Consider the following 106,524-nt stretch of genomic DNA (forward strand, 5'->3'; position numbering starts at 1 on the left):
AAGCCTCCCAAATCTTCATATACTCCAGATGGACTTAACTGTTCTGTTTCTATTCTAAAATAATCCCACTCATATTCATTTTGACAAGAGTGAAAAATTAGTTTTTTAGGTTTTAAAATCTTACATGATCTTCCACTGTATACTTCAATACACCCTTCTTCATCAGCTCCTTTAGTCTGTGTTAAATCTACCCCACCTCCGTTTGGACAAAGCATATGCCCTAAACTCTCATCACTTACAACACTGAGAACATTTATAATATCTTCTAATTCTGTCCATTCACATGTTATCGGACGTCCACATGGAAAAATTTTATTTATCCTGCACTCCCATGCTTTGATATTTTCTTTCTTAAAAGCACTACGCATAGTAAACACCTCACCCATCTTATTATCTTACAATTATACAACCTTCAATAAAATTTGTAAAATATATGATTAAATGTTGATTAATGTCGCCCCTACTTGCCCCTGTAATTCATTTATAGAGTTAATAGCAACTCTAGCAAACTCTGTAGAACCTACTTGAATAACTATATCTCTTGTATCTCCATTGTCTGTGCTTGGGAACTTTCTCTCCATAGCATTCTCTACTGCTTCTCCCATAGCCTGTGCTATCTTAGTAGTGAAGCTTGTATTTTCCAGTGGTACTACCATCTCTTTTTGAGAGCCACCACTTAGAGAATCTCCAGCGATATATGAACCCATAAGAGTAGGCTTATCTACAATACCTCCCCTAGCAAGTCTAGGAACATTTATTGTGCTAAGAGTGTTAATATTAACTCCTGGAATAGCATTGATTAATTTAATAGCTCTGTTAATAGCTCTAATAAATCCATTGATAGTATTCTCTGCAAAGTTAATAACTGTGTTAATAGTAGATTTGAATGCTCCACCCATTGCGTTACCAATAGATGTTGCTATATTAGTAAACTGGCTCTTAATAGTATTCCATACTCCACCGAAGAACTTACCCACAGGAGAGAATACATTCTTGATAGCTGTCCATGCGTCACTAAATATCTGTCCGAACCATGATACAACATTGCTGAATGTATCTTTGATTCCTTTCCAGCAATCCTTACCGAATTGGATCATTGCGTCCTTCCATTTATTAAAGTCATCTTTTATTGCATTGAATATTTCAAGTGCCTTATCTTTAATATCTGTGAAGAACTGCTTTATCTTTTCGACAGCTTCTCCAGTCTTTTCTTTTATCTTGTCCCATGCTTCTATAGCTATTTCCTTAATCTTATCCCAGTTCTTAGCCAGTAATACACCTGCTGTAATTAAAGCTCCTATTGCTAGTATTACAAGAGTAATTGGTGAAGTTAAGAATGCAACTACACCAGCGAATCCAGAAGTTATTGCAGTTGCTATTAAACATATACCGTTCCATATTCCTATCGCTAAATTAACTGCACCCCATGCTAATGCAAATGATGATACAAGGAGAGTGATTACATTGATTACTTCTTGATGTTCTTTCATCCAATCTCCTATTGCTGTTAAAGCTACTGCTAATCCTTCAAGTACAGATACAATTATGCCACCTGTCCATTCTGCGATTGGTTGTAAGAAATAATCCCATAACCATGTGAATGAAGTTTGAAAGCCTTTAAGAATAGGATCTAAAACTTTCAATGCACCCGATAATAAATCAAAGAAAGCTGGTAATGCGTCCTCTATTACCCATTTAGAAAGTGGAGCGAGTATATTTTCTATGAACCATAGAATACTTTCTCCGATGGTATCTATAATTGGTTTTATAGAAGCTTTAAGATTTTCGAAGCTTGCTATTAGATTATCGAATTTAATGCCAGCGAAATATCCTCTTATCTTTTCAGCTAGTTTGCTTATAGGAGTTTCTACTTGTGTCATGTCTATGTTAGGTTTTATATCCATATCTACAGAGCCACCACCAGCACCAGCTCCACCAGAGTCACCAGAACCACTATCTTTATTAGTACTCATTATGTTTATTTCATCGAATCCCATTAGTGAGCCTTTTAGCTTCTTAGCACTTGCTGTAGCACTATCTAAGTTTCCTCCTAAGTCAGATACATCACCAGCTACTGCTCCTATTCCTCCACCACTTCCACCAGAGGAAGTCATTTGAATACCGAACAGAGCGTACATAAAGTTAGCTATTACACCTAGTACCTTATTAAGTGCTCGCACAAATGAGTTAAGTATTGGAAGAACCACTTGTACTATTGGCATAAAGCATTTACCTAGAGATATCATTGTCTGATTTAGTTGTAATTGAAGTAATCTTAATTGGTTTGCAGGACTATCTATGCTTCTAGCAAAATCACCTTGCGCTGTTGATGTCTGAGCCATAATAGCTTGATATCTTATCATCATCTTCTCTGAATTGCTCATAGCGTCTTTGTAGCCATACTGCTTAAGAGTATTTACATCAACCATTATTCCTAGCTGTTTAAGAGCTTCTGTTTCTCCTGTTATACCACTTCTTAACTTAGTGAAAGCTTCATCAGAACTAATGTTATAGAAGGAAGCCATATCACCAGCAAGACTAGATAATGCTTTTGACATATCCATTGCACTATCCCTACCCATACCTAGTGAAGTAGCCATATTAAAAATGGTTGCTGCGTTTTTCTGTAACTCCTGTGACGCAACCCCTACACTATCCTGTAATGTATCTGCCCACTCTTCAATGGCCTTTGTATCTTTACCAAACACAACTCCGATTAGGTTAGCATTCTCTATAGAATCCATAGCACTTGATATAGATTTACCTATTGTTCTGAATACCATAAATACAGATAAGAACGGAAGTAACCTCTTAAGAGTGCCTATAAGTCCATTAGTAGAAGCTTTCACCCTATCTGTAGACTTTGCTAATGAATCTTGACTTGCCTTATATTTATGAGTGCTTATAGTAGCTTTGCTAATTTTAGCTGAAACATCTTTTATGGAATTGCTCCACTTCTTACCAGCTTCGCTTACTTTATTTATCGAACCTTTTATCTTGGTAAATGCTGTAGAGCCTGCTACTTGGAAAAGTCCTCGCTCTATTGCATATGTAGCCTGCGTTACTGCTATCTTTATTTTATTAGGTATTTCAGCCAACTTATCTGTTAAAGGCTTTATCTTATTTTGAATGGCTTGTATTTGAGTTTGTACTGCATTCATATTTGAAGATGAACCTCTATCAAATGACCTTGGAGCCGAAATAGTTGGTACTGCATTATCTTGTTTACTAGTTATGCCAGTTAAGGACTTTATCTTATCTACATAAGAAGCTATGGTTTCTTTAAATGAAGCCATCATGGTCTGATATACTGTTACAGTTTCCTGTAGAACTTCTCTTTGTCCATCTTCATCAAATGATTCTGAACCCCAGCCTATGTTTACCTCTTTGAAAGCATTCTTAAGAGGATCTTTTACACCCAGCTTCTCAAGTTGCTTTCTCTGTCTAGTAATCATGTCTTCATAATCTTTAGTAACAGCTTTGAAAACATTACCATATACATCTTTAACAGCTTCTGCGTCATTCTTTACAGCTTTACCTAGGTTACTTCCACTTATGGTTTGAATTATTCCAGCCTTTACTTCATTTCCTACTGCTTTCCCTACAGTTGCGCCCATAGCAAGGCTTGACATCATATCAGCAGTAGAAGAATTACTTTGCTTATTTTCTGCGTACTGTGTCTTGATAACTATATTAGTATTCACACCAGATATTGCAGTCTTAAGCTGATTAGTTGCATTTAAAGCTTCTTTGATAGAGTTGGTTGCTTTAGTAACACTTGTAGTTAATGCTTCCATGTTCTTTTTAACGTTAGTTACATTACTATTCATTGTCTTAAGAGAGTTGTTGACGCTATTAAGATTAGTAGTAAGTTTACCGAAGGATCTGTCTATCTCTTTAGCTCCTTTATTGATTTCAGTTTGTACTTTCTTGAACTCTGATTGAAGTTTACTCATATTAGCTGAAATAATAATCTGTAACTGTTCTATAGTTAATTGTTCTGCCATGCTTTACACCTCCATTATTTTTTAAATTTCTTATTGTGAGCCATAGCAAAGTTCATAAACCTTGCTACGTCTACTGACCAATCCTTCTCTTTCTTCTGCTCCTTGACTACATCATCAAATAGGCCTGGGAAAGCTTTATCTATACTTGGATATTCACTGTTAGAATCAAGAAGGCGAGCTACACTTGCACCGATTAAATCAGCTAACCTATATGTAAGTGAAGCTTGCTCTCTTGTCCTTTCTAATTTTTCATCATTGTAGGCTTTGAGATATATACAAATTTCACCATAGGTAAGCTCCCAATAATTATTTATGGATATTCCGGCTCTTACTGCGAGTGGAAGTAATTCATTGAATACTTCTTCTAGTGTCTGAGGTTTTGTGGGCAAAGCTTTCCCTTGCCCACTACTTAGTTTTTTGCCTCTTCACCTTGCTTCTGCTCTTCCTTGAAGAATCCAGACACTTTGAATACTTCTAAAATTACAGGCATAAGCTCTACTAATGTTCCACCAGCTTCTACGTACTCATCATATAAGTCATAAGTCTTTTCTTCTGTGTAGCCATGTTCAAATGCTTGTAAAGATGAATGAAGAATAGTGATTAATGTACCTACCTTTGGCATTGAACCATTAGATAGCTCCATCATTACATCTAGTGGAGATTTGCCAAGCTTTCTTTCTAGCTCTACACAATCTCTTGCTCTAAGTCTTAGTTTTAATTCTTTAGTTCCTATAGTTAAATTTGTATACATCATGTTAAATTACCTCACTTTGATTATTATTAGTAAAAAAAATAAGGGGCAGATGTTGCCCCTGTGTTTGTCTTATGCTGGATTTGATACTTCCATATCGCTGTTTAATGTTAGAGTAGCTGTGAATGTTAAAGCTCCGTTTACAGAAGCTCCATCTAACTTAGTTGCTACAGAAGCTGAGAATGTAAAAGCAGTTCCATCTGGAAGCTCTACTTTATATTCATCTATTCCCTCTGCTTCCTCTAGTCCTCTTAATATTCTGTAAGAAGCTCCTTCTCCAGAGTTATCATATAAGAACTTGAATGCTAAATCTCCATAGTCTTTGATACCATTGATGTATCTCTTAGAGCCATCTGCTAGAGTAGTTACCTCAACTTTCTCTACTGTTCCACCCAATTCAGGTACTTCTTGCAAATCAGGGATTACAACAAATTCTGTGTCCTTCTTATAAGATAGTGTTATACCTTTTGATAATATTCCTTGTCCTGCCATGTGCATGACCTCCTTAGTTATTCAATAGTTCTTTTGCTGTGCCCTTATATTTGATTACTTTCTGAAAAAGGGCATTATTAAAGACTTCAAGAGAACTCAATCTCCTAAAGCCTAATGGTTTCATTATTCTATCTATCTCTATAGCTTTTTCGCTAAGAGTTCTAATATCACTTGCCCACACTTTAATCATGAATGTCACATCACTATAAGAGAGCGTGTCCCCTACTAAGGTATCTGCATTGTTAATCTCGGTATATGTGATACAAGGATATTGTGTCTTGTCATTTAAGAAGCTTTCATAGAAAATTGGTAGTCCAGCTTTTTGCAGCTCCTTAACTAACTGTGGCTTATAATCAATCATTATCTAGCCACCTTTCTAATATGTTTTATAATATCTTTTATAATATATTTTCTATTAGCTTCTAATGCTGGATTCATAAAGGGTTTCGCCCTCTGGTCTTTGTCACCATACTCAACATTTACTGCGTACTCTACGTCTGTTCCTATGCTTACCTCTTGCTGTGCTGAATTTACTTTAACGGTAATTGAATCACGTAATGTACCTGTTTGTACTGGGCATAGTTCCTGTGCGTCTTCCTTTATTGTATTGGCAGTTTCTTTTAATGAATCCATGTATAAGTTCTTACTTGATAATGTGTTGAGTTTTGAAATTAAGCTGTCCATGTTTTTAATAGTTACTGCCATGCTACACCTCTTGTAATGATAATTGAGCAAGTCTTCCGAAGTTATTTGTATATCTAATCATGTACGCTGTATCTCCATCAACTAGCTTCATATCTGTAGAAAGTGTTTTATCTTGAGTTAGTCCTATGTGTGTAGCTTCTACATAGCGAATATCTTTTTCATTCACCTTGTATTCCTTATTATTGATAGCAACGTCTACAGTCTTGCTATAGATAAAAGAAGAAGCTGGTTGACCATACTCATCATATCCAGCTTCTCTCACATAGAGCTTATAAGGTTTCATCTGATTATTTATCATAGAGTTCTAACCTTCTTAAATCTATTAAGAGCTTTATATATATCTACTGGATAATCGAATAGTAGGCTTTCAGATACACCACTATAAGATTGAGCCGATAATCCTTCTGCTCCTATTTGTGTTTTCTTGTACCTTACCATTTTGCATACTGTAGAATCTAGTGAGTTGTTATACACAGTAAGGTTACAATAAGCCATAGCGTCTGCTTTAGCTTCATCTATGAGTGCTTCGAAGAATGAATCCTTAGATTCATCCTCTTCTGCAATTCCATAGAACAGCTTTAGGTTCTCTAGTATATCCATTCTCGAAGCCTGTCCTTTCTACTATACTGCTGGTTTACCTACTACAACTGCGCCCTCTTTGTTGTTAAGCTTGAATGCGTCATAGTAAACTCTTCCCTCTACTAATGCACCGTTATATCCTGGAGCATCCATATGAACTATATAATCTTGAAGCTTATCTGCTGCACAAGTAGCACATGGGTGGCAAGCGATGAACTCCACACCTTCTGGCATTCTATTTGCAGGCACTTTAATTACTGCAAATCCATCTATTTCACCAACTTGTCCTTTAAACTTGATACTCATACCAGACTCTGAAGCCAATACAAATGAAGGATCTAGCTTTATTCCTTTATAGAAACTGTTCTTAACGTACAGTATTCTTCCTTCTTGTGGAACTAAAGCTTCATCCATTTTCTCTGTTGCATCTAATACTGCTTCATATGGCTTTTTAGCAACTATAATTACTTCTTCTGCGCCTTCTGCAATCTTTTCGAATCTATAAGTATCAATCATTGGTATAATCTCTTGATCTATTTGTCTTGCTAAAGCTTCTGAAGCTTTTATCATTGTTTCTTCCTCATTCATCTTATCTATTGTGAATGTAAAAGATTTGTCTTGAGTTAATGTAGCTTCTTGGATCTCATTTTGAAGCTCAGTTGGATTACCATATCTATTAGAACCAACTCTTGAATAATCATTCATTGGTACTGTTGGTACAGAAGTAATCTTGATTGTCTTAGCTCCTTCGAATGAATAGTCATGGTTTACACCAGCATTGGATAGTGAACCAGCTTTAAATCTTTCATCTACTTTTTTTGCAAATTTTTCTGTTAATGTTATAGCCATATAATATGACCTCCTTAGTTAATAATTTTTTGTATTAAAAAAGACTGGTTAATTACCAGCCTGTTTTTGAAAATGCTTTTAATAATGGATCTGTTTCTTCATCTGTAGGAATTACATTCGGCTTAGATGGTGTTGTACCAGCAAGTGCTCTATCTGTAGCACTCTTAATAGCCATATCCCATACTGTCTTGAACTTTCTTACATTCATAATTGTTTCTTCTTCATCTGAACCAATTAAAAACGGAGCTAATGAAGTATCTACACCATAGCTTCTAAGTTGTTCTGTAGCTTTGATGTTCAGTTCAGCTTTCATAGACTTAGCCTTAAATTCAGCCAGCTCTCTTCTTTGCTCTTCCATATCAGCTCTTAGTCTTTCTTCTGCTGACATCTCTGCAAGTTTTCTTTGCTTTTCAGCTTCTTTTTCCATTCTTGTTTTCTCTCTAGCAAGTCTTTTAGTAATCATTAGCTCTACGTCCTCTTGTGAGAAGAACTTCTGACCTTCTGGAGCTACTTGCTCTTGATTTTCTACTTGTTGTGTTTCTGTTGATTGAATGTTTTCTTCCATAGTTAATTACCTCCAGTTTTAAGTCCGAGTAGACTAATATCCGAGTTATTCTTTAGAGCCTATAACAAGTAAAAAAGGCATAATAAAAGCACCCAGTTAAATGAGTGCTTGTAAATTTTCTATAGCTTTATTTGCATTTATGATATTGTGTTTAAAATGTTCTATTTGCTCTTGAATCATATTAGCTTCTTTCTCATCATATTCAAGAGTAGTTGGCAGATGTGGCTCTGTATAGTTGGGAGCAGTCCAGATTTCCTTTTTTTCAGCATCTGTATCTGTAGAAAGCAATTCTATTTCTCCAAGCTGGATTGCTTCTTTATAGTTAGGCAAGCTATTCCATATCTCCTTACCCATTTTGAAAGTAAATTTTCCACTTCCACCCTTATAATAGGATTTTGTTATAATCATTTCAACTTTAACAATATCCATTGGGTATGGATAAGTAACATACATTCCTGCCCTTGTTCTGCCGATTTCTGTATCTGTTCTGTACTGAGCATAACATAGAGAGGTTGGATCAAAAGCTGGCAAATAATAACCTGTTCCATAAAATTCTCCATCCGAATCTACATTACCAATAGTTTTCATTTGGTCGCCATTTGGATATTTGTTAGGAATATTTGTTTCATATGCTCTCATTTCAAGCCTTTTAATTTCTCCGTCAAAGTCTTTAAACCATAGATATAATTTATAATAAGGATTGTTGGTAGTTGTATCTGGAGCACTCATATCAGCAGTAAAATAAAATCTATTTGCTAACACGCCTGTAGGACTTGAAACTTCTATACTGTCTATATTACCAGCCATAGTTTCAAATGAATCTGTAGGAGCTGTTTCAACTCCTTTACTTGTAATTGATGTAGCAAGAAACTCCTTACCAGCTCTTGTATTGGCTATTTCAGTTTCAAGTTCTGTCTGAAGCTCACCCATCTCAGCCATGTGCTGATTATTTATATCTTCGATAATCTGTAGATGTTCTTCTTCCATAGCTCCCATTTGAGCTAAGTATTCATCTTCCATGGTTTCCATTTCAAGCTCATGGGTTGCGTCTATATCTTCTTTCGCTTTATCTATGTTAGAAGCCATTTTCTCTAATGCGTCAGAAGGAGCTGTAGGCTCACCTAGATTAGTAATAGAAGTTGCTAGCGCTTTTCTTCCTTCTGTAAGGTCTTCTATAACATAGTCTTCATTCATGTCACCAGCAGTGTCTTCTACAAAGATTGAGAAGGCCGGAACTGTAACTCTATTGTTCTCTAAGTCAAATAAATGAATATGACAAAGATGTTCACCTACTTCTTCGAGCTGGTCTAGTATAGCAGCTTCTATGTGTAGGGATATTATGCTGTCCTGTACTTGTTCTTTTGGGATAGTTACAGGCTCTTTGGTAGGAGGAACTATTACAGCTCCTGCAAATGTGCTATCTAATGTGTAGGGATTATCTATTAATGTGATATTTAAGATAACTCCTCTATCTTTTCTGTATAAATAAATCTTGCTATCTGGCTTAGATTTGTTATTCTTGATTGTTAGGTTCACTTTTCTTGTTATCATCTTCTACTTGCACCTCCCTGTCTATCTGAGAAGCTTCTGAAGGGTTCTCTTTAGCTTCTTTCTTTAACTGCTTTATCTCCAATTCTACGTCTTGTACAAAAGGTAGCTGTGATAACTGTGTATGCTTTGATACAATACCAGAAAGCGCAGCCATAGTTGAAGCTATCTCTGAATCATTGATTGGTAAGTTGGAGCTGAACTTTATCTCTATATCGAGAGGATCTATAGAAGCTCCATATCTTTTCATGTATGTGTTAATCATATTAAGTCTTTTAGCAAGTCCTTTTCTAAACCATCGCTCTTTCTCTTGTCTTAGCTGCTCAAGAGATTGAAACTTGAACTTAATAGCTACTCCACTAAGGTTGCCTGAAAATTCTGTGTCAGTAAGGTCTGGTGTAAAGCTGAACTTGTGAATGTCATGCTTTATTCTATCTTTGATATTTTGTGCGTAAGTATCATTGATTGTCTTAACTAGCCAATCTGCGTCACCATCGCCATCAACTAAAATAACTTTATCATCTTTAATCTTTGCTATATCATCTTCATCTGTGCCAGATAAGTTCTTTAATTTAAGCAGAGCGTCTGTAAAGTCCTTCAAATCATCAAGTGATGTAGATGTTGCGTCATTGTATGCGTCTACAAGACTGATTACATCTTCAAAGTCACCTTTTTTGAACTTGTTGTTCCTGTACTCGATCACAGGACAATGGCCGATATTATGAGTTTCTGTCTTAAGCAGCTTGTATGAGAAGTCCTTAGGTGTGCAAGTATCTTTGATGTACTCATAAGTAGCTACTTGTGATGAATCATACACTTCCATAATGACTCTTACTTTGTTATCAGCCAGCTCCTGTTCATCGAAGATTACTGCGTCTGTAATTGTTGGCTTTATCTTCCCATCATCTAGGGTTAATACGTTGCGAGGATCTACGGAAGCAAAACAGTATTTACTAGCTTCATCTAAATAGATAAGTTCATACGCTACTCCGAAAATACTCATATCAAGAGCTAACTCTGCATTGTGTGAGCTTTCATAGTTATAGCGATGTATCTTCTCCAGCTCTTTCATTTGTTCAGCTTGATACACATAAGTAATAGGCGAACCTATGAAATAGCCTGTAGCCATTGTTGAAATATATTTAGGATAGTTATTCATTATCTTACTAGGAGCTTGTCCGTTGCTTCGATTTGGTTTATATAAAATGCTATGCTTACCGTCATAATAATTAAGAAGCTTCTCTAGTCTAAGCTTGTTACTAATACAGTAATTATCATATAGCTTTCTTGCTTGTTCGAATGTTATCATTGTTTCCTCCTTAATTAAAAATTTGAAGTTCATTTTTTAGGTGTTATTTGAATACAAAAGTTCATTTGAGGTTCACTTTTTAGGTGTTATTTGAATACATAAGTTCACTTTTATAATCCTAATGCTGACTTTTCTAATGTTCTTAGTCTGTTCTTTGTATTGAATTTCTCACAGCCATATCTTATTGCGTCAATACAATGATTAAAGTCATCGATAGGCTTGTTTATATATTCTTCTGTCTTCTTATCCTTCTGCCATGTGTAATTCTGAAACTCTGTTAAAGTGTTTACGCATTTATCAGAGATGACTATGTTCCTGGATTGGAGCCATAAGATACCATGGAGGATACTATCCGAGCCTTTCTTTGCTGCTTCTATCTTCAAGCCTTTTAATTTAAGCTCCTTGATTAATCTAGGCTCTGCACAGTCACCGATTATGCGATATTTATTAAAGCCTTTCTTAACTACAGAGCTGTAGATTTCATCTGTAAGCATGTGTAGGCGATATATTTCATCAAGTATATATAGGGTATCAGTAGAAGCTGAATAGCCAAGTAGAATGGCTGTGGTTGGATCATTTGTAAAACCGAAGTCCATTCCAATAATGAAGCTGGTGTCTTTCGGAAGTTCTATGTCCTTCTCTTGCATGACTTGATAGTTTGTTAGTATCAGTTTATCCAGAGTTGCGTAATCTCCTAGTGCGTAAACTTTAAAATAAGTTGGGTTTGTCTTAGCCATGTTGAGTAGATTGTCTACATAGGCTTTAGGTAAAAATGCGTTATCTTTGTAGTTGGTTTTCAATATGAAAGTGTTTGGAGGAGCTTCTTTTTCAAAGTAGGTCTTATAGGTCCAATTAGCTTTTGACACAGGGTTGAACATCATCATTATCTGCTGGTTAGAAGCTTTACTTCTAAGTCTTAAGTCTAGCTGTGTAACATCATCATAGTTTAGCTCTGTAGCTTCTTCGATAAGGATATCATCAATACCAGATATTGATTTGATTTTCTCTCTGTCATCTAAACCCTTGAAAATAAAAAGAGAGCCATTCTTAAGCGTTATACTTAAGTTGCTCTTATTGATCTTACTTGTATTATAAAGTCCCATCTCAGATAAGCCTGTGACAAATTCTTTAAATATGGAATCTCTAATTGTAGCTCCTACTTTTCTTATAACAAGAGCTGTACGTTTTTCTCTACTGTATTTTAAGATGAAGTATTGTATAGCGAATTTGGATTTGCCACTTCCAGCTCCTCCATAGAGTACTATAGTACGTTCCTTCCTTGAGAAAACAGGTTGATATGCTTTATTAATAGCTACTTGTACTTTAGCCATCTTGTACTCCATTTTCTACAAAGCATACTTCTATAGTAGTAGAGTTATCTATTTCTTCTTGTAGTGTAAACATATTGTATTTCTTCATCAGAAGCTCTGCTGCTTTAAGTCGGTCTGAATCTCTTTCGCTACTTCTCATTAAGCCTGTTAAAGTAGTGAGTATTTCTCGCTGATCTGCAATCATCTCATCTTGCAGTTGAAGAAGCCTTTCATCGATATAATCTCGAATTTCTTGTTTTTGCAAGTTTTCATTTCCAATCGAGCCAGCAGACTTCTCTGAGTAACCAGCTAAGCGAGCAGCTTCGCTTGCGTTGCCAGATTCTATGTAAAAGTCTGCGAATCTCTTTTGTTTTAAAGTCAGTGACATTAACGAAGCCACTCCTTTCTATTATTTTTTTATACTTGTTTTAATTACTGTTACGTCATAATGCGTACCAGTTTTCTCTGCTTTAATCTCTAAGGCTTCTGTAATCTCTTCGCCCTCTTTGATTAAGGCAGAAATTTGACTGTTAATATAACTATACAGTTCCTCATCTGTTTCGATTTTTACTGTTTCTTTACACATATTATCTACTCCTCTATCTAGTCTAGTAATTCTATAATCTCTATCTAGTTCCTTTTAATTCTTTGATTTTACTATCTAGTTGTCTGTTTAAAGCTATAGAGAAACCTGTAATTAACCCCATACTAGCTCCTATAAGAATCATGATTATTGTATAGATTATAAATAATGCTGTGTTCATTTAATTCTCTCCTTGCTTTTTATTTATTAAAGTTATAAAATATATTTGTTAAGTAGAGCGATGTTTGACTCAACATCATTCTCGAAGCACAGCTACGCAAGTAGTTGTGCTTTTTTGTTTGCAAATTGTTCTGTTTCTATCGCCATGATAGGATAGAAGCAATCTTTATCTAAAGTAAACTTGTTATGTGTAACCGGCACTTTATAGCCTAACTTATTATCCATGTTTTTCAATGACACTAATGGGCAATTTGCTTTAACGAAGCAAGGATCTATTACTGCGTATAAGTTGTTTAATGTATCTATAAACAATATATAATAGTTGTTGTATTTATCTGTATTATGTATTTTATGCTTTTTTACTGGGATAGTGCTGTATATTAGATTAGTACACTGCACTTCTAAGTAATACTGCGTGCCATCTTGCATTGTCACTAAAAAATCTGGCTCTGTAAAAGAATCCTTATTTCCATCTAGCTGTATCCCATTTTTATCTGCTCCTATTTTCTCTACAGAAGAGATGTAAGTGTCATATGTGAAGCAATGTCTTAGCATTTCTTCAAAAAAGTTATTGACTATTACTCTCTCGATATAATCTTCTTTCACCCTGTTTCCTTTTGCATAGTCATAAGTACTATCAAATTGTTGGCTTGAAAAAAAGTTTATCTGTTCTTCTAAGTATGCTTCTACATCTTCCATATCATATTCTAAGCCGAAGTTTTGGTTTAACTTGTACATACCTTCCAAAGTGTATTTTTGTTTGTTGCTTCTAAAATTAATCATTTGTTTTGTTCCTCCTCAATAATTGGTTGATAACCTTTTATTACTTGGAACTATGTATTAATACACAGTCACTTCTAAATATTTTTGATATAATAAAATAAAAAGGAGCTGTGTGTTATGTATAAAGATATAAACTATCTAGCAGATATATTATTAAGTGCTATTATTTCTATTCGAGAAAATATGAATGAAGTTACTGCGAATCAAGTGACAGAAAATCTTCTAAGCAATTCAGATTGGCATGTATTAGCCGAATATATGGAGGACGCAATAGAGCAGTCCAATTTTGACACTGTGCTTGTTAAAGAGCAGCTAGTTTATTTCTTAAAAACCGATAATTATTGGATAACTTGGACAAAAAAATGTGCCCAGCTTTTTTAGGAGCTGGGCTTTGAGGAGAGATTATGTGAGCATTATATAATAGTTTTAAAGGAGAGAAATTATGAACTAAGCACTGCGAGCGACTTAGCACTTAGTAATACTTAAAATAAGTTTATACTATATATAACGATCCATTTTAGTTATTTTTGATGGTTCATCTTCACTTTTTTCAAGTTTTTCTTCTAGTTCTGCAAGTTTCTGCTCGAATAAGCATATAAGCTTCATATGCGTATGAATTGGAAGATGATCTATGTAATCTTCTATAAACTCGCTTACATTAACTTTATCTTCTAGTGTAGTCTTCTCGCTATACACTATATCAAATACTACATCTTCATCGATGTATTTTTTTATTTGTCTTATTCCCTTGTTGTTAGTCAATTCTCTTAATATATTTATGTTATTCATGTTTTCTATCTCCTTTGCTGTTCCATTATATTGTCTATAATATGTGTTTAATACTCTCTTAGCAATTCGCTTTCTAAATGCTGGTGCATTATTGTTTGCGTTAATCCCACTACATTCTAAAAACTTAAGCTGGGTTTTTGTTAAGATCGCTTCCTTATTCTTTAAGAACCATTTTATAAAAGGGTTATGGCTATCTTCTATATCATCATATATGTTGCTATTAGATATTAAAAAGCTATCTATAATCTCTTCACCTGTGGCTTCATCAATTCCATATGCTTCAATAGTCGAGAAGTTCATATCTCCATATTTACTTTTTTTAAGTTCATCTTTTATATGACCTTCAACTTTCTTTTCTAAAAAGCTCCAGTATGTAGCCATAAGCTTATCTTGTTCATGTAGACGTTCGATTATATATTCTTCTGTAATCTGTCCAGCCTTAATTAGTTTCTTTGTTTCTCTTACTATAACTAGAGCTACTTCCTGTGTTATATCATCAGCTGTATAGTATTCGCATTCTTTAGAGTTCACTATTGAGCTGGCTATCTTATTCAATTTAGCTATCATTGGATGCTTCGGCACTAAGTTATAGCCATAATACTCGGATTTAAAATAATTGTTAGTTTCTTTTGTAGTATAGAGATGTTTCATTAATTTGTTCATCTTCATCTGCTCCTTCATCATTTGTTTTATTGTTTACTAATAAATCATTTAAAGTTGCTCTAGTTAAAACTAGCTTAGTTACATCTATATTTTCACGCACGTATTTACTAAGTGCTTTATTAATGGCTTCTTCTTGAAGTTTTTTCTTTATCTGTATTCTTTTAATTATGTTAAATTTGCTACATTGTCTTTCTAATTTATTTTCTCTTTTTAGTATATTCATCCTCTTACTCCTTCATCATTTGTTATTAGCTTGTTGCCTTTCTATAAATAGTATTACTGCTATATATATGCTCTTTACACATTAAGATAAAAATATTTTTCAAAAAAGTTAAAGAAGTGACAACGATATTAGATTGCCACTTTTAATTTCTTGTTTCTGTTTATATAGTTATCTACTTTTACAATCTTGCCTGCTTCTAAGTCGATATGAGGTACTTGCTCTAAGCCTGCTACTATCCATTCTTGTCTAGTGTCTGTCATAATATCATAGTAACTTTCTCTGCTGACGCTATCCATCATATCATTCGCATGTTTTGCTACAATATTAAAGTTCATCATACTTTGTTTAGCTCTATTAACCCATGTAGACTTTTGGTCTGCACTTAGTACATTAGGTCTTACTGCTGTTATATTCTTAATCATTTCTTTTATAAGATTAGCTCTCTTGCCTTCTGTAAGCTCTCCAGACTTCTTAGTAGTTGGCATTTGTACTACTACAGTTTCTTCTTTCTTCATAGAAGGAGGTGCTGGAGGTTTTGGTAAATTCATAGATGGTCTTATTGTAGGTCTAAAACCAGCTGGAGGTTTAGGTAGGCTTAGCTTCGATGTATTCATAGGAGGAGCAGAAGGTGTTGCCGAAGCTGGCTTAATATCTGTAACCTCTTCTTCAACTGCTTCATCTGTGTACTTCTCTTCCATAGAAGGGTAAGAGAAGTAGTAATAATTAGATTTATGCTTACTACCGCTTGCCTTACTCTGCTCCCAAGCTATCCACTTCTTCTCTCTAAGAATGTCTAAGTATTTAAATACTGCTCTTTCACTCATGCCTGTTTTTTCTGCTATAGAAGAAGCAGACGGAAAACATTCTCCTGTTTTAGTATTAAGTCTGCTTAGAAGTTCTTCATATACAACCCACGCATACACTCCAACTTCTGTTAGTATCCTATTTCTTAAATGATTATTGACTTTAGTGAATGTATACTTATTATCTAAGTAATCTCTGTATTTTTTTCTGCTTTTGTTTATTTCCATTGCTTTCCTTTTCATCTTAAATCGCTCCTATTCTTTCTCTATATTCTCCAAGGTTAATTATTTTGTTTTTCTTAGTTTCTACAACCTCTACAGGCTCTTCTGGCACATAGTACATGATATAGTAATCAATCAATCTTTTGTTCTTTTTACCTGCTTTTTTTTCTCTAGTAAACATATTTGTTGCTTCTAGTTTCTTATAAGCTACTTCAAAAGTTTTCTGTCCAAGTTTGCTCGCTTTTCTTAGCTGGCTTTGAGAAGATATTATGTCACCGTCTTCATCTATCTGAGCCATAATAGCAAGATATATCACCAATCCATTCGGTCCGCATTTTTCGATTATATAATTAAAGGTTGAAATATTTATATCCATGTTTTCTCCTCCTCCTACTCTATAGTTAATCCTCTTGCTCATTCATTCTAATGTTAATTCTTCCGTTTTGCATTTTGTTCTGCTCCTTTACTTTTGTACTTACATTACCGGTAAAAAATTTACTTATAAATTTGTCTGATACTCTAGTATTACTACTACTTGTCCTTATCTTACACATATGCAGATATTTTTCTTGTAGATTGCTCTCCTTGCCATACGCTCTCGGGCTCACCATTTCTCTACTCTCTCAACTGCCTACGTTTATTCATTACTATGTTTGTTTATCTTATTACACACTAGCTTGAAAGTTTTTTCTCTGACGCACACCTCGCTTGCTCACTCGGGCTCACCATTTTCAGATTTGTACTCACTTGCTATGCTTTATATTATGTTATCTTTTTAAAAACTACCCTAATCCAGAAAGTTTTTTAATATTTCGAATTGCTATACTAATATATTAACAAGCTGTATACATCTTGTCAACATCTTTTGATCATAATGTTGCATTGTGATGATATCTTTTATATAATATATGTAGAGAAACAAATAACGGAGGAGTGTTATATATGGGAACTATTAAAGAAAGCAATACAAGAATAGCTGTAACTATCGATAAGAAGTTTAAGGCAGAGTTAGAGAAGCTGGCTGAAAAAGAAGGCAGAAGTTTATCAAACTTAGCTCTGATGGCCATTAAGGAATACTACAATAATCATAAGTAAGAGAGTGCCAAACGGTGCTCTTTTTTCTTTGCACCATATTCATAGATAGCTAGTCTATGCACCACGTGCAGTCTTAAAGTAGTCAGTCTATGCACCACATGCATATACCTTGCAACATATTCATAGACTTAAGCCATTGATATGACTGGGTTTATGACATCTTCTCCCTCTAAAATTAGTCTATGCACCACGTGCAGACTAACTATATGTATTATAGTATATAGCAAATATAAAATTTGCTATATAACTAGATGAATATAGATTTAGAAGAATCATGTTATTGATTATTTTGTATAGTCCAAAAAACTTAGCTTTTTGGGAAAGCAGTTTTTGTCCTATACAAATATACTTGCTCTGTCTTTTAGCTTTAGTTTAAGAAAGCTTTCTTTTATTCATTAATGGCCTTATATGATTCTTGTACAAAGCTGTTAATGAAGCTGATATTATTATCACCCCTATGCTGGCTCTATTTAAAGCAGGCTCGCTGTTTAAGCTTGTTATGTAAAAATACTCATACATGATTCTTAAAGCTCCATAGCGAAGCCCTGGGGTCGATATATAAAAATACCCGATACACTTTCATGATTGTGAAACAAAATGAAGTAGATCACCGCCCGCCCCACCAATGCAACAAAACTGTATTATATGCGTATAATTCGCTCTCACAGCCTCGCTATTACAATTTGACTGTCTAATATGTATATTTTCGCATTTATATATGAACTTGCTCTTAGAACGCATTTTAAAGAGATATCCATTCTTACTTCAAAAATTGAGGATTATTTCAAAATAACTAGAAAAATATACATTTAACGTTTTTATTCACGTTAGGCAGTCATATTGAAAGAATATCCTGGTTTGAAAAAGAATATTTTACTATGATAGTATATTTTTACACCAAACATATGAGGAGCGATTAAAATGAATGAAGTAAATGTAAATGTAGGAGATGTTCTTTGGGTAATCAGAACTAGACTTGTAGGGAAGGATGAGTATTATTACACAGAGCCAATATGTGTAGATGAATTAGATGAAGATTACATTATTGTGCATGAGGGATGTGAGGAGGAATTTGAAGGCTTTTATCCAGTGTATTATGAATTAGATAAAGAATGTTTTAAACTTAGAACTGACGCAGAGAATAAGATAATGCAAATGTATAAAGAAGATTACAATAAAGATAGAGTTTGGTATGTAGAGATTTCCAGTTTAAATGAAAATGAAAAAACAGCTTGGATTTCTGATACTGGTAAAATACTATCTAGAATAAATGAAAATGAGGTCTTAATAGCTTCAGATTATTGGGCAGATGAAATACCTCCATTCAAAGGCACATTGGGTGAAGATACTTTTCTTAATTTAGAGGAAGCTCAACAAAAAGCAGCTGAATATAATAAAACTTTTAAGTGGCAAGGATTTTCAATAGATGAAAGTTTCTTCGAGTGGCAAGTTTGCTAAATTAAAACTAATATATAATGAAGATAAATAAAATAATATAAGTGAAGATAAGTGGGAGTAGCATAGTCTAGTCCTTTAATTTTTTGCTTAACCCCCTCTCTTGAGCATATATAGCCCATATTGGGAGTCCCCCAAAATTATTCATAAAAAAGACCTATACAGTAAAACTGTATAAGTCCTTATCTCTTTATTCAAAGTCTAATTTGGGAAGTGAATTAACTATATCTACTGTTTGTACAGATACATTAATTACTCTTAATAGCAGATTAAATATATATTTATCATCGCCTACTTCTTTACACCAATCATTAGGATCATTTTTAATACCACTCTTTTTATCAATATCTAATTGATATCTCTCAATTATCCATTCAATAGCTGATTTTCCATTAATAATGTACTCATATGCCTTCTCAGGTATATTACTTATAGTTATATATGGATTATAAATAATACATGATTTATCAATTTGCTTATTCTTCTTGTTAAACTTCATTTTTTGTACAAAATAATCCTCTTTATAATATGTTACTGTTACTTTATCATAAATAGGTATCTCTTCATAATTAACATGCAAATCAGCTAACTTTTCACCTAATTTACTGAATGCACTAAAATTATCATAAGAATCTACCAATGGTATTCTTGACAATGATTTTTTTAAATCTGATTCAAAAGTATTTCTATAATCACTTGAGTGCAATATGCCATATACATAATAAAATATATTTTCTTTAGATATATCCTTTGTTTTATATTTTTTTTGACATTGCTTTAATATATAATCCGATATACCATCATGTCTAACTATTCTATTTTCACCATTGATGTTGAACAAATCGACTTCTGAAACTTCTTCATACCAATATAAAGGAAAACTCTGTGTGTGAAATAAGGTATCAAAATTAGGTATTATATTAGTCATTAGACATGAAAATGGCTTACTATTCCCTACACCACTAGTCATTATTGCTATATTCTTATCTTTAAATACCTTATCATTTTTATAAACACATTCATTAAACTCTCTTGTATAATACAATACCTGTTTTTGATAAGGTCGGTATTGTCCTATTGTAATGTTATTTTTATTTAACTTCTTTTCTTTTAGTGTTTTCATAGAGTTTAATAGTCCTCTTGACCAACTAATTTTTGTCAAATCTGCTGTAACATTATCCTTAAATGAAAAATTTTTAATATTACCATTGTAATCATTTTTTATTCTATTCTCGCACCTACTAATTTCATAATTATAAGTTGAAATTGTAGATTCCATATTATTAATCAAACCATTATAACTAAAATTATAAACCCATTTATCTCTAGATGTAACAACTCCACTAGTGTTTATTGTAAAAAAAGACTTCTCATCCCCTGCTATTGCTATAAAATCTTTATATTTATTTTGACATTTATTTATCCAATCATTATTATCATCAGGATAAATTTTCTTCCACTCTATATTACCAACATCATGATTATTTTTAATAATATTTAGCTTTTCATTTCTAGTCAAGTAATCTCCTATATCACAATAATTTACATAGCCATCATTCTTTTTATCGGGATTTTTCACTAAGCAAGTAATTGCAACAGGAGTCCTTGTACCTTGGCCAAAAACACTATCTTTTTCTTTTTTACGTTGTTCTCCTGTTGTTCTAGCATTTCCTCTGAGATTAAATACATATATAGATGTGAATTCATCAATTAAACATTTTCTAAAACCAGAAGAAGCCTTTCCATCAATAAAAGATCCATTTGTTATAAATCCTATAATTCCTTTATCTACAATTCTATCACTAGACCACCTAAAAGCTTTAATATATGCATCATATAATGCTTTATTCATGCTTGATGTTGAATTTAACACATATGTTTCAGCAATTCTCTTGTCAAGTTTAGGGTATTTTATATTCTGAGCATTATCATTCTGACTTTTTTGCCCTACAGAGTATGGAGGATTACCGATACAAACAGTTATAGGTAAATCTCTTTGTTTTTTTGCACGCTCACTATTGATAGGTAATATCTCTTCATATATTTTTCTTGTAAATTCATCTTCTTCCCAATCCTCATATAATTGAAAAGTATCTGTTAATACAATACCATTAAACGGCACATACTCATTAATTCCCATTACATGATGAAACGCTTCTTCAATATTTATTGCAGCTATATAATATGCAAGTAAAACTATTTCATTTGCATGAATTTCATTTGTATATTTGTAAATCAAATTATTTTGATTTATAATTCCACTTTGTATAAGTCTAACAATAAAAGTTCCTGTGCCTGTGAATCCATCTATAATATGAACCCCTTTATCAGAAAGTGTTTTGCCAAACTCTTGTTGTAGTAATGATTCTACGCTATTAATTATGAAGTCAACACACTCTGTAGGTGTATACACAATACCTAACTTTTCAACTTCTTTTGGCAATGCTGTTTTAAAAAATTTTTCATATAGCTCTATTACTATTTTTTGTTTACCTTCATAATTATCTATGTCTGCAGCTCTATCTCTAACGCTTTTATAAAATCTTTGAAGAGTAATTTTTTCTGCATCAAGTGACTTACTATCAAGTATATCCATCATTTTCTGCATAGTTTTAGATACAGGATTACTTTTGACAAATTCATATCCTTCAAATAAGGCATCAAAAACAGGTTTTGTAATCATATGCTGTGCTAACATCTCAATTGCATCTTCTTTAGATATTGAGGAATTTATATTTTGCTTTAGTCCTAAAACAAAATCATTAAAAATTTTATCTATCTTTGAATCATGTTGTTCTAGTAACATATTAATTCTTCTAATATGCGTTTTTGAAATTTCTGCGACATCTTTTGCCCATGATTCCCAATACATCCTTGTTCCAACTTTTTTAACCATTTTTGCATATATTGCATCTCTCCAATTGTCAAGACCATGTAGATTAAATGCAAGTTGAACTGCGGTGTTACCACTATTGGAAGTTTGAGTTTGACCGTTATCATTGTCTTGTTGTTTACTTTTACCAACTCCAATAACTCCAATTTGATCTGGCTTTTTCTTATTTAATTCTATTTTATTAATTGTATTATTAAATCTATCATCATGGGCTCTTAGTGCCTGTAATACAGACCATACAATTCTATAATTATCATTACTATCAAGTGCATCCTCTGGACTTTCAGTTGGAGGTATAACTATTGGTAGCATAACATATCCATACTGTTTTCCTGGTGATTTCCTCATAACACGTCCTACTGATTGTATAATATCAACCATACTACTTCGAGGATTCAAAAACATTACAGCATCAAGTGCTGGTACGTTAACACCTTCTGATAGACACCTTGCATTTGTTAATATTCTACATGTGTTCTCTTCACTATCCTCTTTTAACCAATTTATTTTTTCCTTCTTTTCAAGTGCATTAAATGAACCATCAACATGTTGTATTTCAATATTAACTAAACTTTCAGCTTCTTTCGGATTATTGCCTCTTATATGCTCTTGAATTACATTAAACATCTCTACCAATCTTTTAGAATCTTTAATTTGATTGCAAAATGCTACCGCTCTTTTCATTGGATATGGGTCCACCTTAAAACTATCATCTTCACTTTCTATAGATTTTTTAGATAAGCCATTCCAGCAACCCATTATTTTTACTGAATCATTCATTTTTAATTCATGATTTTTATCCATGAGTAAAGTTTGAAGTTCTAATTCTACATATCCTTGATCAATTGCTAATACAAGAACTTTGTAGTCAGTTAATAAATTATCCGCAACTGCATCACTAAAAGTTAAATTATGAAATTCTGGACCATATTTCTCTTCATTATCCATTGAACACAATTCTGCATTAATATCTTTAGCCTTATTTTTAACATTATCTCCAAAAATTCTTGGAGTAGCAGTCATATATAATCTTTTGTCAGCTTGTATGAAATTATTATCATGAACCTTAACAAAATAACTTTCATCACTGTCCCCTAAAGTAACTCCTGTTGTTCTATGGGCTTCATCACAAACTACAATATCAAATTTAATTTTAGATCTCTTCTGCAATTCTGATACAACATCTATTGATTGATATGTTGAGAAAATAAAATGCATATTATTTCCAATATTCTCAATATTATTAACATAGTTATATAATCTATTTACATCTGTAGTTGATGGAATACCTAAATCAACTGCATTTTCACCTTTTGATGCCTTATTATCACTACATACTACAAGTGCATCATATGTGTAATTACATTGTGCAGTCCACTCACTCATTGTTTGGTTAATAAGTGCAATTGATGGAACAAGAAATAATACTGTACCTTTACCATTAAGAAGTTCTTCAACTATCCTAAGACTTGTAAATGTTTTTCCAGTACCACAAGCCATTATCAATTTTCCTCTATCATTATTTTTAAATCCTTCTATTACATCATCTATTGCTTTTCTTTGATGTGGTTTTGGCTTGTATTTCTCTTTTAATTGAATCTCATTATTTATAGAAAATTTCTTCCAATCAATTTCTGATTCTAATAAATCTACCATACCAATTCTTCTAACTGGAGGATTTTGATCTATAAGTACATCCTCTGCATTCTTACTATATTTATCAGTAGTTGAAATTATAAATCTAAATGAATATGAAGTCTTAACTCCATCCACATTAAAAGATTTAGATGATGTAGCTAAAAAAGTATCAACATCTGCTTTAGATATTGAATAATCCTCATCATAAAATTTGCACTGTATAGCCCAAAATTCTCCTTGATATGTCTTTGCAACAAGGTCTATTCCTGTATCCCCTACCGCATTCCTATAAGGGAACTCTTTCCATGTCCAAACTTGCTCTATATAAGATGAATATTTAGGTTCAATTAGTAAATAACTTTTTATTAACTGTTCAAAGCTTGTCCCTTTATCTCTTTGATTTTTGTATAATTCTTTAAACTGTTCTAACAACCCATTTACTGTAGTGTAATCATACACTCGCTTTTGTACCGCTTCCATAACAACCCCCATAAATATCCCATTTGTATAATTTAAACAATATAACTCAAAACTTTACATATATGTATATTATATATTATACAGTATTTATAATCCATGTTTTTATATTTTTGTATATTATATATATGCAAAGTTGTTTTTATAACTTTTTTTGGATATATATATGTGTTACAATATTTTCATAATATTGAAGGAGGTATTATATGGGTAGACAATCCAAAGGAAGTGGAACATGGCAAAAGGAAGTAAGGAAAGGAGGTAAAACATATTATAAGTACACCTGTGTGATAGGTAAGAATGAAAACGGTACTTCTAAGCGGAAAACATTCTGTGGCTATACTAAACAAGAATGTATTCAAAAATATAAAGACTTTACAGCAGAAGCATTAAATGAGTTTGATTATAGAGATAAAGAGATAACTGTTCAAGATTGGTTTTATCACTGGCTCTTTAACATTAAGGCTATAACAATTAAGCCTGACACCATTGAGCGATATGAGGGTATCTATAGAAAATATATCCGAAATTCATCTCTGGGAAGAATGAAGCTAATAGATGTACGTCAGCAAGATGTACTTGATTATTTTAAGGAGCTTACTATGATAGGATCTAGCGACAATAACAATATGGTTATTAAGAAAGCTTTAGCAACATCTGCTAATGAAGCTATCATCCAAGAATATTTGAACAGGAATTATTTCGCACTTACTAAGCTACCTAAACCAGTTCCAAAAGATAGAATAAAAGTATTCACAAAAAAGGAGCAGGAATTTCTTATACAATATGTAAGAGATACTAACCATCCTTTAAAAATGGTTATAATCTTCGACTTTGCTACTGGCCTCAGACAAGGTGAATTGCTAGCTCTAAAATGGAGCGATATAAACTTATCCCAAGGTAAGGTAGCCATCAATAAGACAATGCGAAAAGTAGCTCGGATTAATCCAAAGACATTGGCAAGAACTACCGAGAATATTATCCAAAATCCAAAGACTCCTACGTCTAAAGGAGAAGTATCTATTCCAAGTGAGGTTGTTAAGGAAATGAAACAATATAGAAAAGAGCAACTTGCTATGATTAAAAAGGACAAAAACATGAAGGATAACGGAATTGTATTCCCTAATTTTGAAGGTGAGTATTCTGACGCAAATTATCTGAATAAAAGATATGCAAAGTTATTAAAAGAAGCTGGACTTGAGCATAGAGGTTTTCATGCAATAAGACACTCATTTGCAACCAGACTCTATGAAGCTGGAGTTGATGATAGAACTATCCAAATGTTAATGCGACACAAAGATATATCTACCACAATGAATATTTATGTAAACATCTCGAAGGAACATCAATTTAATTCGGTGAATAAGTTAAACAACCTATTTTCAAAAAACTAGAAGCCACTCATGCAACTAATTTTTTTTTGCTACAAATAAGCAACCTATAAACAACCTAAGCACTCGAACAAAAGTTGTTTATATTCCTTAAAAACTAGTCATATCAATGGCTCCCAGTCCTATCAATCTTTTGGCGGGAATATGTGAGAATCGAACTCACCCGTCGTGGTCTTAGCACGGCAACTCGGTTTTGAAGACCGGCAGGCACACCAGCACCTATCTACTCCCATAAGTTAGAATCGAAAATCCACACTGAAAATTTATGAAATAATAATCACAAACTCATATGTGTGCATGTTTGATTCAATTATTTGTTATATTTATATTATAATATCCGATAACTGTAAAATCAAGTATTATATTTTATAATACTGAAATTTTTGTAGTTTTATATCATAAATTGCTAATTACAAAACGAAAGGAAGCCACCTTAGCTTCCCTCCATAATCTTTAATTTTTCATTCTCCATATTTCATCTAATAAAGAACTCTGTCATTCTCTACTCGCTTAGTTAACTTTATGCTATCAAAATGCTCTAAGATGGCAACAGCATACTTTCTATTAGTATCAAATACTTCCCTTGCTGAAGAAGCTGAAATAGATCCATTTTTATTTATATACTCAACAACAATAGTCTTGGCACCTTCATAGTCTGCTTTTAGAAGGGTACAATCTTCATTAAGTTTTATTAAATCACCTTGATCTAGTAAAAGGTCATAAACCATTTTAAAGGCTGTTTTATCCTTTTCTGAAGCTGCTAAATCCACATATTTAGGTGGAGCATATTTTAACCCTTTATACTCATTTTCAATTCGAGCCTTCATTCTTTCCTGATCTTTTGTAAGCACAACTTCAAAATCCTTAAGGGAAATAAACTTTTCACTTACTTTAATAGTTTTTCTTTCCTGTAAGATTGCTAAAAGCTCATCATAGCTTTTCTGCTTTAACTTCTTACCAAATATTTTATTTTTAGCTTCTTCCTTAAACATTCCAAACTTTAATGGATTCTTTTTATGGAATTCCTCAAGCAACTTTTTAAGTTCCTTTGCTCTATCCTTCAAGAACTCCTCGTGGATATAAATACAACTATCTAAACTTCCAAGTCTAATAATAACTCCATTATCCACTAGTTTTTGAAGTTCCTCCTGGAGGTTTTCCATATTCTTTCCTAAAGCCTTTAGAACTGCATTAGAGTCTGCATACTCTGAACTTAAAGCCTTAATTGTGTTTTCTAAAATATTTGTACTCTTACCGCTTTCTTTAACCTTCAGCTCTTCTATGTATTCTTTCGTTATTTTTTTAGATTTCTTTGCATTAGGCTCTATGATTATGCCTCCTGCTATGGTATTCATTGGTGAGTAGCTTCTAACTATGTATCTGTCATTCCTCTGTGCTGTAATAGGCTTCTCAAGTCTTATTTGTACATAAGCACTTTCACCAGGCTTAATCTCTTCACAATCTAGAGGAATAATCCTTCCTATAATCTCTTCAGTTCCATGGTAAAGGCGAACTCTTTGTCTTGGAACAATGGGCTTATCCATAGTTTTTATGTGATACAGCTTACAATCAATCATTGAAGAAGGTTCCATTATCCCCTCTCTTGCAATAACATTTCCTCTATCAATATCCGCTACCTTCACATTTGCAAGATTAATAGCGCAACGCTGACCAGCTTCTCCTATATCACAAGGTACATCGTGTACTCTGATTCCCCTAACCTTTGTAGTTATCTTTGAAGGATATATTTCTACATTATCCCCTGTTGAAACCCTTCCACTTATGATAGTTCCTGTTACAACAGTTCCAAAGCCACTAATAGAGAAAACTCTGTCAACTGGAAGTCTGAAGTGGCCTTCTGTGTCTTTTGCTTCTACTTCTTCTGTAAGTTTATCTATATCCTTTATTAATCCTTCAAATCCAGCTTTAGTTTTAGAAGAAACCTCATGAATTGGTGCTCCTTCTAAGAAGGTTCCCTTCATCTCTTCCTTGATATCCTCTTTTATCATTTCAAGCCAGTCTTCATCAACTAAATCAGTTTTAGTTAGCACAACTATACCCTTTTGTATTGATAAAAGTTTTAAAATTTCAAAATGCTCTCGAGTCTGAGGCATTATTCCTTCATCTGCAGCTATAACTAAAAGCACCACATCTATGCTGCTTATTCCCGCCAGCATGTTTTTAATAAACTTTTCATGACCAGGTACATCAATAATTCCTGCCCTTCTTCCTGATGGCAGGTCAAAATAAGTAAAACCTAAGTTTATTGAAATACCTCTAGATTTCTCTTCCTTTAAAGTATCTGTTTCTCTGCCTGTAAGAGCTTTTATTAAAGTAGTCTTACCGTGATCTATATGCCCTGCTGTTCCAATTATTATATGTTTCATACTTCAATCTCCTTCCAAACAGATACTTATTCTAGTACTTTTCTAAAGCACTCTACTATTTCATCAAAATCTCTTTTAAACAGAGTTCTTCCATCCAGCACTAGTTCATTATCATATACCCTTGCAACCAATGAGGTCTCACCTAATCTCAGCTTTTCTTCCATTGTCTCTGGTGAAAGCCTGTTATTTGAAACCTTTATAACATAAGTCGGTATCTTCTCCGTTGGCATGGAGCCTCCGCCAACCATAGATTCACCCTTATCAATTTTAAAGGTACAATCCTTTATTTTGCTTTGAAGCTTTCTTTTTAAAGTATTACATTTTTGCTTAACCTGTTCTGCTGGCATTAAAATCATATTTAAAGAAGGAATATTTTCTATAGCATCTTTCTCATCAATATAATATTTAAAGGTTCCTTCCAAAGCTGCAAGAGTCATTTTATCTACTCTTAAAGCCCTGGTTAATTGATTTTTTTTCATCTTATCGATAAACTTCTTCTTTCCGACGATTATACCCGCCTGTGGACCTCCAAGCATCTTATCTCCACTGAAGGTAACCACATCAACGCCCTTAGCAAGGCTTGCCTGCACTGTTGGTTCATAGGTAAAGCCGTACTTACTAAAGTCAACCAAAACTCCGCTTCCTATATCCTCAACCACCGGTATATTATGTTTTTCACCTAAGGCTACCATTTCTTCTAATGAAACCGCCTCTGTAAAACCCATAACTTTAAAATTAGAGGTATGAACCTTTAAAAATACTCCTGTTTCTTCTGTTATATTATTTTCATAATCATAAAGATGAGTTCTATTTGTAGTTCCAACTTCAACAAGCTTAGCGCCACTAAACTTCATAACATCAGGAATTCTAAAGGAACCTCCAATTTCAACAAGCTCTCCCCTTGAAACTATTACTTCCTTTTCCTTTGCAAGGGTATCTAAAACAAGCATTATGGCTGCTGCATTATTATTTACGACCATAGCAGCTTCTGCTCCTGTAATCCTNATTTTCATAATCATAAAGATGAGTTCTATTTGTAGTTCCAACTTCAACAAGCTTAGCGCCACTAAACTTCATAACATCAGGAATTCTAAAGGAACCTCCAATTTCAACAAGCTCTCCCCTTGAAACTATTACTTCCTTTTCCTTTGCAAGGGTATCTAAAACAAGCATTATGGCTGCTGCATTATTATTTACGACCATAGCAGCTTCTGCTCCTGTAATCCTTCTAATTATGTCCTCTATATGAGAATATCTAGATCCCCTTTTCCCCTTTGAAATCTCGTATTCTAAATTATTATAATTTACAGCTACCTCTATTACATTTTCAATAGCTCTTTCACTTAAAATTGAACGCCCTAGGTTCGTATGTATTACTGTTCCTGTTCCATTTATCACTCTTCTAAGGTGCATTTTACTTTTTTCCTTTAAAAGGTGACTTGAAAGGTCAATTACTCCTTCAGTTGTAATGGATGTTACGCTGCCCTTCAAAATACCATTTCTATAAAATTCAATACTCTCTCTTAAACTCTCTAGGACTAAGGTTCTTGAATTCTCTTCTAATAATTTTAAAATACTTTCATTCTTTAAAAGCTCATCAATTTTAGGCAATTTTCTTAAAAGCTCTTTATTCATTAAACTTCCCCCATGCTCAAACATTTATTTTAGTCATATAAATTTATGAATACAAAACTACTATTCAACTATTATTGGTACTCTACCTTCTTCTATAACTTCACCAATAATGCTTGATTTTAATTCTAATTCATTTAACTCTTTCATTAATTTCTCTGCTTCATCTTTTGGAAGTGAAATTAATAATCCTCCAGAAGTCTGTGGGTCAAAGAGAATATCCTCCAGCCACTGTGGAACTTCCTTAAGTTCATATTTTCCTTCAAGATATTTTTTATTATTATAGGTTCCAGCTGGTACTAACCCCATTTCTGCAAATTCTTTCGCACCTGCAATTACTGGTATACTATCCTTGAATAATCTTATTGTTATTTCTGAAGCACTAGCCATTTCATAACCATGCCCCATAATTCCAAAGCCTGTAACATCCGTACAAGCATTCACTGGATACTTGACTACTATTTCTCCTGCATACTTATTTAAAGTTGTCATTATCTTTACTGCTTCATCATAGGTTTCCTTTGAAGCAAACTCTGCCTTAATAGCAGTATTAATCACACCTGTACCAATAGGTTTTGTTAAAATTAACACATCCCCTGGTTTACAGCCATAATTTTTTAAAATTTTCTTTGGATGAACTAACCCCATAGCAGAAAGCCCAAACTTAGGTTCATCATCCTCCACACTATGTCCACCAATAACAACTGCACCTGACTCAATCACCTTATCTGCTCCACCCTTTAAAATTTCTCCAAGAACTTCTATTGGCAGACAATTAGGAAAACATACTATATTCATTGCCACTGTTGGCTTCCCGCCCATGGCATAAATATCACTTAAGGAATTTGCAGCAGCTATAGCTCCAAAGGTATATGGATCATCCACTACCGGTGTAAAGAAATCCAAGGTTTGAATGGTAGCTATATCTTCAGTAAGTTTATAAACAGCTGCATCATCCGCTGTTTCAATTCCTACTAATAAATTTTCATCATGCATTTTAGGCAATTTATCCAAAATCTTTGAAAGGGTCTCCGGCCCTATTTTAGCTGCTCATCCAGAGGTTTTTGAAAGTTCAGTAAGTCTTTTTATCATAATTATTACCTCCTATAAGTGAGACTCCAAATCTATGATTTAGGTAATGGAACTTACTCCTTAGAACATACACATAGGAGCTTAATTCATTTTTCTTCAAATCTTCGACTTGGCTAGTCATTGTTCACCTTCAATTACAATTTAATATTATAAAGGTGTATCCATATAAAATTTTATCCTAATACTTATTTTATGTCTACCATGTCTCTCAATTTCTCCACAGTCTTTGCCCCTATACCTGTTATATTTGAAAGTTCATCCACAGATTTAATGATCCCCACATTTTCTCTATAATCGATTATGCTTTGAGCCTTTACTTCTCCAATCCCTGGTAAAGTTTGAAGCTCTGAAGAAGATGCTTTATTTAAATTTATCTTTCCACTAGAGTTCTGCCCATCTTTAACTATTGCTGTCTCTGAAAAAATCTCACTTTCGTTCTCTACTTCTTCTCCAACACTATAAATCTTTATACAGTCTTCATCATTTAGTATTTGTGAAAACTTTATTCTATTTTCATCTGCCTCACTAGTTAAACCTCCAGCTGCATCTATTAAATCTCTAATTCTTGCCCCTTCCTCCAGTTCATACTCTCTAGGATTCTTAACTGCCCCTTTAATATCTGCAACAATTGTTTTATACTCTCTTTCTCCTTCACCTTCATTGTCAGAAGGCAACACCTCTAAAGCATTATTTTTATTACTCATATCCTTTGTAAACACTTCTTCAAACTCAATATTTTTATCCTTATTAGAAAAGTATCCAAATAAAAGAAATACTATACTTAGTACGAGTATAGTTACAGCTCCAACAATCTTTTCTTTTAATTTCATCTTTATACCCCCTCTATACTTTCTCAAAACTTTTTCAGCATTAAGTCACTTGAATTTTTTTGCTTCTACTATAAGTTTTACCAATTTCCAAATTTTATTATCGTAATTTGTTAATATTTTTGATATAATTATTTATCATATATTTATAGGGAGATTATTATGAAGAGACTTACGTTTATATTGCTTACACTTTTTACCTTTACCCTATTCGGTAACTATAGTGAAGTATTTGCAGCTTCAGAGCCACCATCAGTTACTGGACAAAGTGTAATCGTAATAGATGCCAATACTGGTGCAGTCGTATTGGGGAGAAATGAACATACACAGTATCCACCAGCTTCAACAACTAAGCTGATGACAATACTGTTAACTTTAGAAAATTGTAAAATGGATGAAGTTGTTACTGTAGGATCAATTCCACCATTTGTTGAAGGCTCAAAAATTTACATTCACGAAGGCGAAAAGATGACCGTGGAACAAATGCTATACGCTGTTATCATGGCTTCTGCCAATGATTGTGCTACAGCCTTAGCTGAACATATTTCTGGTTCTATTGAAGCCTTTGCTGAACTTATGAATAAAAGAGCCAAAGAACTTGGTGCTATGGATACGAACTTTGAAAACCCTCACGGTCTTTATGGTGAAACCCATAGATCTACAACTTATGATTTAGCTTTAATGGAGAAAGAATTGTTGAAATATCCAAAATATGTTGAAATTTCTCAAACAAAATCTTTACTCATGAACGTAACAAATAAATCTGAAGAACAACGACCTTTATGGAATGACAACAGACTTGTCCAAGACGGTGATTCAAAATATTATCCTTATGCAGTTGCTGGTAAAACTGGTTACACCGATGAATCAAAACATTCCTATGTTGCTTCAGCCAAAAAAGAGAATCAAGGTTTTGTAGTTGCAATTTTATATGACGAGCAAAAGGCTTATTATAATGAAGTGGAAGCTGTATTTGAATGGGCTTTTGAAAATTTCACTACCCAAAAGTTATTTTCTAAAGGAGATCAAATTGGAGTTTATACCACCTCTAACGGAACAAATATTCCTTTAATTATAGAGGATGATATCTACTATTCAAAAGATTTAACCTCTGATACCCAACCTAAGGTTGTTATTGATACAGATTCACTTTCCGGTAAGTACTTTAATGCTGGTGAACCTATAACTTCAGTTAATATAACATACAATAACCAAACCTATACAGCTAAAGTCAGTAGTACAATAAATTATGAAGAAAAAACTTTACCTGTATTTGGTGATACGGTTACCACTGAAAAAAATACTATTGATTATATAAAATTAATTAAAATTATCGTGGGTTCAATAATCGGTATCTTGATTCTTTTCTTAATTTTAATCCTTATTATTCGAAGAATTAACTTAAAGAAAAGAAAAAGAAAAAACATGTATGTATCAACTTATAAATCTAAAGGTAAAAAAACTTATAAAAATTATTAATAAAAACACGGTATTCAAACTGAATACCGTGTTTTTTTTCACTTATTTTAGCTTTTCAGTTAATTTTTTCATATCTTCTGGCATTTCACATTGAAATTCCAGTATCTCTCCGCTTCGTGGATGTGGAAGTTTTAATCTAAAGGCATGCAGTGCTTGACGGTTAATTAGCTCTTCATCATTAAATTCACTATATAGGGATTCACCATATATAGGATGCCCCTCATAGCTTAAATGGACTCTTATTTGATGAGTTCTGCCTGTTTCTAAAATCAGCTGTACTAAGGCTGAGTCTTTATATTCTTCTATCACTTTAAAATGAGTAATACTTCTTTGTCCATCTTCCAAAACAGCTCTTTTAATAGTTTCATTCGTTGGTCTCCCTATTGGTCTATCAATAGTTCCTTCCTTATCTCTTAAGTGACCATGAATAATTGCTAAGTAAGATTTTTCAATCAAATCCTGCTCCATAGATTTTGCTAAGCTCATATGTGAAAATTGATTTTTAGCAATCATTATCAGGCCCGATGTATCCCTATCCAGCCTGCTTACGAGTCTTACAATAGAATTATCATTATTCTCTCTAAAGTGATAAATAACTCCATTTGCTAAGGTTCCTGTTGGATGACTCTTAGTTGGATGCACTACCATAAATGGAGGTTTATTTACAATAAGAAGATCGTCATCCTCATATACAACCTGAATATTTAGGTTTTCTCCCTGTATATCTTGATTTTCTTCCTTTGTCACCTTAACCTGAATTTCATCACCTTCAGAAAGCCTATAGCTTAATCTAACCTCTTTGCCATTTACCATAAGTCTCTGCCCCATGGCTGAATTTCTAATAAATCTTCCTGAAAGGTTTAATTCATCCTTCATATAATCTCTTATCTTAACGTTATTTCCTACCTTCGTTACTGTGTATCTTACAATGCTCATCTATATACCCTCTTTATCTTTTATATGAAAAATAAAGGATAAAAATTTAATGTTGAAATTCCTTTAGATTTTATTTATATAGGTAACAAATCTTTAATTGAGCTATCTCAAACTTATGTGATAACCTAAATCTTTGATTTAGTCACTCGAACTTACTCTTCGAGCACTCCTTCGAATAAATATGAAAAGGAGTTCCTTATTTTTATTATATTAATTTCATAATAATTTCATAGGAATTCTTCCCTCAATCTTTTATCTTTCATCTTTAATTTTTCATTTTAAAATATTTTAAATAGTAATAATTAAAAAATAAGCCTCCATATAAGGAGGCTTATTTTTATTCTACGATTGCAATAACTTCAATTTCTATTAAAGCATCCTTTGGTAATTTAGCTGGCTGTACGCATGATCTTGCAGGTGGATTTGAAGTGAAATATGTTGCATACACTTCATTCATTGCTGCGAAATCATTCATATCTTTAATAAATACAAGGGTCTTAACTACTTTATCCATCGTTGTTCCAGCTTCTTCTAAAATAGCTTTAACATTATCTAGACATACTGTTGTAGCTCTTTTAATGTCATCAGTTACAAGTTCACCAGCTTCATTTATTGGTAATTGTCCAGAAGTGTATAAAAGATTTCCAACTTTTACGCCTTGGGAATATGGTCCTAAAGCAGCTGGTGCTTTTTCAGTACTTACAATAGTTTTATTCATATTATCGCCCCCATAAAAAAATATATATGAAGCCAAAGCTAAACTTCAGCATCAATTACTAATTTCTTCTATTCCCCAATAAAAGGTAGTTCCTAGCTTTTATTGTATCGATATGAATTATTGAACCTCTCGCAATAATATACAGTATTGTATCTTCAAAAGATTTTATGAGTGCTTTATCCAAGTCATTATACGCTAACTCTCTAAGCTCATTAACTCCTTTGAAAGATCTCGCTGGTTCAATACAATCTGCTATATAAACTATCTTTTCTAAGGTACTCATATTTTCCCTGCCTGTAGTATGATACTTTATTGCATTTAATATGTCCTCATCATTAATATGAAATAATTCCTTTGCTATATAGGCTCCAACTATGCCATGTAAAAGCTGTGGTGATTTATAGTATACACTTGATATAACTTCACCACTTACCTTTGCTTTACTTATTAAGTCACTGGCAGAAAAATTTTTAGCACAGTCATGACATAGCCCTGCAATTCTCGCCTTAGCTGGATCAACTCCATATCGAACTGCTAATTCCTCACTAGTTTTCATTACACCTAATGTATGATTATATCTATCTACTGTGAGATGTACCTTTATATACTCTTTTATCTTATTTTCATGCCACATACGTTACACCTTATCCCTATATAAATTATATTTGTTAATCATCCTTTCCACTTTATATGGTAACAAATAATTAACCACTTTATGCTGCGCTATTTTTTCTTTAATGGTGGTAGATGAAATATCTAGTAGAGGCATTTGCAGAAAAATAATATTTGTATTATACTCTGCTTCAAGTCTTGCCTTCATCTCCAGCACATTTTTCTCTAAAAACCCACTTCTAGAGAACACAACTAAAGTGCAGTTATCTAATATAATATCTATATTCATCCAAGTCTTTAATGCCATCAGGCTATCTACACCAACAAGAAAAAACCACTCCGTATCTGGTTCTATTTTGTTAAAATGAATTAAAGTATTATACGTATAACTTAATCCTTTATTTTTAATTTCATAATCACTTACAGAAAACCTTTCTTCTCCCTCTATAGCTTTTAAGACCATTTCATATCTTATTTTTCCACCGGTAACCCTCTTATTACTCTTATGTGGAGGCTGACCAGCAGGCATAAATATAATCTCATCTATTTCTAAGTTATATAGTGCTTCATATGCAATATGAATATGCCCGTTATGTATAGGGTCAAAGGTTCCCCCAAAAATTACTTTTTTCATGTTATTACCTCTTTTACCATAATACCATAATCTAAAGTATTTTACCAACCATAACTTAGATAGAAAATCTTCAATAAGGCACTTTTAGAGGAAGTTAAAAACCCCCTCTAAAAATTAACTTTTTATCTATTTCTTCCTTTGCTGCCTCTGCTACTGCTTTGTTTGCTTCTGTATTCGCTTCTTCTTTGCTCTTTTCTAGCTTCACTTTTACGTATTGCTATTTGTTTCTTTGATTCCTTTGGTTTTTCTGGACCGCCAACTCTAAGATTTTCTAAATCTATCTTAGGATTTTTAGTTGATTTACGGTATAAAACTAACTTACCACCAATTGCTTGAATTCCCTCACAGCCAAGTTCTTCACATAAGATGTCTGAAGCTTCTCTAGCTGTAATTCCGCTGTTGTTTAAAGTTTTAATTTTAATTAACTCTCTTTTTTCTAAAGCTCCATCAACCTGCTTTATAAAATTCTCCTCTATACCATCTTTACCAACCTGGAATATAGGATCTATCTGGTTTGATAAGCCTCTTAAAAAACTTCTTTGTTTTGTTGTTATCATAATTTATATTGCTCCTCACTATAGTAGGAATTCGAATTCGAAGTCATTTAATCTAACAACATCTCCATCTTCAATTCCCATTTCCTTTAATTCATCGATTATACCTTTATTTCTTAATACCTTATGGAAGTATCTTAATGAATCTGGATCATTTACATTAACACTTGTAAGTAATCTGTCAACGAAGGTACCAGTAATTTCAAATATACCTTCTTCAACTTCATTAATTTCATAAGTAAATCTCTTCTCTTCTGGTATAAATTTATCTTCATCTGCTATTTCTAAATCAGTTATTGGAATAGTACTTAACATCTCTGCAGCAGCCTTCATTAAATCATCTACGCCTTCATTTGTTGCAGCAGAAATTTTGTATATCTTATCATATCCCATTGCATTTAATTCTTTCTTGAAGTTTTCAAATACTTCTTCATCAAAAAGCATATCTGATTTGTTTGCAGCTATGATTTGTGGTCTATCCCATAATTTTATGCTGTATTTTTTAAGTTCTTCATTGATTCTCTTGAAATCTTCAATTGGATCTCTTCCTTCGATTCCTGATATATCTACCACATGGATAAGCATTCTTGTTCTTTCTATATGTCTTAAGAACTCAAGACCTAATCCAACTCCTTCAGCAGCTCCCTCGATAATTCCTGGTATATCAGCTATAACGAAAGGTTGTATTCCTGGTACTGCAACCACACCTAAGTTTGGCTTAATAGTTGTGAAGTGGTAGTTTGCTATCTTTGGTCTTGCTTTTGAAACCATAGATAAAAGTGTAGACTTTCCTACGTTAGGGAATCCTAAAAGACCAACGTCAGCTAAAAGCTTAAGCTCAAGCTTAATAAATCTTTCTTCACCAGGCATTCCTGGTTCTGCAAAGTGTGGTGCCTGTCTTGTAGGTGTACAGAATTTAGCATTACCCTTTCCACCCTTTCCGCCTTTACAAACCACATATGTATCCCCAGCATGTGCTAAGTCACACATAACCTTGTCTGTTTCAAAATCTTTAACAATGGTTCCCATTGGAACCTTAATTATTACATCTTCTCCAGCTCTTCCATAACACTTAGAACCTTCGCCTTTACCTCCATCTGGAGCTACGAACTTACGGTGATATGAAAAGTCTAAAAGTGTTGTCATGTTAGTATCAACAACTAATATAACACTTCCACCATTTCCACCATCTCCACCATCTGGACCTCCAAGGGGAGCAAATTTTTCTCTTCTAAAGTGAATTGAGCCATTACCACCATTACCTGATTTAACAAATATTTTCGCCTTATCTATAAACATAATCTATTTCACTCTCCTACCTAAAACATCCTTTGATATTTTTAGCTTATTATTAATACTCTTATAACTTTTAAACAAAGTTACAAGAATATCTTCTTCTTTTAAGTTTCACTTATCTATAATAGTATGTACTAAATCATCTCAATTGAAACACCATTTTTACTAAGGATGTTTTTTTATATCATAGCCTTACTATGACATAAAAAAGCACCCTTATGGGTGCTTTTAAAACTATTCGGCTATTGCAACTTCTACATCAACTGGGTAAACAGAAGCTTTCTTCTTGTCTCTACCCATTCTTTCAAATCTTACAATTCCATCAACCTTAGCGAAAAGAGTGTCGTCTCCACCGATACCTACGTTAGTACCTGGATGAATTTTTGTTCCTCTTTGTCTTACAAGGATGTTTCCTGCAAGTACAAATTGTCCGTCTGCACGTTTAACACCTAATCTCTTAGATTCACTATCTCTACCGTTCTTTGAGCTACCTACTCCTTTTTTATGAGCACATAACTGAAGGTTTATTAGTAACATATCACTGCACCTCCTCTACTATAACTTTGATATATTTTCCGTAGCTAATTTCTAAATTTTTCAATCCTAACAACATAGTTTCTAGTAAAACCTGAGCTTTATCTATATTCTCCGATGAAAGGTCTTTTAAATCTAGTCTGATGTTGCCTTCTTCGGCTACATAGCTAGGGTTCAGCTTCAGCACTTCTAACGTTCCTAAGATTGTTACCTGTGCTAAGTTGGATACACATCCACAAACAACGTCATCATAAATAACTGTTTTTTCTTTATGATCATAATATTCTGCGTGCCCATCCACATGGAATGAAATCAGTTTATTATTTGACTTTTGAAATTTAACAGTAATCATATTATGCTTCGATCTTCTCAATTACTATTTTAGTAAATGGTTGTCTATGACCTTGCTTCTTTCTGTAGTCTTTCTTTGGCTTGTATTTGAAAACTATAACTTTCTTAGCTTTTCCTTGTGCTACAACTTTAGCAACAACTTTAGCTCCTTCAACTACAGGCTTTCCAACTACTAAACCATCTTCTTTTCCAACTGCTAGAACTTTATCAAATTCTATAGTTGAGTCAACCTCAGCTTCAAGTTTTTCAACGAAAAGAACGTCTCCCTCTTGAACTCTGTATTGCTTTCCTCCAGTAAGTAAAACTGCGTACATTAAAATACACCTCCTCAATCCAGTCTCGCCATCCCAGGTAAGCTCTAAACAAACTAAAACAGCTTATTTAAAACTATTTTTAAAACCTTACGTGTGCGGTCTACAAATGACATTTTAACACATGACAAGCTCAATGTAAAGGAACTTATCATATTTTTTTCTTTATATTCTCATCAAATTCGATGAGAATATTTGTAAATTTTTAAAATTTTCAAGCTGACTATGGAATATAATTGGTTCCACCTTAAAGTTATAATTATGCTCTTCAAACTTTACGTAAAGATCACAGTCAGTAGCTCCAAGTTTTATAGCAAAGCTCAAAACATCTTCTTTCACTTCCTTTTCATAGATGCTAGGAAGTTCTATATATATATTCTTGACCTGTTGCTCCTTCAATATTCTTTCAATTTTACCCTTTATGATGCTGGATAAATAATTCAAAGCTACCTTTTCTCCACTGCCATGGCATACTTTACATTCCTCAAATACAAAATCACAAATTGATTTACCGTATTTTTTTCTAGTTATCTGAACTAAATTTAATTCTGTAAATGGATATACTTTAGGGTTATGCTTATCATCAAAGAATTCTTTTCTTAAGATATCCATGATCTGTTTTTTCTCTTCTGCAGATTTCATATCAACGAAGTCTACCAGGATGATTCCCCCTAGATTTCTAAGTCTTATCTGCTTAACAACTTCAACTGCTGCCTCTTTGTTGGTAATTAAAACAGCACCTTCATCCTTAGTAAGTTTTATATTTTTTGCAGTATTTACATCTACCACTGTCATGGCCTCTGTTTTTTCAACAACAATATTTCCTCCACTAGGAAGGTTTATTTTGTTGTGTCTTAAGGTTAAAATTTCCTTTTCAATTCCATAATAATCAAAAATCGAAAGTGGCTCCTGATAAAATGCTATATGAACATTATCCAGCTTCTTCTCACTGATAATTTTCTTAAAATAATTGAAGTCTTCTTCATCATCGACAATTATTTCTGCTCCACCTTCAGTGTAATTTCTAATTATTCTGCTGAGAATTCCATTATCCTTGTAAAGAGGTCCTACTTTAGCTGAATATATAAATTCTCTATGTATTTCTTCATACTTGGTTATCAACTCTTCAACTTCACTTTTAATGATTTGAAAGTCAACACCTTCAGCTTTTGTTCTTATTACAATTCCGATATTCTCAGGTTTTGATATTTGAGATTCTACTAAAAACTTAAATTCATCACTTAAAATCTTCTTAGATATTTGAAGTTCAGTGTGCTCCTTCGTTAAAACTACATAAGTTCCTGGAAGAGATATATTAGGACTTACCTTTGGCCCCTTTTTCCCAATATCCTCCTTGATGATTTCTACCATGACCTCTTGACCTTTTTTAAGACCATTATCCTTTTTCTTGCCTTCTAAAGCCATATATCCATTCTTTTCGAAACCAATATCCACAAAGGCACACTTCATAGCAGGAACAATGTTCTTAACCACACCCTTATAGATTTCTCCAACTTTAGGGCTAAAGGTTTCCTCTTCAACAAAGCACTCTCTAAGAATATCATTTTTCTTAATTGCTACCTTTAGTAATGATTGCTGTCTTTCAATAACAATCTTTTTCACTAAAACCACTCCTCGCTATGCAGTAAAGAATTCATTTAGTGGAACAAATTTTTCATCCTTCAAAGCGTACATTTCTAGTCTTTTAATATCAACAAACGCATCCTTGTTAATCCCTTTAACGTGTTCCTTTATAAAATCACTTAAAAGACCTGCACTTAAGTTTTCTCTGCTTCCACAGCTTAGAAGAGCCTCAACAACTAATCTGCCATCTTCCATATAGTTTTTTAATTCTTTAACTAAAGGCTTTATGTCAACTTCTTTTTCACCTGATTTAGTTTTCTTAAGAATTTCCCACTGTTTAAGTTCTAAAAGAGTATTGAAATCTACTGTTTCTCCCTCATTTAACTTAAACTTTATAATATACTTAGCTCCATCTATAATAGCCATACCTTGTGGAATCTTTCTTTCATCCTTCTTTATAACCTTAGTTACAGAAAGGAACTTAACTCCTCCTACAGTATTTTCATTTAAAGCTGATAAAATCTCATTCTCATCCATATCCACCGTTAAAACAGCATCTAAATATTCACCTGATGAATAAACCCCAACAGATAAAGGCTGGGCTATGGATAAACTCATATGTGGGTTAAACCCTCTTGAATATTCGATTGGAAGCTTTGATCTTCTTATTACTCTTTGAATTGTTCTCATTAAATCTAAGTGAGATACAAATTTTAGCTCACTTTCCTTAGTGTATTTTATTAAGTATCGCACCATGGAAACACTCTCCTTCCTTAAAGCTGGCATTAATTCCGCATCCTGTACATTTTTCTCTACAGTCTGGAGTTAAAATCAGCTCCTTAGCTTTTTCATTCTCGCTTATTAAGTATCTTTTGCTAACTCCTATATCTATGAAGTCCCATGGAAGTATTTCATCGTAGCTTCTTTCTCTGTAAGCATAGAAATCTCCATCAACATTGCATTCTTCTAAAGCTTCCTGCCAAGTTTCATAGTTGAAATACTCATTCCATCCATCGAATCTAGCACCTTTTTCAAAGGCTTTAATTAAAACGTCACAAAGTCTTCTGTCTCCTCTAGCAAATACAGCCTCTAAATAGCTTAGTGGCGATTCGTGCCAGTTATAGTTGATAGCTTTGCTTTTTATAGAATTTCTTAAAGCAGAAATCTTCTCTTTAACTTCTGGCATTTGATTCATCGGAGCCCATTGGAATGGAGTAAATGGTTTTGGTACTAATATTGATGTACTTACAGTAACTCTTAAGCCCCTTTTTCTTATGTGCTTAGGAACATTGAAATATTCATCTACAACCTTCTGAGCTAAATCAGCTATACCAACAACATCTTCCGTAGTCTCGTATGGAAGTCCTATTACAAAGTATAATTTTATTGTTGACCATCCTGATTCAAAAGCACTTCTAGTAGCAACAAGTAAATCCTCTTCAGTTACACCTTTATTTATAACATCTCTCATTCTTTGAGTTCCAGCCTCTGGTGCAAAAGTTAAGCCTGTTTTTCTTACCTTTTGGATTTCCTTAATTAAATCTACAGAGAAAGAGTCAATTCTTAAAGATGGTATAGAAACTCCAACCTTCTCTTCACCATACTTCTCAATTAAATTCATGATTAAGTTTTGAATGTTAGAATAGTCACAGATACTTAAAGAACTTAAAGATATTTCTTCATATCCAGTGTTCTTAAGAAGCACATCTATTTCCTCCATAAGTCTTTCTGTAGTCTTTTCTCTAACCGGTCTGTATATCATACCTGCCTGACAGAATCTACAACCTCTTGTACAACCTCTTGTAGTTTCAATAACTATTCTGTCATGGATTATTTCTGTATAAGGAACTATAAATTTATCTGGGAACTTGTTCGCATCAAAATCTATAAGAATTCTTTTCTTAACTGATTTTGGCACATCATCAAACTTAGGAGTCATGGCCTTAATAGTTCCATCCTCATTATAAGTTACATCATAAAGCGATGGTACATATACTCCTTGTATTTTTGAAATAGCTCTTAAGTATTCAGCCTTTGGCTTACCCTTCATAGCTTTATATACATCTAATATCTCATTAGTTACTTCTTATCCTTCTCCAAGAACAAAAGCGTCAGCAATATCATATAGTGGTTCTGGATTATAAGCACATGGTCCACCCATCATTACTATTGGATACTCTTCTCCTCTTTCTGAAGCTCTAAGAGGGATATCACACATATCTAACATGTTTAATATATTTGTATAACTCATCTCATATTGAAGAGTAAAACCTAATATGTCAAACTCTTTAAGAGAATCCTTTGTTTCAAGAGTTCCTAGAGGAATATTATTTTCTCTAAGTGCCTTCTCCATATCTGGCCATGGTGCAAAACATCTTTCACAGTAAGTATCTTCTCTTTCATTCATTACATAATATAATATTTTTGTTCCAAGGTGAGACATTGCAACTTCATACACGTCTGGGAAACAAAAAGCATATCTAATATCAACACTGTTTTTATCTTTGTTGTAGGAGTTAATCTCTCCCCCTATATATCTAGCTGGTTTTTCAACCTTACATAGAATATCATCTGAAATTTTATTCATTGTGAATCCTCCTTAAGTTAATTCAATAAATCATTTTATCATATGCAAATAATATTTCAAGTTTTCAACCTATTTTTACCAAAACCTTAGAATATTACCCCTTTCAACGACTTGCAAAAATCTCTTTCACAGAAATGTTACCCAAATCCTTTAAAGCATTAATAATTTCCTCTTCATACAGAATTCCAATTACATTCATATTGTCATCGAGCACAATAAATTCATTATACTTGTTTTTATCTACTAATTCTATAAGCTGCAAGAGATTTAACTTATAATATACAGAAACACTTCTGTTTTCAAGATATCCCCTACGTATCAGTTTCTCCTTCTTCTTAACAATATATCCCATAATAATATAAGCTATCCTCCTTTTTTCCTTATAGGAAACCCCTAAAATAAATACACAGAAAAATAGCAAGTCAATATTAATACTATTCATAAAAAGTGTGACTAAAAAAAACACACCAAATATATAGCCTATACAAATACTTATATTTAGTGCAATCTTGTTGGCTTTTTTATATATAATTTTTAAGTTTAATAGAGCTCTTAGTATTCTCCCTCCATCTAAAGGAAAAGCAGGTATTAAGTTAAACATACCTATGACCAAGTTATAATTCCTAAAATGATACATCCACTCATATCCCCAAAATTTATTAAAAAAATAAAATGCCAAAGCTATTATAAAATTTCCTAAAGGTCCGCTAAGCGAAATAATAATATCATCCCTAGGAGATGCCTCATCTAAATCCTTTAGTGTAAGACTTGTCCCAATAGGTATAATATCAATAGAAAAGCCAGAATAGCCTAAGATTCTGGCTGTCATCAGATGAATAAGTTCATGAATAAATACTATAAGGAATCCAATAAAAAGCTGCCGTTTAAAACTTACCATCCATATTAAAATTATATATGGTATCAAATATCTACTTATTCTAATCAATGTATCCTCCTAAGACATTGCTAAAGGGTTTCATTTAAATTAAAACAACTTGAAGGATTCAATTTATCCCCCATATAGAGTATTTCTATGGAGACATCCCCCTCTGACCCTGCTTTGGCTTTCCCTATAACATCATTAGCATTCAAAGTCATTCCTTCTACAGCATTTATCTCATCCATACCACTATAGATCATTTCTATGCCTTCTCCATAATTAACAGTAACTGTCCCATCTTTTACAGCCTTGACTTTACCTTCATAGGAAGCCCGTATATCTGTTCCAGCTGCTGTTTTAATTAATAATCTATTATCTTCAACCTGAAAACTGCTGCCACTATCAGCTGCAACCGGATTAATATAATTTTCACTAATAAATCCTTCCTTTTTCTCATTAAAATTAAAAACTGATTTAACTTCACTAAACACCGAAGCTACTTCCTCCTTAGAAAACTCTTCTATATTGATACCTTTTCCCATATAATCTAATCCTAAAGCATAGGCTTTACCTAAATCGGTTGTAGGATAAGCTCTATACAATATCAGTCCTCCAAATAACATTAAGGTTATGACACATTGTCCAATAAAAATATTAGTATAACCTTTTCCAAATACATTTAAAAATATAGGGAATACAACAGAACCTTTATTACGACTTTCCCCATTACCATTATACCCTTTAGGAACATATGCATTAGACGCCTTTTGCTGTCCCATATTAGCATAATATTTCTTATAATAATCATTATACATGCCCATGATACAACCTCCTTAATTTACCCTTACTAATCTATGTATATTAAGATTTATGGTCTTTATGAGATTTTTTTGATTTTAAAAAGTATTATTTTATTGGAATTTTTATTTGAGTTTAGAATGGAAGTAATGAATGCTGATTAACTTATTAAAAATTTCTAGTCAACCTATTTAACTTGCAACTACTTACTATAAATATGTGAATTTTTATTTGAAATTTAAAGATTCAATAGATTTAACAAATTGTTTTCATAAAATATACGAAACTTTATCCTTAAAAGCTTCTTATAAGTTAATAAAATTTATATTATTGCTTAAAAATTTTCTCAATAAAAAAAAGAACTCAAAAGAGTTCTCTTTTATTTAAGTTATCTATCTCCAAGAGCCTTCATAAAGACTTCTGCAGTACCTAAGTTAGTTGCAAGTGGAATATGGTGTACATCTGATAATCTTATAAGAGCAGTTACATCTGGTTCATGTGGCTGCGCTGTTAAAGGATCCCTAAGAAAGATTATCATATCCATTTTTCCTTCTGCAAGCTTTGCTCCAATTTGCTGATCTCCACCAAGTGGCCCTGATAAAAATCTATAAACCTCTAAACCAACTATTTCATTCAAAAGTTTTCCAGTAGTTCCTGTCGCATATAGCTGATGATTTTTCAAAACTTCTTTATATCTTTTTGCAAAATCAATCATATCATCTTTCTTTTTATCATGAGCAACTAATGCTATTCTCATTAAAATCACACTCCTAAAAATTTATTTTTTTCTTTCTCATACCTATGTTTAATGCTATTCCCAAGGAAATAAAGTTAGTTAACATAGAACTTCCACCATAACTTACGAAAGGTAGTGTTATACCTGATATAGGCATAAGGCCTATGGTCATTCCAATATTTTGTATTATAGAAAATAATATTGATCCAACAATTCCAATTACTATTATTCTTCCGGCAATATCTCTTGAGTTTTTAGCTATTTGTATAAGCTTATATATAAGCATGCCATATAAAAACATTAGAAAAACTGCTCCTAAAAGTCCCCATTCTTCACCAATTACAGAAAATATAAAGTCCGTGTGATTTTCTGGTACAAATTTATATTGCTTACCATTCATAAATCCAAGACCAAATATCCCTCCAGCCCCAATAGCAATCTTCGACTGAATAAGCTGTAGTCCTTCGTTTTGAGCATATTTTTCAGGGTTTACTACTGCCAAAAATCTTAGCTTCCAATAAGGTTTCATTATTGGCGAATTCCATATTACAACAACCGCAGCTACCAAGGAGCCTAATCCACCAACAATGACCTTCCAATTCAGTCCCGCTATAACCATTATTCCAAGCATAATGAAGAAGGAAACCATTGTAAGACCCATATCTGGCTGTATTAGTATTAAAATTACTGGAATTATTGCATATCCAACAATCTTGAAGAAAGTTTTAAGATTATTTACATCTCCTTCAGCCTCTTCAATTATCTTTGCCACCATAAGAATCATTCCTATTTTAGCAAATTCTCCAGGCTGAATAGCTCTATTTCCTATTTGAATCCATGCATTAGCACCATTAACTGCACCACCCAAAAACTGATTTACAATAAGAAGGAGGACTCCTGCCCAATAAACTAATGGTGTAAATCTAAGAATATCAGCATAATCTATAGTCAAAATGAAATAAACTGCAACTAAACTTATAATCAGCCATGCAAACTGAAGTCTTGCATAACTCATGCCTATTGCAGAATAAATATTTAAAATACCAAATAGAACGATCACTACTACTACGGCTATTATACTAAAATCAATATTTTTTACTAATTTTTCATTTATCTTGAAATTCTTTAAAAATTTTATCATAATCAATTCCTCCATACCTTTTCCTATTATATCATATGAAGCAAAAAAAGCTATGAAAATCATAGCCTTAAATTGTATGTCAATGTTACTTTTTTGTTACCTCTTAACCTTTTTTATAGGTATACTTGCAACTAATGCTGGTGAACTACCTTCATACTCATCATTAGTTGTAAATCTCAATTCAATTTCTCCACGCTCAACTTCAGCGTAATTAGAAACAACCTTTAAAAGTTCGGCTTTAACATTCTCCAGAAAATCAGGAGATACAGTAGCTCTATCATGAACTAGAATTAATTTCAGTCTATCTGCGGCTACTTCCTTAGAGGTACTACCTTTTGGTGGAAATATTTTGAATAAACCCATTTTTAATTCTTACCTCCTCCAAATAACTTTTTAATCGCTCCCAAAAATCCTTTTTGTCCATATATTTCATCAAAATCTAAAAAAGGAACTTCTTCACCCACTATTCTTCTTGCAATATTTTTATATGCCTGCCCAGCATAAGCACTGCTGTCTAATACTATAGGTTCTCCTTTATTTGTTGAAATTGTTACCTTCTTATCATCTGGTACAACTCCCATTAATTTAATTGCTAAACAATCTTTAATATCTTCTATAGAAAGCATGTCACCTCTTTTAGACATTTCAAAATTCATTCTGTTAACTATGAGTTCTTGTCTTTCTATTCCCTTTGCATCTAACTTTCCTATAACTCTGTCAGCGTCTCTAACTGAAGTTATTTCTGGATTAACAACAACTAAAGCCCAATCAGCACCAACAATTGCATTTTCAAATCCTTGCTCAATTCCAGCAGGACAATCTAAAATTACATAATCAAATTCCTGCTTAAGCTCTGTAACCACTCTTAACATTTCACTTATGTCCACATCATTTTTATCTCTTGTTTGAGCAGTCGGAAGCAGAAATAAATTTGTAAATCTTTTATCTTTTATTAATGCCTGCTTTAATCTACACTTTTCTTCTATTACATCTAATAAAGTAAATACGACTCTATTTTCTAATCCCATTAGTACATCAAGATTTCTTAACCCTGTATCTCCATCTATTACAACAACTTTTTTATCCATTGCCGCTAATGCAGTTCCTATATTAGCCGTAGTTGTAGTCTTTCCTACTCCGCCTTTACCTGATGTTATAACTATAGCTTCTCCCATTAATAATACCTCCATTAAATATATTTATTTACTGAATATGGCTCTACAACAATATTTCCATTTTTTATTTTGGCCACCTCAGGATATTTCGGCTTATCTATATCTTCTGGCGAACGTGTTATAAGATCTCCAATTTTCATCACCTGTGGTGTCAATTCCATAGCTGAAATTATAGCACTATCATTACCATTACACCCAGCAAAAACTGAACCTTTAACCTGCCCTAACACAATAATATTTCCCGCGGCATATACCTCTGCCCCTGAATTTACATCACCAATAATAACAACATTTCCTGGATACTCAAGTCTTTGCCCGCTTCTAACAGTTTTCTTAACAAACTTAGTCTTTCCCTCATTAATACCACTGAATACTCTTTTTTCAGTCGCCTTAATATCCACGAAAGTACAGTCCTTTATCATAAATTCATCATAAAGGAAGGATCTTATCTTCCTTAACTCTCTTGAATCTAATGAATTAACATCTACTGTTATTTTAATAGTAGCACCCTTATAAAATTTTTTTCCCTTTTGAAGCTTATCATTTATAGCTTCGATTAAACTATTTAATGAATTAAATTCATTTAAATTCACAATTAGATTTAATCCTTCTTTTTCTCCCTTTACCTTTATACCATGATTATACATAGGTACCCTCCATATATCGAGATGTTCTTACACTATTTCAACATAGACTGTCAAAATTCCTTCTAAAAATTAAAATTTTTCAAAACTTTTTCTTAAATTTATTCATACTCATTGATAAAATAACACATTTATTTTACAGAAAAAAATTGCAAATGGAAACCCATTTACAATTTTTATAATTATTCTGTCTTTTCTTCTTCCTTTTCTGTCCCAGTTCCATGAAAATCATACATAAATTTATAGCTTGGATCCATTTGTAATATAGTTTCTCTAAAATACTCCTCAAAAGTAGCTCTTGCAATTGTACCTCGATCTCCATCGGAATCAAATAAAAGTGAACATACAATTATTTCTGGGTTATCAAATGGAGCAAAACCAACATAAAGACCAGCTGCGTTTCTACCTATTCCATATTGGATTTTTTCATCAACTACGTTTGCTGTACCTGTTTTACCTCCATTAGGTATTGGAAAACCATTAAATGTACCATTAGTTGTTCCATTTTCCCCTGTAGTAACATCTTGCATTCCTTCCTTCACCGCAGCTATATTACTTTCATTGAACTGTGCCTGACTTATTATTTGCGGTGTTATATCCTGAATTATTTCCCCTGTTTCACCATCGATAATCTTATCAACAAGCTTAACCTCATACCTAGTTCCATTATTTACAAGGGTCGAAATATAGCTAGCTAATTGCAGTGGAGTAAAATAGTTCATACCTTGTCCAATTGATGCATTATATGCATTGGCTGCAGAACTAATCTCAGAACGTGCACTTGAAATCTCCTCATATATAACATATGAAATATTCCATATGTCATCTTCTGTATACCCTATATTCTCTATGGATGCATCTGACTTTATTACTTCTGTTATAAGGCTTGTAAACTTATCTACGTTTTCTTTTTCACTAGAAATTACATCTCTTTTCATTTCTTCCTTGATCTCATCAACTAATGCTTTCTTCTTTGAATTTGTTAATTTCTTCTGCTCTAACTCATCCCCACTACCAATTTCCGGAACTTTTGCAATATTAAATGGTGTATAATACTGAGCAGAGTTTCTAGTACTTATTCCATTGCCTAACAACTCAACTAATCTATTAACATATGCATTGGACAATGTATCCTTACTTGATTCATAATTATAAACTTGACCGAAGTTTTCTGTTATCTCTATTCCTGTAGTCGGTTTTATATCACTGCCTCTTTCAACCCCTAAACCAAGATTCCATGCGTAATGAGCTAAGAAGTCTAAGGTATTAAAGTCTGAACTGCTTTTAGCAAATAATCTATCCGCCACTTCATACATAAAGTAGTTACAAGAAACCTCTAAGGCTCTGGCTGCATTAACCCATTGATGAGACCCCCCTTTATGCCAAATCCAGCAAGCTCCATTATAATCAGGATACCTTTTATTATATTTACCATTATCATAAATGGTAGTATAAGGATCTATTACGCCTTCTTCAAAACCTGCAAGTACAGTTACAGGCTTAAATGTTGATCCTGGTGGAACTAGTGACTGTGTAGCATAATTATAAAATGGTTTTGGGAAAATATCATATACATCCTCACGAATAGTTGTGTTCCCTTCAATTCTTTCATCTATAGGAAACATTCTGTTTAATAGGACTTCTACTCTCTCATCATAACTTAATGAGTTGACTTCTGTAATTGTCAAAAGCCCTGCCTTATTTGCAAGTCCTCGACTCTCAATATATTCTCTTCCCTTTTGTTCAAGGTCTGGACTAAAATACTCCTTAGAAATTTCTGGTGTAAGCATACCTGGGGTTGTAAATATATTAGGATCATATCCAGGTCTGCTAGCAATGGCTAATACTTCACCAGTATTTTTAAGTACAACCACAGCTCCCCTAGTGGCATTTTCAGTATCCTTGCCTCTTTGTGCTCTAACTTGCTCCAAGGTATCATCTAATGCTTTTTCAGCAACTCTCTGTATATCCATATCAATATTTAACTGAACAACATTCCCTGCATAAGCTTCAACTTCCCCCAACACAGCCACTCTTCGCCCAGCCTTATTTATTTGTATTCGCTGCTGCCCTTTACTTCCTTTTAACTGTGATTCATAAGCTGCCTCTATTCCTGATTTACCTACTTCATCAGTATTTGCATCATATCCTAACTCCTCATATAACTCTTCATTCCAAGGATCTATAGCTGAAATATATCCTAAAAATGCTGAGCCCAAATCTTTTTCTGGATAATATCTCATTGGCTTATTTCCCACTGAAATCCCTGGAAGATTAGCCTGAAGCTGTTGAAAAATAAATGCTGTTTCCTGGTCAAGATTATTAGCGATAATTACTTGATCAAAACCCGAGAAACTCTGCATCTTTAAACTATCCTTTATAACAATAAGTCTTCTTTCTTCCTCTAGGGTACACTCATAATATTGTGTTATCCCATAATCTTCTTCAAGCTTTCTATATACTTCTTCTGCAGTTACCTTTAATAAAAGCTCATCAATCAACTTTTTTTCAGCTGAAGTCAGTTCAGACATTTTCACCTCCTTGCCAAACTTGTTTCTTGCAATAACTTCATCAAAGCCTCTATCCTTTTTAAAACGCTGCTCTATCCATCTTCTACTTTCTTCATCAGTAGCTTGAAAACTAAATTCAAGCTTTCCATCTCTTATAACGATTGGGAAATCATCCACCATTGAAATATTCTTTTCATTTAATATATCAAATACCTTTTTCATGGTTGGATAAAAATCCGCCTTACTTTCAGTGGTTTCTGTAAATTCTAAAGTATAACTTTGAACGCTAGTAGCTAATATATTTCCATTCCTATCAACAATATCACCTCTTGCTGCTGGAACTGATACATTCATATTATTATTGTTATTTGATATTTCTCTATATTCATCCACTAAAAATATCTGTAAATATATAAGTCTAACTGTAATTATGCAGAAAATCAATCCCATAACTATGTAAAATATCTTATATCTAGCTCGTTCATTTTTATTTTTTCTATTCTTATTCATTGATAATAAAGTCTCCATTTCTCACTAAGTGTTTTTCTGATATCCGTAAAATAATCAGTTACTTATTAACTAAATGATAAAATCGCATCTCATCATATCCTACTCTTACACTATTTCAACATTTATCATCAAAAACCTTCTATAAATTTCAAATTAATCATATATAAGTATATTATTAACAATGAAGTCAGTATTATTATAATAAAAATAACAAACGGAAAACCGTTTGTTATTTCTTGTTTTATTCTGTTTTATTTTCTGCTGTTTCTTCTGTCGTATGGAAATCATACATAAATTTGTATCCTGGATTCATTTCTAAGATAGCTTCTCTGAAATATTCTTCAAAAGTAGCTCTCGCAATTGTTCCTCTATCTCCATCAGAGTCAAATAGGATTGAACAAACAACAATTTCAGGATTATCATATGGTGCGAATCCAACATAAAGCCCCGCTGCATTTCTTCCAATTGCGTCTTGTATCTTTTCATCAACTACGTTTGATGTACCAGTTTTACCACCACTTGGTATTGGGAAGCCATTAAAAACTCCGTTAGTAGTTCCATTCTCCCCTGCTGTAACGTCTCTCATTCCAGCCTTAACAGCATCAATATTACTTTGATTAAACTCAGCTTTACTTATAATCTGTGGCGTATAATCCTTTATTACTTCACCTGTTTCACTATCAAGAACCTTATCAACAAGCTTAACTTCGTATCTATTTCCACCATTAACAAGAGTAGCTATATAACTAGCTACTTGAAGTGGTGTAAAGTAATTCATACCCTGACCAATTGATGCGTCATAAGCATTAGCCGCAGAATTAATACTAGTACGAGCATCATTTACACAATGAAACATTGCTAATGCAATATAATAAATATCATCATCTGTGTACCCTATAGCCTCGATAGCTTTATCTGACTTTATTACTTCTTGTATTAAGCCAGTAAATCTTTCGATAATTTCATTCTCTTCGGCCTTAGTTTCTCTTTTAATCTCTTCTTTTAAAGCATCTACTAAAGCCTTCTTTTTAGAATTTGTTAATTTCTTCTGTTCTAACTCTTTACCACTTCCGAATTCAGGAACCTTAACAATATCAAAAGGTTTATAATGAACTCTGCTGTCTCTAGAGTTAATTCCCTGCTCCAAAAATTCAACTAATTGATTTATATAAGCATTAGTAAGAGTATCCTTACTTGATTCATAGTTATACACCTGGCCAAAATTCTCAGTGATTTCAATTCCTGTTGTAGGCTTAATATCACTGCCCCTTGGCACCCCTAGCCCTAACTTCCAAGCATACTGAGCCAAGAAATCCAGTGTGTTAATATCTCCACCTGTTTTAGCATACAGTCTATCTGCCACATCATACATAAAGTAGTTACAAGAAACCTCTAGGGCTTTTGCAGCATTAATCCATCCATGAGAACCTCTATACTTATTGTAAATCCAACATGCACCTTTATAATCAGGATATCTTGAATTATAATGACCATTATCATATATAGTTGTATACGGTGTTATTACTCCCTCTTCTAAACCTGCTAAAACTGTAACTGGTTTAAAAGTTGATCCTGGAGGCACTAGGGATTGCGTCGCATAGTTATAAAAAGGTTTAGGAAATATATCATAGAAGTCTTCTCTAATAGTTGTATTTCCTTCAATTCTGTCATCTAAAGGAAACATTCTGTTTAAAACAAGTTCAACTCTTTCCTCGTAACTTAAAGAATTCAGTTCATCTCTTGATAAAATTCCTTCTAAATTTGCAAGACCTCGAGATTCAATGTATTCTCTTCCCTTCTTTTCTAAATCAGGATTAAAGTACTCTTGAGAAATTTCTGGTGTCAAAAGCCCTGGAACTGTAAACATATTTGGATCAAAACCTGGTCTGCTTGCAAGCGCAAGAACTTCACCTGTAGTTTTCATAACTACAACAGCTCCCCTTGTAGCATTTTCAGTTTTCTTTCCGCTTTGATTTCTAATCTGCTCAAGAGTATCATCAAGAGCTTTTTCAGCAACTTTTTGAATATCCATATCAATATTAAGCTTTACTGTATCTCCAGCATAAGCTTCAACTTCTCCAAGCACAGCAACTCTACGTCCTGCCTTATTAACTTGAATTCGCTGCTGTCCCTTTGTACCTTTTAAGTCTGCTTCAAAAGCAGCTTCTATCCCTGTTTTACCAACTTCATCAGTATTCACATTATAACCTTGTTCTTCATAAACTTCTTCATTCCAAGGATCTATAGCCGATATGTATCCTAAGAAAGCAGATCCAAGATCATTTTCCGGATAATATCTCATAGGCTTATTATCCACTGAAATTCCCGGAAGGCTTGCTTGAAGCTGTTGAAAAACAAAAGCTGTTTCTTGATCTAAGCTATTAGCAATTGTTATTTGATCATACCCAGAGTAACTAGACATTTTCAAGTTGTCCTTTATAATTATAAGATTTCTTTCTTCTTCTAAAGTACATTCATAGTATTGTGTAATACCATAATCCTTTTCCAACTGTCTAAATGCCTCTTCTGCAGTGATCTGTAATAACAATTCCTCGATTTTTGCATTTTGCTCGTCATCAAGCTCTGACATTTTAACATCATCGCCGTACTCTTTCCTAGCGATAATTTCATCAAAACCTCTATCTTTTTTAAATCTCAATTCTAACCATCTTCTACTTTGTTCATCCGTGGACTGAAAATTAAATTCAAGTTTCCCTTCGGAATTAATAACAATAGCAAAATCATCTACCATAGGTATCTTCTTCTCTTCTAAAATTTCAAATACCTTTTTCATAGTTGAATAAAAATTTGCTTTACTTTCTGGTGTTTCAGTGAAATCTAAAGTATAGCTTTGAACACTAGTTGCAAAAACATTTCCATCTGCATCTATAATATCGCCCCTAGCTGCAGGTACTGAAACATTCATGTAATTATTATTGTTCGCTTTATCTCTATACTCATCTACCATTACTACTTGAAGATATATAAGTCTAGCAGAAATAATAGCAAAAATAACTCCCATTGCTATATAAAATACTTTATATCTTGAAAGATCTTTTTTATTATTATCATTACTCATATGTTATTAGAATCTCCATTCCTTTTTAATAGTTTTACTCTGACTGAATTTAAGAGTAATCTTATACATAAATACTGCTAATACCATATCATATAACCCCTTGTAAGGTATTAGGTATAAGAAATTATTGCTTTTTTTAATCAGTATCAGAAGCATATAAATCATAATGCTCTTCAACATACTTAATAGGAATGTAGATAGAATTGGAATTATTGCTTTTTCTTTAAAAATACTTTCTCCAACCTTAGCTGCCAGGATGCCTACAATCATGTTTACAAGCATATTTACACCAAAAACTCCTGGCATATATATGTCTTGAAGCAAACCTGCTGCTACCCCTATGATAATCCCTTCAGCATAGCCATTAATAATTGAGTAGCATACTAAAAAAACAAAAAGAGTACTTGGAAATATATTTTTTATAGAAATCATCGGAATAATAGTGTTATCTAAAATAAAAAGGGTGATAATTATTAATGAAATATATAATATTTTTTTCGGCAAAGGATTTCTATTAGTATTTGACATCTCTAGTTTCCTTTGGTACTACAATTGTTATTTGCTCTAGTTTACTGAATTCTACTGAAGGTTTAATAATCGCAGCTTTAGTTACGTTGGCTTTATCATCATAAATCTCTAGAACTTCGCCTATTTTTATACCTTTAGGGTAAATTCCACCTAGTCCTGAGGTTAATATCTCATCGCCAACCTTAACCTTTGAATCTAAAGAAAGGCCTTCTATAACAGCTAAGAACTTATCCTCATTTCCCTTATAACCTTTTACTATACCATTGCTTTCTTCCGTACTTAAAACATATCCAGCAACCGCAACGTTCTCATTACATAAGCTTTCAACTATACTCCAATTATCCCCAACACTAGTAACCTGACCAACTAAGCCTTCACCTTCAATTGCAACCATACCCTTTTGTATTCCATCTTTTTCACCCTTATTAATTATGTAACCATCTAAAAAGTTATTCCCTGCGATTCCCACAATATCTGCACCAACATAATTATATTGTTCATTGGCATCAGTGAAATTTAATACACTTCTAAGCTTTTCATTTTCTTTTCTTAATATTTCATTTTGAATATCTAAGGATTTTAATCTTTCGTTTTCAGATTTTAGGTCTTCATTTTCAGTTTTTATATTCTTATAGTTAAAAATAAAACTTACTGAATCTTTTATTTTATTACTTGCTTTATACAAAACACCTTGTACTGAGTTAACAACACTACCAACACCATTTTCTACTAAAGACATATTATCTTTTTGAACTGAATAACCAATTAGCCCCAAAAAGGACACTGACAGTAGTATAACTATTACTGCCAGCTTATTTTTGAATAACTTCATATTTACTTTCTGCTAATTATGTCTACGTTATCTAATGCTTTTCCAGCTCCTATAGCAACACAATCTAATGGTATTTCTGCTATATTAACTGGCATATGAGTTTCATGACCAATTAATTTATCCAATCCTCTTAGTAGTGCGCCTCCACCTGTAAGCATTATTCCCTTATCCATAATGTCAGCTGCAAGTTCTGGTGGTGTTTTTTCTAAAGTAGTTTTTATTGAATCTATTATTGCATATACTGGCTCTCTTAAAGCTTCTCTAACTTCGCCTTCTCTAATTTCAACAACCTTTGGTAGTCCTGTAATAAGATCTCTACCTCTTATTTGCATAATTCTTGGCTCTTCATCTTCTATTTCATAAGCTGAACCTAATTCTATTTTAACATTTTCAGCTGTTCTTTCACCTATCATAAGATTATATTGCTTCTTTATGTAAGCAATTATTGCTTGATCTAATTCGTCTCCAGCCACTCTTAAAGACATGCTTGTTACGATACCACCAAGAGATATAATAGCAACCTCAGTTGTTCCTCCTCCGATATCTACAACCATACTACCAGTTGGTTCATTTACTGGTAATCCTGCTCCTATAGCTGCTGCCATTGGCTCTTCCATTAAGTATGCTTCTCTAGCACCTGCATTTTTTGTAGCTTCATATATAGCTCTCTTCTCAACCTCAGTTACTCCTGACGGGAAGCAAACTACTATTCTAGGGCTTTTAAATGAGTTTTTAGCTCCTACTTTTTCTATGAAATGCTTAAGCATTTTTTCTGTAACGTCAAAGTCAGCTATAACTCCGTCCTTCATTGGTCTTATTGCAACAATGTTTCCAGGTGTTCTACCTATCATTTTTTTAGCTTCATTTCCAACTGCTAAAACCTTACCTGTATTTTTGTTGATAGCAACAACTGATGGCTCTCTTAAAACAATACCTTTTCCTTTAATATATACTAATGTATTTGCAGTTCCTAAATCTATTCCCATGTCTCTTGACTTTCCAAATAAACCCATAACCTTTTCTCCTTCCAACTAAACAATTCCTTTTTCTTTTAAACTTATATAGGTTTCATTTCCTATAATAATATGATCTAAAACTTCAATTCCAAGTAGAGTTCCACATTCCTTTAACCTTTTAGTTATTAAAATATCCTCTTTACTAGGAGATGGATCACCGGATGGATGATTGTGACACAATATCACCGATGCACTACTAGCCTTTATTGCTTCAATAAAGACTTCTCTTGGATGAACAATAGAACTATTTAAGTTTCCTATAGATACATCCTTAACTGATATAATTATATTTTTAGTATTTAGCATAATAAGTTTAAAATATTCTTTTTTTAAACTCTTCATTTCATTCATCATATAAAAAGCTACATCCTTAGGATTTGAAACAGAAAATTCATCTCCAGACTTAAAACTTTTAAATCTCCCTGCAAGTTCAGCAAGAGCAAGTATCTGAGATGCTTTAGCTTCTCCAATGCCCTTCACTTGTTTTAAATCTTCTGGCGATAAATTAATAAGTCCATTAATTCCACCAAAATGAGATATAACTCTGTCACAAAGCTTTAATACATTTTCATCCTTTGTTCCAGTTCTTAATATTAATGCCAAAAGCTCTGAATTGCTCATGGCTTCTGATCCATATCTAAGAATCTTTTCCCTTGGTCTTTCATTTTTAGGTAAATCCTTCACTCGTAATTTATAATTCATAAATTAACTCCTTTATAGATTTACCCCCATCTCCCTCAGTAATAAAAATACAGTATTTAAAGAGAAGCCTACTACATTATAGTAACAGCCCTTTATTCCTTCTACAAATAAAGCGCCCCCATCCTGTATTCCATAAGCTCCTGCTTTTCCGTCACTCTGTCCTGATTCTACATACTTAAATATCATATCATCAGATAACTCACTAAACTTAACTTCCGTACAAACACTTTTAGTTATAATTTTATTTGTTTTACTATTTATCATAGCAATCCCTGAATAAACCTGATGTACTTTACCACTAAGCTCCTTAAGCATCTTCACAGCTGCTTCACGATTTGAAGGTTTTCCTAAAATCTTCCCATTCAAATACACAATAGTATCACAACCAATAATAATGCTTTCTTTTTGGACTTTATGCAGAATATCATTAGCCTTTCCTGTGGCTAATTCACAAACATACCTATCTATATCTCCATGATACTCAATGGAACTTTCATCAAAATCACTTGCATTTATTGTAAAATCTTCAGTGATTCTTTTTAAAAGTTCTTGCCTCCTTGGAGATGCTGATGCTAAAACAATATCCATATTTACCTCCTTAGATCTTTCTGTATATCACAATTGCTAATATTATACCTATTATAGCCATTATATTTAAGCTAAAATTCAACCCAAAGGTTATTTCCATGACCTTTAAATCAATAATAAGTGGGCTTTGAAACCCTATAGCATAAGTTTTCCCCAAAAATTCTAAGTTAGTAAAAGTATTTCCTAAAAACTGTCCTATAAAACTTCCAGAAATGGCACCTAAAAGTGTTATGAATATATATTCCTTTGTGCTTTTATATGTTTTCCCCATAAAAACATCCCCCAGTATATTCAAACTTCAAAATATACCATAATTATTTATGCTTATATATTTTATATCTAATATAGTGTAACATTTAATATTTTTTTACACAAGACTATAACAATTTTTTTTAAAAATTTAAGCTGTTTGTAACTTTTTATTTACAAACAGCTTATTACTCAAAATTATATTATATTTTTTATTATTCTTCGTCGATTCATAACGTATTATGTTTTTCTATTTAAAAGCTTTTATCTTATCATATATCAATTTCATTCCATCTTGAAGAGCACTTTTATCAACTTCCTCTGGTAAGTTATTAATATATGTTTTCATTTCTTCTACAGCTGCATATTGCTTCATGGTTGATTCAATGGCATCCAATCCTCCAACCCAGCTTTTTATATCACTTGTTTTCAATGATTTGACTCCACTTTCATAAGTTTTATTCATTACCTCTATCATATTTTCTGATATCTTACAAAGCTGGCCTGCTGATAAATCTTCTACAGGTACAGTTATCGTAACTTTAGAATTCTCTATTCCTTTACTGCTTAGAAGTTCTGTTGCTGCTCCAATGGTCTCATCAGTATAAACCCCAAAATATACCTTAGTTAATTCACCCTCTGTTTCAGTGAAAGGTCTTCCATATAATTTTAATGTATCCAGAACCTTATTAGCATTTTCTTGAACTTTAAACACTCCGCATTGAAGAATATAAAAATTGTATTTATCCTTCACTACTTCCCCGTCGCCATCTTTATCCTTTTCATCTTCTGTTATTGGAGCTGCACTATTGCTATCTCCTTCATTTTGATTACCACTTCCACCTTCCGATGGTTCCTTTGTCTGACCCTGACCTTGCTGACCTTGATTTTTAAACCAGATTCCATTCCCCTCTTTAAGCAAAAACTTTTGAACAAACGTTCCCAAAACTAATGCTAATAACAATGTTAATGCTACATAAAATAAAAGATTGCTACCTTGCTTTTTTTTAGGTCTTCCATTATATCTTGTGTACTTCATTTTCTTCCCCCTCCTAACTCTAAATCCCCACCATTAAAAAGGCTTATTAATTTATACAAAAAGTTACTTCAAAATATAACTTCATATCTTTATTTTCCAAATAAAAAAACCGACATGAACTGTCGATTTTCTTATCCTTACTCACCATAACGCAAAGATAGCCTTATTACTCTTCTAATAAATTTTTTAGCCTTATCATATGGCATTCCATTAGCTTGAAGAAATTTAAATATCCCAACATTACTTGTTTCAATATCCTTCAACACATCTTCCACTCTTTCATCACTAGCAGCATCTTCATCTTTCAACTCTACCTCTCTGAACTTCATATGTTCATCAGTGTCATCCTTTGAATTAAAGTTTCCTTCTAAGGCTCTTTCGATTTCCATTCCATCTTCTACTGCTTTTAAATCTATGACTTGCCCCACTACCCCATGACCAGGGCTTTGAAAACCTCTTCTTGGCATTATACCCACCATTCCACAGGAGGATATAAAATCCCTCATTTCCTCAGGCAAGGAATTGTGTGTTATTGGTGCTAATGGCACAAACTCAAATTCATTCTCATTCCCCATAAACATACCTCCATTTTGTAATTTATAATAAAATGTATGCCTAGAGGTTAAAATAAATTACTCTTTTATATAATATCTATATTATCTCCTGGATTTTCTCTTAATTTATCTATGGAGTGAATATATCTGTTAGTTGTCGCTATACTTCTGTGTGCTGCAAACTCTCTTACCTTCTCAATAGTGGCCCCTTGCGTTATTGCCATCGTAATAGCACTATGTCTTGTAGAATGTACTTTTAACTTTTTATTTATGCCACATTCCATTGCTACTTTCTTTATCATATAATTCAAAGTGCTTGGATCTAGTTTTTCGTTGTTTCTTTTATTTACACCATGTCCAACAAAAAGATATTCTGATTTATTATCTTCAAAATTTCTACCTGTAGCGTAAAGATATTCTTCTATAAGTTCCTTTATTTTAGGTTGAAGTTTTACTAAATCCTTCTTTCCACCTTTTCTCGTAACTTCAATAACATCATATTGTCCATATCTTGTGACATGAGAAATTTTTATGTTTATCATTTCAGATTTTCTCAAGGCAGTAGTTAAAGCTAATGCAAGTATTGTTTTATTTCTAAGTCCTAATACTGTAGATGTATCTATACTTCCAATTAAAGTTTTAGCTTCATCCTCCGTTAAAAATTCAGTAATTTTATTGGTGATTACTGGTTTTTCTTCTTTAACATTAGCAAAAGGATTAAATTTTATTAACCTTATATCACTATAATTGTCTTCATATTTCATCAGCCATTTATACAATGCACTTAAAGAAGATATCTTTCTATTTATTGTAGCTGAAGAATAACCTTTATTCTGCAGCTCCATTATGTATTGCTGAACATGAAAAATATTTATACTTCTTATGTATTCTAAATCTATTTCATCAACTTCTTCTACTCCAAAAAAATCCTTTATATCTCTTTCATAACTGATAGCTGTGTGTTCACTTTTACCTGCCTTCAATTCTAAAAAAGCTCTTATAAAATGTTTTTTACTTCCTATCTGAAGCTGTCTTCTATTATTATATACAATTACGTCTTCCATAAATCCCCCATAGCATAAAAGAACCATCTCCTAAGAGATAGTTCTTTAATTGAGTCTACAATTTCACTTTGCCTTACTCGAACAAACTTCTTTCAATTTATAAAAAGTTTTTTATTTAATTACAGTCCTTGTACGACAGCAGTAATTTCTTCTAGAGCAATTTCTTCATCAGTTCCGTTAGTAATTAATTTCACTGAATATCCTTTATTAACTCCAAGAGATAAAACTCCTATTAAGCTTTTAGCATTAGCACATTTCCCATTGCATTCTATGGAAACTTCACATTTAAAAGTTGTAGCCTTCTGCACTAATAAAGTAGCTGGTCTAGCGTGTAGTCCTTGTGAATTATTAATAACTAATTCTCTTGTTAGCATGTAATCACCTCGTCTCTACATAAATTATTTTAAGTCACCTACAAACTTTTCTATTCGATTTAAACCATTCTTTATATTTTCTATAGAGGTAGCATAAGAAAGTCTAATAAACTCATCTGCTCCAAAAGCAACACCTGGTACAACTGCAACCTTTTCTCTTTCAAGAAGAAGATCACTAAACACTAGGGAATTTTCTATAACTTTTCCATCTACTTCTTTTCCAATAGCCTTTGATATATTTACCATAACATAAAAGGCACCGTCAGGTTTTACACAAGATAGATTATCTATAGTATTTACTCTTTCAACCATAAAGTTTCTTCTTTTTTCAAATTCTTTATTCATATTCACTACAGGAGTTTGATCCCCCATTAAAGCTTCCACTGAAGCATATTGTGATATAGAACAAGGATTTGATGTAGTATGACTTTGAACATTTGACATCAATGAAGCTATCTGTTCACTTGCAGCCGCGTAACCAATTCTCCAACCAGTCATAGCATATGCTTTTGACACTCCATTTATAACTATTGTTCTATTATAAGCATCTTCAGAAATACTAGCTATGGATGTATGTATCATTTCTCCATAAATAAGTTTTTCATATATCTCATCTGATATAATTATTATATCATGTTTTTGAGCAAATTCCGCAATTTTTTCTAATTCATTTTTATTGTAAATTGCTCCTGTAGGATTGCTTGGACTATTTAGTACAATAGCTTTCGTTTTTTTTGTTACCACTTTTTCTAATTCTTCTATGGTTAATTTGAAGCCGTCACCTTCCTTAGCTTCAACTACAACAGGCACTCCATCAGATAATTTTATAAGTTCTGGATAACTAACCCAATATGGGCTTCCAACAATTACTTCATCACCTGGATTTAATATTGCCTTAAATGCATTATCAAGACTTTGCTTTGCCCCATTAGACACAACAATTTGTGAAGTTTTATAAGTTAATTCATTATCTACTTTAAGTTTCTCCACTATAGCCTGTTTTAATTCAATGGTCCCTGAAGCTGGTGTATATCTTGTATATCCTGCTTCGATAGCTTTAATACCAGCATCTTTAATATACTTTGGTGTTTCGAAATCTGGTTCTCCTACCCCAAATCCTATTACATCTAAGCCTTCTGACTTCATCTTCTTAGCCTTAGCTGAAATAGCTAATGTGAGTGATGGTGAAATTTCCATAGCCTTTTGTGATAACATCATTATAAACGCCCCCCACGATTCTATATTAAATTTAAACCCATTTACATTATAATATGCTTATACATATTATTCCCAAATTCATCATAACACTTATTGAATATAGTGTAAAGATTCTTTGAAAACTTTACATTATCCCCTTTCAATTAATTAATGATTCAGAATTTACTGTTATATTGTTCTAAATTGTCCCCTCCCCTAACAACAAGAAGAAAGGAATCACCTCAGCAATTCCTCTCTATAACCTCTATCTTGTTTGAACAATAAGCTTGATGGCTGTTCTTTCTTCTCCATCAATATCAACCTCTGCAAAAGCTGGAACACACACCAAATCAACTCCGCTAGGCGCCACGAACCCCCTTGCAATTGCAACCGCCTTTACAGCTTGGTTTATTGCTGCAGCTCCTATAGCTTGAATTTCAGCTCCCCCACTTTGCCTTACAACACTAGCAAGAGCCCCTGCCACTGAATTTGGACTAGATTTCGCTGATACCTTTAATACTTCCATGATATACCTCCTACTATTACGAATTGCTTTAAATCATATTATTTCATTTGCAAGTTGCATCAGTTCATTTACTAAATATTTCTACGCCAGAATTAAAAATTCCTTTATTTAATTAACAAAAGCCTCCTAATTTATATTAGGAGGCTTAACCTTTTAACAACTTTAATTATTTTGCATATTCTACTGCTCTTGTTTCTCTGATAACATTAACTTTGATTTGTCCCGGATACTCAAGTTCATCTTCAATTTTCTTAACAATATCCCTTGCTACCTCAATAGCTCCTGCATCATCAACATCTTCTGGTTTAATCATAATTCTAATTTCTCTTCCGGCTTGAATTGCATACGACTTTTCTACACACTCATAAGAATTTGCGATTTCTTCTAATTTTTCTAATCTTTTGATATATGCTTCTAGAGTCTCTCTTCTTGCACCAGGTCTTGCTGCTGATATAGCATCCGCCGCTTGCACTAGAACAGCCTCTAAAGATTGATATTCCATATCTCCATGATGAGCTCCTATAGCATTAACAACTATTGGAGATTCATGACATTTTTTGGCAATTTCAGCTCCAATTAATGCATGTGGTCCTTCAACCTCATGATCTACTGCCTTACCAATATCGTGTAGTAATCCACATCTCTTAGCAAGTGTAGGATCAATTCCAAGCTCTGACGCCATAAGTCCAGCTAAATAAGAAACTTCAATAGAATGCTTAAGTACATTCTGACCATAACTAGTTCTATATTTCAACCTTCCTAATAGTCTGATTATTTCAACATGTAATCCATGAATACCTGTTTCGAATGTGGCTTGCTCGCCCTCTTCTCTTATGTCGTTTTCTACATCCTTCTTAGCTTTTTCAACCATTTCTTCTATTCTTGCAGGGTGTATTCTTCCGTCTACTATTAGTTTCTCCAAGGCAATTTTAGCTACCTCTCTTCTAATAGGGTCAAAGGCTGAAAGAATAACCGCTTCCGGAGTATCGTCTATGATTAAATCAACTCCTGTTAGAGTTTCAAGGGCTCTGATATTTCTACCTTCACGCCCAATAATTCTTCCCTTCATTTCATCATTTGGAAGAGACACTACATGTACTGTTGATTCAGCTACATGGTCTGCTGCACATCTCTGTATAGCATAAGTAATTATTTCTCTAGCCTTTTTATCGGCTTCTTCTTTAGCTTTAGATTCAACTTCTTTAATCATTATCGCTGTTTCATGTTTAATTTCTCTTTTTACCTCATCCAAAAGGATTTGTTTTGCTTCCTCTGAGGTTAGCCCTGCTACTCTTTGTAATTCTTCTCTAACACTATTGTAGAGTTCTTGTATGCCTGACTCTAAAGTTTCAACATCCTGTTGTTTTTTCTGTAGGGTTTCTTCTTTCTTTTCAATAGCCATGGTCTTCTTATCAAGCGTTTCTTCCTTTTGAAGAACTCTTCTTTCCAACCTTTGAATTTCATTTCTTCTTTCTCTTGATTCCTTATCAAAATCAGCTCTTAATCTATGAACTTCTTCCTTAGCTTCAAGGATAGCTTCTTTCTTCTTAGATTCAGCATCTTTTTGTGCTTCTTCTACAATTTTTTTAGCCTCCTCCTCTGATTTGGATACATTGGCTAAAGATATATTTTTTCTTGTATAAATTAATACGAAAATCCCAAGTAAACAAACAGCTATTATCACAGCTATAATTAAAATAACTTTACCAGTCATTTCCCAACACCTCCTTTGCTTATTTTATGACATTTATTTGCAGTAAAATGAAAGCGTGAAAAGGTGCATATTCTATTCAAATCCATTATTATATTAAACCAGTATTTGTATTCATTTTATATTACTTTAACACCATTGTCAAGTTTATTACTAAATACTACAAATTCCCTTCCTTCTCTAAAATCTTGTAATTTCAACACTTTGTGCACACAAAAAAAGATAAATAAATTTTTCCCAAAAGGAAAATTTTATTTATCTCACATTGGATCCAACTTAACAAATAAATCTTATCTATTCAGCCTTATCATCTTTTGAAACCTTTTCGGTGTGTACAGGAAGATTATATTTCTCTCTTATTTTATTTTCTATTTCATCTCTTATTTCTGGATTTTCCTTAAAGAAGTTTTTAGCATTTTCTCTTCCTTGACCTAATCTTACGTCTCCGTACGCAAACCAAGCTCCGCTTTTTTGTACTATTTCTTCTTTAACTGCTATATCTAAGATATCTCCTTCTCTTGATATACCTTCTCCATACATAATATCAAATTCTGCTTGCTTAAATGGAGGTGCTACCTTATTTTTTGTTATTTTAACTCTAGTTCTATTTCCCATAAAGGTATCACCTTGTTTAATTGTGTCTATTTTCCTAACATCTAATCTTACAGATGAATAGAATTTAAGTGCTCTTCCACCTGGAGTTGTTTCAGGGTTACCAAACATTACTCCAACCTTTTCTCTTAATTGGTTAATGAAGACAGCACAACATTTTGTTTTGTTAATTGTACCTGTAAGCTTTCTTAAAGCTTGAGACATAAGTCTAGCTTGAAGACCTACGTGTGAATCTCCCATTTCTCCTTCAATCTCTGCCTTTGGTACTAATGCAGCAACAGAGTCTACAACTATTACATCAACAGCTCCTGATCTTACTAATGCTTCTGCAATCTCTAATCCTTGTTCTCCTGTATCAGGCTGAGAAACTATAAGATTATCTATGTCTACACCTAAAGCTTTTGCATATACTGGGTCTAATGCATGCTCTGCATCTATGTATGCCGCACACCCACCCGTTTTCTGTGCCTCAGCTACAATATGAAGAGCAACAGTACTCTTACCTGATGATTCTGGTCCAAAAATCTCAACAATTCTTCCTCTTGGAACTCCACCAATACCTAAGCCTAAGTCTAAACCTAAACATCCAGTAGAAATACATTCTATACTAAGATTGCTTTCTTCTCCCAGCTTCATTACTGCCCCTTTACCAAATTGCTTTTCTATCTGACCCATAGCTGCTTCTAATGCTTTTAATTTATCATTATTCATAAAATTCCCCTCAGGGTTCACATCCTTCCACTTCTCGAACACTCGTTCTTATATGTTCATTATATATTATTTAATTAGGTTGGTCAATAGTTATTAATAAGGAGCTCCCTTTCAAATTTCAAAAGGAACTCCTTACCATTTTTACCACATCATTAAGTTTCTAAACATTATTCATTAATATTAATAACACCTTTACCTTTAACAAAGTAATCTACACCTGATATTATTGTTATAATTCCCGCTAGATAGATAAATACTTGTGTTAACATGTTTAGCCATGAAGGAGAATATACTAAATATACTAATCCCATTATTATAGCTATCATTTGTATAACAGTTTTTAACTTACCCCAGTTACTTGCTGCTATAACCACACCTTGTGACGCTGCAAGAGTACGCAAACCTGATACCACAAATTCTCTAGCAATTATTACAACAACCACCCATGCTGGTATAATAGTTCTCTCTACAAGGATTATTAAAGCACAAGTTACTAAAAGCTTGTCTGCCAAGGGGTCCATGAATTTTCCAAAGTTAGTTATCTGATTTCTACTACGTGCTATGTATCCATCCAACTTATCAGTAATTGAAGCAATCACAAATACTGATAAAGCTATAATATTTGCTGTAGTCGTATTTACCATTGCTAAAATTAAAAATACTGGAACTAATATCATTCTTAGCACTGTAAGCTTATTTGCAAGATTCATTTCAATCATCTCCTACTCCATCAATTTCAACTGTCATACAGTAAATTTCATTATTTAACTATAAATCTTTTGCAAATTATTCACGTAATCAATATATTGGTTACTATAACCATTATACAATATATTTTCCTAATTACATAAATATTAATGTTAATTTTGTCTTAACAAGTAATAAAATTATTTTACATGATCTCCAACAAGGTCATATTCCATGGCATCTGTTATTTTCACCTTAACGAAAGTACCAACTGCTAAATTATCACCTTTAACATAAACCTCACCATCAATTTCTGGAGCCATCTCTGAATTTCTTCCAACGTATTTACCTTTATCTTTACTTTCAATAAGCACGTCATACTCTCTGCCAATTTTATTTTTATTAATCTCTGCCGAAATTAATTGTTGAGTCCTCATTATAGCATCCATTCTTTGAACCTTAACTTCTTCTTCTATTTGATTTTCCATATCTGCCGCAACAGTACCTTCTTCTTGAGAATATGTGAATACACCTAACTTATCAAATCTTGTTTCCTTAACAAAGTTTAATAACTCTTCAAAGTTCTCTTCCGTCTCCCCTGGGAATCCTACGATGAAGGTAGTTCTGATTGTTATATTAGGAACTACTTTTCTAAGCTTATTTATGTTCTCCTCAATTATTCTTCTTCTGCCTTTTCTTCTCATTCCCTTTAAAACTTCATCACTTATATGCTGAAGCGGAATATCAATATACTTGCACACTTTATCATTAACTGCAATTTCTTCAATAACAGCGTCTGTTAACTCTTCTGCATAACAATATAAAAGTCTTATCCATTTGATACTTTTTATTTTACCTAGCTCTCTTAAAAGCACATGCAGAGTTTTCTCTCCATAAAGATCAACTCCATAATTAGTAGTATCTTGAGCAACTAAAATAATTTCCTTATATCCATTTAAAGCCAACTCCTTAGCTTCCTTAAGGATATCTTCCATATCACGGCTTCTATATCTTCCTCTTATCTTTGGAATTGCACAATATGCACATACATTGTTACATCCCTCTGATATTCTTAAATAAGCAGTAGTCCCCCCTGTAGTAACCTCTCTGCTTCCTATATTGATATTAGTATCACTATAACTTGTTAAGCAGCTTTTCTCACCAGTAGCTAAAGCATTTTCTATACACTGATGAAGCTTATCATAATCATTTACACCTAATATAATATCAAGTTCAGGAATTAACTCTAAAAGCTCCTTACCATATCTTTGTGTAAGACAACCTGTAGCTATTAGAACTTTACAGTTACCTTCCTTAAATTTTGCCATCTCAAGGATTGTATCGATAGATTCCTGTTTAGAAGACTCTATAAATCCACAAGTATTTATAAGAAGTATATCTGCTTTATTCTCATCATTAACTAACTCATATTTTCTTTTTAAGCTGTTAATTATTATTTCTGCATCAATTCTATTTTTATCGCAACCTAGATTAATAACACCAAATTTTAAATTATCCACAACTTTCCTCCTAAGTTATAACTTTTTATTTATCTCTGCTTTAATGAGATATTTCCTTCATTGAAAGTTAGTATCTTCCACTATAATCTTCTCTTCCAATGACTTGCCTTGGTTTACTTCCATTTTTTCCTGAAATAATTCCTTCTGCTTCCATCTCATCAATAATTCTAGCCGCTCTATTATACCCTATTTTTAGTCTTCTCTGCAACAAGGATGTAGAAGCTTGCCCTGCTTCTAGAACTATTTTTATGGCTTCATCTAAAAGTTCATCACAATCATCACTATTTTTGCCACCCTTAGCAGCATTATTTTCTATTTCTTCAATGATTTCTTTTTTATATTCATGTTTTTCTATTCCACTACGAACGAATTCAACAACTCTTTCAACTTCCTCTTCTGAAACAAAAGCTCCTTGAATTCTTATAGGTTTAGATTCTCCAACTGGATAATATAACATATCTCCTTTTCCTAAAAGCTTTTCTGCCCCTGAGGAGTCTAATATAGTTCTCGAATCTATCTGACTTGAAACAGCAAATGAAATTCTTGATGGTATATTAGCCTTGATCACACCTGTTATTACGTCAACAGATGGTCTTTGAGTCGCAATAACTAAATGCATTCCTGCTGCTCTTGCCATTTGTGCCAATCTTCCAATATACTCTTCAACCTCATTAGCACACACCATCATTAAATCTGCAAGCTCATCAATGATTATAACAATCCACGGAAGTTTTTCTTCAATTACTCCTCTTTCAGCAAATTCATTATAACCTTCAATATTCCTCACATTATTATCTGCAAATAATTTATATCTTCTTGTCATTTCATTAACAGCCCAATTTAATGCACCAGCAGCCTTCTTAGGATCTGTTACAACAGGAATAAGCAGATGAGGAATTCCATTATAGATATTAAGCTCCACCACCTTTGGATCTATTAAAAGCAATTTTACTTCATTTGGTGAATACTTAAACAGCATACTCATTAATAAAGTATTTATACATACACTCTTTCCAGAACCCGTAGCTCCTGCAATTAAAAGGTGAGGCATTTTAGTTAAGTCACCTACAACACAATTTCCTCCAATATCTTTTCCAAGGGCAAAGGCTAAATTCTTCTTACTTTCTGTAAACTCTTCCCCCTCAATAACTTCCCTAAAAAATACTGCAGACAGTTCTTTATTCGGAACCTCAATTCCCACCGCAGCTTTTCCTGGAATTGGTGCTTCTATTCTTACTCCAGATGCAGCAAGATTTAGAGCTATATCATCTGCCAAATTAACAATTTTACTTACTTTAACACCAACATGAGGCTGAAGCTCAAACCTAGTTACAGATGGGCCTTTTGTAACCTGTACAACCTTTGCTTCTACTCCAAAGCTTGCTAAAGTGTCTTGAAGCTTATTAGCACTTACAAGTAATTCTTTTTTATCTCCGCTTTTCCCTGCACCATTCATATTTTTGTGAAGCAGTTCTGATGAAGGATAAACATACTCATAATTCTGTTCTCCAGTTCCCATTGTTATATCAATATTTAAAGCTTCCCTTTCAATCTCACTTTTCTCTATTTTCGGCTTATGCTCAACTACATCAGCCGCAGCCTCTCTTACCTTAGGTTCATCCTCATCACTTCTCATAAAATCAATAATTTTTATATTAGAATCTATTTTAGTATGTTCTTCTCTTTGAGGCTGTTCCTCTAATATAAGACTTCTATCTCCATCATCAGAAAGTCTTATTTTTTCATTCTTAATATTACTTTCCTTCTTTTCGCGCTTTTCAAAGGTAAATAGTTCTTTTATTGTAACGTCATTTATAAGCATTAATGCTACCACATAAAATGCCAAATATACAACATAACCTCCCCATTTTCCTAAGAGTAAATAAACTGGCACCGCTATTAATAAGGATATAACCCCTCCATGAAGAACTCCCTGCGCCATAAATTGATTTTGTATAGAAAGAATCATGTCTCCTTTTATATAATAATTGGGCAACACAATACTTTCTATAAACAGCAGGGATGTAATAACAAATATAGTTATACCAACCGTAGTTTTAGTGAACTTAAAATATTTATTGGTAATTATATAACATACACCCATATAAAATAATAAAAATGGAATAATATAAGCACCTATTCCTATCAGTCCAATAAATACTTTATTCACAAAAGTTCCTAAAGTACCCGTCCAAGACCCCTTATCTGTTATCATTCCTGATATTAAAGCTAAAAATATAAGAACTCCTATGGTAATTAGTATAATTCCTGTAAAATCAAATATTTTATCTTCTTCTATATTTTTAGCACCATTAACTTTTACTTTCGGCTTTGAACTAGCTTTTTTTCTACCTTTTTTCTTTTTTGAAGCTGTCTTTCTTTCTGCCATGGTCTCACCCCCAAATATTTTTCCATAGATTTTAAACAAAGTCTTCCATCTACCTCTTCCTATTTTACATTGAAAGGCCCTCATATTTCAAATTATTTTTCACTTTATAGAATTATTTACATTGTTGACTTATAAAGTGACACCTATTCCTTCTTCGTACCCCTTATTTATTACCATTCCTTCTAATACTCATTTCAATCATTTCTTACCATATTTCTTCCAAACTTAATTTATTCTATAACATCTTACTGCTTCCTTTTTATAAGTAAATTTAACTCATCATAAAACCAACATAAAATATTAAAGGCATGATAGAAGAAAATATCTTCATCACGCCTTAATCAAACATTATTATTTACTTGTTGCTACTTCTTTTTCTTTTATTAACTCATCTAATTTATCAAGAGCTGATCTTATTCCGCCAACCTCATCAATAATTCCACACTCTACTGCTTGTTTGCCTATAAGAATTGTTCCTATATCATTCAAAAGTTCATCAGTCTGACTCATTAATTCTACAAGTTTTTCCGAAGTTACATTAGATGTTCTTACTATAAACTCTATTATACGATCCTGCATTTTTTTAAAGTATTCAAAAGTTTGAGGTACCCCAATAACAAATCCATTCATTCTTATAGGATGAACTATCATTGTAGCTGATGGAGTTATAAAGGAATAATCTGATGCCGTTGATAATGGAACCCCGATGGAATGTCCTCCACCTATAACAATAGACACTGTAGGCTTACTTAAACTTGTAATCATCTCTGCAATTGCAAGTCCTGCCTCCACATCTCCCCCAGCAGTGTTTAATACAATTAAAACCCCCTTTACCTTGTCATCTCTTTCAATGGCAATAAGCTGTGGAATAACATGTTCATATTTTGTTGTTTTAGTTTGATTCCCAGATATATTATGACCCTCTATCTGACCTATAATAGGTATAATTTGAATATTATCATCTGGTTTTGCTATATTGGCAGCTCCAATTTCTCTTATATTTTCAATCTCATCAGACGAACTTGATGAATCATCTTCTGAAGCTTCATCCTTTTCTTTGCTCACTATTGTCTTTTCTATTTTCGCAGGCTTTGAAGTTTTTCCCTTATCATGTTTATTTTTTTTACAGTCATCTTCTAACTCTATACCTTCTACAGCCATTGATATGTTATCATACGTCATATTATTATCATCTTTTAACATAATAAAATACCTCCTAATACACTGTATTTTGTGCATTGGGAGGTTTTATTATTCTAACCTAAAGCAAATTCATTATGAAGTAAATTTATAGCATCCTTAACTCTGTCACTCTTTACCAAACACCATATGGTGGTGTGGGAGTCAGCCGTCTGAAGAATATCTATGTCACCTTCTTCTAAAGCTTTTAAAATTCTAGACATTACTCCAGGAACCCCTCTTATCTTAGAACCTATTACAGCTATCTTACTGCAGTCAGTTTCATATTCATAATTTATTTTTAGTTTCTCAGCTATAGCTTTAAATTTTTCCAAATCACCTTCACCTATTGTAAATACCTTTTCTCTAAGGAATACACTGATCAAATCAATACTGATTCCTTCTTCAGCTAAGGTATGGAAAATTGAATTGCAGTGATCCTTTTGCTTGCTGCTGATAAGAATCTGAACTCTTTTATCCATATGAGTAATTCCAGTTATGATTTTATCATTTTCTTTAACATATGATGCTATTAAAGTTCCTTCACATTCACTTAAAGTATTTTTAATAACAAGAGGTATGTTATATCTTCTTGAAATTTCCACTGCTCTAGGATGAATAACCTTCGCTCCCTGCTCTGCAAATTGGAACACCTCATCATAGCTTATACTTTCAATTAAAGATGCCTTAGAAACAATCCTAGGATCTGCAGTCATAATTCCATCAACATCAGTGTAAATTTGCACTTCAGAAGCTTTAAGCGCCGCGCCTAAAATAGCTCCTGTTACATCACTACCACCTCTGCCAATAGTGGTTATACTTCCATCCTCACAGATACCTTGAAATCCAGCAACTACCGGTATTTTACCTTGTTCTATTACTTTTAGAATATTAGAAGGCTCTACATCTATTATAGATGCATTATTAAAATTATTATCTGTTTTTATTCCAGCTTCTCCGCCCATTAAAGGGATTGCATCAATGCCTGCTCTTAAAAGATCATTACACATTATTACCGTACTTAAAGTTTCACCACAAGAAAGCAATAAATCCATAGCTCTTTTATTATCATCTTTAAACTTATCATCCACTAAAGAAATCAATGTATCGGTAGCATAAGGTGACCCTTTCCTTCCCATAGCAGATACAACTACCACAGGCTGCTGTCCTTTATCTATAAGAGCCTTAATTTTTTTTACAACCAGTTTTCTATTCTCTTCATTTGCTACTGATGTTCCCCCAAACTTTTGAACGACTATACTCATATTTACCTCCATGCTATATGTGGGTTTTTCGTAGTGTATCTCCATCCACATCAATGATTATAGTTTTAGAGCCTATCTTTTTTACATAGTCCCAAGATACCTCCAACATTTCATTTCCTTTAAAAAATAACTTATTAGATCTGCCGTCATTTAATAAAAGAAGCTTGAGTTGTCCATTTTCATCTATTACTATATCATTGTTGCCAAGTACACTATATTTATCTCCATCATTAATATTAATTATTTCGTATCTTTCCATCTCACTTAAATATCTATACTTCTCTTCCATATTATCACCTCATACATAATTAAATTACTATGATTAATATGTAGATAAATTCTCTTTTATGAATAAATAAGCAAAACTTAATACAATTATAATATACTTTATGAAAATGTAAACCATTATGTACTTATATTTTAACAAAAAAATAAAAAGGTGGTTTCACCTTTTTATTCCTCTATGCTTCTGATTTATTTTCTTCTGAATCTTTTAAAGCATCTTTTCTTGAAAGATTTATTCTTCCTTGAGCATCTATTTCTGTAACTTTAACAAGTATTTCATCTCCAATAGCAACAACATCTTCAACCTTGTTAACTCTTTCGTTAGCAAGCTTAGAAATGTGTACTAAACCTTCTTTACCTGGTAAAACTTCTACAAAAGCTCCAAATGCCATAATTTTAGTAACTTTTCCTAGGTAAATCTCGCCTGCTTCAACTTCTTTAGTGATTTCTTTAATCATTCTTAAAGCTTCATTAGCGCTATCACCGTCATTAGACATGATTACTATCTTACCATCATCATTAGTATCAATCTTAACACCAGTATCTGCTATTATCTTCTTAATAGTCTTTCCTCCCGGTCCTATGATTTCTCTAACCTTATCTGGTTTAATATTTATAGTGTACATTCTTGGAGCATATGGTGATAACTCTTCTCTAGGGGCAGCTATACACTCATTAATTTTCTCTAAGATGTGCATTCTTGCAGTTCTAGCATCTTCAATTGCTGTTCTGATACACCACTTAGATAAACCTTTAATCTTTGTATCTACTTGGATAGATGTTATACCAACTTCAGTTCCTGCAACCTTAAAGTCCATGTCTCCAAAGAAGTCCTCTATTCCTTGTATATCAGTCATTACAGCTTCATCACTTAAATCTTCACTTGTGATTAATCCCATTGCTATACCAGCAGCTGGTCTCTTTATAGGAACTCCTGCATCAAGTAAAGCTAAAGTACTTCCACATACGCTGGCTTGTGAAGTAGATCCGTTTGAACTTAATACTTCTGAAACTAATCTAATTGCATATGGGAATTCTTCTTCTGAAGGTATTAATGGCTCAAGAGCTCTTTCAGCTAAAGCTCCATGTCCTATTTCTCTTCTTCCTGGTCCTCTTAGTGGTTTAACCTCACCTACACTGTAAGCTGGGAAGTTATAGTGGTGCATGTATCTTTTGCTTTCCTCTTCACCAAGGCCATCAATGATTTGAACATCACCTAAAGCTCCTAATGTTGCAACAGTCATTACTTGAGTTAATCCTCTTGTAAATAAACCTGTTCCATGAGTTCTTGGAAGTAATCCAGTTTCACAAGAGATTTTTCTAATTTCATTAAAAGCTCTTCCATCTGGTCTTCTTCTATCTTTAAGCATCATATGTCTAACGATTTCTTTTTGTATGTTATATATAGTTTCACCTATATCACTAGACTTATCTGCATATTTCTCTGCAAACTCTTCTTTTATTTTAGCTTTAATTTCATCTATCTTAGCGTTTCTCTCATCTTTATCTGTGATGTACATTGCTTCTTTTAGCATATCATAAGAATAGTTTCTTATATCCTCTGCTAATTCTTCATCAACGTGATATAAAACTGGTTCTGGTTTAAACTTTCCAAATTTAGCTCTCGCTTCTTCTTGGAATGCTATTATGTTTTGACACTCATTAAAACCAAAATCTATTGCTTCGATCATAGTCTCCTCTGGTATTTCATCTCCACCAGCTTCAATCATCATTACTCTATCTTTAGTTGCACATACAGTTAACTGCATTGAGCTTAATTCTCTTTCTTTAGATGTTGGGTTAATAACAAATTTTCCATCGATTAAACCAACAGATACAGTAGCAACAGCATCTACAAATGGAATACTAGAAATTAATAAAGCTACAGAAGCAGCATTCATTGCTAATATTTCTGGTGCATTATCTTGGTCTACAGAAACAACTGTACAAACAACCTGAACATCATTTCTATATCCTTTAGGAAATAATGGTCTTATTGGTCTATCAATAGCTCTACCATTAAGTATTGCTTTCTCAGATGGTCTTCCCTCTCTTTTTAAGAACCCTCCTGGTATTTTTCCTACTGCATATAATCTTTCTTCATATTCTACACTTAGTGGAAAGAAATCTATCCCTTGTCTTGGCTCCGGAGAAGCATTTACATTTACAAGAATTACAGTTTCACCATAACTCATGAACATAGCGCAATCAGATAACATTCCAACTTTGCCTATTTCAATTTTCATTTCTCTTCCAGCAACCATTGTGCTTAATACATTTGACATTATTTTTTCCTCCTTTCAATTTTGAGCATATGTATATTATTTATATAATATTTATATTATTTGTAACTTTAATTAAAATTAAAATAATAGAGCGGCCATTGCCGCTCTTAATTATTTTCTAATTCCTAATTTAGCAATTATTGTTCTGTATCTTTCGATATCTTGCTTCTTTAAGTAGCTTAATAGCCCTTTTCTTTGTCCAACCATCATTAAAAGACCTCTTCTTGAGTGGTGGTCTTTCTTGTGAACTTTTAAGTGCTCAGTTAACTCTTTTATTCTCTCTGTTAATAGAGCTATTTGAACCTCTGGAGAACCTGTATCTCCTTCTGTTCTTGCGAATGTTACCATTATTTCTTGTTTTCTTGCCTTATCCATGCGTAATGCACCTCCAATTGTTAAATCGCCATATGCCATGTAATCCGTTGGCATTCGAAATACATAGCATAAGGTTCCTATGAAATTATATCAAAATATATTTTCTTTGTAAATAGCAAATATAATTTCAGCAATTAATTTTGTAAAAATTTAGGTTCTATTTTATGCTTTCACTCACAAAATCGTATCTTTTGTTTTCTACATATGCTTTATCTTTAATCAATTGATTTTTTAAATCATCAAATGTTAAAAACTTCTTTTCATCTCTTATTTTTTCCAAAAAATAGATTTTTATATCTTTTTTATAAATATTTTCATTAAAATTTAGTATATGCGTTTCAATACTTAATTTCTTTCCATTTACCGTTGGGTTAAAACCTATATTAGTGATACCCTTATAAAAGCTCTTTTTATACTCTACAACGGTACCATAGACCCCACCCTTGGGAACAAGGTACTTTTTGTTATAGTTCAGATTAACCGTAGGAAAATTAATTGTTCTTCCCAGCTGCCTTCCTTCAATAACTCTTCCCTTTAGCATATAGGGTCTTTTTAAAAGCACATTAGCTCTTTCAACATTTCCCTCTTGAAGGTTATGTCTTATTACTGAACTACTAGCCACTTCCCCGTCTAAAGTAACAGGTTCTACAACCTTAAGTTTATATCCAAACTCTAAACTGCATTTATGCAGAAGCTCTACATCTCCTAGATTTTTATATCCAAATCTATAATTAAATCCTACTACAATACCATGAGCATTATAATACTCTCTTAAGTTTTTAATAAAATCTGAAGGAGGTATTTCCATAAACTCTCTATTAAATTCCATGAAATTCAAAATATCAACACCAAGTTCTTCAAAGAGTTCAGCTTTTTCTTTATTACTCATGATCAGTTTAGGACAAATATCTTTGTTTATAACTGATAAAGGATGATTTTTAAAGGTACAAACCATAATTTTAACATCATTGATTTTTAAATTTGCTTTAATCTCCTCCGCTAAATTTTTAGCTCCCTCAATTAAAGCTCTATGACCTACATGTATACCATCAAAGCTGCCTAAAATTATAACGGTAGGTACATTAATAATCTTAGTAAAATTATCCCTAATAATCTTCATAAGTATATCCCCTAAATAAACATTTTTATTAGTTTAAATCCTGCCCCTGTGTTTGAACCAACACCAATTAAAACATTATCAGTGTTATATACTGCATATTCGCAGTTTTTCTTTACTTCATTAAGCAATGTTCTATCTTGTATTTTAACACCATTTGAGATTAATTTCTCAAATTTCGAATTTACAATTAACTTAGGAAAATTTTCAAAGACCTTTTCTAATGGAATTATATATGACTTTATATTTTCTTCACTTAATTCCTCCAGCTTTACACTGTTTTCAAGATTAAATGGTCCTGTGCTGCTTCTTTCTAGACTCCACATCATAGCTCCACAGCCAAGTTCTTCTCCTATGTCGTAGCATAAACTTCTTATATACGTTCCTTTAGAGCATTTAACTCGTATAGAAATGAAAGGTAGTTCTATAGATAAGATTTCAATACTGTGTATTGTAATACTTCTTGGTTCTCTATAAACTTCTATCCCTTCCCTTGCAAGTTCATATAACTTTTTACCATTTTGCTTTAAAGCAGAATACATAGGTGGTATCTGTTGTATATTCCCTACAAACTTATTAATAGCTTCAATAACAGCTTCTTCACTACATTCAACTGCACTCTCACGCAAAATTTTACCTTCACGATCATAAGTATCAGTTACAACCCCTAGCTTTATTCCTGCAACATACTCTTTTGTATCTTCCATAATAAATTCTATAGCCTTAGTAGCTCTGCCTAGACAAACCGGTAGTACACCTCCAGCCTCTGGATCTAAAGTTCCACCATGTCCAACTTTTTTTTCCTTAGCTAGCCTTTTAACTTGTCTAACTACATCAAAGGACGTTATTCCAAGAGGTTTATTTATATTTAAAACTCCGCATATCTTAATTTCTTTAGATTCTGCCATAATTACATCAACTCATTTTCTAGTATTTTATTAACTCTTTCTTTTACAGTCTCCATTGTACCTTCACAAAATAAGCCTGCAGCTCTAACATGGCCACCGCCATTAAACATTTCCGCAACCTTAGCCACATCAACTTTCTGCTTTGAACGAAGGCTAACTTTAACGCCACCTTTACTTTCTTTAAACAAAGCCACAACCTCAACACCAGAAATCATAGTACCAAAATGAATAACTTCAGCTGAATCCATAGATTCTAACCCTGATTCTTCAAGCATATCGTTAGTTATTTCCATAAAAACTACTTTACCTTCTGATTGAAGATTTATGGTATCAATAACCTTGCCGAAAAACTTAACTTTTCTAAAATCTTTATTTTCAAAAACCCTTCTTTGAACTGCATTAAAATCTATCCCTGTTTTCAGAAGACTTCCTGCAATTTCATGAGTTCTACTGGTTGTATTAGAGTGTTTAAAAGAGCTTGTATCTGTAAGAATTGATGTGTATAAAGATAAAGCAATATCCTTAGTTATTTCTACCTTTAGTAAATTTAAAAGATCAAATATAATTTCACCAACAGCCGCAGCCTTAGTATCTACATAATTTAAATCACCATATTTTTCATTGCTCATATGGTGATCTAAGTTTATAATTGCATAATTTCTATCTTCTCTTTGTAAATTTCCATTAATCCTCTTAAAATCCCCACAATCAACTACTATAACTAAATCTGTTTCTTCTTGAACATAATCTTTAAGTCCGGTAATTTCCTCTGAACATTTTAAATAGGTAAAAGTATCTGGAATTATTTCTTTAGATATTAAATATGCATCTTTAGAAAGAAGTCTAAGCCCTTGTACAAGGGCTGTAGAACTTCCTAAAGAGTCACCGTCAGGAGATTGGTGAAATGTTACACCAATCTTATTGCTTTTCTCTATGATATCTAAAATTTCCTTAGTTATCATTTTAATCCTGCTCCTTTATCTTTTGGAATAAAGATTCAAGATGACTTGCTTTATCTAAAGTAGTATCTAATTCAATAATCACTTCTGGAACATGTCTTAACTTAACATTTTTCCCAATTTCTTTTCTTATGAAACCAGTTGAACTTTTTAGAATTTTCAAGGCCTCTGCTTTTTGATCTTCTGTTCCAAATATGCTTACAAAAACTTTAGCATAGCTTAAATCTCTTGTAACCTCTACATCCGTAACACTGATCATAGCATTAAGTCTTGGATCCTTAATTTTATTTTGGATAGTATTACTAACATCCTTTTTTATTTCTTCGTTTATTCTTCCGCCTCTATAATTAGCCATGGAGATCACTCCTTTCCATTACAGTCCTTTTGGTTTAATTTCTTCCATGATATAACCTTCGATTATATCTCCTTCTTTTATATCGTTGAATTTTTCAACACTTAATCCACACTCAAATCCCGCAGCAACTTCTTTAGCATCATCCTTAAATCTCTTTAATGATGCAAGAGTTGATTCAGCTATAACTATGTTATCTCTTAAAACTCTAACTTTACAGTTTCTTGTTAACTTACCATTCAGAATATAGCATCCAGCAATAGTTCCAACACTTGAAATCTTATAAACCTGTCTAGCTTCTGCTCTTCCAATTACAACTTCTTTGTATTCTGGATCAAGCATACCAATCATGGCAGATTTAATATCATCTAAAGCATCGTATATTATTCTGTAAGTTTTTATTTCTACTCCATCTCTCTCAGCTATAGCTATTGCATTGTTATCAGGTCTTACGTTAAATCCAATAATTATTGCATTTGAAGCGTACGCAAGAGATACGTCAGTTTCTGTAATAGCTCCAACCGCTCCATGAATAACTCTAACTTTAACAGTTTCTGCTGATAACTTCTCTATAGATTGTCTTACAGCCTCTACTGAACCTTGTACGTCTGCCTTAACAATTACACTAAGTTCTTTAACTTTCCCTTCTTGTATTTGGTTGTATAGATTTTCCATAGAAACTCTGTTTGAAGTTTGGAAGTGTTCTTGTCTGATTTTTTCTTTTCTAGCATCAGCCATATTTCTAGCTGTCTTTTCATCCTTAACAACAGTAAATCTATCTCCTGCTGAAGGGACTTCAGAAAGACCTAAAATCTCAACTGGTATAGATGGACCTGCAGCTTTAGTTTTAGCTCCTTTATCATCTATCATAGCTCTTATTCTACCGTATGTAGTTCCTACTATAATAGAATCTCCTGATTTAAGAGTACCATTTTGTACAAGAATACTTGCAACTGGACCTCTACCTTTATCAAGTTTAGCTTCAATAACTGTTCCTTTTGCTCTTCTGTTTGGATCAGCTTTAAGCTCTTGCATTTCAGCAGTTAACACGATCATCTCAAGTAATGTGTCTAATCCCTGTTTAGTATGAGCTGAAACTGGAACACATATAGTGTCGCCACCCCAATCTTCTGCAAGTAAACCATACTCTGTTAGCTCTTGTTTTACTCTGTCTGGATTAGCACTTTCTTTATCCATCTTATTAATTGCAATTATCATTGGAACTTCTGCTGCCTTACAGTGGTTTATAGCTTCAACTGTCTGTGGCATTATTCCATCATCTGCTGCAACAACTAAGATAACTATATCTGTAACTTGAGCTCCTCTAGCTCTCATAGCTGTGAAAGCTTCGTGTCCTGGTGTATCTAAGAAAGTAATTTTTTCACCATTTAAATCTACAGTGTATGCTCCAATGTGCTGAGTAATTCCACCAGCCTCTGTAGCTGTTACTTTAGATTCTTTTATAGCATCAAGTAATGATGTCTTACCATGGTCAACATGACCCATTATTGTTACTATAGGTGGTCTCTTAACTTGAGTATCTTCTGATACTTCTTCGTTAACATCGTCTATTTCATCTTCCTGCTCTTTTGCAATTTCTCCAACGTTACTTTCTTTTAAAACTGCAAATGAACCATAGCTTTCTATTAATTTTTCAGCTGTATTAAAGTCAATTTCTTGGTTTACACTTGCCATAACGCCTTGGAATATTAAACCTTTTATAACTTCAACAACTGGCTTTTTAAGCTTATCTGCAAGATCCTTAACAATGATAGTTTCATCTAATTCAATTACCTCATCTGGAGTTTCTTCTGCTTTTTCAGCCTCAGCTTTTCTAACTGCAGCACTTTTTCTACGCTTGCTGTTTTTACTTTGCTGTTTTGTTATTTCCTCATTAATTTTTGACTCATATTCTTCAATAATTTCTTTCTTATCAGCAGCCTCTTTTTGCTGCTCTGAGTATAATTCTTTTATAAGATCTGCATCTTCCTCATCAATAACACTCATGTGATTTTTAGCTTCAACACCAAACTCATCCATTAATACTGTAATAAGTTCCTTACTTGAAACTTCTAATTCTTTAGCTAATTCATATATTCTTACTTTCGCCAAAATTTTCACCCCCGAATTTACATCTCGTAATTCTCTTTCCATAACTTTACTAAATTTTCACTGATTTTATTATCTTTTACTGCAAGCACATTAATCTTTTCTCTACCTATAGCATTTCCTAACTCTTCACTGGCTAAGCCGCTAATAACTGGTATATTTCTATCACTGCAGTATTTCTGAAATTTATTTTTAGTGTTTTCAGCACACTCTTCAGACAAAATACACAAACTAATTTTATTTCTTTTTATCTCTTCTTCACAGGTATTATAGCCTTCTACTAAATTTCTTGACTTTTTTGCAATACCTAAAAAGCTTAAAAATTTATTCTGCATCTGCTATCTCTTCCTTAAGTTTATCATATATTTCATCATTTATCTTACATTCTAAGTTTCTCTCAAGTCTTTTTGTTTTAACAGCTTTTTCAAGACAAACACTATCTCTGCAAATATATGCTCCTCTGCCTGGTTTTTTGCCATTTAAATCTATTGATATCTCATTTTCTTTATTTTTCACAACTCTAATAAGCTCTTTTTTAGGTTTCATTTCCATGCAACCAGTACACATTCTTTGAGGTATCTTTTTAACTTTCATAAAACTCACCTCGTTTATAGAGTTTCTTCTTGAGCATCTTCCACTCTTTTAGCTTCAGCTGCTTCTGCTTGAGACTTGCTCTTTATATCTATCTTCCATCCAGTAAGTCTTGCTGCTAATCTAACGTTTTGCCCCTCTTTACCTATTGCTAAGGATAGTTGATTGTCATCAACAACAACTTTAGCACTCTTACTATCTTCATCTATATCAACAGATATAACTTTAGCTGGACTTAAAGCATGAGCAATATATTCCTCTGGAAGTTTGCTCCACTTAATTATGTCAATCTTCTCATTTCTTAGTTCATTAACTATGTTCTGAACTCTCACTCCTTTAGGTCCTACACAAGCTCCCATTGGATCTACATCTTCCTCTTTTGAGAATACTGCTATCTTAGTTCTAGAACCTGCTTCTCTTGCAATGCTCTTAATTTCAACAATTCCACTGTAGATTTCTGGAACTTCAAGTTCAAATAATCTTTTTACTAAACCTGGGTGAGTTCTAGAAACAACAATTTGTGGTCCTTTAGAGCTCTTTTTAACTTCACAAATATAAAGCTTTAATTTTTCATTGAAGACATATGCTTCACCTGGCATTTGTTCATTTGGTCCTAAAACAGCTTCAATCTTTCCAAGATCTATGAATACATTTCCTCTGTCTTTTCTTAAAACTATACCTGTTATAATGTCAAATTCTTTAGTTATGAATTCATTGTATATAAGATTTCTTTCTGCTTCTTTAATTCTTTGAATCACAACTTGCTTAGCTGCTTGAGCTGCTACTCTTCCAAAATCTCTAGGAGTTATTTCTATTTCTGCAATATCCTCTAACGTATATCTTGGATTTATCTCTCTAGCATCCTCTAAAGAAATTTCAATAACATCATCATAAACCTCTTCAACAACTTCTTTTAAAGAATATACATGAGTTTCTCCAGTTTCCCTATTAACCCACACTCTAACGTTTTGCTCTTTAGCATGAGACTTTGCAAAATTCTTTTTATAAGCTGCTACTAATGCATCTTCAATTGTGCTAAAAAGCATTTCCTCACTTATACCTTTTTCCACAACAAGCTGTTTTGCTGCATCAATAAATTCCTCTTTAAATCCGGTGCTCATTTTTATTACTTCCTCCTTATAAAGTTGGGTTTAAAGTAACTACAGAAACCTTTGACATTGGTACTTCAACTTTATTATTTTCAACTTCTAAAGTTAAGTTTTCACCATCAAACCCCTTTAATACCCCTTCTAATTTTTTCTTACCTTCAACTAATGCTGATAATTTAACAGCAACTTCAGTATTCATATATCTTTCAAAGTGTTCCTTTGTAAATAAAGTTCTGAATACTCCTGGTGATGAAACTTCCAATGTATACTCTTCTGCTATTGGATCTTCAACATCCAGCATTTCGCTAACAAGTCTGCTAACAGAAACACAGTCATTTAATGCAACACCAGTATCTTTATCTATGTAAACTCTTAAAATGTTTTGTCCACCTTCGCGAACATACTCTAAGTGATAAAGGTCAAATCCTTGTTTTTCTACGATTTTTCCAATCTTATCATTTAATTTTTCAACAACATTACTCATAATTCAGCTCCTCCTTACTTATTATATTGCCATAAATACCTAAATAATAAACCTATTATTTATAATTAAAACGCAACTATGAGGTTGCGTTTTAATAAATAGAGAGTAGGCAAAAATCCTACTCTCCTCAAAATTTATTATCTTCATAGTTTATCTTCAAAAATCATTATATCATACTACTTCTTATTATGCAACGACTTCAAATTTTTAATACATATTCTACCACTTAATTAAACGGAAATTAATCCTTCATTTATTAAAACAAGCTCAACTGATTTGTTTCCGGTATATCTCCAACTGCGCCATGGTTAGCTAAAGCTTCTACTACAGTTTTAGTAGCCTTACTTCTAATTCTAAGATCTTCTTTAGAGATAAACTCCCCATCTTTCCTGGCTTCTCCAATAGCTTTAGCCGCATTCTCACCAACTCCAGCAAGTCCACTGATAGGAATTCTTATGCTTTCTCCCTCAATGGTAAATTTAACCGGGTCAGATTTATAAATATCTACAGGTAAAAACTTAATACCCCTTTTATACATTTCATAGCAAAGTTCTAAGGTAGTTAAAAGCCCTTTTTCCTTTGTTCCAATATTATTACCAAGGGCATTGAGTTCATCCATTGTATGTTTAATAGCTTCCTCTCCCTTAACAACTAAATCTCCATCAAAGTCATCCGCTCTTACAGTAAAGTAAGTTGCATAATAAGCTTTAGGATAATAAACCTTAAAATATGCTATTCTAATAGCCATCATAACATAAGCAACTGCGTGACCTTTAGGGAACATGTACTTGATTCTCTTACAGGATTCAATGTACCAATCAGGAACATTATGCTCTCTCATAATAGCTTCAAATTCTTCAGATACACCTTTCCCCTTTCTAACCTTCTCCATGATAGTGAAGGCTGTTTTAGGTTCAAGTCCTTTATATATTAGATAAACCATGATATCATCTCTGGTAGAAATACAATCCTTCAGTGTTGTATATCCTTCCTTAATAAAGTATTGGGCATTGTTAAGCCAAACGTCAGTACCATGAGAAAGACCAGAAATACGTACTAAATCAGAGAAAGTTTTAGGCTGAGTATCTAAAAGCATCTGTCTAACGAACTTAGTACCGAATTCCGGTATACCATAACATCCAACTTCACATCCTAGCTCTTCTGGAGTTAATCCAAGTGCCTCAGTTCCAGTAAATAAACTTAACACCTTTTCATCTGACAATGGAACACTTTGAGGACTTACACCTGTTAAGTCTTGAAGCATTCTTAGCATGGTAGGATCGTCATGCCCAAGAATATCAAGCTTCAGAAGTCTACCACTGATAGAGTGATAATCAAAGTGTGTAGTTATTATATCTGAATTAGGGTCATCCGCCGGGTGTTGTATTGGACAGAAATTAAATATCTCATTATCTGCAGGAACAACCATGATACCACCTGGGTGCTGTCCTGACGTCCTCTTAACTCCCGTACATCCTATAGTAAGCCTTTCAATTTCTGCATTAGTTGTATTTATATTTCTTTCATCTAAATACTTCTTAACATATCCATAGGCTGTTTTATCAGCTATAGTTCCAATAGTTCCAGCTTTAAATGTATGTCCCTTTCCGAATAAAACCTCTGTATATCGGTGAATATCAGCTTGGTTGTCTCCTGAGAAGTTAAGGTCAATATCTGGCTCCTTATCTCCTTCAAAGCCAAGGAAGGTTTCAAATGGTATATCGTGACCTTCTCTATTATACGGCGTTCCACATACCACACAATCCTTTGGTGGTAAGTCAACTCCAGAGTTAACAGATCCATCCATGATAAACTCACTATTTTTACACTTAGGACATACATAATGCGGCGGCAATCCATTAACCTCTGTAATATCTGACATGGTTGCAACAAATGAAGATCCAACTGATCCCCTAGAACCAACCAGATACCCATCACTATAAGACTTTGCCACAAGCTTTTGAGCAATAAGATAAAGTACTGCATATCCGTTATTAATAATAGAGTTAAGTTCCTTATCAAGTCTCTTCTGTATTACCTCTGGAAGATTATCCCCATAAATAGACCTAACCTTATTCATAGTCATGTTTCTGATATCATCTTCTGCCCCCTCAATCTTAGGTGCATAAGTTTCATCTGGAATAGGCTTCACAGGCTCCACTAAACTCTCAATATATTGAGGATTAGTAATAACTACTTCCTTAGCCTTAGCTTCACCTAAATAAGAAAACTCTCTCAGCATTTCCGTTGTAGTTTTAAAATATAGCGGTGGCTGGTCATCTGCATCATCGAAGCCTTTCCCAGCCATAAGTATTCTTCTAAACACTTCATCCTTCGGCTCTAAGAAATGAACATCTCCTGTAGCCACAACTTTTTTATTATAGTATTCACCCAACTCTATGATTTTTTTATTTAAATCCCTAAGACCTTCATCATCTTTAACCATACCTTTTCGCTTCAAAAATTCATTATTTCCTATTGGCTGAATTTCAAGATAATCATAAAATTCAACAATTCCTCTCATGTCATCAATGGTTTTACCACCCATAACTGCTCTAAACACTTCGCCAGCTTCACAGGCAGAACCAATAATAAGGCCATCCCTATATTCTTCAATCAAACTCTTTGGAAGTCTTGGTCGCCTTTGATAATATTCTAAGTTTGACTGTGATATTAACTTATACAAGTTCTTAAGCCCAGCTTGATTTTTTGCCAAGATAATCACATGGTAAGTAGCAGCCTTTTTCACATCAAAGTTCTTTAAAAACTCTCTGTTAGCTTCCTCCATATTCTCAATACCTTTTTCCTTAAGCATATCAAAGAACTTCATAAGAATATCTCCTGTAGCCTTAGCATCATCAACAGCTCTATGATGGTTTTCCAGGGAAATATTCAAGCGGTCACAAAGATTATTTAATTTATGCCTTTTAAGCTCCGGCAATAAAAATCTTGCTAGTGGAAGAGTATCTATAACACCATTATTAAATTCAATTCCAAGTCTCCTGCAGTTAACTTTAATAAAACCTGTATCAAAATCAGCATTATGTGCAGCCAATACAGCATCTTTTGCAAAATCCATAAATCTTGGAAGAACATCATTTATGGTATTACAGTCCTTTACCATATCATTAGTTATCCCTGTTAATTCAGTTATTTTATATGGAATATTTCTTCTTGGATTAATAAGTTCATTAAACCTGTCAACGACCTTTCCATTCACTATTTTAACAGCTCCGATTTCTATGATGCTGTCTTCAGTGCTTGAAAATCCAGTAGTTTCGATATCAAACACTACACAAGGCTCATCAAAACCTTTCCCTTTACAGCCCGTTGCTATAGCCACACCATCATTTACGAGATATCCCTCGACCCCATAAATAATCTTTATTCCATACTTCTTTCCTGCATCCTGCGCCTCTGGAAAGGCTTGAGCAACACCATGGTCTGTAATAGCAATAGCCTTATGCCCCCATTTTGCAGCTGTAGCAATAAGTTTAGCTGGAGGAACAAGACCATCCATTGCACTCATTGTAGTATGTGCATGAAGCTCAATTCTCTTTTCCTCACTGCTGTCTATTCTTTCTGTTGCCTTGAGCTTCACGATAGACTTAGCATTTATAACTAAATCCTTTGAGAATCTATCAATTTCAACTTCTCCATAAACCTTACAGCAACTTCCAACTTTAAGCTCCTCAAGAAGTTTTTCAGCTTCTTCATTTGTTTTAGTATAAAGCTTTATTGTAATTGAACTTGTATAGTCTGTTATATACAAGGATGGATAAATTCTCCCACTTTTAGCTTCGAATATGTTAACTTTAAATATATCTCCTGCCACTGCTACCCTGCCTGAACCCATATTAAGTTCAGCCATTTCAGTTGTTTCTTCATTTATGTTTCTATTTCCATAAACCACATTAGCATCAAGAGGTTCTTTACTTCTCCCCTTATATCCACCTTTTTCTTGCCAAGAACCACCTTTTTTCTCAGACTTATTCTCCTTTGGCTTATCCTTCGGTTTATCTTCATTTTTACCTGTAACTTTAGGGGTGTTTGCTATAATCTCTTTTACAATTCTCTTTTCTTCAATCTCCTTTTCCAGGATATAATCTTCCTCAACTGCAGATTCATCATAATATATCTCCACACCTATTCTTAGATTAAACATATTATATATTTCTGAAGAAATCAATCGATCCACACCTTTAGAACAAAGCATTTTTGTAATAAAAGCATTCGATAATCCAACTTTTATTTTGTCTTCTTCTATAGTTTTTATGGATTTTAAAAGACTAGTTTTAGAAGATGGAAAAGATGAGGCAAGAGAGTTTACCACATCTATCCAATACTCTCCCACCACATCTTTTATATCAACATGTTCTACATCTTTATACCATAGAAGATCAACATTTCCTAAATCATTAAGCTTTGCCTTAACAACACAGCCAATGTTTTCACGCATAGCTTCATCTAAATTAACCTTATGCTTTAAAACAACCTTAACTCTATCACTTTGCTTTAGGTATTGAACCTTATATATGTTTATATCTTCATAAATAGGAAACCTGCTATCATATCCTAGGAGTTCTGCCAGTGTCATATGGTACCTCCTAACTATAGTTTCTCTATCTCCTTGATAAGTTCATCAAGTAATTCATCTTCTTTAACAGTTTTTACAACCTGACCTTTTCTAAAAATAATACCTTGGCCTTTGCCACCAGCTATGCCAACGTCAGCTTCTCTAGCTTCACCTGGTCCATTAACAACACAGCCCATAATAGCCACTTTTATATTTTTATCCAAATGCCCTAATCGTTTTTCTGCCTCTTCAGCAATCTTAATAAGATTTATCTGAGTTCTTCCACAGGTTGGGCAGGACACAAACTGAATTCCATCTTTAAGAAGTCCTAGAGATTTTAATATTTCTCTTCCAACTTTCACTTCCTCTGTTACATCTCCAGTTAAAGATACTCTAATGGTATCTCCAATACCTTGAGCCAAAAGAGCTCCAATGCCAACACTTGATTTAATAGAGCCTCTCCATATTGTACCTGCTTCAGTTACACCGAGGTGTAGTGGGTAATCCACCTCTTTAGAAACTAGGTTGTATGCCTCTATCATTTGAATTACATCAGAAGATTTTATAGATATTATTATATCATGAAAATCCACAGCTTCTAGTATTCTTACATGATTTAATGCACTTTCTGCTAAAGCTTCACTGCATACTCTGCCATACTTTTCTAATATTTCCTTTTCTAAAGAACCTGAATTAACTCCTATTCTAATAGGAATATTCTTCTCCTTAGCTGCCTTTGCAACTATTTCTACCTTTTCCATACTTCCTATATTACCAGGATTGATTCTTATTTTAGATATTCCATTTTCTATAACCTTAAGAGCTAATCTATAATCAAAATGTATATCTGCCACCACAGGTATATTTACCCTTGAAACTATTTCTTTTATTGCTTCTGCGGCTTCCATATCAGGCACTGCACATCTTACTATATTACAGCCAGCTGCTTCAAGCTTCAAAATCTGCTCTACTGTAGCTTCAACGTCTCTTGTATCTGTATTAGTCATAGATTGAACCGCTATATCAGCATCTCCACCAACATAGATATCTCCAACCTTTACTTTTCTTGTTTTTCTTCTTTCCATACTTCCTCCTAAAACTTAATAGGATTAACAATATCTTTTATTAACACAAAGGCCATCAAGCCCATTAATATTAAAAATCCATAATAGTTTACCGTTGCAACCTTTTCCTTATCTACTTCCTTACCAGTTATAATCTGGAATAAAAGAAGGAAAATCCATCCTCCATCCAAGGCAGGGAAAGGTATAATATTAAACACTGCTAATTGAACACTTAAAAATGACATAAAGAATAGGAGTGTTAGTACACCTTGCTGAGCCGCTCTTCCTGAAATCTTTATAATACTTATAGGACCTCCAACATCATCTGCCTTCACTTTCCCCTTAAATAACTGTCCAAAAAATCCAAAGGTCTGCCTTATTGTACTACCCGTTTGATTTACTCCATAGCTTATTGATTGAACAAAATTAGGCTTAACATACTTACTGCTCACACCTATCAAATATCTATCTTCCTGAGCATTATATTGCGGAGTTAATTGGAAAACCAATTCACTTCCATCCCTTTTAACTTTCATATTAATCTGATTGTCTTCGCCAACTATAACTTCATTTAAGAAATCCTCCCAAGTAGTTACCATTTTCCCATTAACTTCTTGAATTACATCTCCTGTTTGAAGTCCTGCCACCATAGCAGGTGAATCAGCCACCACTGTATCTATTACATTAGTTGCATGACCACGTATTCCACCAACCAATGCAAAGAATATAACAGCCATTATCAAATTCATTATCGGTCCAGCTGCTACAATTGTAAGCTTTTGAAATGAAGTTTTATTTGAAAATGCTCTCGGGTCTACAACCTGAACATCATCCTCTTCTCCATACATCTTAACATATCCACCTATTGGCAGTGCTTTGATAAGATACTCTGTTTCTTTTCCTTTTACAGAAAAAAGCTTAGGTCCCATTCCTAAAGAAAACTCCAGAACCTTTACTCCATTAACCTTAGCCATTATAAAATGTCCAAGCTCATGTCCAATAATTAGTACACTAAATGCAAGCAATGCCATTATTGCGTAGGGTATAAACGTAATTATACTTTGCAATACTATTCTCCCCTTCCTTAAAACCAATCTACTTTACATATTTCTTTAAAACATATTCTCTTACTCTTCTATCTATGTCTAAAACTTGATCTAAAGTAGGTTTTTCTACAAATTCGAATTCCTTCATTGAACTCTCTATAATTTCTTCAATTTGAAGATAAGAGATTTTTTCATCCAAGAATAATTCAACTGCAATCTCATTTGCTCCATTATATATTGCTGGCATGTTTCCACCCATCTTTCCAGCTTCATAAGCAAGTTTTAAGCATCTGAATGTATCCATATCTGGTTCTTCAAATGTAAGGGTTGACGCCTCCTTAAAACTCAAGGAGTGAGCTACAGCTCTATTTCTCTCAGGATAACATAAAGCATATTGTATCGGTAGCCTCATATCTGTAGATCCAAGTTGTGCAATAATCGAGTTATCTACATACTCAACCATTGAGTGTACAATACTCTGTGGATGAACGATAACTTCTATATTTTCGTAATCTACACCAAATAAAAAATGAGCTTCAATAACCTCTAATCCCTTATTTACTAAAGTAGAAGAATCTATAGAAATCTTTCTCCCCATATTCCACTTTGGATGCTTTAATGCCTGACTAGGTGTTATAGTTTTTAACTCATCTCTTTTCCTACCTCTAAAAGGCCCACCTGAAGCTGTAAGAATAATTTTATTTACATCTTTACTTTCATTCCCTTGTAAACATTGAAATATGGCACCATGCTCTGAGTCAACTGGTAATATTTCAACTCCATTTTCTTTTGCTTCCGACATAACTATATCGCCTGCGACAACTAAAGTCTCTTTATTAGCTAACGCAATATTCTTCTTCGCCCTTATAGCTTTAATTGTAGGCTTTAATCCAGCTATTCCAACCACCGAAGTAAGTACTGTATCTACCTCTTCTAAGGTTGCAATTTTTTCTAAAGCTTCTTCACCACTATAAAGTTCGCAGTTCATATTGGCCTTTTCACAATACTCTTTAACTTTTCCAAAGCAATCCGAATCCGTTACACCAATATATTTTGGCTTAAATTCCTCTATTATATCCACTAGCTTTTCAAAGTTTCTGTGAGCCGTTACCCCTACTAGCCTTACCTCATTTTCTGCATCCCTAATTACGTCTAAGGCTTGAGTTCCTATGGAACCAGTAACCCCAAGTATACTAATATTTTTCACTTGTATCTCTCCTTCACTCTTAGCCAACTTGTATAGTTAAATATATACATAATTATACCCCATAACCCTTCAGATTACAAAAATATAATATTAAAAAGGTGTTAATATTGAGCTTCTCAATATTAACACCCTAATTCTTTTATTTTATCCAATAAATACACTTAAATAGTAGAATACTACAACGGCTACAAATAAAATACTATCAAACCTGTCTAATATACCACCATGACCCGGAATTAAATTTGAATAATCCTTAACACCTGCATTTCTCTTGATTGAAGATGCCACCAAGTCTCCAAATTGCCCAAAAATACCACCTAGGATTCCTATTATAACATAATGGTATAAAGCAATATTAACTCCATATTTAGAAATTATAAATCCATACACAGTACACCCAATTACACTTCCTAAAAGTCCACCAAGTGAACCCTCTACAGTTTTCTTCGGACTTACCTTTGGTATAAGTTTATGTTTTCCAAAAGCTCTTCCGAAATAGTAAGCTAAAGTATCACAGCACCATGATGATATAAATATTAACCATAATAAATACTTTCCATTATTCATCATGCTTATTAACAAAATAAAGCTAAAAAATACAGCTACATAAAAACATGGAAGTATCGTAAGTGCTATATCGATAAAGTTTATTTCCGTATTAAGCACCGGAACAATCATAAGAAGGAAAACTACTAATAAAAATACTCCTACTGCAATTTTCACATCTAATCCAATACTTATGTATATGTTATAACCTATACACAAAATATATCCAACGATTTCAATAGGCTTATAACCTTTAACCTTTGTTACCTTATAAAATTCATACATTCCACCTAAAGATAAAAATAGAACAGATAATTTTAAAAAGTATCCTCCCAATAATATAAATACTAATAGAGGCACTAAAACTAAAGCCCCAATATATCTTTGATTCATTTAATCACCTCTTAAATTACACTCCACCAAATCTTCTATTTCTTTTTTGATAATCAGCAATAGCATTTCTTAAATCCTTTGCTTGAAAATCAGGCCAATTTATGTTTGAAAACCAGAATTCTGAATATGCACTCTGCCAAAGCAGATAATTACTAAGTCTAAGTTCTCCGCTTGGCCTTATAATCATATCTGGATCAGGCATATTTTTCGTATATAGATGATTAGAAATTTCTTTTTCATTAATATCTTCTATTTTTAATTTTCCTTCTGACACTAAAGATGCTATTTCTTTAACACCTTTAACAATCTCATCTCTGCCACCATAATTTAAAGCAATATTTAAAGTAAGTCCTTTATTATTCTTAGTCTTTCTTTTAGCTGCTTCAATAGATTTTCTTGCTTTTTCAGGAAGCTTACTGATATCTCCAATACTATTTAAAATAACACCATTTTCGTGTAGCTCATTCAATTCCTTATCAATAAATTCCACAACTAAATCCATTAATGCACTAACTTCTTCGCTTGGTCTTTTCCAGTTTTCTGTTGAAAAAGCATATAGGGTTAAGTACCCAACACCCAGTTCTCCAGCTTCTCTTACTATAGTTTTAATTGTTTTCATTCCTGCTCTATGTCCCATGGTTCTTGGCAGCTTTCTTGCCTTAGCCCACCTGCCATTTCCATCCATAATTATAGCAATATGCTTTGGTATTCTTTCCATATCTAATTCTATGTTTTCTTCTTCTTTTTTGAATTTAAATAATTTCAAAGTTTTCCTCTCCGATCTAAACATTTATGTCATTGGTTTAACCTATATACAGCATTGTATACCTTCATATTATAGCATAAATCTCTAGAATTTAATAACTAATAATAAAACCTGCAATATTTGCAGGTTTTATGTAATATTAAACTGTCATTATCTCTTTTTCTTTTGAGTCAACCATTTGATCTAAAGTTTTGATAAATTTATCAGTTTCTTTTTGAATAGTATCTTCACCTTTTTTACATTCATCTTCGCTGATTTCATTATTCTTCTTTAAAGCTTTTAATTTATCGTTAGCATCACGTCTTATAGATCTTATAGCTACTTTAGCATCCTCACCAAATTTCTTAACATTTTTAACTAAATTTTTTCTAGTTTCTTCTGTTAATTCTGGAACTACAAGTCTTATAACTGTACCATCACTACTTGGATTTATTCCTAAGTCTGATTTTAAAATTGCTTTTTCGATAGCCTTTAGTGTGCTTTTATCCCATGGCTGTATTAAAATAACTCTTGGTTCTGGCGCAGATACGTTTCCAACTTGATTTATTGGAACCATTGAACCATACGCTTCAACTTGAATTCTATCAAGCATAGTTGGGTTTGCTCTTCCAGCCTTTAATGTTGATAACTGATGCTGTAAACTTAAAACAGTTTTATTCATTTTTTCATCAGCATTTTTGATGATATCTTTAATCATAAAATAACCTCCATCATTTATTTACATATATTTGATGATACTAATGTACCAATTTCTTCACCTTTAACTGCTCTTATTATATTATGTGGTTCATCTAATCCAAATACCAATATTGGAATGTCATTATCCATACATAATGATGTTGCAGTAGAATCCATTACTTGTAATCCTTTTTCAAGAACCTCTATATAAGATAAATTATCAAATTTAACAGCATCCTCAAATTTGTGAGGATCTTTGTCATATACTCCATCAACCTTTTTAGCAAGTAAAATAACTTCTGCTTCTATTTCTGCTGCTCTTAAAGCTGCTGTAGTATCTGTGGAGAAATATGGATTTCCTGTTCCTGCTGCAAATATTACAACTCTTCCTTTTTCAAGATGTCTCATTGCTCTTCTTCTGATATATGGTTCAGCAATTTCTTTCATTTCTATAGCAGTTTGAACTCTAGTGTTAACCCCTATTGCTTCTAATGAATCTTGAAGAGCTAACGCATTTATGCATGTAGCCAGCATTCCCATATAGTCAGCAGTTGTTCTGTCCATACCTTCACCGCTTCTGCCTCTCCATATGTTTCCGCCGCCAACAACTGCACCTACTTCAATTCCCATATCAACAAGTTTTTTAATTTGTAATGCAATAGTATTAGCTGTATCGAAATCAATACCATATCCTTTTTCAGCTGCTAATGCTTCTCCAGAAAGTTTAAGCATGACTCTTTTATATTTTGCAGTTTCCATATTTATATTATACCTCCAACTTTATATATTTACACCATAATATGCATTCAAATATACGCCACCGTTATATTTTAAACATACGCCAATTAAACAAACCTTGACCTATATAAATTATTCCTTTGTTATAGTAAAAATAACCCTATATATTTATAAATTTCTAAAAAAAAGAGAACCTAGGTTCTCTTTTATTATATTGTATTATTTTCCAGAAACTTGTCTTTGAACTTCTTCAGCAAAGTTTTCTTCTTTCTTCTCGATACCTTCGCCTCTTTCGAATCTAGCAAATCTAACAACCTCTACTGCTGCTCCGATTTTCTTTCCTTCTTCAGCAACATATTTAGCTATAGTGTAATCTCCGTTTTTAACCCAAACTTGATCAACTAAGCAAACTTCTTTGTAGTATTTGCTGATTCTTCCCATAACCATTTTCTCAACGATGTTTTCTGGTTTTCCTTCGTTAAGAGCTTGAACTCTGTATATTTCTTTTTCTTTTTCTAAAGACTCGCTATCAACTTGATCTCTGTTTAAGAATAACGGGTTAGCTGCAGCTACTTGCATAGCTACGTCTTTAGCTACAGTTTTAAGAACGTCATCTTGCTTTTCGCATGATAATTGAACTAAAACTCCGATTTTTCCACCACCGTGGATGTAGCTTTGAACGATTCCGTTGTCTGCAACAAATTTCTCAAATCTTCTTACTGACATGTTTTCACCTAATTTTGCAATTAAAGCTGTAACTGCCTCTTGAAGAGTCATGCTTTCGTCTCCAACATATTTTGCTGCTAATAATTCTTCTACAGTTGTAAACTCAGAAGCTACTACCATTTTAGCTACATTGTCAGCTAAAGCTTTGAAATCTTCATTAGCTGCAACGAAGTCTGTTTCACAGTTAACTTCTACTACAGCACCTGTTTTCATGTCTTCAGATATGTAAGTTACTACTACACCTTCTGCTGCTATTCTACCAGCTTTTTTAGTTGCTGCTGCAAGTCCTTTTTCTCTTAAAACTTCGATAGCTTTATCCATATCTCCGTTTGTTTCGTTAAGAGCTTTCTTACAGTCCATCATTCCTGAACCTGTTCTTTCTCTTAATTCTTTTACCATTGCTGCTGTTATCATTCTTATTCCTCCTTTAATTTCCTAACAAAAAGGTAAATGAAAGATTTCTCTCTCATCTACCTTTGAAATTTCATCTGCCTTACAATCATAGATGAGGCCATTATTGAAATTATGTTAAAAGATATTTATTACTCAGCTACTTCTTCGCCTTGTCTAGCTTCGATTATAGCATCAGCTAATCTTTCAGTTATTAATTTTACAGCTCTTATAGCATCATCGTTTCCTGGGATTACGTAATCAACGTCATCTGGATCACAGTTTGTATCAACTATAGCTATAACTGGAATTCCTAAGTTTTTAGCTTCTAATATAGCATTCTTTTCTTTTCTTGGATCAACTACGAATAAAGCTCCTATTTTGCTAGCGTCCATGTTTCTGATTCCGCCTAGGTTCTTTTCTAGTTTTTCTCTTTCATTTCTTAGGTTTATAACTTCTTTCTTTGGAAGAACTTCGAATGTTCCATCTTCCTCCATTTTATCTAAAGCTTCTAATCTACCGATTCTAGTTTTGATAGTTCTGAAGTTAGTTAACATTCCACCTAACCATCTGTTGTTTACGAAGTGCATGCTTGATCTTACAGCTTCCTCTTGGATAGCTTCTTGAGCTTGCTTTTTAGTTCCAACAAATAATATGTCTTTTCCTTCTTCTGCAACTGATTTTATGAAATCGTAAGCTTCATCAATTTTCTTAACTGTTTTTTGTAAGTCGATGATGTAGATTCCGTTTCTCTCAGTGAAGATATAAGGAGCCATTTTAGGGTTCCATCTTCTTGTTTGATGTCCAAAGTGAACACCAGCTTCTAATAATTGTTTCATTGATATTACTGCCATTATTATTTCCCTCCTGGTTTTTCCTCCACTACTCTCATTCTTATTAAAGACCAAATTGGCACCCTTTAATAACTTAAGTAGTGTGCGTATTTTCTTACCCTATGCATTATATCACATTCAAATTTACTATTCAATAATTTTTTGTGTATAAATGCTTAGGTTCTTTTATTTGATAAATGAAGGATTCCCCCTCAATTTATTTTGCATTTGATAATTATGATAAATATTAGAATTTTTTCTATTGATATATGACCAAATATATTGAACAATAAAATAAAAATCCTACTCCTAGGATTTTTATTTTATTGTATTTAATGTTTACTATTTAAGCTTATTCAATTCATCCATTAACTTCTCGTTAAGGATTTTTATGTGAGTACCTTTCATTCCTAGAGATCTTGACTCTATAACTCCAGCACTCTCGAATTTTCTTAAAGCATTTACTATAACTGATCTTGTTATTCCAACCTTATCAGCTATTTTAGAAGCAACTAATAAACCTTCGTTTCCATCTAGTTCATTAAAGATGTGCTCTACTGCTTCAAGTTCTGAATAAGATAAAGTTCCAATAGCTAATTGAACTATCGCTTTCTTTCTTGCTTCTTCTTCGATTTCATCTGTTTTAGCTCTTAACATTTCCATTCCAACAATTGTTCCACTGTACTCTGCAATTACTAAATCTTCTTCTGTAAACTCTTTACCAAATCTTGATATAAGTAATGTTCCTAATCTTTCTCTGTTTCCGTTTATTGGAACTATAGTAGTTTTCATTTCTTTGAAATCACACTCTTCATCTCCAAATACGCAGAAACCATTTGAAGCAACATTAGCTCTAGTTTCATCCACATTTAAAAGTCTGTTATTGTAGTCATCAGGGAATCTTTTGTTATCTTCAACATGAACCTTAACCTTTTCACATTCAAAACCATAAGAAAGGTTATATCCTAACACCTTTCCTTTTCTGCTGATTACATATACATTGCATTCTAAAACATCACTTAATAATTCGCATATATCAGTAAATACCACTGGTTCTGATCCTGATTTTTGTAGTATTTTATTTAATCTTCTAGTTTTCTCTAATAGTGACACCATCATTCCTCCTCATTCTTTTGTTTGGTAATATATCATCAAATATTTATTCGTCAACTTCAAACAATTCAAAATATTTATTTAGTTTTCAATTTTCAAATTGTTGTAATGCCTATATCATAATAACATATAGATTTTATTACATCAATATGTTTTTTATGTATTTTCGACATGTTTACAGTATTTTTTTAAATTATATTTGATTTAGAACACTTTTTACTTAAAGAATTACAATTAATTCATTCTTATTCCTTATTTTCCAATATTTCCTTATATTTGCATTCAGCATTAATACATTCTAAATAATCACCTTTTGCTTTGCTGTAACGTTTAGCCATTAAACTTCCGCATTCAGGACATTTATTTTCTGTAGGTTCATGCCAGCTTACAAAGTCACATGCTGGATAGTTATCGCAGCCATAAAAAGTTTTTCCCTTTTTACTTCTTTTCTCTAGGATCTTTCCTCCACACTTAGGACATTTTACTTCTAACTCTCTAGCCATAGTTTTTGTATTTTTACACTCTGGGTAACCTGGACATGCTAAGAAATCACCAAATCTTCCTTTTTTAATAACCATCATTCTTCCACATTTATCACATGGAATATCTGATACCTTATCTTCAATTGTAACCTTAGCGATTTCCTTTTCAGCAATATCAATCGCAACTCTTAAAGGTACAAAGAATTCATTCACAACCTTTTTCCATTCAGCCTGGCCTTCTTCAACACTGTCTAATTTATTTTCCACATCAGCAGTAAACTCTACATCAACAATCTGTTTAAAATATTCACTCATAATGTTGTTAACAATAAATCCAAGTTCTGTTGGTAATAAAACCTTCTTATCTCGTTCGATATATTGTCTTCCTAAAAGTGTTGATATAGTTGGAGCATAAGTACTAGGTCTTCCAATTCCATTTTCTTCTAAAGTTTTAACCAATGAAGCCTCTGAGAATCTTGCTGGTGGTTGAGTGAAATGTTGTTTTCCATTCATATCTCTAGTTTTTAAAACTTCACCACTTTGAAGACTTGGAAGTTTTGTATTTTCATCTTCATCTTCATTGTCTGTTTCATAAACCTTCATAAAGCCTTCAAATTTTACTTTATATCCTGAAGCCTTAAAACCATAACTACCATTTTCTATATTTATTGATGTGGAATCTATTAAAGCTGATTCCATTTGACTAGCTACAAACCTATTCCAAATTAATGTATATAGTTTATATTGATCACTGGTTAAAGATTCTTTTGCTACTTGTGGTGTAATTCCTACATTACTAGGTCTTACAGCTTCGTGCGCATCTTGAGAACCTTTCTTCCCTTTATACACCTTCTTAGTTTTTGGAGCATATTCATCTCCGTAGGTAGATTTGATAAACTCTATTGCTGCATCTTGAGCTTCATCAGAAATTCTAACTGAGTCTGTTCTCATATAAGTTATAAGACCAACTGTACCATGACCCTTAACTTCTACTCCTTCATAAAGCTGCTGAGCAGTTGCCATTGTCTTTTTTGTTGAAAAATTTATTTTTCTATAGGCATCTTGTTGAAGTGTACTTGTTGTAAATGGTGGTAAAGGATTTTTCACTTTGGTAGTTTCTTTTACATCCTTAACAATAAACTCACCATTACTTATAGCTTTTATTATAGTATTAGCTTCTTCTTCATTGTTTATAACAATTTTTTTACCATTATTGCTATGAAGTTTTATAATAAAACCTCTTGTTTCTCCAACCTTTGAGACTTTCACCTCAACAGTCCAATATTCTTCAGGAACAAATTCTTGAACTTCCTTTTCTCTATCGCAAATAATCCTTAGAGCAACTGATTGAACTCTTCCTGCACTTAAGCCCCACTTAACTTTTCTCCAAAGTATAGGACTTATTTCATATCCAACCAATCTATCGAGAACTCTTCTAGCCTGCTGTGCATCAAATACATTTTCATTAACTTTTCTTGGAGACTTAAGTGCATTCTTTACTGCAGTCTTCGTAATTTCATTAAATTCAATTCTGCATTCCTCATTGGTATCTATCTTCAAAATCTTAGCTAAATGCCATGAAATAGCTTCTCCTTCTCTATCAGGGTCCGTTGCCAGATAAACTTTTTCACTTTTTTTCGCTTGTTTCTTTATTTTATCTAAAAGTTCGCCTTTTCCTCTGATAGTTATATATTTAGGTTCATAGTTATTTTCTATATCTACGCCTAGTTGACTTTTAGGCAGATCTCTTATATGTCCCATTGATGCTTCTACCACATAATTCTTACCTAAATATTTTTTAATTGTTTTAGCTTTAGCTGGTGACTCAACTATAACTAATCGTTGCCCCATTATTACCCCTCCATTATAGCTTGTTGAATAATTTAAAATTTCAATTAATATTTATCGCTTTAAATCATTTATCCCAAATTGATTTAATACTGTTTATAGAAATTAATTTTTGATTTTCATTTAAAATCAATTCCATTCTCAATGGATTTTTCTTCAAAACCCATTTACAGTTCTTCAGCATGAAATTTTATACTGTGTTCTTCTTTCCATTAATCCTAACATAAAAGTTTCCACTTAAACATAAAATCTCCTTCTTTGCTTGCAACTCAAATAATAACTTATATAATTGATTAATGTCAATATCAGTTAACTTAATTATATTATCAATATGTATAGGATTATCATCAATTATACCTTCAAGTTTATTTTTCTGCTTGTTTTCACTAAACATTTCTTTATTATTATTTATACTAATGGCAGAAATATTCAATAAATCTAAAATATCATTAATTCCCATATAAAGTGTTGCTCCTTCAGAAATTAACCTATTAGTTCCTCTGCTCTCAAGTGAAAAAATACTTCCTGGAACAACTACTATACTTTTTCCTTGTGATAAAGCTGTCCCCACAGTAATTAAAGTTCCACTTTTCTCACCTCCTTCAATTACCAAAAGACCATCTCCAAGGCCACTTATTATTCTATTTCTAATAGGAAAGTTACTACTGATAGGACTTGTTCCCAATGAAAATTCACTAATTACACAACCACCTTCACTTATAATTTCATCATATAATTTTTTATTTTCCTTAGGATATACAACATCAATTCCACTTCCCAGCACCGCTATTGTCTTTAACCCATTTTTCATTGCGCTCACATGTGCAACACTATCTATTCCCCTTGCCATTCCACTTATTATATTTAAATCGTAACCCTTCAACTGTTTTATAATATGTTCTGTAGCATCAATTCCATATCTTGTGCACCTTCTAGAACCAACAACACTTAAGTTTTTTTTACTATTAATTATTGAGATATCGCCCCTGTAAAATACCCCAAATGGACAATCTCTAAAATCTCTTAGCACAGCTGGATAATATTCCTCATCAAAGGTTACCATCCCTATATGATTTTCCTTCATATAGCTAATCAGATCTAACTCTTCCATTCTGAAATATGCAGTCTTATACTTTTCACGAACTTTTAAATTCATCCATGAATTTTTATTATAAAAAACTTCATTATAAAATTCATCAAAAGAATCATGTGTAATATACGCATATTTTTTATCTAAAATACCTACTTCACTATTTTGAATCCATAGCCTTAATTTTTCTTTCATATATCACACCTCTTTAAATAATTTCTTCTCTAACATATCTTCTATATTGAAGTGCTTCTATAATATGGCACACTTCCACAGTATCACTTTCTTGTAAATCAGCTATAGTTCTGGCAACCTTTAAAATTCTATTATATACTCTTGTGCTTAGCCCGTACTCTTCATAAGCATATTTCAATATATTTCTTGACTCTTTATTTAATTTGCAAAACTTTCTTATCTGATTACCGTTCATCTGACTATTATCTGTAATTCCCTCATTGCAGAATCTCTCTTTTTGTATTTTCCTTGCCTTTTCAATTCGTCTTCTAATCACAGCAGAGGACTCTTCTCTTTTCTCTTCATTGATTTGTTCATAAGTAACTGGATTAACTGAAGTAAAAATATCTATCCTGTCTAAAAGAGGCCCATTAAATCTAGATAAATACCTCTTAACTTCATAATCAGTACAGGTACATCTTCTTGTATTACTGCCAAAATATCCGCAAGCACAAACGTGCATAATCTAACACAGAAATATTGCAAAAAAATCTCTTCCTATTATATAGATTATGCTATCACTGATATAAGTGCTGAAAATAGCACGCATAGAGGTGTTTTGATTAAAAATTTAAGACTATTTAATAATGTAACTTTAAAGGAATTATCTAAGCGCTTGAGCGTAAGTGAAAATTCATTAAGGACGATAGAATCTACTGAAAAAGAATCTTCTTACTATTATTACCATCTGTATTGTAGACATTTCGCAGTAGATCCATACATATATTTAAATTATTCTAATCTATCTACTTATACACTTGAAGATAAAATAATTGCTATAAAAGCATTTTGTGGTTATAAAAATACTGAAGATATTGATAAAATTATTGGTTTATATCCTGGTGCAATATCAGATTGCAAAAGAGGTAGATTTTCCAAATCAAAAGTATGTACTTTGCTCGATGAATTTATATATGAATATAAAAAAGGATATGAGACTTAACTCACATCCTTTTTCCATTTTTACTTTTCTTTATTTCCTTCTTAATTGATACAATTACTTTTCTTTTTCCATTGCTATTTTTAATACTCAAAATAATCACCACATCATCCCCTGAAGCCTATTTAATTATATTTTAGCAAACTGGTGTTTGCTTATCAAGCGAACAACGCCATGTTTTATGGCATTGTATGTTATAATTATATATTTTATTGCTTTTAATGACAAATGCTTTATATTTGGTAAAATATACCTTGAGGTGTTATTATGTATGGATTTAGAATTAAAGAGTTGCGAATTGAAAAGAGATTAACTCAAGATGAACTAAGTGATATATTAAATCTTTCCAGACAAGCTATATCTGCCTGGGAAACAGAAATAAATGAACCTGATATCCCTGCTTTAATTAAACTTTCAGAGTATTTTAATGTTTCGATAGATTATTTAGTTGGTACTACAAATATAAAACAAAATTATAAACAGGACCCTAATCTGGAATCTTATCTAATTGATTGTATTAATACTTATAAAAAGCATATAAATAAAGACTAGCTTAAATTAGCTAGTCTCTTTTTGATATTATCTATATGTTATTAGTGTATGAAAGCCTTCCATCTGACCAGTTAAGCCTTGTCCTTGTATAGAATTAAACTTCACATCAATAATTTCAAATCCATCTTGCTGCATAGAAGTTAATATAGTATCTATTTGTTTTGTATACTTATCCTCACATTGGAAATTCTGATTAAGCCATTTTGAAAAACTATTTACCATAACTACATGCGTAAATCCATCTTTCTTTAAATTTGGTTTAACACTTGTAGCATATATATTATCTGCTACTGCTTCTTGTCCTTTTGAAAATAATCCCATGGTATATTACCCCCTTAATGTTTATCACTTTATATTTTACATATATATTAACTTTATTTCAACAAATATACATACACAATAAACATCATAGCAAGCATTTGTATAAACCAATCTTCTGCACTTCTAGTTTTTATTTTCTTAGCTCCATACTTTTTCTTATCCCATGGATAAAGAAATGGAACTCCCATAACTGTAAAGCTATCTGCAACTAAATGTAATCCATAACTTATGAACCACACTAAACCTATCCATCTATTAACCAATGAAAATGTAAATGCACTTACCACAAGGGATAATAAAGAATGTGTTATAGTTCTGTGTTTCACTCCAAATAAATAATCTAGATCTGGTGTTGTAGCTCCTAATATTCCCCAAAGTCCTGTTGGATTGTTTCTTATTATCGGAATTGTTGCAGCTAATCCTATAGCAATATGTGTTCGCTTCATCATAATAGTTCCTCCTTTGTTGGTAATATTTCTTCTTCTAATTCCGAATTTTTCTGAACTTACTATATCAAAAACTATATAAAAAAACCTATCAAACGAATTTGATAGGTAAAATGGCTTTAGTTGGCTATACGACTTATGTTTATCATTCAATCTATTTCATGATACAAGGTACTTTCGTACATGTACTCAGTACCTTTTTTATTTCATCTATTTTTATATTCTTTATTCGTCCTATCCTCTTCTCCGCCACTCCCTGCCTCCTCTCATGCTTACTCACTACCAACATGGTAATATTTGCATTAGTCTTGGCAAGTTCATTATAGATAGTTATTAATTTACTTTCTTTAGTTCGATTAAATATATCAACCTCTACAGTTATAATATTGCCATTTTTCAATATAAATATACAGTCTACAAAAAGTTTTTTTATTTCATACTCTCTTTTCATATATGCTACATTGTCCTTAAGTGCCACTAGGACCTCTGTAATAACCAATGTATGATAAGAGGGTATCTTTTTAATATAATATACCTTTTTACCTAAGGTTGGGTGTATAGACTCCTTAAGATAGTTATTGTCTGAAAGTATTTTAAGCCTTTTAGCTGCCATGTTATAGCTTGGGAAAAATAACTCGTGTAACTGTTCAATTGTTGCTCCAGTATTCTCAGTAATAAAATTTATAATATTAACATCCCTATCTGTTAATTTCATTTAAGAGCTCCAGTAACTTGCTTACATCCGTTTCAACTTCGTACTGTTTTTTCTCTGGTTCCTTCTTTTCTATAATCCTATTTTTAATACTATCCATAATCATTTCATGGTTAATTGTATAACTATATCCCTTGGCTTCATCTAATGTCCTCACTATAACTTCACGTTCTCCTAATTTGGTGTTATTTTCATTACCAAGAATAACTTTAGCAGCTCCACCATCTTTAATTTTTAAACTTATCCTAGTGCATAATTGAGCCTTTATGTCCGATGGTATAGAATCAGACGTAGGTTTTTGCAATGCAGTAATAAGAAATACTCCACTACTCCTTCCTACATTAACAATCATTTTAAGATGCTTAAGACATTGGTTCTTGAGTTGTTTCTCTTCTTTAGTGTCTCCTCTAGCTATGTTTAAAAAGCTAAATTCCTCAACAACAACATAAATATATTTAAGTTTATTTTCATTAGCTTTATTATAATCTGCTATAGAATAATAACCTTTGGTGTTATCTATCAGTTTCTCCCTCTTCTTACACTCCCTATTTATATTTTCTAGAGCTGTTAGTACTTCCTCCAAAGTTTTTGAATTAACCTTAACCTGAGCACAATTTTGGAATACTCCTAAGTCATTCTTTCTTATCTGTAGCAAGTATAGATCTATATAGCCACAATACTTTATAAGATTAGTAAGTATAAGTAATAGTATTCTACTCTTACCTGTTCCTGTATCCCCTCCAATCAAGACATGAGGGAATGAGTTCATATCAATTATGATAGGCTCTATTAATCCATCAGCAATAAGAATTTTGTTACCTGGTAGTTTTATAGGTTCATAGTCTTTAAAGCTGTAATTCTTAACGCAGTGCATAATAACTATATTGTTATTTTGCTCTAATTGCATAGACTGGAATTGCAAACCCTCCTTAAATATATCTAAGTCTTTTTGAAGATTTTCAAAAGTATATCCATAAGGTAATTCTATAATCAAGTCGTAACCATATGATGTTCTTCTAATTTTCCATATCTTAAGAGTCTTTTCTAACCTATTGGTAAACTCACTTTTGGAATAAGTTATTTCATTCCACTTTTTATGAATATTAATCTTATCCATGTTTCTCCAAAGTGCAACTCCTGCAGTAGCTATAGCAAATTCAGTAATCATTACTTCTTATCCCCCTTTTTCTTGCAAACAACAAGCTGAACACCATAAGTTATTATTAAAGCATACATACCAGCTCCACCTAATGCTCCAGTACCCAAAATAGTACCTAAGGTCTTGCAAGAACCATAAATTAAATTCCATAAGGCAATATCTATTCCGAACATTTCTTTCCCACCTTATCTAAATGCTTAATGTAATATTCTAAAGCCTTTTTAATAAAATCTGATTTTTCCTCCTGAACATTTACCTTAGTGAACAACTTCATGTCCTTTGTAGTATTTTTGAATGAAACTGTAATCTTATTTACCATACTTTCCTCCCATTTCTTATTCTTTACTACATATGTATGCAAGTTGGAAGAAAAAGTTTCCTGTTGGAAGAAATTTTTATAAAAAAATAAGACTACTTCTTTCGAGTAGTCTCTTCATCTTGCATCTTTTCTAATAAAAGTTGCTTAATGTATGTGCTTTCTCCAAGCAATTGAGCTTTTTCTTTTAAAAACTCATATAATTTTGTTTCTAGTTCATTATCTTTAAAGCTAATACCAACTTTTTTAGCCATAAATACACCACCTCACTACATTCTATTCTACAGTTGTATAAATTTTCCTTTTATTGTCTATTAATTAGTTGAGGTGATTTAATGTTAGAAATAATTCTTAAAGCTTTTACTAGAAGTGTTGTTTTAATTGGAGCTCTGCTTGGATTTATGTCTTTCTTTATGCTGCTTAATCTGTTGCCAGTTTTAATTAAATAAGCTATAATTAAAATGCATTATCGGTGGGCACTCTTCGGAGTGTCTTTTTTATGTAAAAAATAAAGGCTAGTAGGAATTAACCCACTAGCCTTTTAATTATCTAGTCACAATTTCACATTCTATTGCAGTTATAGGTGTTCCATCTCCTAATCCTGCATACCCATTGTGACCTTCCATATATGAATTTCCATTCTCAACCCAATCTAACCAACAACCATTGCACATTGCACGATATCTAATTTTGTAACCTGGTAAATCAAATCTC

General features: G+C 32.8%; 106 protein-coding genes, 1 tRNA gene and 3 pseudogenes (1 of these 110 running past the window's edge). 7 read left to right on the forward strand and 103 right to left on the reverse strand.

Annotated features, from left to right (window positions below):
* The 18 genes from BN1075_RS19955 to BN1075_RS20030 form a co-directional block, all read right to left on the reverse strand.
* On the reverse strand, positions 1-368 hold the 5' portion of the coding sequence (locus BN1075_RS19955; protein ID WP_052406665.1) for a hypothetical protein. 277 nt of this gene lie to the left of the window's left edge; only the first 368 of its 645 coding nucleotides appear in the window; the start codon lies at positions 366-368; its stop codon lies off the left edge, out of view.
* A 69-nt stretch (positions 369-437) separates the two neighbouring features.
* A complete protein-coding gene (locus BN1075_RS19960; protein WP_040195053.1) occupies positions 438-4,007 on the reverse strand; it encodes a phage tail tape measure protein in 3,570 nt (1,189 codons plus the stop codon).
* Between the two features lie 14 nt (positions 4,008-4,021).
* Positions 4,022-4,396, reverse strand: a complete 375-nt coding sequence (locus BN1075_RS19965; RefSeq protein ID WP_040195054.1) for a hypothetical protein — start codon at positions 4,394-4,396, stop codon at positions 4,022-4,024.
* Between the two features lie 20 nt (positions 4,397-4,416).
* Positions 4,417-4,761 (reverse strand): DUF6096 family protein, encoded by a 345-nt coding sequence (locus BN1075_RS19970; RefSeq protein WP_042387492.1) that lies wholly within the window; start codon positions 4,759-4,761, stop codon positions 4,417-4,419.
* Between the two features lie 69 nt (positions 4,762-4,830).
* Positions 4,831-5,250, reverse strand: coding sequence for a phage tail tube protein (locus BN1075_RS19975; RefSeq protein WP_040195055.1), 420 nt, complete (start codon positions 5,248-5,250; stop codon positions 4,831-4,833).
* Positions 5,251-5,263: 13 nt separating this feature from the next.
* Positions 5,264-5,611: a hypothetical protein gene (locus tag BN1075_RS19980; RefSeq protein WP_040195056.1), complete on the reverse strand. Its 348-nt coding sequence runs from the start codon at positions 5,609-5,611 to the stop codon at positions 5,264-5,266.
* On the reverse strand, positions 5,611-5,955 hold the full coding sequence (locus BN1075_RS19985; RefSeq protein ID WP_040195057.1) for an HK97-gp10 family putative phage morphogenesis protein: 345 nt from the start codon (positions 5,953-5,955) through the stop codon (positions 5,611-5,613). The genes BN1075_RS19980 and BN1075_RS19985 overlap by 1 nt, the downstream gene beginning before the upstream one ends.
* 1 nt (position 5,956) lies before the next feature.
* Positions 5,957-6,253, reverse strand: coding sequence for a hypothetical protein (locus BN1075_RS19990; RefSeq protein WP_040195058.1), 297 nt, complete (start codon positions 6,251-6,253; stop codon positions 5,957-5,959).
* Positions 6,250-6,555, reverse strand: a complete 306-nt coding sequence (locus tag BN1075_RS19995; protein WP_040195059.1) for a phage head-tail connector protein — start codon at positions 6,553-6,555, stop codon at positions 6,250-6,252. The genes BN1075_RS19990 and BN1075_RS19995 overlap by 4 nt, the downstream gene beginning before the upstream one ends.
* A gap of 21 nt (positions 6,556-6,576) precedes the next feature.
* A complete protein-coding gene (locus tag BN1075_RS20000; protein WP_040195060.1) occupies positions 6,577-7,383 on the reverse strand; it encodes a major capsid protein in 807 nt (268 codons plus the stop codon).
* 52 nt (positions 7,384-7,435) lie between these two features.
* Positions 7,436-7,948 carry a DUF4355 domain-containing protein gene (locus tag BN1075_RS20005; protein WP_040195061.1) on the reverse strand — a complete coding sequence of 171 codons (513 nt, stop codon included), beginning with the start codon at positions 7,946-7,948 and terminating at the stop codon, positions 7,436-7,438.
* A 96-nt stretch (positions 7,949-8,044) separates the two neighbouring features.
* Positions 8,045-9,499: a hypothetical protein gene (locus BN1075_RS20010; protein ID WP_040195062.1), complete on the reverse strand. Its 1,455-nt coding sequence runs from the start codon at positions 9,497-9,499 to the stop codon at positions 8,045-8,047.
* Positions 9,462-10,805, reverse strand: coding sequence for a phage portal protein (locus BN1075_RS20015; RefSeq protein ID WP_040195063.1), 1,344 nt, complete (start codon positions 10,803-10,805; stop codon positions 9,462-9,464). Before BN1075_RS20015 ends, BN1075_RS20010 begins: the two co-directional genes overlap by 38 nt.
* Positions 10,806-10,915: 110 nt before the next feature.
* Positions 10,916-12,136, reverse strand: coding sequence for a PBSX family phage terminase large subunit (locus BN1075_RS20020; protein WP_197072353.1), 1,221 nt, complete (start codon positions 12,134-12,136; stop codon positions 10,916-10,918).
* Positions 12,129-12,503, reverse strand: a complete 375-nt coding sequence (locus BN1075_RS20025) for a terminase small subunit (RefSeq protein WP_040195065.1) — start codon at positions 12,501-12,503, stop codon at positions 12,129-12,131. Before BN1075_RS20025 ends, BN1075_RS20020 begins: the two co-directional genes overlap by 8 nt.
* A 21-nt stretch (positions 12,504-12,524) precedes the next feature.
* The gene (locus BN1075_RS21815; RefSeq protein ID WP_156132848.1) at positions 12,525-12,701 is read right to left on the reverse strand and encodes a hypothetical protein; all 177 of its coding nucleotides are present in this window, start codon (positions 12,699-12,701) and stop codon (positions 12,525-12,527) included.
* A 40-nt stretch (positions 12,702-12,741) separates the two neighbouring features.
* Entirely contained in the window at positions 12,742-12,879 is a 138-nt protein-coding gene (locus BN1075_RS21820; protein WP_156132850.1) for a hypothetical protein, read from the reverse strand.
* A 92-nt stretch (positions 12,880-12,971) separates the two neighbouring features.
* Complete coding sequence (locus BN1075_RS20030) at positions 12,972-13,661, reverse strand: hypothetical protein (protein WP_040195066.1); 690 nt, start codon at positions 13,659-13,661, stop codon at positions 12,972-12,974.
* Positions 13,662-13,844: 183 nt separating this feature from the next.
* Between BN1075_RS20030 and BN1075_RS20035 the strand changes: the two genes are divergently transcribed.
* The gene (locus BN1075_RS20035) at positions 13,845-14,042 is read left to right on the forward strand and encodes a hypothetical protein (protein ID WP_148315554.1); all 198 of its coding nucleotides are present in this window, start codon (positions 13,845-13,847) and stop codon (positions 14,040-14,042) included.
* Positions 14,043-14,159: 117 nt separating this feature from the next.
* Here the strand turns inward: BN1075_RS20035 and BN1075_RS20040 are convergent, their stop codons facing one another.
* From BN1075_RS20040 to BN1075_RS20060, 5 genes are all read right to left on the reverse strand, one after another.
* Entirely contained in the window at positions 14,160-15,113 is a 954-nt protein-coding gene (locus BN1075_RS20040) for a hypothetical protein (RefSeq protein ID WP_040195068.1), read from the reverse strand.
* The gene (locus BN1075_RS20045) at positions 15,070-15,336 is read right to left on the reverse strand and encodes a hypothetical protein (protein ID WP_040195069.1); all 267 of its coding nucleotides are present in this window, start codon (positions 15,334-15,336) and stop codon (positions 15,070-15,072) included. Before BN1075_RS20045 ends, BN1075_RS20040 begins: the two co-directional genes overlap by 44 nt.
* Positions 15,337-15,464: 128 nt before the next feature.
* Entirely contained in the window at positions 15,465-16,382 is a 918-nt protein-coding gene (locus BN1075_RS20050) for a helix-turn-helix domain-containing protein (protein WP_040195070.1), read from the reverse strand.
* A 1-nt stretch (position 16,383) separates the two neighbouring features.
* Complete coding sequence (locus tag BN1075_RS20055; RefSeq protein WP_040195071.1) at positions 16,384-16,737, reverse strand: hypothetical protein; 354 nt, start codon at positions 16,735-16,737, stop codon at positions 16,384-16,386.
* Positions 16,738-16,762: 25 nt separating this feature from the next.
* Positions 16,763-16,915, reverse strand: coding sequence for a hypothetical protein (locus BN1075_RS20060; protein WP_156132852.1), 153 nt, complete (start codon positions 16,913-16,915; stop codon positions 16,763-16,765).
* A gap of 388 nt (positions 16,916-17,303) precedes the next feature.
* On the opposite strand from BN1075_RS20060, the gene BN1075_RS21300 reads away from it, so the two are divergent.
* A complete protein-coding gene (locus BN1075_RS21300; RefSeq protein ID WP_081911681.1) occupies positions 17,304-17,456 on the forward strand; it encodes a ribbon-helix-helix domain-containing protein in 153 nt (50 codons plus the stop codon).
* A gap of 921 nt (positions 17,457-18,377) precedes the next feature.
* Complete coding sequence (locus tag BN1075_RS20065) at positions 18,378-18,914, forward strand: hypothetical protein (RefSeq protein WP_040195073.1); 537 nt, start codon at positions 18,378-18,380, stop codon at positions 18,912-18,914.
* Positions 18,915-19,101: 187 nt separating this feature from the next.
* Here the strand turns inward: BN1075_RS20065 and BN1075_RS20070 are convergent, their stop codons facing one another.
* Positions 19,102-23,922, reverse strand: coding sequence for a DEAD/DEAH box helicase (locus BN1075_RS20070; RefSeq protein ID WP_042387498.1), 4,821 nt, complete (start codon positions 23,920-23,922; stop codon positions 19,102-19,104).
* Positions 23,923-24,125: 203 nt separating this feature from the next.
* Between BN1075_RS20070 and BN1075_RS20075 the strand changes: the two genes are divergently transcribed.
* Positions 24,126-25,313 carry a tyrosine-type recombinase/integrase gene (locus BN1075_RS20075; RefSeq protein WP_040195074.1) on the forward strand — a complete coding sequence of 396 codons (1,188 nt, stop codon included), beginning with the start codon at positions 24,126-24,128 and terminating at the stop codon, positions 25,311-25,313.
* Between the two features lie 131 nt (positions 25,314-25,444).
* Here the strand turns inward: BN1075_RS20075 and BN1075_RS21825 are convergent.
* The 6 genes and pseudogenes from BN1075_RS21825 to BN1075_RS20100 form a co-directional block, all read right to left on the reverse strand.
* Positions 25,445-25,541 (reverse strand) — tRNA-Sec (locus tag BN1075_RS21825).
* Positions 25,542-25,789: 248 nt separating this feature from the next.
* On the reverse strand, positions 25,790-27,697 hold the full coding sequence (gene selB, locus BN1075_RS20080; RefSeq protein WP_040195075.1) for a selenocysteine-specific translation elongation factor: 1,908 nt from the start codon (positions 27,695-27,697) through the stop codon (positions 25,790-25,792).
* A gap of 26 nt (positions 27,698-27,723) precedes the next feature.
* Positions 27,724-28,701: pseudogene (selA, locus tag BN1075_RS20085) on the reverse strand (L-seryl-tRNA(Sec) selenium transferase); the annotation flags it as partial.
* A complete protein-coding gene (gene selA / locus BN1075_RS20090) occupies positions 28,664-29,356 on the reverse strand; it encodes an L-seryl-tRNA(Sec) selenium transferase (RefSeq protein ID WP_407637983.1) in 693 nt (230 codons plus the stop codon). The pseudogene selA (BN1075_RS20085) and the gene selA (BN1075_RS20090), both read right to left, overlap by 38 nt.
* A 36-nt stretch (positions 29,357-29,392) precedes the next feature.
* On the reverse strand, positions 29,393-30,421 hold the full coding sequence (gene selD / locus BN1075_RS20095; RefSeq protein ID WP_081911685.1) for a selenide, water dikinase SelD: 1,029 nt from the start codon (positions 30,419-30,421) through the stop codon (positions 29,393-29,395).
* A 185-nt stretch (positions 30,422-30,606) separates the two neighbouring features.
* On the reverse strand, positions 30,607-31,251 hold the full coding sequence (locus BN1075_RS20100) for a helix-hairpin-helix domain-containing protein (protein WP_040195077.1): 645 nt from the start codon (positions 31,249-31,251) through the stop codon (positions 30,607-30,609).
* A 159-nt stretch (positions 31,252-31,410) separates the two neighbouring features.
* Between BN1075_RS20100 and BN1075_RS20105 the strand changes: the two genes are divergently transcribed.
* Entirely contained in the window at positions 31,411-32,727 is a 1,317-nt protein-coding gene (locus tag BN1075_RS20105; protein WP_040195078.1) for a D-alanyl-D-alanine carboxypeptidase family protein, read from the forward strand.
* 42 nt (positions 32,728-32,769) lie between these two features.
* On the opposite strand, the gene BN1075_RS20110 is transcribed toward BN1075_RS20105, so the two are convergent.
* From BN1075_RS20110 to BN1075_RS20435, 66 genes and pseudogenes are all read right to left on the reverse strand, one after another.
* Complete coding sequence (locus BN1075_RS20110; RefSeq protein ID WP_040195079.1) at positions 32,770-33,663, reverse strand: RluA family pseudouridine synthase; 894 nt, start codon at positions 33,661-33,663, stop codon at positions 32,770-32,772.
* Positions 33,664-34,000: 337 nt separating this feature from the next.
* Positions 34,001-34,381, reverse strand: a complete 381-nt coding sequence (locus BN1075_RS20115) for a RidA family protein (protein WP_040195080.1) — start codon at positions 34,379-34,381, stop codon at positions 34,001-34,003.
* Between the two features lie 58 nt (positions 34,382-34,439).
* Entirely contained in the window at positions 34,440-35,015 is a 576-nt protein-coding gene (gene yqeK, locus BN1075_RS20120; RefSeq protein WP_040195081.1) for a bis(5'-nucleosyl)-tetraphosphatase (symmetrical) YqeK, read from the reverse strand.
* Between the two features lie 3 nt (positions 35,016-35,018).
* Entirely contained in the window at positions 35,019-35,627 is a 609-nt protein-coding gene (nadD, locus tag BN1075_RS20125) for a nicotinate-nucleotide adenylyltransferase (protein ID WP_040195082.1), read from the reverse strand.
* Between the two features lie 272 nt (positions 35,628-35,899).
* A pseudogene (locus tag BN1075_RS20130) lies at positions 35,900-36,184 on the reverse strand (YhbY family RNA-binding protein); the annotation flags it as partial.
* 18 nt (positions 36,185-36,202) lie between these two features.
* The gene (obgE, locus tag BN1075_RS20135; RefSeq protein WP_040195083.1) at positions 36,203-37,480 is read right to left on the reverse strand and encodes a GTPase ObgE; all 1,278 of its coding nucleotides are present in this window, start codon (positions 37,478-37,480) and stop codon (positions 36,203-36,205) included.
* Between the two features lie 231 nt (positions 37,481-37,711).
* On the reverse strand, positions 37,712-38,014 hold the full coding sequence (gene rpmA / locus BN1075_RS20140; RefSeq protein WP_040195084.1) for a 50S ribosomal protein L27: 303 nt from the start codon (positions 38,012-38,014) through the stop codon (positions 37,712-37,714).
* A gap of 1 nt (position 38,015) precedes the next feature.
* Complete coding sequence (locus BN1075_RS20145; RefSeq protein ID WP_040195085.1) at positions 38,016-38,363, reverse strand: ribosomal-processing cysteine protease Prp; 348 nt, start codon at positions 38,361-38,363, stop codon at positions 38,016-38,018.
* Position 38,364: 1 nt separating this feature from the next.
* The gene (rplU, locus tag BN1075_RS20150) at positions 38,365-38,676 is read right to left on the reverse strand and encodes a 50S ribosomal protein L21 (protein WP_040195086.1); all 312 of its coding nucleotides are present in this window, start codon (positions 38,674-38,676) and stop codon (positions 38,365-38,367) included.
* Between the two features lie 162 nt (positions 38,677-38,838).
* On the reverse strand, positions 38,839-40,296 hold the full coding sequence (locus tag BN1075_RS20155) for a ribonuclease E/G (protein ID WP_040195087.1): 1,458 nt from the start codon (positions 40,294-40,296) through the stop codon (positions 38,839-38,841).
* A gap of 15 nt (positions 40,297-40,311) precedes the next feature.
* A complete protein-coding gene (locus tag BN1075_RS20160; RefSeq protein ID WP_197072354.1) occupies positions 40,312-41,013 on the reverse strand; it encodes a TIGR03936 family radical SAM-associated protein in 702 nt (233 codons plus the stop codon).
* Positions 40,985-42,844 (reverse strand): annotated as a pseudogene (locus BN1075_RS20165) (TIGR03960 family B12-binding radical SAM protein). The gene BN1075_RS20160 and the pseudogene BN1075_RS20165 overlap by 29 nt, the downstream one beginning before the upstream one ends.
* A gap of 103 nt (positions 42,845-42,947) precedes the next feature.
* Complete coding sequence (locus BN1075_RS20170; RefSeq protein ID WP_040195088.1) at positions 42,948-43,790, reverse strand: site-2 protease family protein; 843 nt, start codon at positions 43,788-43,790, stop codon at positions 42,948-42,950.
* 20 nt (positions 43,791-43,810) lie between these two features.
* On the reverse strand, positions 43,811-44,545 hold the full coding sequence (locus BN1075_RS20175; RefSeq protein ID WP_040195089.1) for a M23 family metallopeptidase: 735 nt from the start codon (positions 44,543-44,545) through the stop codon (positions 43,811-43,813).
* 365 nt (positions 44,546-44,910) lie between these two features.
* Positions 44,911-45,279, reverse strand: a complete 369-nt coding sequence (mgsA, locus tag BN1075_RS20180) for a methylglyoxal synthase (RefSeq protein ID WP_040195090.1) — start codon at positions 45,277-45,279, stop codon at positions 44,911-44,913.
* Positions 45,280-45,292: 13 nt separating this feature from the next.
* Positions 45,293-46,399, reverse strand: a complete 1,107-nt coding sequence (gene rodA, locus BN1075_RS20185) for a rod shape-determining protein RodA (RefSeq protein ID WP_040195091.1) — start codon at positions 46,397-46,399, stop codon at positions 45,293-45,295.
* Positions 46,400-46,495: 96 nt separating this feature from the next.
* On the reverse strand, positions 46,496-46,762 hold the full coding sequence (gene minE, locus BN1075_RS20190; RefSeq protein WP_040195092.1) for a cell division topological specificity factor MinE: 267 nt from the start codon (positions 46,760-46,762) through the stop codon (positions 46,496-46,498).
* A gap of 2 nt (positions 46,763-46,764) precedes the next feature.
* Complete coding sequence (gene minD, locus BN1075_RS20195) at positions 46,765-47,574, reverse strand: septum site-determining protein MinD (protein WP_040195093.1); 810 nt, start codon at positions 47,572-47,574, stop codon at positions 46,765-46,767.
* 14 nt (positions 47,575-47,588) lie between these two features.
* Positions 47,589-48,221: a septum site-determining protein MinC gene (gene minC / locus BN1075_RS20200; protein ID WP_040195094.1), complete on the reverse strand. Its 633-nt coding sequence runs from the start codon at positions 48,219-48,221 to the stop codon at positions 47,589-47,591.
* A gap of 179 nt (positions 48,222-48,400) precedes the next feature.
* Complete coding sequence (locus BN1075_RS20205; protein WP_040195095.1) at positions 48,401-51,238, reverse strand: penicillin-binding transpeptidase domain-containing protein; 2,838 nt, start codon at positions 51,236-51,238, stop codon at positions 48,401-48,403.
* 241 nt (positions 51,239-51,479) lie between these two features.
* Positions 51,480-54,317, reverse strand: a complete 2,838-nt coding sequence (locus BN1075_RS20210; RefSeq protein ID WP_148315559.1) for a penicillin-binding transpeptidase domain-containing protein — start codon at positions 54,315-54,317, stop codon at positions 51,480-51,482.
* Positions 54,318-54,323: 6 nt separating this feature from the next.
* A complete protein-coding gene (mreD, locus tag BN1075_RS20215; RefSeq protein WP_197072355.1) occupies positions 54,324-54,821 on the reverse strand; it encodes a rod shape-determining protein MreD in 498 nt (165 codons plus the stop codon).
* A 10-nt stretch (positions 54,822-54,831) separates the two neighbouring features.
* Entirely contained in the window at positions 54,832-55,677 is an 846-nt protein-coding gene (mreC, locus tag BN1075_RS20220) for a rod shape-determining protein MreC (RefSeq protein ID WP_040195097.1), read from the reverse strand.
* A gap of 2 nt (positions 55,678-55,679) precedes the next feature.
* Positions 55,680-56,690: a rod shape-determining protein gene (locus tag BN1075_RS20225; RefSeq protein ID WP_040195391.1), complete on the reverse strand. Its 1,011-nt coding sequence runs from the start codon at positions 56,688-56,690 to the stop codon at positions 55,680-55,682.
* A gap of 18 nt (positions 56,691-56,708) precedes the next feature.
* On the reverse strand, positions 56,709-57,395 hold the full coding sequence (gene radC / locus BN1075_RS20230; RefSeq protein WP_040195098.1) for a RadC family protein: 687 nt from the start codon (positions 57,393-57,395) through the stop codon (positions 56,709-56,711).
* A 12-nt stretch (positions 57,396-57,407) separates the two neighbouring features.
* A complete protein-coding gene (locus BN1075_RS20235; RefSeq protein ID WP_040195099.1) occupies positions 57,408-57,983 on the reverse strand; it encodes a Maf-like protein in 576 nt (191 codons plus the stop codon).
* 10 nt (positions 57,984-57,993) lie between these two features.
* Positions 57,994-58,254 carry a DUF4321 domain-containing protein gene (locus BN1075_RS20240; RefSeq protein ID WP_040195100.1) on the reverse strand — a complete coding sequence of 87 codons (261 nt, stop codon included), beginning with the start codon at positions 58,252-58,254 and terminating at the stop codon, positions 57,994-57,996.
* A 228-nt stretch (positions 58,255-58,482) separates the two neighbouring features.
* Positions 58,483-59,271, reverse strand: coding sequence for an SPOR domain-containing protein (locus BN1075_RS20245; RefSeq protein WP_040195101.1), 789 nt, complete (start codon positions 59,269-59,271; stop codon positions 58,483-58,485).
* Between the two features lie 137 nt (positions 59,272-59,408).
* Entirely contained in the window at positions 59,409-59,846 is a 438-nt protein-coding gene (locus BN1075_RS20250) for a hypothetical protein (RefSeq protein WP_040195102.1), read from the reverse strand.
* A 65-nt stretch (positions 59,847-59,911) separates the two neighbouring features.
* Positions 59,912-60,889, reverse strand: a complete 978-nt coding sequence (locus tag BN1075_RS20255) for a tyrosine-type recombinase/integrase (protein ID WP_040195103.1) — start codon at positions 60,887-60,889, stop codon at positions 59,912-59,914.
* A 119-nt stretch (positions 60,890-61,008) separates the two neighbouring features.
* Positions 61,009-61,263 carry an HPr family phosphocarrier protein gene (locus tag BN1075_RS20260; RefSeq protein WP_040195104.1) on the reverse strand — a complete coding sequence of 85 codons (255 nt, stop codon included), beginning with the start codon at positions 61,261-61,263 and terminating at the stop codon, positions 61,009-61,011.
* 24 nt (positions 61,264-61,287) lie between these two features.
* Positions 61,288-62,481, reverse strand: a complete 1,194-nt coding sequence (locus tag BN1075_RS20265; protein WP_040195105.1) for a pyridoxal phosphate-dependent aminotransferase — start codon at positions 62,479-62,481, stop codon at positions 61,288-61,290.
* Between the two features lie 244 nt (positions 62,482-62,725).
* The gene (locus BN1075_RS20270; RefSeq protein WP_040195106.1) at positions 62,726-62,986 is read right to left on the reverse strand and encodes a stage V sporulation protein S; all 261 of its coding nucleotides are present in this window, start codon (positions 62,984-62,986) and stop codon (positions 62,726-62,728) included.
* Positions 62,987-63,152: 166 nt separating this feature from the next.
* On the reverse strand, positions 63,153-64,700 hold the full coding sequence (gene rny, locus BN1075_RS20275; RefSeq protein ID WP_040195107.1) for a ribonuclease Y: 1,548 nt from the start codon (positions 64,698-64,700) through the stop codon (positions 63,153-63,155).
* 291 nt (positions 64,701-64,991) lie between these two features.
* Positions 64,992-66,020 (reverse strand): recombinase RecA, encoded by a 1,029-nt coding sequence (recA, locus tag BN1075_RS20280; RefSeq protein ID WP_040195108.1) that lies wholly within the window; start codon positions 66,018-66,020, stop codon positions 64,992-64,994.
* 167 nt (positions 66,021-66,187) lie between these two features.
* On the reverse strand, positions 66,188-66,730 hold the full coding sequence (gene pgsA / locus BN1075_RS20285) for a CDP-diacylglycerol--glycerol-3-phosphate 3-phosphatidyltransferase (RefSeq protein ID WP_040195109.1): 543 nt from the start codon (positions 66,728-66,730) through the stop codon (positions 66,188-66,190).
* Positions 66,731-66,907: 177 nt separating this feature from the next.
* Positions 66,908-68,227, reverse strand: coding sequence for a 30S ribosomal protein S12 methylthiotransferase RimO (rimO, locus tag BN1075_RS20290; RefSeq protein ID WP_040195110.1), 1,320 nt, complete (start codon positions 68,225-68,227; stop codon positions 66,908-66,910).
* A gap of 67 nt (positions 68,228-68,294) precedes the next feature.
* Entirely contained in the window at positions 68,295-70,616 is a 2,322-nt protein-coding gene (locus tag BN1075_RS20295; protein ID WP_081911689.1) for an FtsK/SpoIIIE family DNA translocase, read from the reverse strand.
* A 351-nt stretch (positions 70,617-70,967) separates the two neighbouring features.
* On the reverse strand, positions 70,968-71,819 hold the full coding sequence (locus BN1075_RS20300) for a ClpP family protease (protein ID WP_404987749.1): 852 nt from the start codon (positions 71,817-71,819) through the stop codon (positions 70,968-70,970).
* A 53-nt stretch (positions 71,820-71,872) separates the two neighbouring features.
* On the reverse strand, positions 71,873-73,060 hold the full coding sequence (gene dapG / locus BN1075_RS20305; RefSeq protein ID WP_040195111.1) for an aspartate kinase: 1,188 nt from the start codon (positions 73,058-73,060) through the stop codon (positions 71,873-71,875).
* 13 nt (positions 73,061-73,073) lie between these two features.
* Positions 73,074-73,349 carry a YlmC/YmxH family sporulation protein gene (locus BN1075_RS20310; RefSeq protein ID WP_040195112.1) on the reverse strand — a complete coding sequence of 92 codons (276 nt, stop codon included), beginning with the start codon at positions 73,347-73,349 and terminating at the stop codon, positions 73,074-73,076.
* Positions 73,350-73,521: 172 nt separating this feature from the next.
* Positions 73,522-75,630 (reverse strand): polyribonucleotide nucleotidyltransferase, encoded by a 2,109-nt coding sequence (locus BN1075_RS20315; RefSeq protein WP_040195113.1) that lies wholly within the window; start codon positions 75,628-75,630, stop codon positions 73,522-73,524.
* A 111-nt stretch (positions 75,631-75,741) separates the two neighbouring features.
* Entirely contained in the window at positions 75,742-76,005 is a 264-nt protein-coding gene (rpsO, locus tag BN1075_RS20320) for a 30S ribosomal protein S15 (protein ID WP_040195114.1), read from the reverse strand.
* Positions 76,006-76,162: 157 nt separating this feature from the next.
* On the reverse strand, positions 76,163-77,125 hold the full coding sequence (locus BN1075_RS20325; RefSeq protein WP_040195115.1) for a bifunctional riboflavin kinase/FAD synthetase: 963 nt from the start codon (positions 77,123-77,125) through the stop codon (positions 76,163-76,165).
* 11 nt (positions 77,126-77,136) lie between these two features.
* Positions 77,137-78,006, reverse strand: coding sequence for a tRNA pseudouridine(55) synthase TruB (gene truB / locus BN1075_RS20330; protein WP_040195394.1), 870 nt, complete (start codon positions 78,004-78,006; stop codon positions 77,137-77,139).
* A 26-nt stretch (positions 78,007-78,032) separates the two neighbouring features.
* The gene (locus BN1075_RS20335; protein ID WP_040195116.1) at positions 78,033-78,992 is read right to left on the reverse strand and encodes a DHH family phosphoesterase; all 960 of its coding nucleotides are present in this window, start codon (positions 78,990-78,992) and stop codon (positions 78,033-78,035) included.
* Between the two features lies 1 nt (position 78,993).
* Positions 78,994-79,344 (reverse strand): 30S ribosome-binding factor RbfA, encoded by a 351-nt coding sequence (gene rbfA / locus BN1075_RS20340; protein WP_040195117.1) that lies wholly within the window; start codon positions 79,342-79,344, stop codon positions 78,994-78,996.
* An 18-nt stretch (positions 79,345-79,362) separates the two neighbouring features.
* Entirely contained in the window at positions 79,363-81,453 is a 2,091-nt protein-coding gene (gene infB / locus BN1075_RS20345) for a translation initiation factor IF-2 (protein ID WP_040195118.1), read from the reverse strand.
* Between the two features lie 17 nt (positions 81,454-81,470).
* Positions 81,471-81,785, reverse strand: a complete 315-nt coding sequence (locus BN1075_RS20350) for a ribosomal L7Ae/L30e/S12e/Gadd45 family protein (protein ID WP_040195119.1) — start codon at positions 81,783-81,785, stop codon at positions 81,471-81,473.
* Positions 81,775-82,044 carry an RNase P modulator RnpM gene (rnpM, locus tag BN1075_RS20355; RefSeq protein ID WP_040195120.1) on the reverse strand — a complete coding sequence of 90 codons (270 nt, stop codon included), beginning with the start codon at positions 82,042-82,044 and terminating at the stop codon, positions 81,775-81,777. Before rnpM ends, BN1075_RS20350 begins: the two co-directional genes overlap by 11 nt.
* Positions 82,045-82,058: 14 nt before the next feature.
* Positions 82,059-83,162 (reverse strand): transcription termination factor NusA, encoded by a 1,104-nt coding sequence (gene nusA / locus BN1075_RS20360; RefSeq protein ID WP_040195121.1) that lies wholly within the window; start codon positions 83,160-83,162, stop codon positions 82,059-82,061.
* A 16-nt stretch (positions 83,163-83,178) separates the two neighbouring features.
* Positions 83,179-83,634, reverse strand: a complete 456-nt coding sequence (gene rimP / locus BN1075_RS20365) for a ribosome maturation factor RimP (protein WP_040195122.1) — start codon at positions 83,632-83,634, stop codon at positions 83,179-83,181.
* A 256-nt stretch (positions 83,635-83,890) separates the two neighbouring features.
* Positions 83,891-88,231, reverse strand: a complete 4,341-nt coding sequence (locus BN1075_RS20370) for a PolC-type DNA polymerase III (protein WP_040195123.1) — start codon at positions 88,229-88,231, stop codon at positions 83,891-83,893.
* 14 nt (positions 88,232-88,245) lie between these two features.
* Positions 88,246-89,295 carry a flavodoxin-dependent (E)-4-hydroxy-3-methylbut-2-enyl-diphosphate synthase gene (gene ispG / locus BN1075_RS20375; RefSeq protein WP_040195124.1) on the reverse strand — a complete coding sequence of 350 codons (1,050 nt, stop codon included), beginning with the start codon at positions 89,293-89,295 and terminating at the stop codon, positions 88,246-88,248.
* A gap of 8 nt (positions 89,296-89,303) precedes the next feature.
* Positions 89,304-90,305 carry an RIP metalloprotease RseP gene (gene rseP / locus BN1075_RS20380; RefSeq protein WP_040195395.1) on the reverse strand — a complete coding sequence of 334 codons (1,002 nt, stop codon included), beginning with the start codon at positions 90,303-90,305 and terminating at the stop codon, positions 89,304-89,306.
* Between the two features lie 64 nt (positions 90,306-90,369).
* Positions 90,370-91,527 (reverse strand): 1-deoxy-D-xylulose-5-phosphate reductoisomerase, encoded by a 1,158-nt coding sequence (locus BN1075_RS20385; protein ID WP_040195125.1) that lies wholly within the window; start codon positions 91,525-91,527, stop codon positions 90,370-90,372.
* A 144-nt stretch (positions 91,528-91,671) separates the two neighbouring features.
* Positions 91,672-92,466 carry a phosphatidate cytidylyltransferase gene (locus BN1075_RS20390; protein ID WP_040195126.1) on the reverse strand — a complete coding sequence of 265 codons (795 nt, stop codon included), beginning with the start codon at positions 92,464-92,466 and terminating at the stop codon, positions 91,672-91,674.
* A gap of 16 nt (positions 92,467-92,482) precedes the next feature.
* Positions 92,483-93,256 (reverse strand): isoprenyl transferase, encoded by a 774-nt coding sequence (locus tag BN1075_RS20395; protein WP_081911691.1) that lies wholly within the window; start codon positions 93,254-93,256, stop codon positions 92,483-92,485.
* Positions 93,257-93,371: 115 nt separating this feature from the next.
* Entirely contained in the window at positions 93,372-93,929 is a 558-nt protein-coding gene (gene frr, locus BN1075_RS20400) for a ribosome recycling factor (RefSeq protein ID WP_040195128.1), read from the reverse strand.
* 17 nt (positions 93,930-93,946) lie between these two features.
* Positions 93,947-94,669 (reverse strand): UMP kinase, encoded by a 723-nt coding sequence (pyrH, locus tag BN1075_RS20405; protein WP_040195129.1) that lies wholly within the window; start codon positions 94,667-94,669, stop codon positions 93,947-93,949.
* A 198-nt stretch (positions 94,670-94,867) separates the two neighbouring features.
* Positions 94,868-95,788, reverse strand: coding sequence for a translation elongation factor Ts (gene tsf, locus BN1075_RS20410; RefSeq protein ID WP_040195130.1), 921 nt, complete (start codon positions 95,786-95,788; stop codon positions 94,868-94,870).
* 128 nt (positions 95,789-95,916) lie between these two features.
* Positions 95,917-96,618, reverse strand: coding sequence for a 30S ribosomal protein S2 (rpsB, locus tag BN1075_RS20415; protein ID WP_040195131.1), 702 nt, complete (start codon positions 96,616-96,618; stop codon positions 95,917-95,919).
* A gap of 321 nt (positions 96,619-96,939) precedes the next feature.
* Complete coding sequence (gene codY / locus BN1075_RS20420) at positions 96,940-97,713, reverse strand: GTP-sensing pleiotropic transcriptional regulator CodY (RefSeq protein WP_040195132.1); 774 nt, start codon at positions 97,711-97,713, stop codon at positions 96,940-96,942.
* Positions 97,714-97,955: 242 nt separating this feature from the next.
* Positions 97,956-100,043 (reverse strand): type I DNA topoisomerase, encoded by a 2,088-nt coding sequence (gene topA / locus BN1075_RS20425; RefSeq protein WP_040195133.1) that lies wholly within the window; start codon positions 100,041-100,043, stop codon positions 97,956-97,958.
* A gap of 187 nt (positions 100,044-100,230) precedes the next feature.
* On the reverse strand, positions 100,231-101,325 hold the full coding sequence (gene dprA, locus BN1075_RS20430) for a DNA-processing protein DprA (protein ID WP_148315562.1): 1,095 nt from the start codon (positions 101,323-101,325) through the stop codon (positions 100,231-100,233).
* A 13-nt stretch (positions 101,326-101,338) separates the two neighbouring features.
* Positions 101,339-101,827, reverse strand: a complete 489-nt coding sequence (locus BN1075_RS20435) for a magnesium chelatase subunit ChlI family protein (RefSeq protein WP_040195134.1) — start codon at positions 101,825-101,827, stop codon at positions 101,339-101,341.
* A gap of 153 nt (positions 101,828-101,980) precedes the next feature.
* On the opposite strand from BN1075_RS20435, the gene BN1075_RS20440 reads away from it, so the two are divergent.
* A complete protein-coding gene (locus BN1075_RS20440; RefSeq protein ID WP_197072356.1) occupies positions 101,981-102,307 on the forward strand; it encodes a hypothetical protein in 327 nt (108 codons plus the stop codon).
* Between the two features lie 264 nt (positions 102,308-102,571).
* Positions 102,572-102,856 (forward strand): helix-turn-helix domain-containing protein, encoded by a 285-nt coding sequence (locus BN1075_RS20445; RefSeq protein ID WP_040195136.1) that lies wholly within the window; start codon positions 102,572-102,574, stop codon positions 102,854-102,856.
* Positions 102,857-102,883: 27 nt separating this feature from the next.
* Here BN1075_RS20445 and BN1075_RS20450 read toward each other — a convergent pair whose 3' ends face one another.
* From BN1075_RS20450 to BN1075_RS21840, 7 genes are all read right to left on the reverse strand, one after another.
* On the reverse strand, positions 102,884-103,177 hold the full coding sequence (locus BN1075_RS20450) for a hypothetical protein (protein ID WP_040195137.1): 294 nt from the start codon (positions 103,175-103,177) through the stop codon (positions 102,884-102,886).
* Positions 103,178-103,230: 53 nt separating this feature from the next.
* Entirely contained in the window at positions 103,231-103,626 is a 396-nt protein-coding gene (locus BN1075_RS20455; RefSeq protein ID WP_040195138.1) for a metal-dependent hydrolase, read from the reverse strand.
* 151 nt (positions 103,627-103,777) lie between these two features.
* Positions 103,778-104,338, reverse strand: coding sequence for a hypothetical protein (locus tag BN1075_RS20460; protein WP_042387510.1), 561 nt, complete (start codon positions 104,336-104,338; stop codon positions 103,778-103,780).
* On the reverse strand, positions 104,322-105,503 hold the full coding sequence (locus BN1075_RS20465) for an FtsK/SpoIIIE domain-containing protein (protein ID WP_040195139.1): 1,182 nt from the start codon (positions 105,501-105,503) through the stop codon (positions 104,322-104,324). Before BN1075_RS20465 ends, BN1075_RS20460 begins: the two co-directional genes overlap by 17 nt.
* Positions 105,503-105,667, reverse strand: a complete 165-nt coding sequence (locus tag BN1075_RS21830; RefSeq protein ID WP_156132854.1) for a hypothetical protein — start codon at positions 105,665-105,667, stop codon at positions 105,503-105,505. The genes BN1075_RS20465 and BN1075_RS21830 overlap by 1 nt, the downstream gene beginning before the upstream one ends.
* Positions 105,655-105,813: a hypothetical protein gene (locus tag BN1075_RS21835; RefSeq protein WP_156132856.1), complete on the reverse strand. Its 159-nt coding sequence runs from the start codon at positions 105,811-105,813 to the stop codon at positions 105,655-105,657. Before BN1075_RS21835 ends, BN1075_RS21830 begins: the two co-directional genes overlap by 13 nt.
* 92 nt (positions 105,814-105,905) lie before the next feature.
* Positions 105,906-106,064, reverse strand: a complete 159-nt coding sequence (locus BN1075_RS21840) for a hypothetical protein (protein WP_156132858.1) — start codon at positions 106,062-106,064, stop codon at positions 105,906-105,908.
* Positions 106,065-106,524: the final 460 nt, after the last annotated feature.

This window comes from Clostridium culturomicium, assembly GCF_000821305.1.
In the GTDB taxonomy this organism is placed as follows: domain Bacteria; phylum Bacillota; class Clostridia; order Clostridiales; family Clostridiaceae; genus Clostridium_J; species Clostridium_J culturomicium.

Bases quoted from the DNA above. Each gene is read 5' to 3' on its own strand.
- BN1075_RS20335 (WP_040195116.1), bottom strand. From the start codon at position 78,992: ATGATAACTAAGGAAATTTTAGATATCATAGAGAAAAGCAATAAGATT.
- BN1075_RS20025 (WP_040195065.1), bottom strand. From the start codon at position 12,503: ATGTCACTGACTTTAAAACAAAAGAGATTCGCAGACTTTTACATAGAA.
- BN1075_RS20050 (WP_040195070.1), bottom strand. From the start codon at position 16,382: ATGAAAAGGAAAGCAATGGAAATAAACAAAAGCAGAAAAAAATACAGA.
- minD (WP_040195093.1), bottom strand. From the start codon at position 47,574: ATGGGAGAAGCTATAGTTATAACATCAGGTAAAGGCGGAGTAGGAAAG.
- BN1075_RS20315 (WP_040195113.1), bottom strand. From the start codon at position 75,630: ATGTCAAATGTATTAAGCACAATGGTTGCTGGAAGAGAAATGAAAATT.
- BN1075_RS20255 (WP_040195103.1), bottom strand. From the start codon at position 60,889: ATGGAAGACGTAATTGTATATAATAATAGAAGACAGCTTCAGATAGGA.
- BN1075_RS20435 (WP_040195134.1), bottom strand. From the start codon at position 101,827: ATGCACGTTTGTGCTTGCGGATATTTTGGCAGTAATACAAGAAGATGT.
- BN1075_RS20350 (WP_040195119.1), bottom strand. From the start codon at position 81,785: ATGCAGAATAAATTTTTAAGCTTTTTAGGTATTGCAAAAAAGTCAAGA.
- rpsO (WP_040195114.1), bottom strand. From the start codon at position 76,005: ATGGATAAGGCAAGAAAACAAGAAATAATGGTAACATTCGCAAGAACA.
- BN1075_RS20010 (WP_040195062.1), bottom strand. From the start codon at position 9,499: ATGATAACAAGAAAAGTGAACCTAACAATCAAGAATAACAAATCTAAG.
- BN1075_RS20005 (WP_040195061.1), bottom strand. From the start codon at position 7,948: ATGGAAGAAAACATTCAATCAACAGAAACACAACAAGTAGAAAATCAA.
- BN1075_RS21820 (WP_156132850.1), bottom strand. From the start codon at position 12,879: ATGAACACAGCATTATTTATAATCTATACAATAATCATGATTCTTATA.
- BN1075_RS20015 (WP_040195063.1), bottom strand. From the start codon at position 10,805: ATGATAACATTCGAACAAGCAAGAAAGCTATATGATAATTACTGTATT.
- rpsB (WP_040195131.1), bottom strand. From the start codon at position 96,618: ATGGCAGTAATATCAATGAAACAATTATTAGAAGCTGGTGTTCACTTT.
- ispG (WP_040195124.1), bottom strand. From the start codon at position 89,295: ATGGAAAGAAGAAAAACAAGAAAAGTAAAGGTTGGAGATATCTATGTT.
- codY (WP_040195132.1), bottom strand. From the start codon at position 97,713: ATGGTGTCACTATTAGAGAAAACTAGAAGATTAAATAAAATACTACAA.
- BN1075_RS20240 (WP_040195100.1), bottom strand. From the start codon at position 58,254: ATGGGGAAAACATATAAAAGCACAAAGGAATATATATTCATAACACTT.
- BN1075_RS19985 (WP_040195057.1), bottom strand. From the start codon at position 5,955: ATGGCAGTAACTATTAAAAACATGGACAGCTTAATTTCAAAACTCAAC.
- BN1075_RS20390 (WP_040195126.1), bottom strand. From the start codon at position 92,466: ATGAATCAAAGATATATTGGGGCTTTAGTTTTAGTGCCTCTATTAGTA.
- BN1075_RS20145 (WP_040195085.1), bottom strand. From the start codon at position 38,363: ATGATTACTGTTAAATTTCAAAAGTCAAATAATAAACTGATTTCATTC.
- BN1075_RS20065 (WP_040195073.1), top strand. From the start codon at position 18,378: ATGAATGAAGTAAATGTAAATGTAGGAGATGTTCTTTGGGTAATCAGA.
- BN1075_RS19990 (WP_040195058.1), bottom strand. From the start codon at position 6,253: ATGATAAATAATCAGATGAAACCTTATAAGCTCTATGTGAGAGAAGCT.
- rbfA (WP_040195117.1), bottom strand. From the start codon at position 79,344: ATGGCTAATTATAGAGGCGGAAGAATAAACGAAGAAATAAAAAAGGAT.
- BN1075_RS21835 (WP_156132856.1), bottom strand. From the start codon at position 105,813: ATGGTAAATAAGATTACAGTTTCATTCAAAAATACTACAAAGGACATG.
- BN1075_RS20060 (WP_156132852.1), bottom strand. From the start codon at position 16,915: ATGTGTAAGATAAGGACAAGTAGTAGTAATACTAGAGTATCAGACAAA.
- BN1075_RS20300 (WP_404987749.1), bottom strand. From the start codon at position 71,819: ATGTTAAAAGATGATAATAATATGACGTATGATAACATATCAATGGCT.
- BN1075_RS20055 (WP_040195071.1), bottom strand. From the start codon at position 16,737: ATGGATATAAATATTTCAACCTTTAATTATATAATCGAAAAATGCGGA.
- BN1075_RS20395 (WP_081911691.1), bottom strand. From the start codon at position 93,256: ATGTTTAGATCGGAGAGGAAAACTTTGAAATTATTTAAATTCAAAAAA.
- BN1075_RS20205 (WP_040195095.1), bottom strand. From the start codon at position 51,238: ATGAATAAGAATAGAAAAAATAAAAATGAACGAGCTAGATATAAGATA.
- pgsA (WP_040195109.1), bottom strand. From the start codon at position 66,730: ATGAATCTTGCAAATAAGCTTACAGTGCTAAGAATGATATTAGTTCCA.
- BN1075_RS19970 (WP_042387492.1), bottom strand. From the start codon at position 4,761: ATGATGTATACAAATTTAACTATAGGAACTAAAGAATTAAAACTAAGA.
- BN1075_RS20035 (WP_148315554.1), top strand. From the start codon at position 13,845: ATGAATGAAGTTACTGCGAATCAAGTGACAGAAAATCTTCTAAGCAAT.
- BN1075_RS20265 (WP_040195105.1), bottom strand. From the start codon at position 62,481: ATGATGTTATCACAAAAGGCTATGGAAATTTCACCATCACTCACATTA.
- yqeK (WP_040195081.1), bottom strand. From the start codon at position 35,015: ATGTGGCATGAAAATAAGATAAAAGAGTATATAAAGGTACATCTCACA.
- topA (WP_040195133.1), bottom strand. From the start codon at position 100,043: ATGGGGCAACGATTAGTTATAGTTGAGTCACCAGCTAAAGCTAAAACA.
- BN1075_RS20260 (WP_040195104.1), bottom strand. From the start codon at position 61,263: ATGCTAACAAGAGAATTAGTTATTAATAATTCACAAGGACTACACGCT.
- BN1075_RS19995 (WP_040195059.1), bottom strand. From the start codon at position 6,555: ATGGATATACTAGAGAACCTAAAGCTGTTCTATGGAATTGCAGAAGAG.
- dapG (WP_040195111.1), bottom strand. From the start codon at position 73,060: ATGAGTATAGTCGTTCAAAAGTTTGGGGGAACATCAGTAGCAAATGAA.
- BN1075_RS20245 (WP_040195101.1), bottom strand. From the start codon at position 59,271: ATGAAGTACACAAGATATAATGGAAGACCTAAAAAAAAGCAAGGTAGC.
- BN1075_RS19980 (WP_040195056.1), bottom strand. From the start codon at position 5,611: ATGATTGATTATAAGCCACAGTTAGTTAAGGAGCTGCAAAAAGCTGGA.
- BN1075_RS20115 (WP_040195080.1), bottom strand. From the start codon at position 34,381: ATGAATAAAACTATTGTAAGTACTGAAAAAGCACCAGCTGCTTTAGGA.
- BN1075_RS20445 (WP_040195136.1), top strand. From the start codon at position 102,572: ATGTATGGATTTAGAATTAAAGAGTTGCGAATTGAAAAGAGATTAACT.
- mreC (WP_040195097.1), bottom strand. From the start codon at position 55,677: ATGAAGTTATTCAAAAATAAGCTGGCAGTAATAGTTATACTACTGTCA.
- BN1075_RS20110 (WP_040195079.1), bottom strand. From the start codon at position 33,663: ATGAGCATTGTAAGATACACAGTAACGAAGGTAGGAAATAACGTTAAG.
- rnpM (WP_040195120.1), bottom strand. From the start codon at position 82,044: ATGAAAGTTAAAAAGATACCTCAAAGAATGTGTACTGGTTGCATGGAA.
- BN1075_RS20075 (WP_040195074.1), top strand. From the start codon at position 24,126: ATGGGTAGACAATCCAAAGGAAGTGGAACATGGCAAAAGGAAGTAAGG.
- BN1075_RS20210 (WP_148315559.1), bottom strand. From the start codon at position 54,317: ATGAGTAATGATAATAATAAAAAAGATCTTTCAAGATATAAAGTATTT.
- BN1075_RS20295 (WP_081911689.1), bottom strand. From the start codon at position 70,616: ATGGCAGAAAGAAAGACAGCTTCAAAAAAGAAAAAAGGTAGAAAAAAA.
- radC (WP_040195098.1), bottom strand. From the start codon at position 57,395: ATGAATTATAAATTACGAGTGAAGGATTTACCTAAAAATGAAAGACCA.
- rodA (WP_040195091.1), bottom strand. From the start codon at position 46,399: ATGATAAAATTTTTAAAGAATTTCAAGATAAATGAAAAATTAGTAAAA.
- BN1075_RS20455 (WP_040195138.1), bottom strand. From the start codon at position 103,626: ATGATGAAGCGAACACATATTGCTATAGGATTAGCTGCAACAATTCCG.
- rimP (WP_040195122.1), bottom strand. From the start codon at position 83,634: ATGAGTAATGTTGTTGAAAAATTAAATGATAAGATTGGAAAAATCGTA.
- selB (WP_040195075.1), bottom strand. From the start codon at position 27,697: ATGAAACATATAATAATTGGAACAGCAGGGCATATAGATCACGGTAAG.
- BN1075_RS20450 (WP_040195137.1), bottom strand. From the start codon at position 103,177: ATGGGATTATTTTCAAAAGGACAAGAAGCAGTAGCAGATAATATATAT.
- tsf (WP_040195130.1), bottom strand. From the start codon at position 95,788: ATGATAACAGCAGCAATGGTAAAAGAATTAAGAGAAAGAACAGGTTCA.
- BN1075_RS19960 (WP_040195053.1), bottom strand. From the start codon at position 4,007: ATGGCAGAACAATTAACTATAGAACAGTTACAGATTATTATTTCAGCT.
- dprA (WP_148315562.1), bottom strand. From the start codon at position 101,325: ATGAAAGAAAAATTAAGGCTATGGATTCAAAATAGTGAAGTAGGTATT.
- rny (WP_040195107.1), bottom strand. From the start codon at position 64,700: ATGACTGGTAAAGTTATTTTAATTATAGCTGTGATAATAGCTGTTTGT.
- BN1075_RS20040 (WP_040195068.1), bottom strand. From the start codon at position 15,113: ATGAACAAATTAATGAAACATCTCTATACTACAAAAGAAACTAACAAT.
- frr (WP_040195128.1), bottom strand. From the start codon at position 93,929: ATGATTAAAGATATCATCAAAAATGCTGATGAAAAAATGAATAAAACT.
- BN1075_RS20310 (WP_040195112.1), bottom strand. From the start codon at position 73,349: ATGGAAGAGAAGTATAGATATTTAAGTGAGATGGAAAGATACGAAATA.
- BN1075_RS20370 (WP_040195123.1), bottom strand. From the start codon at position 88,231: ATGACACTGGCAGAACTCCTAGGATATGATAGCAGGTTTCCTATTTAT.
- BN1075_RS20000 (WP_040195060.1), bottom strand. From the start codon at position 7,383: ATGGCTATAACATTAACAGAAAAATTTGCAAAAAAAGTAGATGAAAGA.
- recA (WP_040195108.1), bottom strand. From the start codon at position 66,020: ATGAATAATGATAAATTAAAAGCATTAGAAGCAGCTATGGGTCAGATA.
- BN1075_RS20160 (WP_197072354.1), bottom strand. From the start codon at position 41,013: ATGGTGCGATACTTAATAAAATACACTAAGGAAAGTGAGCTAAAATTT.
- BN1075_RS21830 (WP_156132854.1), bottom strand. From the start codon at position 105,667: ATGTTCGGAATAGATATTGCCTTATGGAATTTAATTTATGGTTCTTGC.
- rseP (WP_040195395.1), bottom strand. From the start codon at position 90,305: ATGGCATTGCTTGCATTTAGTGTACTAATTATTGGACATGAGCTTGGA.
- BN1075_RS20175 (WP_040195089.1), bottom strand. From the start codon at position 44,545: ATGGGCATGTATAATGATTATTATAAGAAATATTATGCTAATATGGGA.
- BN1075_RS20460 (WP_042387510.1), bottom strand. From the start codon at position 104,338: ATGAAATTAACAGATAGGGATGTTAATATTATAAATTTTATTACTGAG.
- minE (WP_040195092.1), bottom strand. From the start codon at position 46,762: ATGGGTTTATTCAAAATATTTCCACCAAAAGGTAGTACCTCTAAGGAA.
- BN1075_RS20270 (WP_040195106.1), bottom strand. From the start codon at position 62,986: ATGGAAGTATTAAAGGTATCAGCGAAATCTAGTCCAAATTCAGTGGCA.
- BN1075_RS21815 (WP_156132848.1), bottom strand. From the start codon at position 12,701: ATGTGTAAAGAAACAGTAAAAATCGAAACAGATGAGGAACTGTATAGT.
- BN1075_RS21300 (WP_081911681.1), top strand. From the start codon at position 17,304: ATGGGAACTATTAAAGAAAGCAATACAAGAATAGCTGTAACTATCGAT.
- BN1075_RS20250 (WP_040195102.1), bottom strand. From the start codon at position 59,846: ATGGGGAATGAGAATGAATTTGAGTTTGTGCCATTAGCACCAATAACA.
- BN1075_RS20465 (WP_040195139.1), bottom strand. From the start codon at position 105,503: ATGATTACTGAATTTGCTATAGCTACTGCAGGAGTTGCACTTTGGAGA.
- rpmA (WP_040195084.1), bottom strand. From the start codon at position 38,014: ATGTTACTAATAAACCTTCAGTTATGTGCTCATAAAAAAGGAGTAGGT.
- BN1075_RS20030 (WP_040195066.1), bottom strand. From the start codon at position 13,661: ATGATTAATTTTAGAAGCAACAAACAAAAATACACTTTGGAAGGTATG.
- pyrH (WP_040195129.1), bottom strand. From the start codon at position 94,669: ATGGAAACTGCAAAATATAAAAGAGTCATGCTTAAACTTTCTGGAGAA.
- obgE (WP_040195083.1), bottom strand. From the start codon at position 37,480: ATGTTTATAGATAAGGCGAAAATATTTGTTAAATCAGGTAATGGTGGT.
- BN1075_RS20070 (WP_042387498.1), bottom strand. From the start codon at position 23,922: ATGGAAGCGGTACAAAAGCGAGTGTATGATTACACTACAGTAAATGGG.
- mgsA (WP_040195090.1), bottom strand. From the start codon at position 45,279: ATGAGAATAGCATTAGTTGCTCATGATAAAAAGAAAGATGATATGATT.
- BN1075_RS19975 (WP_040195055.1), bottom strand. From the start codon at position 5,250: ATGGCAGGACAAGGAATATTATCAAAAGGTATAACACTATCTTATAAG.
- BN1075_RS20235 (WP_040195099.1), bottom strand. From the start codon at position 57,983: ATGGATATTGTTTTAGCATCAGCATCTCCAAGGAGGCAAGAACTTTTA.
- BN1075_RS20105 (WP_040195078.1), top strand. From the start codon at position 31,411: ATGAAGAGACTTACGTTTATATTGCTTACACTTTTTACCTTTACCCTA.
- rplU (WP_040195086.1), bottom strand. From the start codon at position 38,676: ATGTACGCAGTTTTACTTACTGGAGGAAAGCAATACAGAGTTCAAGAG.
- BN1075_RS21840 (WP_156132858.1), bottom strand. From the start codon at position 106,064: ATGGCTAAAAAAGTTGGTATTAGCTTTAAAGATAATGAACTAGAAACA.
- BN1075_RS20100 (WP_040195077.1), bottom strand. From the start codon at position 31,251: ATGAAATTAAAAGAAAAGATTGTTGGAGCTGTAACTATACTCGTACTA.
- nadD (WP_040195082.1), bottom strand. From the start codon at position 35,627: ATGAAAAAAGTAATTTTTGGGGGAACCTTTGACCCTATACATAACGGG.
- BN1075_RS20045 (WP_040195069.1), bottom strand. From the start codon at position 15,336: ATGAATATACTAAAAAGAGAAAATAAATTAGAAAGACAATGTAGCAAA.
- nusA (WP_040195121.1), bottom strand. From the start codon at position 83,162: ATGAGCACCGGATTTAAAGAGGAATTTATTGATGCAGCAAAACAGCTT.
- BN1075_RS20225 (WP_040195391.1), bottom strand. From the start codon at position 56,690: ATGGGTTTATTTGGAAAGTCAAGAGACATGGGAATAGATTTAGGAACT.
- BN1075_RS20325 (WP_040195115.1), bottom strand. From the start codon at position 77,125: ATGAAGATTATTAGGGATAATTTTACTAAGATTATTAATGTACCTACC.
- BN1075_RS20020 (WP_197072353.1), bottom strand. From the start codon at position 12,136: ATGGCTAAAGTACAAGTAGCTATTAATAAAGCATATCAACCTGTTTTC.
- minC (WP_040195094.1), bottom strand. From the start codon at position 48,221: ATGTATAATCATGGTATAAAGGTAAAGGGAGAAAAAGAAGGATTAAAT.